This is a genomic window from Providencia sp. UF-224 (assembly GCF_058245955.1).
In genome coordinates this window covers 286,644-401,986 of sequence record NZ_JBSICC010000001.1, presented here as the reverse complement: position 1 = coordinate 401,986, position 115,343 = coordinate 286,644, and the positions used below count along the sequence as shown (strand labels likewise).

Here is a 115,343-nt window from a genome sequence, read left to right as displayed (position 1 = left end):
GCTTAGAAACTTTCCTTGACGAAAATTCTACGACAGAACTCGGTAGCGAACTTGAGCCAAAAGATATTCTCAAGTTCAAAGATTCAAAAAAATACAAAGACCGCATTACCGCAGCACAGAAAGAAACTGGCGAAAAAGATGCAATGATCGTGATGAAAGGAACCTTAAAAGGGATGCCTGTCGTCGCTGCTGCGTTTGAATTTGCTTTTATGGGCGGTTCAATGGCCTCCGTCGTGGGGGCGCGTTTTGTCCGTGCGGTAGAGCAAGCGCTGGAAGATAACTGTCCGCTGGTGTGTTTCTCGTCAAGCGGCGGTGCACGTATGCAAGAAGCGTTGTTATCATTGATGCAAATGGCGAAAACCAGTGCAGCTTTAGCAAAAATGCAAGAGCGCGGTTTACCATACATTTCTGTGTTAACTGACCCAACCATGGGCGGTGTTTCAGCAAGTTTAGCCATGTTAGGTGATATCAACGTGGCAGAACCGAAAGCGCTGATCGGCTTCGCAGGTCCGCGTGTTATCGAACAAACTGTACGTGAAAAGCTGCCACAAGGCTTCCAACGCAGTGAATTCTTACTGGAAAAAGGCGCCATCGACATGATCGTTCGTCGCCCTGAAATGCGTGATCGTCTGGCTGAAATTTTGGCGATGTTAACCAACAAACCAAGTTTCACTGAAACGCCAATCATTGTGGCAGAAACGGTAGAAATCGACCTAAATGCCATTGATGAGATCAATGCCGAAGAACCAGAAAAGGATTCTGCAAAGCATAAAAAAAATGATGAGTAATCTAATCATTCCTACAGCCAAGTCTCCTTTGGAGGCTTGGCTTTCTTATCTCACTGACCTGCATAGCCAAAATATCGACATGGGGTTGGAACGAGTCGGCCAAGTTGCTCGGCACATGAACCTGACGCAACCTGCTCCTAGAGTTATCACCGTCACAGGCACCAATGGAAAAGGCACCACCTGCCATACGCTGGAATCAATTTTGATGGCAGCGGGGTTAAAAGTGGGTGTTTACAGTTCTCCGCATTTAGTGCGCTACACTGAACGTGTGCGTATTCAAGGGAAAGAACTTTCCGAGTCTGATTTCTGTGAAGCGTTTGCCACCATTGAAGCGCAGCGTGAAAATATTTCGCTCACTTACTTTGAATATGGCACGTTGGCTGCACTACAATTATTTAAGCAAGCTAAACTGGATATCGTTATCTTAGAGGTGGGCTTAGGTGGGCGTTTAGATGCCACCAACGTGGTGGATGCAGATATTGCAGCCATTACCAGCATTGCGCTCGATCATACCGATTGGCTGGGTTCTGATCGTGAACATATCGGTCATGAAAAAGCGGGTATTTTCCGTCAAGGTCATTATGGCGTGGTGGGCGAGCCTGATATGCCAGAGTCGATTGGGCAATATGCCGATAAAATTGGCACGGTACTGTTCCGTCGTGGCGTAGATTGGCAATATAGCGAACAAGCAGCGAGTTGGTCTTGGCAAAGTTCGCAACGTGAGTGGCATAATCTGCCATTACCGAATGTGCCGCTGGCAAATGCAGCAACAGCATTAGGTGTGATTAGCTGCTTACTGCAAATTGATGCAGATATTGCAAAAAAAGTCACGGATACCGCTATTGTTCAAGGTTTAAAATCAGCTCAATTGCCGGGGCGTTTCCAAATTATTGGCGAGAAGCCATTAATGATTTTGGATGTGGCGCATAACCCCCATGCGGCAGGGTATTTAGTCAGTAAATTAGCTGGCTTACCTGCGGTTGAAGGTCGCCGTATTCGTGCAGTTGTTGGAATGCTTGGCGATAAAGACATTAAAGGCACTCTTGAGTGTTTATCGCAGGAAGTGACGGATTGGTATCTAGCCCCATTAACTGAATTTAGAGGGGCAGATGTGGCTCAATTGAGCCAGCATATCGCTAAAGCCAATGTGTTTGATAGTGTTGAAAAAGCGTGGCAGCAAGCCTGTGTTGATGCGCAAGAACAAGACGTGATTGTGGTTTGTGGGTCATTTCACACCGTCGCTCATGTCATGATGTTATTAGAAAACCAAAAAGGATAGTGCTGGTGGCTAGTAAATTTCAAAATCGTCTTGCTGGCGTCATTGTTCTGGTTGCGGCAGGGGTCATCGTACTTCCTGCGCTTCTTGATGGCGATAAGAAATATAATGAAAATGAATTTGCGGCCATTCCTATTATCCCGAAACCGGGTGACGAAGAAGATATCGAAGCGATTGCACCATTAGCACATAATAGTGCGAGTGCTTCTTCGGAAGGGGCTTCTGAGGCCATGCTATCAGAGGCGATTACCCAGCAGCAAAATGAACAAGTGGCGGCAAATGTCCCTGCGACAGTCGAGCCAATAAAACCTGAGCCGAAGCCAGAACCTAAACCAGAGCCTAAGCCGGAACCAAAACCACAGCCGAAACCAGAACCTAAGCCCGAACCGAAACCAGAGGTAAAACCTGAGCCGCAAGGCAAAGCGTTTGTGGTTCAAGTCATTGCATTGAACAATGCGAACAAGGTTGAGGAGATTGTGGCGAAGTTACGGTTATCGGGTTACCAAGTGTATACCGTTCCAGCTAAGCCCGTGAACAATAAACTTACGCGTATTTATGTCGGGCCTGAGGCATCTAGACAAAAGCTAGAAGCTGCTCTTCCTGAACTTAACGCGATTACAGGGACAAAAGGGATAATTCAAACATTTAAACCCTAATAAATAGACACAATAATCCCTAAAAGGTAAGGGGATTTAGTAACTTACTGCGGCGATTATGATTTTTTCTTTTCGCCGCTATTTTTTGTAAATTGATAGAAAAATGGTTACGCAAACGTTTTCGTTTTCTGTTAGAATGCACTTCGCTGATGTCGTGAGTGCAAATTTTGGATGAAATATGGTCTGGATAGATTACGCAATTATCGCCATTATTGGCTTCTCGGCACTGGTTAGCTTGATCCGTGGTTTTGTTCGTGAGGCACTATCACTGGTGACATGGGGCTGTGCTTTTTTTGTCGCAAGTACATTTTACCCTTATTTAGCGGACTACTTTACCCGCTTTGAGGATGTACTGGTGCGAAACGGCATCGCCATCGCCGCATTATTTATTGCCACATTAATTGTAGGCGCGGTGGTGAACTATGTGATTAGCTCTTTAGTGCAAAAAACGGGTTTATCAGGCACTGATCGTGTTCTGGGGATTTGCTTCGGTGCTCTGCGTGGTGTGTTGATTGTATCGGCTTTGTTGTTCTTTCTCGATACCTTTACACCGCTTCCTCAAAGTGAGGATTGGCAGCGTTCAGAGTTTATTCCACAGTTCAGTCATATTATCAGGTGGTTTTTTGACTACCTGCAAAATGCGTCAAGTTTCCTACCGGAGAACATCTCTCCGTCTGGCTGATGAGGAAAGACCAAATGTGCGGTATTGTCGGGATCGCTGGTGTTACACCAGTTAACCAATCAATTTATGATGCTTTAACAGTGCTCCAGCACCGTGGGCAAGATGCAGCAGGTATTGCCACTATTGATGGCAAAAATAATATTCGTTTACGTAAAGCGAATGGCCTTGTGAAAGATGTGTTTGAAACGCGCCATATGCTTCGGTTACAAGGTTGCATGGGGTTAGGGCATGTTCGTTACCCAACCGCAGGCAGTTCAAGTGCTTCAGAAGCACAGCCTTTTTACGTGAACTCACCGTTTGGTATCACGCTTGCTCATAATGGTAATCTGACAAACGCACACGAACTCACACGCAGTTTGTTTGAAACCGCGCGTCGCCATGTTAATACGACGTCGGATTCTGAGATTTTGCTTAACGTGCTGGCCTATGAACTGGATAGATTTGACCATTTCCCTCTTGAACCAGACAACGTTTTTAGCGCAGTCGCCGCGATGCACAAAAAGCTGCGTGGCGCCTACGCTTGTGTCGCCCTGATTATCGGTCACGGTATGTTAGCGTTTCGCGACCCTCACGGCATTCGCCCGTTAGTATTAGGCCGCCGTATCACCGAAAATGGCGAACATGAATATATGGTTGCCTCTGAAAGTGTCGCGCTCGATACACTCGGCTTTGAATTTTTACGTGATGTCGCTCCAGGCGAAGCGGTATATGTCACAGAGAAAGGCCAATTATTCACCCGCCAATGCTCTGACAACCCACAATTGACACCATGTATCTTTGAATACGTCTATTTTGCCCGCCAAGATTCCTTTATCGACAAAGTGTCGGTGTATAACGCAAGGTTACGTATGGGGCAAAAACTCGGCGCGAAAATTGCGCGTGAGTGGGAAGATCTTAACATCGATGTGGTGATCCCAATCCCAGAAACCTCTTGCGATATTGCCTTAGAAATCGCCCATATTCTGAATAAACCCTACCGCCAAGGTTTTGTTAAAAACCGTTATGTTGGCCGTACGTTTATCATGCCGGGTCAACAAGAACGTCGTAAATCGGTGCGTCGTAAACTGAATGCTAACCGTGCTGAGTTCCGCGATAAGAATGTATTATTAATCGATGACTCTATTGTGCGTGGTACAACCTCTGAGCAAATTGTTGAATTAGCACGTGAAGCGGGTGCGAAGAATGTCTATTTTGCATCAGCTGCACCCGAAGTTCGCTTCCCGAACGTGTATGGTATTGATATGCCAAATGCCAACGAGCTGATTGCTCATGGCCGTGAAGTGGATGAAATTCGCAAATTAATTGGCGCAGATGGGTTAATTTTCCAAGATTTATCTGACTTAGTTGATGCTGTTCGTGAGGAAAACCCAGAAATTACTGAGTTCGAATGTTCTGTATTTGATGGCATTTATGTCACCAAAGACATCGACCAAAGTTATTTAGATTATCTGGAAAACTTGCGTAAAGACGACGAGCTGAAGTTGAAAGATAAGAGTGAAGTTGAGGATTTGGAAATCTACAACGAAGGCTAAAATTTTCGTCATAGTTTGAGTTACAGCGTTGTTGGCTCTATTCAGTTACCTGAGTCACATACTTTAGTATGCTCCTTGGGTAGCCTATTTGCCGCCTAGCTGTAACTCTAACTATTAGGAAATAGCTAGCTAAATAAAGAGATAAATTGTCGTTATATTTTATTTTAACTCATTAAATTTCAAGTGGTTTTGTAGGGAAATAGTTGCTTATTTACCTTTTATAGATTGATATTAGTCGATTTGTTGCCTATTAAAATTAATAGGCTCCCCTAAAAATCTATCAATATTATCACTTGTTATGAAACTGTTAACCGGAGGATATTGGTCAATATGATAAATTTTATTGGATTTATTAATAAATAAGTTTGACTTTATTTCTCTAATACTTTGATGATTATTTTTTATAAACTGATGTAGTTGATCGGAGTCTAATTGGTTTGAATATATCATATGTTTATCTTTAGAATCTACTGAATTGGAGTGACTATTAATTAAAGTAATTATTTTATCTGCTTGATTAAACGAATTGTGATAGATCCCATTAGTTGTAACATTCTCATTGTTAATTTCATTTGTAATAACGTATTTTTCATTGGCTAAAATTCTATTTCTTAAAATAGACTCTTGCTTTATATTGTCTAATTCTGGTGTTGCTAAATCAACTTTAAAATAAGAAAACGCATAGTCATTTTTTTCTGTGTTTTTATTTATTATATATTTTTCTGTGTTTTCTTTCATAAATAAAGATAAATGTGCTGAGAAACTCTCACTACTGCTAAACGTTCTCAAACCCGTGTTTGGATCTAAAAATAGATAACTATCAGTATTAGAATCATCAGTTTCCTTTCCAGTAAATAAAGTATGATTACCTGTTGTCATTATATATGCGGACCGATTAGCCCTGTCATTTTCAATGATACTCACCATATCAGTTAAAGTGGTTTTATTATAACAACTATTAAACCGATTGTTCCTAGTCTGGATGCCCATGCTACTCATTTTTTCATTGCTATTTTTGAATACGTTAGCAACTAATCTATATATAATATGTTTGATGATATCTAATTGTTCAAAATAGGTTACATGGCGGTTCATGATGCTTTTAATTAGGTTTGGTGATAAATTAAAATAGGAGTTATCAATGGGTTCTTTATTTTTACTGTAATGACTGTAAATGGCACTAACCAGTAGTTTAATATTATTATATATTAAATCTTTAGAATGGTTCGTCATTAATTTCTGTTCAGTATATATTACGTTATATAAGTCATTGTATGCAAAAAAATCGGGGTTAACTCCTTTTTTGTCAAGATCGGTCACGTCAACATCTTTAAATTTAATCAATAATTCATTGCAAATTTTTGTGAAATTTAAACATATGTTTGATATGAAAAAGTCATTTAAATGTAATTTCTGTACTTCTAAAATATCAATCAGTGATTGGTCCTTTATTAAATCATCAAGAGTATCTTCAGAGATGCAATAAGATTTATAATCGGATTTAACAGGGACTGTTTGCTGTAAAGATTTTATATTTTCAATGAAATTAGAAATATTTCCTTTCAGTAGTTGTTGGGCTGATAATATAGATAATCCAGTGCAAAAACCTTGGTGATCTGGATCAATATTCTTTATATTGATTATTCTATTTTGAAATTTATCATTTCTTATGATGTTTTCATACATATTGTCTTGGTTTATTTGAAAGCTAAAATTGTCTTTTAATTGTGTTTTCATAATTTTCTGATTTTTTATAACGTGAATGTAGATACACAAACTATATGTTTTACTTTGTGTTTTCTTGCGTAAATCGATACTGTAAATGTCTGCTAATAATAATTATAAAATATAAGCCATGGTTAATTTTATAATTAACCATGGAATTCATTGATTTTTTTAAGAATTAGAATGAATAATGATTCTAGCCTAGGTTTGAACAATTGATATAAATTAGCGTTTCATCATCAACAATTTCAATGTACTTAGTGTATAATGCAAATAATTAAAATTATTGGAAGACAGTATGAAAAAGCTGATTATTGGGTTAACTGGAGCGAGTGGGGCGATTTATGGCGTCAGGTTGCTTGAGGTACTGAAACCTGTCGAACAGGTTGAAACCCATTTAGTGATGAGCGCCGCTGCCCGCCAAACATTAGCACTAGAAACCCAATACAGCGTGAAAGACGTACAGCAACTTGCAGACCACAACTACGATAGCCGCGATATTGCAGCGGCCATTTCATCAGGTTCGTTTCGTACCGCCGGCATGGTGATTATGCCTTGTACCATGAAAACCCTTTCTGGTATTGTTCATAGCTATACCGACACCTTAGTGACAAGAGCGGCGGATGTCGTACTTAAAGAAGGCAAGAAATTAGTCCTTGGAGTACGTGAAACGCCATTGCATGTTGGGCATTTGAAATTAATGGTGCAAGCGGCTGAAATGGGGGCGGTAATTATGCCACCCATGCCAGCGTTTTACCATCAACCGCAAACTATCCAAGACATTGTTAACCAGACAGTGAACCGCGTTTTAGACCAATTTGATATTGAACTTGAGCAGGATTTATTTAATCGCTGGCAAGGGGCTAAATAAATTAAGACAATATTTATACTTGGTTATTAAGTGTTTTTGAGCCAAATATAACACTAGGGTCAGTATTAAGATCAAAATTACCCATAGAAATATTGGGTGCGACAGGGTAAATATTGCCTTTTTTATCAATGAAAATGCGCCCATCCGTTTTTTTCAATAGTGTGAGGTTATTTTTTATAACCTGATGAAGATTATCAGCATCAATATTTGACGAGTAGATGGTCTTTTGCATATCATTCTTTGATTTAGTGTAATGAAACGCTAATGTGACGAGGTGATTTTTCTTGTCAAAATGACGGTGTACAATGCGATAGGTTTTATTTTTTGGTATCAAATTTTTGAATGATTTTCTTTTGAATACGGCCTCAAAGTTATCTAATACCAGTAATTTGTTTGTTTTTAAATTGCTATCAAAAATCTTTTTATTATTATGGTTATTTAAGCTGGGGTCTATCCTATTAAGTTTAACAAATGAAAATTGGTAATTAGAGTCGCTGTCTTTTACAATTTCATACTCTTTATGTTTATCCATGTAGTTTTTTAGAAAGATAGAGAATTCATCAAAATCATTAGATTTATATATGCCTTTATTTGGGTCAAAAAATTGATAGGTTTCACTTTGCTTGTTTCTCTTAATGTTAATAGCACAAACATGGTTTGGGTATAAAATTAGATGATTTTGATTTTCATCTTTGAGTGCTTTAATTATATTTATAAAATCATTTAGTTTCGTTATTTCTACATTTTCATCTTGCATTTTTACGGTGGAAATCAAATTTTGTTTTTTATTTATATCCGCCCAGTTTTTTTCTATTTTTTCGTGTGTGAAAATTTGCATTGAATCTAATAGACTATTAATTTTCGTTTGATTCGCTTTAATGCTAATGGTCGATTCAATAATACCAAACTTTTCCAGTAGTATGTCAGTTTCTAAGTCGGAAGTTTCACTTGAATTTAATGTGCATATTTCTTTTGCATGCTTTCTGTTTTCTGAAATTATGGGGGCAATGATTATTTTTAGCATTCTATGTTTCTCGTTTTTAACCTCTTTAAGATTTTCATTTAATGCTAGGTCTATTAATTTCAAAACATTTTTCTCTTCAAGTATGGGGGAAGATAATGGAATGGGTAGTGCTAAATTAAAGTTTATTACTGATTCATCGTTTAACTTTTGTATATCAAATATTTCCTTAAGAAGTTGATTTCCCTGTTTAATTAGATGTTTTTTTTCTGTGTGCTTTTTATAGTCTGAAACAGATGTCATCGCTAAATCACTGCGTTTTTTTTGCAACATAGCGTTGTTAGCGGCAATGTTATCTAGATATCCGTTGTAAGTATTGATAAAGTCTTGCTCTAAACCTTTATCACTATAATGTAAGAATTTGACAGATGTGCCATAACAAAAGCCAAAGAAAGGCTCTTTTGAATTTGCAATACCCAGTATGTTTTCCTTGAAAAATTTAGAGCCATCTGTTTCTAAAAAATTTAAAAATTTTGATTGGGTAAAGGGTGTTTTATTTAATGAAGTTATTTTGTCGGGCATTATGATATCCTTAATTTATCTAATGAATAGATACCATACTTATGTTTTCTATTTGTATCTTTCAAATCTCAATGATTTTTTATTTACTATATGTAATAGATATAAATGTACATGATTTGCATAAAGCATCTGTATAGGAATGTGTAGCCATCATCTCGTCATGTCTATCTCGAGATAGTAAAGATATGAGTATACTAGGAGCGTTAAAAGGGATTAGTTTTCTTTGGCAACCAATAAATCTTCTAATGCAATTTTCAATTCGATAAATTCGAATTCAAACCCGGCTTCTTCTAAACGTTTAGGTATAGCTTGCTGCCCACCTAATACTAAAGCCGCGGATTCACCTAAAATAGTTTTGATAACAAACGCAGGCGTGCGGACAAAAGAAGGGCGGTTGAGTACATCCCCTAAAATAGCCGTGAACTGGTCATTATGCACAGGGTAAGGCGCAGTCATATTGAAAGGGCCTGAAAGTGTTGGAGTCGTCAGTAAAAAGTAAATCGCGTTGACCATATCGTTGATATGTATCCATGGCATATATTGTTTACCATGACCAATTGGGCCACCAGCACCCATTTTAAAAATAGGCAGAATTTTACCTAATACACCGCCATTGGGGGATAAGACAAGGCCTGTGCGTAATAAACACACACGTGTTTTGTCGGACGCGGCATTTTCAGCAAGGGCTTCCCAGTGTTGAGCGAGTTGATGGGTAAATTCGTCATGGGGTTGTTCGTCTTCAGTGACAACAACTTGACCTTGGTCACCATAGTAGCCTACGGCAGAGCCCGATAAAAAAACGGAAGGCGGTGTTTCGCTAGCGGCAATAAGTTCAGCGAGTCGCTGGGTGATTTTCCAACGGCTATCACAAAGGCGTTTTTTTTGCTCGTCAGTCCAACGTTTTTCAGCAATGGGTTCGCCCGCTAAGTTAATAACGGCATCAAAGCCATTGAGATTATTGACATCATTTAACGTCGTCCAACATTCAACGGCCTTACAAAAGTGGCTATACACTTTTTGTGGCGAACGGCTTAATACAGTGACCTGATGATCAAGGGCGATTAATTTTTGAACCAGAGGGGTGCCGATGAGCCCTGTGCCGCCTGTTATGAGTATTTTCATTGCCATCCCCGTCATATTTCAAACCGCAGCGTTGTTGTCTGCACTCAATACCTTAAGTCACATACTTATGTATGCTCCTCATCCCCGTCATATTTCAAGCCGCAGCGTTGTTGTCTGCACTCAGTACCTTAAGTCACATACTTGCGTATGCTCCTCATCCCCGTCATATTTCAAACCGCAGCGTTGTTGTCTGCCCTAGTTGCCTAGCGACTATCTCATTAAGATCAAGTCATCACGCTAATACAATGTTTCCATAGGTTTTATGATTTAACTATAGCACCTGTGAGCACAAATTGTGTGATTTGCCTACGTTATCGCAAAAAAGACAAAAGCTCTATGAGCAATGTGATAAGAAGTGTTTATTTGTGATAGCAACCAAGTGAAAATTGGGCTAGGATCGACGACTAAGTGCGAGTTAAAGCCCGTTGTATTGTCTGACATGTCGTGGCAATCAATCTATGACATAAGCTATTTTAGCTTAATTATAAAAGGTTTACAGGATGGAACAACAAACCGAAGTCGTTGAATGGGTCGATATTGTCGATGAGGATAACAGCGTTATCGCTCAGGCAACCCGCAGCCAAATGCGCGCTGAAAATTTACGGCATCGTGCGACGTATATTGTTGTGCATGATGGAATGGGGAAAATCTTAGTTCAACGACGTACTGACATTAAAGATTTTCACCCCGGCTTTCTCGATGCCACCGCCGGTGGTGTTGTTACCCAAGGTGAAAATATTCTGGACTCCGCAAAACGTGAAGCGGAAGAAGAGTTGGGGATTGCTGGCGTACCATTTGCAGAACATGGCCATTTTTATTTCGAAGATGCGCATTGCCGCGTGTGGGGTGGGTTATTTAGCTGTGTTAGTCATGGCCCATTTGCACTGCAAGAGTCTGAAGTGGCAGAGGTGAGTTGGTTAACCCCAAAAGAAATCAGCGCTCGTTGTGATGAATTCACCCCTGATTCACTAAAAGCACTTTCGTTATGGCTGACGCGTAACAATGAGTCCGAAAAAGCCATCACTTGTGCTGAAAACTCATAATCACTCAGATTTAAATCGTAAAAGGACTATTTTTTGTAGTCCTTTTAATTTTTTCACCAAAATTCAAATCTCTAGCAAGGTTAATTTTTGATTAATATATAACTATTAGTTATATCCAACTTGCACCTTACACGATGTATCCATTTCAACTCTCGATATAATAAGCGAACTTATTATTTCGCTTGTCATATTGTGAAATTATTTAGCGATACAGAACGACGGATTGAGAAAATAACAATGACAATTCAAAAAGCAGAGTCACTTTTAAAACAACAACACCTTGAAAATGTTACAAATAAAGCGCGTGAAATTATGGCGCGTGAGGGGATTGAAGCGCTAATTGCAACGGTTGGGGATAATTTTTATCACTTAACAGGTTTTGCGAGTTTCTTTATGTACACCTTCAGGCAAACAGGTTCTGCCATTGCCGTGATCTTCCGTGATCCCACAGTAAAATCACTGGTGATCATGAATGAGTTTGAAGCGGCAAACTTAAGCTTGGAAATGCCAAACGCACAGATTAAAACCTTCCCAATTTGGGTGGATGTTGACGACCCTTATAACCCTGATAATGGTAAAGTGGTAAAAGCAAGGCCGATCAATAGCCCAATTGAAACCATTTTTAACTTATTAAAAGACGCTTTATCTGAGGCGGGTGTGTATGGCAAGCCTGTCGCGATTGAGCTTAACCAAATTACCTACACGGGTAAAAATTGGTTAGATAAAGTCATTCCAGAACTGAATTTGGTTGATTCTTCACCGCTTTTTAATGAATTACGCATGATCAAAAGTGAATGGGAAATCAATCATCTGCGAAAATCAGCCCAAATTACTGAGGCAGGCATTGAAGCCGCTAGCCAACTGATTCGTGTTGGTTGTACATCAGCAGAACTGACCGCCGCTTTTAAAGCCAAAGTCATGTCTTTTCCTGAAACCAATTACAGTCGTTTTCATTTAATTTCAGTGGGAAGTGATTTTTCCCCCAAAATGTTGCCAGACAATGTGCCAGCAAAAGAAGGGGACTTAATTAAGTTTGATTGCGGTGTGGATGTGGCGGGATACGGTGCTGATATCGCACGTACTTTTGTGGTGGGTAAACCGAATGACAAAGTTAACGGGATTTACCAAACTATATTAAAAGGCCATCAATATATGCTAAGCCGTATTGCACCTGGTGTGGCGTTAAGCGATGTATTCAATGAAACAATGGCATTAATTCGTTCATCAGGTTTACCACACTATAACCGTGGTCATTTGGGGCACGGTGACGGCGTATTTGTTGGTTTAGAAGAAGCGCCTTTTGTTAGTGCAGCAACCACTGAAGTGTTCCGTGCAGGCATGGTCATGAGCTTGGAAACGCCGTATTACGGTATTGGCGTGGGCGGTATTATGATTGAAGACATGTTACTGATTACAGAAGATGGCGTTGAAATGTTAAGCCATTTGCCTCGTGAATTGGTTTCTCGTGGATAATAAAAATAAGGACTTTTTATGAGATGGTATCACTACCTCGTTATTTTCCCGATTTTGGCGTTAACCGTCGGGATCTATTATGCCAATGAGGTTGAACCCTTTGTCATGGGGCTGCCTTTCCTGATGTTTTGGATAGTGGCATGGGTGATTGTGACAGCACTTGTTATGTTATTAATTAATGTGTTAGACAGTAAAAACCTTAAGGAAACGTCATGAGCTCCGCATTAATTATTATTGCCGTTTTTTTCCTTTTCAGTGTTTATTTGGCAATCAGAGCCAAAAAAGGAAAAACTATGGACCACGAAGGATGGTCTGTAGGTGGGCGAAGCTATGGAGCGCTACTCGTTTTCCTACTCAGTGCAGGGGAAATTTATACGACCTTTACATTCCTTGGGGGCAGCGGCTGGGCATACGGTAAAGGGCCAGCTATTCTCTATACCCTAGCGGTTAATGCCTTTATGGGGATCTTTTTGTATTGGGTGCATCCGCGTGTTTGGCGGTTTGCAAAAGATAATGACGTCAGAACTATTTCTGAATTATTTACTAAGAAATATAACAGCCAAGGGCTCGGGCTATTAATTAGCTTAATTTCCATTGCGGCGATGGTACCATTATTTGTTCTCCAACTGAAAGGCCTTGGTATTATTGTTTCACAAGCCTCCTATGGGGCTATTCCTGCGGATATGGCCATTTGGATTGGAATTATCGCAGTCACGTTGTTTGTGATGATTTCAGGTATTCATGGGTCAGCTTGGACATCCGCTCTGAAAGATTTAATGATCTTAATTGTCGTGGTGTTTATTGGGATTTATATTCCGCTGCATTATTACGGTAGCTTTGGTGATATGTTTAAAGCGATTGATACCGCCATGCCAAGCTTCTTAACCTTCCCAAAAACAGGGCTGAATATTCCGTGGTATATTTCCACAATATTCCTATCTGTTGTGGCGTATTTCTGTTGGCCTCATTATATGGCAGCGGTATTTACGGCAAAAGATGAAAAGTCCCTCAAGCGAAATAGTATTTTAATTCCGGCGTACAGCTTGATTATGCTATTTGCCTTTTTTGTTGGTTATGCGGCGATATTACAAATTCCACACCTTGAAGGCTCTGCGGTGGATTTATCTCTGTTTGAAATTTCGAAAGAAACCTTTTCACCTGTTGTGGTTGGCTTTATCGGTGCAGCAGGGATGTTAACGGCGTTAGTACCCGGTTCTATGTTGTTGTTAACCACCTCAAATATGTTAGCGGGCGTGGTACAAAAAGCGGTAGGTGTGAGTGAAGAAAAACGCCAGTCTGGTGTGTACGCGCGCTATATGGTGCCGTTAGTTGCCTTGGTGAGCTTGTATTTTATTTTCCACAGTAATGACACGTTAGTGGCAATTATGTTGCTTGGCGTGAACATAGTCGCGCAATTTTTCCCTGCGTTATTAATGAGTTTTAAACAGCACAACCCAATGACATCTGCGGGTGCAATTTGTGGTATTGCGGCAGGGGTATTATTCCTTGCGATTACCTATATTGAAAAAATATCGTTAGCACAACTCTTCCCATGGTTAGGGGAAGGCTTAAGCTTTATGAATATTGGTATTGCTGCATTTATTCTGAATATTATTGTTGCGGTGGTTGTTTCGTTATTGACCCGAAGAAAATAATATTGGGATATTTCATTAAATAAAATACCCGCGATTTTTGCGGGTATTTTTGTGTGCATTATTTACGTGCCATTTGAACACAGAACACGCCTGTCACCACTAAACCGATGCCCAGTATCTTTCCGAGTGGAATTGGGTTTTGTGGCATACCAAACCACCCAAAGTGCTCTATCAAAGCTGAAATCATTAATTGACCTGCAATCACCATCACAAAGAAGGTCGTGCTACCAATTTTTGGCACTAAAATAAGAGCAGAAGTGAGGTAAAGCATACCCGCTATTCCCCCAAACCAAATCCAAAGGGGCTGATGAAACAATTCCGCGCTAAAATTAGGTTTTGGAACCTTAAAAACAAAGAGTAATGGGATCAGGACAATAATGCTGATCACCAGTGAAACGGCACTGGCCCAAAGTGGATGGCCTAAGTGGCGGGCTAATACTGCATTGCTTGCTGCTTGGATAGGGACAACGACCCCAGCAAACAGCGCCACTAATGCTAAAAGTATTCCAGATAATGAAAGTGTAGACATATCAACCTCAGTGTTAACAGGGGATCATTATTGATTTAAGATAAGATTAACGAGCAGGGAATTAATTGGGAAATGAACAATTTTATAAGGTACTATTCGCCAAATGAATAACTTAAGAAGATTAGATTTAAATCAATTAGTTACCTTGCTAATTTTATTGCGGGAACGCCATGTCAGCCGTGCGGCACAAGCCCTTCATAAAAGTCAGCCTGCGGTTAGCCACTCACTGAATCAGCTGCGTGAGCTATTTCAAGACCCTCTGTTGGTACGGCAGAATGGGCAATACCAATTAACCAGTAAAGCGGAATCACTATATACACCGTTACTGAAAGCACTGGAGCAATTAGACTACTTGATTGCTCAACAAAATTTTCAACCTGCTTTGTGCCATCAACGGTTTAATCTTGCATTGTCTGATTATGGTGCAGCCATTATTGCTCAACCATTAACGCGTTTTCTGCGCGAGCAAGCACCTGATGTTGATTTAAACATTTGGCATTGCAGTCGAGAAGAAATGCAAAATAAGTTATTAGAAGGAAGTTTAGATCTGGCGTTTGGGGTCTTTAATTCACTTGATAACACGCTTCGTGCCCAATCGATTTTCCAAGATAAAATGGTGAGTCTGGCCGATAAGTCAATTTGCCCAGCGGGAACAATGACGTTGGACGAATGGTTGTCACACCCTCATATTGCTGTGAGTATGAAACCGTTTGACACCAACGAAGTTGATGCGCAGCTAAAACGGTTAAATCAGCAAAGACGTGTGGCAGTGACAGTACCTTATTGGCAAGTTGCACCACAACTTATTGCAGGTACTGACCTTATCTTAACAGCGGCACAAAGAGGTTTTCCGCCAGAGATGAATCAACATTGTGTGATATTTGAGCCACCCGTTGAGATTGCACCATTGGATTTTCAAATGATTTGGCATGAACGCAGTGATACGGATAACGCACTGAATTGGTTAAGAGAAACTATCATTAATTTATTCGCACAATAAAAAATGCCAGCCAATGATGCTGGCTGGCATTTATCGCAATAATAAATGAATTACGCGTTTTCGTTCTGTACCGCTTGGATTGCAGTTAACGCAACGGTATAAACGATATCGTCAACTAATGCCCCACGAGACAAGTCATTGACTGGTTTGCGCATACCTTGCAGCATTGGGCCGATTGACACGAGGTCAGCGGAACGTTGTACTGCTTTATAGGTGGTGTTACCCGTGTTCAGGTCTGGGAAGATAAACACGGTTGCTTTACCGGCAACTGGGGAGTTAGGCGCTTTCGATTTCGCCACATCAGCCATTACCGCCGCATCGTACTGCAATGGACCATCAATCATCAGGTCTGGGCGTTTTTCTTGCGCTAAACGGGTTGCTTCACGCACTTTTTCAACATCACTACCTGCGCCTGAATCACCAGTTGAGTATGAAATCATTGCAACACGTGGGTCGATACCAAAGGCTTTTGCAGAATCCGCAGATTGAATAGCGATTTCAGATAATTGCTCTGCTGTTGGGTCTGGATTGATTGCACAGTCGCCATAAACAAAGACTTGCTCAGGTAACAGCATAAAGAACACAGAAGAAACCAATGAGCTACCCGGCGCCGTTTTGATCAACTGGAGCGGTGGGCGGATGGTATTCGCGGTGGTATGCACTGCACCTGAAACTAAGCCATCAACTTCACCTTTTTCGAGCATTAATGTGCCCAGAACTACGTTGTCTTCCAGTTGTTCACGAGCAACAACTTCGGTCATACCTTTGCTCTTACGCAGTTCAACAAGGCGTGCAACGTATTCTTCGCGGACTTTAATTGGGTCAACGATTTCAATACCCGTGCCTAATTCAATGCCTTGTGCAGCGGCAACACGACGGATATCGTCAGGGTTACCTAACAGAACGCATGTTGCGATCCCACGCTCAGCACAGATAGAGGCGGCTTTAACGGTACGAGGTTCATCACCTTCAGGCAGAACGATACGTTTACCTGCTTTACGTGCTAATTCAGTTAATTGATAACGGAACGCTGGCGGAGATAAACGGTTTGGACGCTCAGAGTCAGCCACTAAGGATTCAATCCAGTCGCTGCTAATATGGCGAGCCACATAGTTTTGAATTTTTTCGATACGCTCATGGTCATCTGCTGGCACTTCTAAGCTGAAACTTTGCAGGTTCAGGGAAGTTTGCCATGTGTTGCTTTTCACCATGAAGACAGGCAAGCCTGTTTCGAATGCTTGTTCGCATAATTGGCGAATTGGCGCATCGATGTTGTAGCCACCCGTTAACAGAACCGCACCAATTTCAACGCCATTCATCGCAGCTAATGATGCAGAAACCAGTACGTCAGGGCGGTCTGCTGAAGTCACTAACAGTGAACCTGGGCGGAAGTGCTCAAGCATATGTGGGATGCTACGTGCACAGAAAGTGACAGATTTAACACGACGTGTTTTGATCTCACCTTCGTTAACAATCTCTGCACCCAAGTGTTTTGCCATGTCGATTGCACGCGTCGCGATTAAATCGAAGTTCCACGGAATGGATGCTAGCACTGGCAGGTTCAGTGCAGAAAGCTGTTTCGGGTCGAGGTTAGCCACTGTCGCTTTCGTTGAATCGTCAAAGATTTCAGACAGGTCAGGGCGAGTACGGCCTTGTTCATCAACAGGTGCATTCACCTTATTAATGATAACACCGATAATATTCTTATTACGTTGGCCACCAAACTCGTTACGAACTAGCTCTAAACGCTCTTGCATTTGTGTAATTGAGCTATTGCCTGTCGCAGTGACAAAAACAATTTCCGCGCCTAATGTTTTGGCAATTTCATAGTTTAATGACTGAGCAAAAGAGTGTTTACGCGTGGGTACCAAGCCTTCGATTAAAATCACTTCTGCATTTTTGGTGTGATCGTGGTAGCGAGCCACAATCTCTTCCATTAACACATCTTTTTTAGATGAGGTCAGCAGTGATTCAACATATTCCATCGTCAGTGGTTCAACAATGGTGGTGATACTTGAATGGGAACGCAGGACTTCAGTAGTTTGGTCTTTATTGCCAGAGATGCGGGGCTGTGCGATAGGTTTGAATACGCTTAATTGAACACCTTTTTGTTCCATTGAGCGAACGACACCTAGGCTAACGCTAGTTAAGCCAACGCTGGTGCCGGTAGGTATTAACATAATTGTACGGGACACGGGAACCTCTTTATTTCGGTTACTCTAATGACAAAACGATACCGCCAGCATTTGCTGGCGGTAGATGTTTCTTATGCGGTTAAACGCGCAGTATCTTGAGCGATAACCAACTCTTCATTGGTTGCGATAACCATTGCTGGGCGGCTATTATCGGTTGTGATTAAACCTTCTTTACCGAAGCGTGCCGCTAAGTTACGTTCGTGGTCATATTCGAAACCAAGAATAGCCAGTTTCTTCAGGGTAATTTCACGAACTTGTGCTGAGTTTTCACCAATACCGCCTGTGAAGATGATAGCATCAAGACGGCCTTCCATCAGTGCACTGTATGCGCCAACATATTTAGCTAAACGGTGGCAGAAAACATCCATTGCACGCGTTGCATCTTCTTTTGTGCCATAGTTGTCTTCAACATAGCGACAATCACTTGTTACGCCTGTTAAGCCTAATAGTCCAGATTCTTTGGTCAGCATTTTGTTGATTTGATCAACGCTCATGCCTAAAGAGTCATGTAAATGGAAAATAATTGCAGGGTCGATATCGCCACTGCGCGTTCCCATGACTAAACCTTCTAATGGCGTTAAGCCCATAGAGGTATCAACACATTTACCGTTGACAATCGCAGTGACAGAACCGCCGTTACCTAAATGGCAAGTGATAACGTTTAATTCTTCAACAGGTTTGTTGAGTTTTTTCGCCGCTTCACGAGAAACATAGTAATGGCTTGTGCCGTGTGCGCCGTAACGACGGATACTATGTTCTGAATAGAGTTCGTATGGCAGGGCATACAGATAGGCTTCTTGTGGCATTGTCTGATGGAACGCAGTGTCAAATACAGCCACGTTTTTATTGATCAGATGAGGGAACGATTTTCTTGCCTCTTCAATACCAATTAGGTGAGCAGGGTTATGCAGTGGAGCAAATGGGATTGCCGCTTCAATGCCTTCAATCACTTCGTCAGTGATTAAAACAGAAGAGGTGAATTTCTCGCCGCCGTGAACAATACGGTGACCGATCGATGTAATTTGCGCTGACAACTCAGGTTTTTCAGCAAGAATGGTGTTGACAATGAAATTCAATGCTTCGCTATGCGCCGCACCAGCACCTAAAGGAGCTTCCTTTTTAGCACCATCCATTTTCCATTTAATACGGGCTTCAGGGAGGTTGAAACACTCAGCTAAACCGGATAAAAATTCGTCACCGTTAGTTGGATCAATGATGGCGAACTTCAGCGAGGAGCTACCGCAGTTTAGAACCAGTACCAGCTTACTTGACATGGAAATACCTATCGTTAATTGTTGTTGTGAAGCCTTTTAAAAACATGAAAAGACTCAGATTAAAAATATGGTTCGCTAGAGCCTAGCGTATTTATGACCTGAAACATCATGATTGATATCATGTTAAAGGCGAAAAAGTTAAAGATCTTGGTAATCTTCAAGGGTTTTATAACGCTATCGTTATTCTTTTGTGCAAAGTGCTATATAAAAGAAAACTTCGCATCTGGTGTTGAAATAACGACCAAAACCCCAATATATAACTGTTGTCTATCTTTTTATTAAAAAGATGGATAAAGCGATAAAGTAACAAATTCAACAGCAATTCTAAATGTGGCAGATTCTACTAAAAATATTTTATATTTTATATGTTTTTTTTAAAAATAGGTCGTTTGATTGATTAAAATCATAAGTGTCATATAAAGTGTAGTTATAGCACGAAGTTAGATATTTATCAGAATAGCTGATTTTCATTAAGGTCGCTTAATTTAAGGTAAATTCAGTAAATAATTTGTTTAACTTAAGTGTGCGTTCTCACTCACAATGGCGTAAGCTTAATGATAGCTAGTCAGTTTTAGAAGTGCATAGGAAACGATTCATGAGTACATTACAAAACACACCCCCAGGTTTTTTTAAACGCTTCAGATTAGGCAATCGCTATCTGAAAACTTTTCCTATGGAAAAAAAACTGTCACCTATTTTCCCTGAAATTCGGATTAACAAAGCTGTTCGTTTTGGTATTCGCTTTATGCCGCCGATTGCTATCTTCACATTAGCATGGCAAATCGCTTTAGGTGGGCAGCTTGGCCCTGCAATTGCAACGGCATTATTTGCCTGTAGTTTACCAATGCAAGGGTTATGGTGGTTAGGGAAACGTGCGTCAACACCTCTGCCATCAAGCTTGCTGAGCTGGTTTTACGAGATCCGCGACAAATTTACAGAGGCGGGAATTGCGATGGCCCCCGTTGAGCAACAGCCTGATTACATGGCGTTGGCTGACCTTCTTAAGCGTGCATTTAACCAACTCGATCGCTCTTTTATGGAAGATGTTTAACAAAAAATCGCTGTACAATTTTTATTAAAAGCTAGAGTTAACAATAAGTAATGCAAAAAGTGTATCTAGATCAATAAAAGCGATGTTTTCACTGTCTTAGATGTAGGTTGAGTGCGAAGATAAGCCATACTTTTCTGTAGGAGAGCCATGATGGAAATGACTAACGCCCAACGCCTGATTTTATCGAATCAATATAAAATGATGACTATGTTAGACCCAGATAACGCAGAACGTTATCGCCGCTTGCAAACGATTATTGAACGTGGCTTTGGGTTACAAATGCGCGAACTGGACAGAGATTTCGGTCATTTAAGTGAGGAAACATGTCGCACTGTGATTGAAATTATGGAGATGTACCACGCACTGCAAGTCTCCTACAGTAATTTGCCTGAAAAACAAGATATTGATGGCCGCCGTGTGCAATTTTTAGGTTTTGATGCAGCAACGGAAGCGCGTTATTTAAGCTATGTGCGCTTTATGGTGAATACAGAAGGGCGTTATACCCATTTTGATAGCGGGACTCACGGGTTTAACTCGCAAACGCCAATGTGGGAGAAGTATGTTCGGATGTTGTCGATTTGGCATGCGTGTCCAAGGCAGTATCATTTGTCAGCAGTGGAGATTTCGCAAATTTTTAACGCTTAGTTTTTCTCGTCGTATTTTGCGCTGTAGCGGTGTTGGCTTCACACACTAACCCTAGTCACATACTCATGTATGCTCCTAGGGATTAGCGTGCTTGCCGCCTAGCTACAGCACAAACTCCTTAGAGCAAACTTGTTCTTCATACCTCTGCCTTAGCGACAAGGCGAATTATTTAGAGCAAATGGGATTAATTGGTATAAAAATTCAATTTCAAATTCAATTTCACATTTCTTTTCAGCTTTAACTCACCAGTGCATTCAAATCTAAGTCATTAACGCAAATCTTGATTATTTTTGTTATTGAGGTTGCGCATTGGCGTCTATTTAGCGTTAACTAAGAGATAGAATCGATTCAAGTACATGAAAGGGGTAGACGTGAAATTAAAGGCAAAGGGTTTTCTATTTGATTTGGATGGGACATTGGCGGATTCGCTGGCGGTAGTTGAGCGTTGCTGGTGTAAATTTGGTGAGCGTATAGGTAAAAATCCAGAAGAAATTATTAGCTTTATTCATGGAAAGCCTGCTCTGACCAGCCTGCGCCATTTTTTGCCTGAGGCAAGTGATGAAGAAATTATGGGTTATTTTCGCTGGCTCGAAAAGATGGAAAGTGAAGATGTTGAAGGCGTTGTCGCCTTACCGGGTGCGGTTGCTTTGCTAACACGTCTGAATGAGATTGGTGCACCTTGGGCGATCGTGACCTCAGGGACTGTACCCATCGCACATGGACGCCAGCAAGCTGCGGGATTACCAGAGCCGAAACACTGGGTGACATTTGAAAAAGTGTCTAAAGGTAAGCCTGATCCAGAACCTTTTATGCTAGGGGCAAAAGCGCTTTCTCTACCTGAAAAATCGTGCATTGCCTTTGAAGATGCTCAAGCTGGCATTCATTCTGCACTTAGCGCAGGTTGCCAAGTGGTTGCAGTCCATGCACCAGAGAGCTTACCCCGCCGTGATGAAATCGATGTAATTGTCAGTTCACTGGAGCAAATTTCTGTTATGGGACCTGACATTAATGGTGATTATGAACTTTTAGTGTCAAAATTGCTTTAATCGTGATCTAATCAAAGAAATTCTCCGTAAAACATGGTTAACTAAAGAAAATCTTTAGCAATGTTTTTTTTCGTCGAAAGGGGATATTTTGAACGGAGAATTGCTGTGGGTATTAACCCTCCTGTTGATAGCGATTGTTCTTTTTACCACGAATAAAGTCCGCATGGATGTGGTGGCGTTATTGGTAATTGTTGCGTTTGTACTCAGCGACACCTTAACGTTAGAGCAAGCGACTTCAGGTTTTGCCGATCCGAACGTGTTATTAATAGCCGCATTGTTCGTTATTGGTGATGGTCTTGTTCGCACAGGGATCGCATATCAAATGGGGGATTGGCTTGTTCGCGTTGCAGGAAGTAGCGAGAGCAAGATGTTGGTCTTTTTGATGCTAACGGTGGCTGGGCTCGGTGCTTTCATGAGCTCAACAGGCGTTGTGGCTATTTTTATTCCTGTGGTACTGAGCGTTGCTGCGCGCATGAAAACATCGCCAAGCCGGTTGATGATGCCGTTGGGCTTCGCGGGGCTTATCAGTGGCATGATGACCTTGGTTGCTACGCCGCCAAACATGGTGGTAAATAGCGAATTAGTCCGTGAAGGCATCAAAGGTTTCCAGTTTTTCTCCATTACCCCTATTGGTATTCTTATTCTACTGGCTGGCATTGCTTACATGTGGCTGACACGTCGCTGGTTAGGCAGTAATGAGCCCGATAAACTTCCTGAACGCTACCGCCGTACCTTCCGTGATTTAATCCGTGATTACAAGCTAACTGGCCGCGCGCGCCGTCTTGCTATTCGTAAAGGCTCTCCGTTAATTGGCCATACCCTTGATGAACTGCATTTACGTTCACGTTATGAAGCCAACGTAGTGGGGATAGAGCGTTGGAGAAAGTTTCGCCGCGTGATGGTCAGCGCGACAGGGGGAACGGAGCTGCGTGAACGCGATGTTTTACTGGTTGATATATCGGTAAGTGATGATGATTTACGTCTATTTTGTAGTGAACAATTGCTTGAGCCAATGATTTTACGTGGGGATTACTTCTCGGATCAGTCTCGCGATGTGGGGATGGCTGAAGTGTCCATGAACCCAGACTCTGAGTTACTGGGTAAAAGTATACGGGATATCAAGTTTCGTACACGATATGGCTTGAACGTTGTTGGTATTCGCCGTGACGGTAAGGCCTTGGATGGTAAGCTAGTGGATGAGCCGCTGCGCCTCGGTGATATTTTGCTGGTGATCGGTGATTGGAAGTTGATCCGTATTTTGTCCACTAAGCCGCGTAACTTTATTGTGTTGAACTTAGCGGCAGAAGTTGAAGCGGTCGCCCCTGCGGCTTCACAAGCTCCTCATGCTCTATTTTGCTTAGCATTGATGGTCGCCATGATGGTGACCAATGAAATTCCTAACTTTATCGCAGCATTAATCGCATGTTTGCTGATGGGGAAATTTCGCTGTATCGATATGGAAAGTGCCTATAAATCAATTCACTGGCCAAGTATTATCTTGATTGTTGGGATGATGCCTTTTGCGCTCGCGTTGCAAGAAACTGGCGGGATAGCCCTTGCGGTTGATGCATTAATGAAAATCGCGGGCGGTTTAGGTCCTCATGTGATGCTACTGTGTTTATTTATTCTGTGTGCCACGATTGGCTTGTTTATCTCAAATACAGCCACTGCGGTATTAATGGCACCAATTGCTATTGCTGCGGCGCGGCAAATGGAGGTTTCTCCTCTGCCTTTTGCGATGGTAGTGGGCATTGCGGCATCTGCGGCCTTTATGACGCCAGTCTCTTCACCTGTAAATACCTTAGTACTCGGTCCTGGTGGTTATAAATTCTCTGATTTCTTAAAGATTGGAGTGCCATTTACGATTATCGTGATGTTTATCAGTATTGCGGTTATTCCTCTCCTTTTCCCTTTTTAAATAACAGCCCTAATCAATAGCGCTGTTATTTATCACTCATAATATGGGTAATTGTAATGAGCTTATTTGCTTTAATTCAGCTTAAGTTAAATTAAGGATAAGTCTGATGTCACTTATCATGCATTCATTTTTATAATTAAAACTATTAATTAAATTAGCCTTATTTCCTGAGAACTTAGAATGCATATTATCATTGCTGCGATTTCAGCACTAGCTGCGCTTGTTTGGGCATTACACTCATTACAAAATTCAGGTGTTGATCTTAATTCGTTTAATCCATTTACCTGGGCTCGACGCAGAAAGTGGCAAAAACAATACGGCACAAAACCGATTTATAATTTATCGACAGCGACGGACGCCGCCGCTGCCATTATTGTGGGAACATTAAAGCAAGAGGGGGAAATTTCCCGAGAGCAAAAACAAACGGTTATTGACTTATTTGCTTCTAATTTTAACTTGGGAAATCAAGAGGCAATGGATTTGTTTGCTTCATCTGCTCACCTCGTGCATAACGAAATAAACTTCGAACACAGTATTCCACATATCCTTAAATTAAGTATCAAACAATTCACGCCATCAATGATAACGACATTTCTTTCGCTATTAGAACAGGTTGTTGAATTAGAAGGCACGCCTACAAAAATACAAGCTAATATTATTGAAAGAGTCGGTATTGAATTTAAAAAATCGAATAAAAATAAGATTGGTTGGAAAAATTAAAACTAATTTACACCGTATAAATAAAGACCCATGTTATGGGTCTTTATTATGTTTAATTCGAAGGGGTTAATTACTAATTTCATCTAATGAAAGCGTAAAACCCGGAACGAATTTTTCCATAAAATAATCCATTTCTGGGCTTTGTCTTTCGGCTAACATTTTTTCAAGGCGCTTTTTAGCTAATTTAAATTCACTATTTCCAGCCGATAACTCTTCTAAGCATTTTAAATAAGCGCATAAGGAATCGGCTTGTTTAACAATAAAATGTTCTTCTTCAGACTGTAAGTCCTCAATAATGAGTTCCCGAAAGTCACCTTGTAACTCTTCAGGTAACATATCCAGTAATTTTTGTTGGGCAAATTTTTCTATTTTTTTGTATTCATGTGCAATTTGCTGATTATGGTATTTGATTGGTGTCGGTAGATCCCCTGTGATGACTTCGCTAGCGTCGTGATACATAGCAAGCAAGGCAATGCGAGAGGCATCGACATTCCCGCCAAATTTTTTATTTTTGATGATAGCGAGTGCATGAGCGACCATTGCGACTTGCAGGCTATGTTCGGAGACATTTTCCGTTCGGACATTGCGCATGAGTGGCCAACGGTGGATAAGTTTCATTCTGGCAAGGTGTGCAAAAAAGTAGCTCATAAGACCTCATAAACAGCGGTAAACAATAGGTAAATTATAACGTGTCTAAGCGCAGAGGGGTATGCATTTATGACAAGTTATCGTTTAAAGAATGCCTGAGTATAGGTATTTAGCACTGTTAATAAATAATATTTAATTTAATGAATGGCTAAGTATTATCTAGCCTATCATGAATATATTATTAAACACTAAAGGGGGGGATATGGTTGATAACGATCATAGAAGAAAAGGGTTTGTTTCTATAGAAAATTATTGGGGAGAAGAAGTAAAATCAATCTCTGTAGAACATAAATCGGGAAATATAGAGAAAACAGAGGGATTTGTTGAAAATATCAAGCACGGTGAAAAGATAGATGGCGTATTTCATTTTTATTACCAAACGGGGTTGTTTTCACCTGAGAATACGTGGTCTGTATCTGTATTAACGAATAATGGTGATATTTATAAGACTGAAGGCTATTTCTCCTGTTCAATTACAGATTCGGATGAAGGTGTGACGGTTATTGGAATTAATGGTGATGCTAAAACAGTCTATGTTACTTTTCCTGAATCGGGAAGTTGTTCTAAAAAACTAATACATGCAAAACACAATTCTATATTCGATAATCAATTAGAGAAGTACATGAGATAACAATAAAGTTATACTTATTATTGTTTGATTTGGCTGTGTTAATAATTATAATGGAAAATCATTAAGTAAATTTCCAAGGAATTTTATGAAATACTTTCCTTTTATATTATTAGGTTTTTTTCTGGTTGCAGTATATATAATTTCCATTATTTGATAATCAAAAAAATACATTCTTTTAATGATGAGTCGATATTGAATATAAAAAGCCTCCGTAATAGGAGGCTTTATTGTGATTAATACTAATCTAAATTGGAGGTTATTGGCGATAACCTTCAAGGAAACGGCCAAATTTATTAATTGCCATTTCAAGGTCGTCAGCGTAAGGCAAAGTCACAATCCTAAAATGGTCAGGCTCAGGCCAGTTAAATGCGGTACCTTGCACTAATAACACTTTTTCTTGCAATAGCAAGTCTAGGATCATTTTTTGGTCATCGTGGATATTAAAACGTTTAATATCAATTTTCGGGAACATATACAGTGCGCCTTGCGGTTTCACACAAGATACACCAGGAATTTGATTAATAAGTTCCCATGCACGATTACGTTGTTCGTATAGACGCCCACCCGGTTGAATAAACTCGCTAATACTTTGGTAGCCACCGAGTGCAGTTTGAATCGCATGTTGCATTGGAACATTGGCACACAAACGCATAGACGCTAACATTTCTAACCCTTCAATGTAGCTTTTTGCGTGTTTTTTCGGGCCATTAAGTACCATCCAACCTTGACGGAAACCCGCTACACGGTAGGTTTTTGATAAACCATTGAATGTAATCGTTAATAAGTCAGGCGCTAATGCCGCAATAGAGTGATGAACGGCATCATCGTACAGAATTTTGTCGTAAATTTCGTCAGCATAGATAATCAGGTTGTGTTGGCGAGCCAGCTCAACAATTTCTAATAGCAAATCTTTGCTATATACCGCACCCGTAGGGTTATTTGGGTTAATGACGACAATACCGCGGGTTCTTGGGGTGATTTTGCTACGAATGTCTTCGATATCCGGCATCCAGCCTTGTTGCTCATCACACATATAGTGAACCGCTTTCCCACCTGAAAGGGAAACGGCCGCCGTCCAAAGTGGATAATCAGGTGCAGGCACTAACATCTCATCGCCATTATTAAGCAATGCTTGCATCGCTTGGACGATCAATTCAGATACACCATTACCGATATAAACATCTTCGACCGTCATTTCGTGAATACCACGTGCTTGGTAGTGTTGAACGATGGCTTTACGGGCAGAATAGAGACCTTTAGAGTCACAATAACCTTGAGAGCTAGGCAGGTTGCGCAACACATCGACAAGAATTTCGTCAGGGGCTTCAAAACCAAACGGTGCCGGGTTACCAATGTTCAGCTTGAGGACTTTGTTGCCTTCCTCTTCTAAGCGCTTAGCTTCTTTTAATACGGGCCCACGAATGTCATAGCAGACATTATCGAGCTTGCTGGATTTAGTTAAATTATTCATTGTTCTCTCATTACCCTAACGGGATTTCTTTGGTAGGGGGACCGGCTCTCTTACCTTACTGTACTCCTCCCTCAGAAGCTTTTGAAGATGCAAGGTTATTTTTGGTGTAAAAGGTTGGTTAAAGTATAAATGTGATGTTTGACATCTTATTATCTCACATAGGTTGATTCTATGTGCTATTTAGCGTACTTAGAATGAATTAATATTCCAATAATATTGCGTGTTTTGGTGTGTAAGTATGAAAAAAAGTAAAAAATGACAGTTGAACTAAAAAATTGTATCAAAATGTAATATTGAGGCTAGATTCGTAAATTTAGACATAATTTTCACCTCATATTGCGTGTTTTTTATATTTTTTTAGGCTTTTTTGTTAGTAATATTGATTGTTTCTCTCACTATTTTTTAACTTAATGTGCGAGCTTTTATTTTAACTAGTTGAAAAGAAAGTAAATTTATAAATGATGAAATGAATTTTATAATGTGCTTACATTAAAATAATTGTGATTACATTAAATATGTTACTATTTAGTCGAGCTTTATAATGGGTTTCTTGAATCAAGTTCTATAAAAGAATACGTTTTTTGTTAAACCTATTTTTGTTTTATTAGTAGTACTCTGGGTTGTCGGCATTGATGTTATTCGTTAATAACAGGCTGGCAGTATGCAGATAAAAGTAGTAGAAGTCATTGCAAATCTAAGGATTAGAGATGCACTAGCTTATAATAGTTATAAATTAAATCGCTGATTCTCATGGAGGAGAGCAGAACACCAGGTAACATAAATATTATATAAGAGAATGAACGATGATAAATTCCAATCGTCCCATCATGAACCTAGATCTGGACTTGCTGCGTACATTCGTTGCAGTCGCTGATCTAAACACATTTGCAGCCGCAGCGGCAGCAGTGTGTAGAACGCAGTCTGCGGTTAGTCAGCAGATGCAACGTTTAGAGCAACTTGTCGGTCGTGAGCTTTTCGCTCGTCATGGGCGTAATAAACTCCTCACTGCACATGGATTACAATTATTGGGTTATGCAAGGCAAATATTGCGTGCTAACGATGATGCCACGGCCTCATTAACGTATAATGATGCGGATGGTGAATTACGCATCGGTGCGTCTGATGATACCGTCGATATTCTGTTGCCATTCTTACTGAATCGAATCGCTTCTGTATATCCACGTATTGCCGTTGAAGTGCGTATCAAGCGTGCGCAATTTATTGAATCTATGCTGGATAACCATGAAATTGATCTAGCGCTAACAACGGCAAGAATTAGCCATCACCCAAAAACGGCATTAAGAACTGTCCCAGTGTTATGGCACAGTGCCCCTGATTTTCAATTGCGCCATAATGAGCCAATTCCATTAGTGGTGATGGATGAAACTAACCCATATCGTAAATTGTGTACTAATGCATTGGATGATGCAGGCCTCGCTTGGCATGTTGCTTATGAAGCTGCATCCTTGCCAGCAGTACGTGCCGCAGTGACGGCTGAAGTTGGTGTTACTGCTCGCCCAATGGAAATGCAAAATGCGGATTTACGTATTTTGAATGAAACGGATGGATTACCGCGTTTACCTGATATTCAATACTGGCTATATAAAAATGCGGATGAGCAGAAAGACTTTGTTTTGACTGTCTTTAGTGCCATTGAAAACAAAAAAATTCCTTATGTTGCAACATCAGCGAGTGAACTGGCTGAGGGCAATACAGAAACTAATTAGTCAGTTAAAGTTAATCGTTTCAAGTGAACGTTAGTCGCTCACTGCAAACAAACAACATAATGATTAAACGGCAATTCCAAATTTTTATGGGATTGCCGTTTTTTTTGTCTGAATGTCTGCTTTGAAAGTGGAGGGCGAAAGCGCTTCATAATCTAATTATTTTCCACAAAAGCAATGTGTGTCTTAATTCAAAGTAATATATCGCCTAAAGCAATATTCGCTGGGTTAAGATGTAACCACACTAAGGCTATGGAAATGGTATTCTTTTTTAGATGTACCTATCTATAGATAAAGATGCTTAGTAACTGAAACGATTATTTCATATTGTTGTGTTAAATTTTCAATAATGGAGAAGACGTATAAGAAATCATTTTAAAACTAGGTATAAATATTGAGCAACGGTTATTAGAAATCGTTATCAAGTTCAAATTTATCATTTTTTTATCGATTTCAGTACACAAAACCCGCAATTAACCACTTAATAAGTATGGTTAAATGTTGAAGACCATGAAATAATTGTGATGTAGCTGGCAGAACCAGAATTTCATTTTTTGGTTAACGATTTGTTACGCTATTAACAATCTTTTTTTGCTGGATTGATAAAATAGCGCTGCATTGTCAGCGAGTTAGTTCAACTATTGAGTAAAAAAGCGTTACAGTTTCTTAAAGTTAAATTGAACGCCATGTAAACAAATTGAGTACTTTTTCAATAAATCTGTGCGTTAGATCAAATAAAAAGCGCAATTTTTCATCTGTTAAGACAGGTTTTTCCTGCGATAATGGTGTAGTAAAAACGAATAATCAGTTAAACTAGTTTGAGTGTTTACTTGTGTTTCATTACACTGACACGTTTTAGCAGATCATGAGTACTTTTTGTTGTTTTAATGTTTTTTGAGTGTGAAGTTTTTGTAACAAATACGGGTTATTTTACCTAATTTGGGTAAAGTAAATTGTAATGAGAGAGGACAAACCAAACGCAGTCATCGGACTGATTTATGTTTGGTGATGATTTTTGGTCTTTCTTCTCGATTAACTGGGCAATTGTGGTGCAATACTGCCGTGTTGTTAAAAAGAGCAGTTTACGCACCATAAGTAATGAGTAAGCAACGAGTATGTCTACATCAATCCTAGCGTTAGCCCATAACTGGGCGTTTGCGATATTCCTTATCGGCACTATCGGTCTTTGTGCTTTCATGTTGGTCGCAGGTCACTTCTTGGGTAGCCGCGCCAAAGCCAGAACAAAACATGTCCCTTATGAGTCAGGTCTTGATTCGGTCGGTAGTGCACGTCTTCGTATGTCAGCTAAGTTCTACTTAGTCGCCATGTTCTTCGTTATCTTCGATGTTGAAGCCATGTTCTTATTTGCATGGTCAGTTGCCATCCGCGAAGCCGGTTGGGTAGGCTTCATCGAAGCCGCGATCTTTATTCTGGTATTGTTGGCGGGATTGTTTTATCTGGTTCGCGTAGGAGCATTGGATTGGACTCCAGTCCGTTCCCGCGGAAAAGTGAAGCATCCTAGTGAAGTTATTAAAATCAGCAATCGTCATCCGCAGTAAAAAGCGAGGCATTATACAATGGATTATACGCTCACCCGCATAGATCCGAACGGTGAGAACGACCGTTACCCACTGCAAACTCAGGAAATCGTTACCGATCCACTGGAGCAGCAAGTTGAAAACAGTGTGTACATGGGGAAACTTTCTCATGCACTTCACGATGTGGTTAACTGGGGGCGCAAAAACTCTCTATGGCCATATAACTTTGGTCTTTCATGTTGCTATGTAGAAATGGTAACTTCGTTCACGGCTGTTCATGACGTAGCCCGCTTTGGTGCGGAAGTACTTCGTGCTTCACCTCGTCAAGCCGACTTCATGGTTGTAGCAGGAACCTGTTTCACAAAAATGGCGCCTGTTATTCAACGTCTGTATGACCAAATGCTCGAACCGAAATGGGTTATCTCCATGGGTTCATGTGCCAACTCTGGTGGCATGTATGACATTTATTCTGTTGTACAAGGCGTCGATAAGTTTATCCCTGTGGATGTGTATATCCCTGGTTGCCCACCGCGCCCAGAAGCCTATATGCAGGCTCTGCTTCTGTTGCAAGAATCTATCGGTAAAGAGCGTCGTCCGCTCTCTTGGGTCGTTGGAGACCAAGGGGTTTACCGTGCCAATATGCAATCAGAAAGAGAAAGAAAGCACGGTGAACGTATCGCAGTGACTAACCTGCGTACACCAGACGAAATTTAAGGCTTAAAGCCATACAGCGTAACAGAGCAATGTTGTTGCGAAATAATAAACCTGATCAAGCGTTATGGTGAAGAATGATGACAGATCAGATAGCGCAAGCGAGTAGTAACCAGCCAGGATGGCAGACACAGGATCATTTAAATGACCCTGTGCTTCTGGAACTGCGCAATCAATTTGGGCCGGATGCCTTTTCTGTTCAAGCAACCCGCACTGGCATGCCAGTGATATGGGTTCGTCGTGAACAATTACTGGAAGTAGTCGATTTTCTTAAGAAATTACCGAAACCGTATGTCATGTTATTTGACTTACACGGGGTAGATGAGCGTCAACGAATTCACCGTCAAGGTCTGCCAGAAGCAGACTTTAGTGTTTTCTACCACATCATCTCCATCGACCGTAACCGCGATATCATGTTAAAAGTCGCTCTAAATGAGAAAGACTTGAACGTGCCTTCTGTGGTTTCACTGTTCCCAAATGCTAGCTGGCATGAGCGTGAAGTGTGGGATATGTTTGGGATCACCTTCCAAGGTCACCCAAATCTGCGCCGCTTGCTGATGTCGCCAAACTGGGAAGGTCACCCACTGCGTAAGGATTACCCTGCGCGTGCAACTGAGTTCGACCCCTTTGTTCTGACAAAACAGAAACAAGATCTGGAAATGGAAGCATTAACTTTCAAACCAGAAGAGTGGGGCATGGCGCGTGGAAATGAAAACGAAGATTTCATGTTCCTGAACTTAGGGCCAAACCACCCATCATCACACGGTGCGTTCCGTATCGTATTGCAACTTGATGGTGAGGAAATTATCGACTGTGTGCCTGATATCGGTTACCACCACCGTGGTGCTGAGAAAATGGGTGAACGTCAGTCATGGCACAGCTACATTCCATACACTGATCGTATCGAGTACCTCGGCGGTTGCGTGAATGAAATGCCATACGTGTTAGCCGTTGAAAAACTGGCTGGCATCGAAGTGCCTGACCGCGTGAAAACCATTCGTGTCATGCTGTCTGAGCTATTCCGTATTAACAGCCACTTGCTGTACATCAGTACTTACATCCAAGACGTCGGTGCAATGACACCGGTATTCTTTGCGTTTACTGACCGTCAAAAAGTGTACAACGTGATTGAAGCTATCACAGGCTTCCGCATGCACCCAGCTTGGTTCCGTATCGGTGGTGTTGCACACGATTTACCACGCGGTTGGGAAAAACTGCTGCGTGAGTTACTTGACTGGCTGCCAAAACGTTTAGAATCCTATGTTACGTCAGCACTGAAAAACTCCATCTTAAAAGGCCGTTCGATTGGTACAGCAATGTACAACAAAGAAGAGGCACTGGCATGGGGCGTAACGGGTGCAGGTTTACGTGCAACAGGCGTTGATTTTGACGTGCGTAAATGGCGTCCATATTCAGGCTACGAAAACTTTGAGTTCGATATTCCAATCGCGCACAACGGTGACTGTTATGACCGTGTGATGATCAAAGTGGAAGAGATGCGCCAGAGTATCCGTATTCTTGAGCAATGCTACAAGAATATGCCAGAAGGCCCATTCAAAGCCGACCATCCACTGACGACGCCGCCACCAAAAGAGCGTACGTTGCAGCACATTGAAACCCTGATTAACCACTTCTTGCAAGTGTCTTGGGGCCCTGTGATGCCTGCGAATGAATCATTCCAGATGGTTGAAGCCACGAAGGGTATTAACAGCTACTACCTGACCAGTGATGGCAGCACCATGAGCTACCGTACACGTATTCGTACCCCGAGTTATGAGCACTTACAGCAAATTCCTTCGGTGATCAGAGGTAGTTTAGTTTCAGACTTAATCGTCTATCTGGGTAGTATCGATTTTGTAATGTCGGATGTGGATCGCTAACCATGCATAATGAACATAACGAAAATGAGAAGCACAACGAGCTCAATGTCGTGAATGTGTTTGAACCGCAAGTCAATCATGGCTTTGTCTTAACTGAGAAAGAGCGTGAAGAGATTGAAGGTGAGAAACACCATTACGAAGATGCGCGTGCTGCCTCAATTGAAGCACTGAAAATTGTGCAAAAAAACCGCGGTTGGGTTGAAGACGGAGCTATCCATGCGATTGCTGACGTCTTAGGCATCCCAGCCAGTGACGTTGAAGGTGTGGCCACATTCTATAGCCAAATCTTCCGTCAACCAGTGGGTCGCCACATTATTCGCTATTGCGACAGTGTTGTTTGCCATATTACAGGTTATCAGGGCTTAGAAGCTGAAATCATTAAACAGCTGAATATTCGCCCGGGTCAAACAACAGCTGATGGCCGCTTTACCTTGCTGCCAACCTGTTGCTTAGGTAACTGTGACAAAGGTCCAACGATGATGATCGATGAGGACACGCACAGCTACGTACAGCCTGAAAATATTCAAAAATTACTGGAGCAGTATCCATGACAAATTCTGTTAATCCAGTGATCCGTACTGCCGAAACTCATCCTCTAACATGGCGTTTGCGTGATGACAATCAGCCTGTTTGGTTAGATGAGTATCGCAGTAAAAACGGATACAAAGGTCTTGAGCGTGCGCTCAAAGGCATGGCACCCGATGAAGTTGTGAATCTCGTAAAAGACGCTGGCCTGAAAGGGCGTGGTGGTGCGGGCTTCTCAACAGGTCTGAAATGGAGCCTGATGCCGAAAGACGAAAACATGAAACTGCGTTACTTCTTATGTAATGCGGATGAAATGGAACCGGGTACCTATAAAGACCGTCTATTGATGGAGCAACTGCCTCACCTGTTAGTTGAGGGGATGATCACAGGCGCTTATGCACTGAAAGCTTATCGTGGTTATATCTTCCTGCGCGGTGAATATGTTGAAGCAGCGCAAAACCTGCGCCGCGCCATTGAAGAAGCCAAAGCGGCGGGTCTGTTAGGTAAAAATATTCTCGGTTCTGGATTCGATTTCGAACTGTTTGTGCATACCGGAGCTGGGCGTTATATCTGCGGTGAAGAAACTGCGTTGATTAACTCCTTAGAAGGTCGTCGTGCAAACCCACGTTCTAAACCACCATTCCCTGCAACATCAGGTGCTTGGGGCAAACCAACTTGTGTAAATAACGTCGAAACTATCTGTAACGTGCCTGCAATTTTAGAGCACGGTGACCAGTGGTATATCGATTTAAGCGCAGGTAAGAGTAAAGATGCCGGCACGAAACTGATGGGCTTCTCAGGCCGAGTGAAAAACCCGGGTCTGTGGGAATTACCGTTTGGTACTACAGCGCGTGAAGTCCTTGAGGACTATGCGGGTGGGATGCGCGATGGCTTGAAATTAAAAGCATGGCAGCCGGGCGGGGCAGGGACAGACTTCCTGACCAACGACCACCTCGACTTACCGATGGATTTCGAAAATATTGCTAAAGCAGGCAGCCGTTTAGGTACTGCGCTGGCAATGGCGGTTGATCATGAAATCAACATGGTTTCGTTAGTGCGTAACTTAGAAACCTTCTTTGCACGTGAATCATGCGGTTGGTGTACGCCATGTCGTGATGGATTGCCGTGGAGCGTGAAAATTTTACAAGCACTGGAAAAAGGCGAAGGCCAACCGGGTGACATCGAAACATTAGAGCAACTTTGCCGTTTCTTAGGTCCGGGTAAAACCTTCTGTGCTCACGCACCGGGTGCAGTCGAACCGCTGCAAAGTGCCATCAAATATTTCCGTGATGAATTCGAAGCGGGTATCTCGCAAAAAGATCTGCGTAATTTAGTGCAGATTGCAGGTATCCAGCCAAACCTGCTGAAGCAGCGCTGGTAATCGTTTCGCGATTGAGCAACCGCGAACGAGATTTTTCACGAAGAACGTATTTTTGATTAACGCCTGCTTTATGCGGGCCTTTGGGAAGCATGCTGACTATGGCTACAATATATGTAGACGGCAAAGAATATGACGTTAACGGGTCTGAAAACCTGTTACAAGCCTGTCTTTCTCTCGGGCTAGATATTCCTTATTTTTGCTGGCATCCGGCGCTGGGAAGCGTTGGCGCTTGCCGCCAGTGTGCGGTTAAGCAGTATCAGAACGCGGATGACACCCGCGGTCGCCTAGTAATGTCTTGTATGACACCGGCAACGGAAGGCACGTTCATCTCTATCGATGATGAAGAAGCTAAGCAATTCCGTGAAAGTGTTGTGGAATGGCTGATGACCAACCACCCACACGACTGTCCAGTCTGTGAAGAGGGCGGTAACTGCCACCTGCAAGATATGACGGTGATGACCGGCCATAACATGCGTAAATATCGTTTTACGAAACGCACACACATTAACCAAGATCTGGGGCCTTTCATCAGTCATGAAATGAACCGTTGTATCGCGTGTTATCGCTGTGTTCGTTACTATAAAGATTACGCAGATGGTACGGACTTGGGTGTATATGGCGCACATAACTATGTGTACTTCGGTCGTACAGAAGACGGCACGCTGGAAAGTGAATTTTCCGGTAACTTAGTCGAAGTCTGCCCGACAGGGGTATTTACCGACAAGACCCACTCTGAGCGCTATAACCGTAAATGGGATATGCAATTTGCACCGGGTATCTGCCAACAGTGCAGTATCGGTTGTAATACCAGCCCGGGTGAACGTTATGGTGAAATTCGCCGTATCGAAAACCGTTATAACGGCTCGGTAAACCACTATTTCCTGTGTGACCGCGGTCGCTTTGGTTACGGCTACGTTAACCGTAAAGACCGTCCACGTCAGGCTGTCTTGAACAAAGACGGCGTTAAACAGGTTATCTCTGCGATTGAAGCAATGCAAAGCGGTGCGCAAATTATCAATCAAGCGAAAAAAGTGATTGGTATTGGCTCGCCACGTGCAAGCATTGAAAGCAACTACGCATTACGTGCATTAGTGGGCGCAGAAAACTTCTACTCAGGTATCTCTGCGGGTGAGCAAAGCCGTTTAGCGCTGATGCAAAATATCCTGCAAAATGGCGGTATCTATACGCCAACACTGCGTGAAGTTGAAGGCTACGATGCAGTACTGGTTCTGGGTGAAGATTTAACTCAGACAGGTGCGCGTATGGCGCTGTCTGTTCGTCAAGCAGTGAAAGGTAAAGCACGTGAAATGGCCGCAGCACAGAAAGTTGCTGACTGGCAAATCGCGGCAATCATGAACATTGGTCAACATGCGAAATACCCGCTGTTTATCACCAACGTTGATGATACCCGTTTAGACGATGTTGCCGCTTTCAATTACCGTGCACCGGTTGCTGACCAAGCGCGTTTCGGTTTTGCTATCGCCAATGTGATTAACGGTGAAGCGCCTGCGGTTAACGACTTACCTGCAGACCTGAAAGCGAAAGTGGAAACTATCGCACAAGCCCTTTCAAGTGCGAAAAAACCACTGATTATCAGCGGTAGCCATAGCGCGAGCGATGCAATGATCCAAGCCGCAGCGAACGTGGCATTTGCACTGAAAGCGAAAGGCGCGCAAGTGGGTTTATCTTACTTAGCCTCTCACGCGAACAGCTTCGGTTTAGCAATGATGAACGCACAGCCATTAGACAGCGCATTAGCTCGCATTGAAGCGAACGAAGCGGATGTGGCTATCGTTATCGAAAATGACCTTTACCGTCACAGCAGTGTGGATGCAGTCAATAGCGCATTAGCGAAATTGAGTCACCTGATTGTTGCTGATCACCAGCAAACTGACATCATGGATAAAGCAACACTTGTTCTGCCTGCGGCGAGTTTCGCTGAAGCAGACGGTACGTTGATTAACCAAGAAGGTCGTGCACAACGTTTCTTCCAAGTCTTCGACCCAACGTATTACGACAAGGCTATCGTGATGAACGAAAGCTGGCGCTGGATGCACTCGCTGCAAACAGAAGCGCAAGAACGTGATGCAGATTGGTCGCAACTTGACCATGTGATTGCTGACTGTGTGGCTGCATTACCGCAATTTGCCGGTATTGTGGATTCTGCACCGAAAGCGTCATTCCGTATCCGCGGACAAAAATTAGCGCGTGAACCACATCGTTACAGTGGTCGTACAGCAATGCTGGCGAACCAATCTGTGCATGAGCCACGTCAACCGCAAGATATTGACTCTCCATTTGCTTTCTCAATGGAAGGGAACAACAGCCCAACCGCACCACGCCAGCAAATTCCATTTGCTTGGGCACCGGGTTGGAACTCACCTCAAGCGTGGAATAAATTCCAAGCGGAAGTCGGTGGCCATTTATTATTTGGTGACCCGGGTGTGCGTTTGTTCAATTCAACGGAAAGTAAACTGGGTTACTTCACTGATATTCCAGCCGCTTACCAAGCAGCGGACGCTCAGTGGGTGGTGGCGCCGTATTACCATCTGTTCGGCAGTGATGAAATGTCACAGCGTTCAGAGGTCATTCAACAGCGCATGCCTGAGCCCTATATCATGCTGAACACGCAAGATGCTGCGGCACTTGGCTTGGCAGCAGGGACAAAAGCTGAATTTAGCCATGCAGGCCAAGGGTTCAACTTGACTGTACGTCTCAGCAATAACCTGTCGGCAGGTCAAATTGGCTTACCATTAGGGATGCCGGGTATCGCACCTTCAATGGCTGGCGTGTCAGTCAATAATCTGCGGAGGGGAGCATGATGGATTGGATTTCTCCTGAAGTGATGGAAGTATTAATTTCCATCCTCAAATCTGTCGTCATTTTATTGGTTGTTGTGACTTGTGGGGCATACATGAGTCTGGGAGAGCGCCGTATTCTCGGTCTATTCCAGAATCGTTATGGTCCAAACCGCGTTGGCCCATTTGGGATGGGCCAGTTAATCGCCGACATGTTCAAAATGCTGTTTAAAGAAGACTGGATCCCACAGTTTGCGGACAAGAAAATCTTTACGCTTGCGCCAGTTATCGCATTTTGCTCATTGTTCCTTGCGTTCGCCATCGTGCCTGTCAGCCCGACTTGGCACGTAGCAGACTTAAACATCGGGATTTTATTCTTCCTGATGATGGCAGGTCTGGCGGTGTATGCGGTGCTGTTCGCAGGTTGGTCAAGTAACAACAAATATTCATTATTAGGGGCGATGCGTGCTTCGGCACAAACCGTCAGTTACGAAGTGTTCTTAGGCTTGTCTTTAATGGGCGTAGTCGCACAAGCGGGTTCATTCAACCTGATTGATATTGTGAACTCCCAAGAAGGCATGTGGAACATTATTCCTCAATTCTTTGGTTTTGTGACCTTTGCGATTGCGGGCGTTGCGGTATGTCACCGTCACCCGTTTGACCAACCAGAAGCAGAACAAGAAATTGCGGATGGTTACCACGTTGAATACTCAGGGATGAAGTTCGGTCTGTTCTTCGTCGGTGAGTACATCGGTATCGTAACGGTTTCCGCCCTGATTGTGACGCTGTTCTTTGGTGGCTGGCATGGCCCGTTCCTGCCGTCATTCTTGTGGTTTGCTATCAAAACTGGCTTCTTCATGATGATGTTCATCTTGATCCGTGCCTCTTTACCGCGTCCACGTTATGACCAAGTGATGTCTTTCGGCTGGAAAATCTGCCTGCCATTGACACTGCTTAATCTGCTGGGTACTGCAGCAGTGATTTTATACAACGCTCAGTAAGGGGTGATTGAACCATGACATTGAAAGAGTTATTGGTCGGTTTCGCCACCCAAGTACGTAGTATTTGGATGGTCGGCCTACATGCGTTCGATAAACGCGAAACGCAAATGTATCCAGAAGAGCCGGTTTATCTGCCACCCCGTTACCGTGGTCGTATCGTGCTAACGCGCGATCCAGACGGTGAAGAGCGTTGTGTTGCGTGTAACTTATGTGCGGTTGCTTGCCCAGTGGGTTGTATCTCACTGCAAAAAGCCGAGCACGAAGATGGACGCTGGTATCCGGAATTTTTCCGCGTTAACTTCTCGCGCTGCATTTTCTGTGGTCTGTGTGAAGAGGCTTGTCCAACCACGGCAATCCAATTAACACCTGACTTTGAAATGGCCGACTGGCGACGTCAGGATCTGGTTTACGAGAAAAATGACCTGTTGATTTCAGGTCCGGGTAAATATCCTGATTATAACTTTTACCGTAAATCGGGTATGGCGATTGCAGGTAAAGACAAAGGTGAAGCGGATAATGAAGCGAAACCGATTAACGTCAAAGACCTGTTGCCATAAGGAGCGATATTCATGGAATTTACATTTTATATCGCCGGTCTGGTTGCAATACTTGCAACTTTGAGGGTGATAACTAATACCAACCCGGTGCATGCACTGTTGTATCTGGTTGTTTCTCTGCTGGCACTGTCAATGGTGTTCTTCTCACTCGGCGCGTATTTCGCGGGTGCGTTAGAAATCATCGTTTACGCAGGCGCCATTATGGTCTTGTTCGTGTTCGTCGTCATGATGCTGAACCTAGGCCGCTCTGTGCAAGAACAAGAGCGAGCTTGGTTAACACCGAAAAACTGGATTGGCCCTGCGGCATTATCTGCCGTGTTACTGGCTATCCTAGTTTACGGCATCACGTCTTTATCTTTTGAGAAAGGCATTGATGGCACAGTGATTGGGGCGAAAGAAGTCGGTATTAGCTTGTTCGGGCCATATGTTCTGGCTGTGGAACTTGCTTCACTGCTGTTATTGGCAGGTATCGTCGTCGCATTCCACGTTGGACGTGACCGTAAAGAAAACGGTGCTGACCTTGTTAGCATCGCGGAGGAGCAAAAATGATACCTCTAGAACATGGTCTGATTTTAGCGGCAATCTTATTTGTGATGGGGCTTAGCTGCCTTGTTATCCGCCGCAACTTGCTTTTCATGTTGATCGGACTGGAAATCATGATTAACTCAACTGCACTGGCATTTGTCGTCGCAGGGAGTTTTTGGGGGCAACCAGACGGCCAGATTATGTATATCTTGGCAATCGCGCTGGCTGCAGCGGAGGCGAGTATTGGATTGGCGTTGTTACTGCAACTCCATCGTCATCGTCAGAACCTGAATATTGATAAAGTCAGTGAGATGCGCGGATGAACCTACTCTATTTAACTATTCTGTTGCCTTTACTGGGGTCGGTGTTATTAGCCTTCTCCCGTGGACGCTGGTCAGAAAACGTTTCGGCCATTATTGGTGCGGGGTCGGTCGGCTTAGCTGCCCTCGTCGCATTCTATGCTGGTAACGAATTTTTAGCTCAATCTGTATTAGCAAACGGTGAATACCCACCTTATCCGCAAGCACTTTGGACTTGGATGTCTGTTGGTTCGTTCAACATCCCATTTACCCTAGTACTTGATGGTCTGTCATTGACTATGTTAGGTGTGGTAACGGGTGTGGGCTTCCTTATTCACGTATATGCTTCTTGGTATATGCGTGGCGAGGAAGGTTACTCACGTTTCTTCGCTTACACCAACCTGTTTATCGCGAGCATGGTAGTTTTAGTCCTCGCTGATAACATGATGCTGATGTATCTCGGTTGGGAAGGGGTGGGGCTGTGCAGTTACTTGCTGATTGGTTTCTATTACACCAATCCAGACAACGGCAAAGCTGCGATGAAAGCGTTCTTTGTAACGCGCATCGGTGACGTATTCCTTGCTATCGGTATGTTTATTCTTTGGAATGAACTGGGCACCCTGAATTTCAGCGAAATGGCGGTGTTAGCACCTCAGAAATTTGCTGAAGGTTCAAGCGCAATCAACTGGGCGACCTTGATGTTATTAGGTGGTGCAGTCGGTAAATCGGCTCAGCTACCATTACAAACATGGTTAGCCGACGCGATGGCGGGTCCAACACCAGTTTCTGCACTGATCCACGCCGCAACCATGGTAACTGCGGGCGTTTACTTAATCGCACGTACCCATGTTCTGTTCCTGTTAGCGCCAGAAGTTTTACACTTAGTTGGCGTTGTGGGTGCAGTAACATTAGTACTGGCAGGTTTTGCCGCGGTTGTACAAACGGATATCAAACGTGTCCTCGCTTACTCCACCATGAGCCAAATTGGTTATATGTTCTTGGCGCTGGGTGTTCAAGCTTGGGATGCGGCGATTTTCCACCTGATGACACACGCCTTCTTTAAAGCGTTGTTGTTCCTGTCAGCAGGTTCGGTGATCCTCGCTTGCCACCACGAACAAAACATCTTCAAAATGGGCGGGCTGCGTAAGCAAATCCCATTCATTTACGCTGTGATGTTAATCGGCGGAAGCGCACTGGCAGCATTGCCACTGTTTACCGCAGGTTTCTACAGTAAAGATGCAATTTTGTGGGGCGCGCAGCTTGATGGACAAACTGTGCTGTTGTGGGCAGGTATCCTCGGTGCATTAATGACCGCAATTTATACCTTCCGTATGATTTTCATCGTGTTCCACGGTGAAGCGAAAATCAAAGCGCATAAGGTTAAAGGCATCACTCACACATTGCCACTTGGCATTCTGGCTATCCTTGCAACGTTTGTTGGTGCATTAATTCACCAGCCGTTAGAAGGGGTGTTCCCAGCGGAAGCCGCAGGAAGTGAAGACGGTAAAGTCTTACTTGAAGCGATTTCAGGCGGGTTTGCAATCGCAGGTCTGTTGATTGCCGCATTCCTCTATCTATTTAGACGTTCCATTGTTGATGCTATCGCGAAAACGGCGGTTGGCCGCTTCTTCAGTGCATGGTGGTACCAAGCATGGGGATTCGACTGGCTGTATGACGTCGTCTTTGTGAAACCGTTTAAAGGGATTGCATGGCTACTGGAAAGCGATCCGATTAACTCACTAATGAATATTCCTGCACGCTTATCAAGCTTAGCGAACAAAGGACTTTCTGTGAGTCAAAACGGCCAGATCCGTTGGTATGTTGCCTCATTGGGGCTGGGTGCAGTGCTGATTCTTGCTCTGCTGCTTTTGGTTTAATTAAGGGACACATTGCGCCATGCTACTACCCTGGCTAATACTTATTCCCTTCATCGGTGGCCTGCTGAGCTGGCAGGCTGACCGGTTCAGTCACCGCGCTCCACGCTGGATTGCGCTGGCGACGATGGGATTAACACTTATTCTTTCCGTGCAACTGTGGTTACAAGGGAGTTACTCTCTGGCTAATCCGCAAGGCATTCCACTGTGGCAATCTGAGTTTTTAATGCCGTGGATCCCTGCACTGGGAATCAACATTCACTTAGCGATTGACGGTTTATCACTGTTGATGGTCGTTCTGACCTCTATCATGGGTGCGTTCTCGATTCTGAGCTCATGGAGTGAAAACCAAAAGAACCAAGGTGCCTATCACTTTAACCTTCTGTGGATTATCACAGGGGTGATGGGGATTTTCACCGCGGTTGACCTGTTCTTGTTCTTCTTCTTCTGGGAGATGATGCTGATCCCAATGTACTTCCTGATTGCAAATTGGGGACACAAAGGCTCAGAAAACAGACAACACGTTAACGCGGCGACCAAGTTCTTTATCTATACGCAGGCAAGTGGTTTGATTATGTTAGTGTCCATCATTGGATTGGCACTGGCACACTTCAACTCAACGGGTACCTTAACATTTGATTACGACCAGTTATTAGGCACGCAAATGTCTAGCGGTGTCGCATTCATGTTGATGTTAGGTTTCTTTATTGCCTTCGCTGTTAAAATGCCATTAGTACCATTCCATGGTTGGATGGCAGATACCCAAGAGCAATCCCCAACCGCAGGTTCGGTGGACATCTCCGGTATCATGCTAAAAACCGCGGCTTATGGTCTGTTACGTTTTACGTTACCGCTGTTCCCAGAAGCGTCTATCCAGTTCACGCCAGTGGCGATGACACTGGGTGTGATCAGTATCTTCTACGGTGCATGGTTAGCGTTCAAACAAACGGATATTAAACGTCTGGCGGCTTACAGTAGCTTATCCCATATGGGGTTTGTGACCGTGGCGATTTATGCAAGTTCAGTGTTAGCGTACCAAGGTGCTGTGATCCAAATGATCACTAACGGCTTGTCTGGTGCAGCGTTGATTATCATCAGTGGTCAACTGTACGAGCGTACGCAAACGCGTGATATGCGCATGATGGGTGGATTGTGGAAACGCATTAAATGGTTACCAGGAATGTCCCTGTTCTTTGCTGCGGCAACGTTAGGTATGCCAGGTACAGGTAACTTCATTGGCGAATTTATGATCCTATTCGGTAGCTTCAGCCAATTCACATTAGTGACCTGCATTATGGTATTTGGTGTGGTGTTTGCTTCTATCTACTCACTGTGGATGATGCAACAGACTTACTACGGCACACCAAAATCAGAAAAAGAAATGAAAGGGTTAACGGCGCGTGAATTCGGTGTGCTACTGGCTCTGGCTGCTTTACTGGTTATTATCGGTTTCTATCCACAACCAATTTTAGATACATCAGTTGGTTCAATGGAAACATTGCATAACCTGTATTCTGCTTCACTAACAACATTAGGGCTGTAATTCGCCATGACAATAACTCCTCAAGAACTGATCGCAATACTACCACTGATGATCGTCGGATTGACGGCGGTGGTTGTGATGCTGTCCATTGCGTGGCGACGCGATCACCTGACTAGTGCCGCGCTGACAGTATCGGGTTTTATCATTGCGTTGCTTTCACTCATTTGGGTAGCCGATGGCTACCTGATGGATGTGACTTCGCTTATCCGTGTTGATGGCTTTGCTCTGTTCTACAGTGCGCTTGTCCTGATCGCAGGTATTGGTACCAGCATCTTTGCTTACCATTGGCTGGAAGGCTTTGGTGACAACAGAGACGAATTTCATCAGTTAGTGGCGATTGCCGTGGCAGGTGGTGTGCTGTTATCCATGTCGAACCACATGGCGTCAATGTTTATCGGTATCGAACTGATTTCATTACCTCTGTTTGGTTTAGTGGCGTATACCTTCGAACGTAGCCGTACCTTAGAAGCCGGGATCAAATACATGCTGTTATCCGCAGCAGCGTCTTCGTTCCTGTTATTTGGTATTGCATTGTTGTATGCAGAATCAGGTAGCTTAAGCTTCGCTTCAGTGGGTCAAAGCCTGTCTGACAATCAAATCCATGCACCACTCGTGATGATTGGCTTTGGTATGTTAATTGTTGGCTTTGGTTTCAAACTGTCTCTGTTCCCATTCCAACTGTGGACACCAGACGTATACCAAGGCGCGCCAGCACCCGTTTCTGCGTTCTTAGCAACGGGAAGTAAAATTGCTATCTTTGCTGTATTAGTGCGCATCTTTATGGAAGCGCCGATTACCAGCAGCAATACACTCGCCATTGTTATTTCAGTGATTGCCATTGCCTCTATTCTGTTTGGTAACTTACTGGCTATCACGCAGAAAAGCGCAAAACGCTTACTGGGTTACTCCTCTATCTCCCATATGGGTTACCTGTTAGTGGCACTTGTTGCCCTGCGTACCCATGCAGACTATGCACAAGTGACGATTGCCATTTATTTAGTCGGTTACTTGTTCGCAAGTTTGGGCGCATTTGGTGTGATCAGTATCGTTTCGAGCCCTTACCGTGGTGATGACCAAGACGACTTCAGCGCATTTCGTGGGTTGTTCTGGCATAAACCAGTTCTCGCGACAGTGATGACGGTTGCGCTGTTATCCTTAGCGGGCATTCCAATTACATTAGGGTTTATTGGTAAGTTCTATGTGATTGTTTCCGCAGTGAAAGCTGAACTGTGGTGGTTAACGGGTGCTGTCGTGGTAGGTAGTGCGATTGGTTTGTACTATTACCTGCGCTTTATGGCAAGCCTATACAGCCGTGATGCAGAACATGCTGAGCGTTATACTGGCCCTGAAAAAGCAACGTTGGGTACAGTTTTTGCGGCTATCTGTGCAATTGCAGCCATAGTCTTCGGTGTTTGGCCACAACCGCTTATTGATATTTCGGCATTAGCTGTAGCAATCGTTGGTTAATGAATACAGTCTAAGTAATATGAAGCCGGTTACTGCAAAGTAACCGGTTTTTTTTTAATAAGGCAATTGGCGTTGGTACTGATATTCCACATCATTCAAATAGGTCATTAGCATCTGGCTTGCGGTATTTATTTGGGCTAGGTTAAGGGTCTGCTCCGACATTTTTTCACTCATATATTGGCACCATGAATCCCAATAATTCTTCAGTAATTCAACTTGCTGAATAATAGTTTGCTTATGCATATCAATATTTGTAATTTCATTCGATAAAGACATTAACTGTGAGAGCCTGAATATATTGGTGTCAATGGTATTAAGTTCTTCTTTATGCTCAATAATTTGGTCACTTAGATAAAGTCGCACATCGACTAGCTTAGAGAACTCAAGGCCATCATCAACCATAGAAAGCAGGTTTTTAATATAGTTAATAGCGGCTTTTAATATTTCTTTTTTGTTGGGGGAAATATTTAAAGAGTCAATTAATTCCTTACCTTTAAAATATTTATCAAAAAAATCAGTGAGCTTGGAACGCAGCACAATGTCTTCTGCTGCTGTAATGATAGAGTAATTATTGTGTAGTTCATTTATTTTTGCTTGCATGCTATGTTTTGATGCAAATAAAACTTCTTTTTGGTTTGTATATTGGGAAAACTTTAATTTGTTAGGTTCGTTAAGATGAAATACGAGCAGTGATTCAGTGGTGTAACGTATTTTAGAAATTAACTTTTCTAACTCTAATTTCGTGTCCATTAGGTCATCAATAAAACCTGCAGTGAATACTCGCCTCTTTAAATCTGCATAGTTATCACTAGGTGTTGCTGAAGAATTGGGTTCATATAATTCACTGTTTAGGATGTAGTTTAGTTTGATTCTTAATATGGGTATTGAATTTCGAATAAGTTCATTCAGTCTTTCTGTTTTTATTGCAATTTTTTGTATTCGACCATAAATAATATAATCATAATTTATAATGTTTTTATTAAAAGAAACAATATTATTTGAAATACATCTTAACTGGTAGATATCTGTTGAGGGTAGCATTGGTAAATCAAAGTTGTCATGCATATTAATGCCTTTTATTGGGATGATGTGTCATATGTTTGTAGTTCATCAAATAATTTAATTAAATGAACTGAGTAGTCTTGAATTGAACCCCAAGAAATAATAATTCGTTTGAATTGAGCAACAAATCGAATGAGCTTGTCTGCATTGTTTATTCGTTGGAAAATTTCTATGGATTGCTTTATTTCAGTCAAAATAACTAGCCACATATAATCAAGATGATCAATGGCGAGGCGAGCATCTTTAAACAAACTTTCAATTTTATGCAAGTTAAGTTGGATATCAAAAATGGTTTTTTGAATTAGCTTTTCATTGTTAATCTTGATGTTTAGTTCGGCAATTTCTTTTAATAACTCATTCTTTTTGGCTCTTATTGCATCTGCTTTCGGCCCAAAGATGCTGCTGGTGATGACTAAACCAATAATTCCCCCTGTTAATCCTGTAAAACATAATTTGACAAAGTGGGAGTACTCTTGCTCTAGTTGTACAATATCTTGTTTTTTAAATTCTATCATTTCTTTTAAAAATGATTCTGAGCTATCGCGATTGACGGGTTCGAGTTGTTGATAAAGGCCTTTTATATTAAATAGTAAAGATTCAACATGTTCAAAGTTTGAAAGGTATCCACCTGTAATATAAGCTCTAAAGTCCGATACTGTGTTTTTGATTTTTATTGTTTTTATAGATTGCTGTTTTATATCACTCTTAATTAAATTTAAAATGCTAACAAGTTCAGTGGCAATTTGTTGGTCATCATTTTGATAGGTGATTTTATCTAAATCATTTTCGGTTAAATCATCTAGACTATCGGATATTTTTTGCAAAATTGGCATGTGGTTAATGTACTCAATAATTTGATTGCCCGTTTGCATGATATTTCGACTAGTAAGGGATAAATTAACTGATTGCTCTTTTACCTGTTGTTCTACATTATCCCAACTGTTTGCATGTGTACGTATATTGAGGATTGCGTTTGTCAGTTCTCCAGATTCTATGGGAAGTTCTGTAGATTCATTAATGCCAAACCATTTTAAAATATCAGTCTCACGTAAAGGTAATGCAAGTGCAAAACGAACATGTTTGTGAATATTAATTAAATCTTCTAAAGTAAATATACCTGCTGAGCGAGCAGAAAGTGTATCCTGATTAGTTAACAATGCTAATGTTGCATTTCCTATATTTTCTTTTTCAATAATTCGGTCGTAACATTCTTGAGTTTGCATTATTTATTCCAACTTATTAGGTTAATGAGTTATGAACAGCTAATTTGTTCATTATTTGAATGCATATATATAGTAGGTATAGTGACTAATTTAAGAAAATTGCAGCAATAAATTATAAAGTAGAGGCTTTATATTGATAACCTACTAGAAACGTCAGGCTAGGGTTGATACTAAAAAATGAAAATCAGCGCTAAAAAATAACTCAATGTGTGTATCCCTATAGTAAAAAGTAACATTTATAAAATTGATCTAATTAATAGGAACGCTAATTTTTATAAAGCTAAGCGGGTATGAAATGAAGATAAAGGCCTAAAAGCCTCTTTGCCATAAGGCAGAGCATAGAGCTACCTGTTTAACCTTTGAAATCGTTGATACAAAACTGTTGATTGGTCAATAAATTGGCAACGAAAAACCCAGAACAGTGATAAAGCCACAAAATATCAATTAATTAAATGAATATGTCATTATATAATTGATAGAATAAACTATACTAGACGCAAGAAGAACATCACATTCCAGCCTTAGTCGGTTGTTATGAATCAGCAAAAACAGTACTTGCGGGAGAATAGCTATAGAGACAATGATTCATCAATGTATTAATGCATTTCATTGCGCTATGTAGTCTTTGATGTCAATCGATGTGCTGTGGCAGTAGGGATCTAAAGTGATAAATAAAAAAATTGATAAAGTTATAGCTGAAATTCTGGATCATTTGTCTACATTGGCACTGGGAAACAAAGAATACACACGACTTGTTTGGCAATTTGATGAACAAACGGCTTTTCCTGGCTTAGCATGGCTGTCTTCACAGACTTGTTACCCACAATTTTATTGGTATCAACGTACCGGTGCAGAAGAGTGCAGTGCGCTGGGGCGCGTTAAATCCTTTTATTCTATCGAAGATGCTGAATATTTCTTATCCCAATATCCTCAAACACCTGATGTGCGTTTATGGGGGTTGAACGGTTGGAATGCAGTTGGGGATGGGCTGACAAATGAAGAAAAACAACAAGCGACATATTGTTTTCTCCCACGTTTAGAAATTCACCGATTGCGCTCAACCATCAATGTGAGCCTAAATATTGATGGGAAAGCGGACATTCAAGCTGCAATTGAATTTCTCTCGGAACTAACCACTGTATCAGATGTACCGCTAACGCTTTCTGCTTCGATTACTGAGCAAAAACATATTCCTTGCCATGATGAATGGTGCCGTTTATTAAATGGCGCTATTCGTGATATGAAGATGGGCAAAATGGAGAAAGTGGTGATGGCGCGGGAAACGCAATTATCCCTTTCACAAGCGATATCAGTTGCTGAGTTTTTATCTGCAAGCCAACAAGTCAATCATCATTGCTATCACTTTATGATGGCATTTGATAAACACACTGGGTTCATTTCATCAACACCTGAGCGCTTGTACTTGCGACAAGGCGAGCAACTTAATTCCGAAGCACTTGCAGGTACTGTAGCCAATGATCCTGATGATGTTATTGCTGCGGAACACTCCAAATGGCTGATGGAAGATAAAAAAAATCAGCATGAAAATTTAGTGGTGGTGGATGATATTTGCCAGCAATTGCAGGGCGCTGTTACGGGGATTGATGTTTCCTCAGCAAAAGTGATTCGCTTAAGAAAGATACAACATTTATATCGCTCAATTGTAGCAACCCTGATTACCCCTTCTGATAGCGATTGCTTGCAGCGTCTTCAGCCAACTGCGGCAGTTTGTGGTTTACCAAGAAAAATAGCACGGCAGTTTCTTGCAAAAAATGAGCCTTTTTCTCGAGGATGGTATGCGGGTACTGGCGGGTTTATTAGTTTGAATAAAAGTGAGTTTGCCGTTTCATTGCGCTGTGCTCAAATTAATGGTTCTCAAGTTTCACTATACTCAGGCGCTGGCATAGTGAGAGATTCGGATCCGCAACAAGAGTGGGAAGAAATTGAAAATAAAGCAGCGGGTTTAAAATCGTTGTTTGGTAATGGCTAAAGACCTTAGAATAAAAATGGTTATTTTCTTTTTATTTTCAATTAGTTCACCAAAAATTGTTCTGAGATCAAGAAAATTTTTTCGATCAGTCTAAACTAATTGATAATTAATAATTTGCTGAGCATATTATGTCGAATTCTGCATTTAATATCCGTTGGGCTGAAGTGATCATTGAAGCACTGAGTCGTCACGGAATGAAACACATCTGCATAGCGCCAGGCTCTCGTTCTACGCCATTAACGCTGGCTGCAATTAGCAACGCAAAATTACACTGCCATACGCATTTTGATGAACGTGGCCTTGGGCACCTTGCGCTAGGACTCGCTAAGGCAAGTGACGAACCTGTTGGTGTCATTGTTACCTCAGGCACTGCTGTGGCTAATTTGTATCCATCATTAATTGAAGCAGGATTAACGGGGGAAAAAGTTGTTTTCCTTACTGCTGACAGACCCCCTGAATTGATTGATTGTGGTGCGAATCAAGCAATTCGCCAAACACATATTTTTGCATCACATCCTGCCCAGACATTAATGTTACCACGCCCAACGCGAGATATTTCAGCCAAATGGCTGGTGACAGCGGTGGATAACGGCATGAATCAACTTCATCATGGCGCGTTTCATATCAATTGTCCGTTTGCAGAGCCACTTTACGGTGCGAGTGAAGGGGATTATGAATGGCAGCAAACATTAGGTGATTGGTGGAACTCAAATCACCCATGGTTAAGTGAGCCGCTAACCCAAACTGTTGCTCTCGTGGCAGATTGGTATTTTTGGCGCCAGAAAAAGGGTGTTGTTATCGCTGGGCGCATGGGGGCAGCTGAGGGGGAGCTTGTTGCTGCATGGGCTCAAGAGCTAGGGTGGCCAATATTAGGTGATGTACTATCGCAAACAGGGCAACCGTATCCATGTAGTGATTTATGGCTACAAAATCCAAGTGCTCAAGCCATATTGCAGGACGCTGAATTAGTGGTGCAATTTGGCTCAAGTATTACGGGTAAACGGTTACTGCAATGGCAAGCTAATTGCCAACCGAAAGAATACTGGATTGTTGACCCCATACCACAACGCTTAGACCCTGCAAATCATATGGGACGTAAGCTGACATGCTCAATTAAAGGCTGGCTTGAAAATCACCCTGCACAGCCACGTAGTCTGTGGTGTGAACCATTATTAGAACTTGCTGAAAAAACCCAAAAATATGTTGAAAAACAACTATCAGGTCAATTTTCTGAAGCCGCAGTTGCATATCAGCTCCCTGAGTTACTTCCCCCGCGTGGACAATTATTTGTGGGTAATAGCTTAATCGTACGTTTGATTGATTCATTCGCACAGTTACCGGTGAGTTACCCTGTTTATAGTAATCGAGGAGCCAGTGGTATTGATGGGCTCATTTCTACATTGGCTGGCGTACAACGTGCAACAGCGAGACCCACGTTGGGGATCGTGGGGGACATTTCTGCGTTGTACGATTTAAACAGCCTTGCTCTATTACGCGAACCTTCTGCACCGACTATTTTGATTATTGTAAACAATAATGGTGGGCAAATATTCTCCATGCTGCCAACGCCTGATGATGCGAGACAAAACTATTATTGTATGCCGCAGAATGTCAGCTTTGAACCCGCTGCGAAAATGTTTGGATTGCAATACTGTGCCCCGACAGACTGGGATGGCTTAAAAAATACAGTCCAGCAATTTTGGCATAATCAACATGGCACACTTGTTGTTGAGCTAGTTGTTGAGGGGGATGAAGGTGCACGTACGTTAAAACAGTTACTTAGCGTTGCAGTGGAGCTTTAATGCTAGCTGCCACATTACATAACCCGGAAAAATCAGGCCCTTGCCTCGTTTGGCTTCATGGGTTGCTGGGCAGTGCGGATGATTGGCTTTCGGTGATTGAGCAGTTTAATGATTATCGATCATTAGCCGTTAATTTACCTGGGCACGGTGGCTCACAGAATGAGACGTGCCAAAGTTTCGAACACTTTAATGAACAATTAAATGCACTTTTGCAACACTATCAAATAGATGAATATTACTTAATAGGTTATTCATTAGGGGCTCGTCTTGCCATGCACTTTGCCTGCTTTTACCAGCCAAAAGGGTTGCTAGGGTTGGTCATTGAAGGTGGAAATGTTGGGTTGGATGACTTACAGGCAAGGCGCGAACGTGAAAAGAATGACAAAACATGGGCGCAACGTTTTCGTACTGAGCCCATGAAAAAGGTGCTGAATGATTGGTACCAACAAGCTGTTTTTGCAGATTTATCGGCATTTCAGCGAAATAAGCTGATTGAATTGCGCCAAGAAAATAATCCGCAAGGTATTGCGGACATGCTTGAGAGCACATCATTATCTCAGCAACCATTTTTAGTCCCAAATTTGCACCAACTGACTTGCCCATACCACTATTTTTGTGGCGAGCGAGATCAAAAGTTTCGAAGCGTTTCGCAACAATACACATTGCCATTAACGCTGATTGAAAATGCGGGGCATAATGCTCATCGGGAAAACCCTACGGGCTATGCAACTGCACTTCACCATTTTTTATCACACTGTGGTTAAAGGAATTTGAGAATGATTTATCCAAGCGAAGAAAAACTGTACGCACCTATTGAATGGCAAGACTGCTCCGAAGGGTTTGATGATATTTTGTATCATAAATCCCCTGAAGGGATTGCGAAAATTACCATTAACCGCCCACAAGTGCGTAATGCGTTTCGTCCTCAAACGGTTAAAGAGATGATCCAAGCCTTATCAGACGCACGTTATGATGACCACATTGGTACCATCATTTTAACAGGTGAAGGTGAGAAAGCTTTCTGTGCAGGCGGTGACCAAAAAATTCGTGGCGATTACGGCGGGTACCGTGATGAAAGTGGGACTCACCACTTAAACGTTTTAGATTTTCAACGTCAAATTCGTACCTGTCCAAAGCCTGTTGTTGCAATGGTCGCGGGTTTTGCCATTGGTGGAGGCCATGTTTTACATATGATGTGTGACCTAACGATTGCGGCGGATAATGCGATTTTTGGTCAAACAGGGCCAAAAGTAGGTTCTTTTGACGGCGGCTGGGGCGCATCTTACATGGCACGTATTGTAGGTCAGAAAAAAGCCCGTGAAATCTGGTTCTTATGCCGTCAATATGACGCAAAAGAAGCGTTAGATATGGGGCTGGTCAATACCGTCGTTCCTTACGCTGAATTGGAAAAAGAAACCGTTCGTTGGTGCCGTGAAATGTTAGAAAACAGCCCGATGGCACTGCGTTGCCTGAAAGCCGCATTAAATGCGGACTGTGATGGTCAAGCGGGCCTGCAAGAGTTGGCAGGTAATGCCACCATGCTGTTCTATATGACTGATGAAGGTCAAGAAGGCCGTAATGCTTTCAACGAAAAACGTGCGCCTGATTTCTCTAAATATAAGCGTAATCCGTAATGCGTAAAGCCAAGATTTATTCGTTCAGCCTGCCTATGGAGGCAGGCGTTATCCTTCGTTATCAACGCCTCAAAACACGTGATGGGCTTTTGGTGTGCTTGCAAGATGGGGATAGCGAAGGTTGGGGGGAAATTTCGCCTCTACCTGAATTCAGCCATGAGACTTTGGAAGAAGCAACCGCTGAAACCATTACTTGTCTGAATGAATGGGTGAAAGAAGGCAAAATTTCTGATAGTCAACTTCCTTCAGTAGCATTTGGTGTTAGTTGTGCCGTCGCTGAGTTAACTGGCGAATTACCCAAAGAAGCGGATTATCGCAAGGCACCACTGTGCAGTGGTGACCCTGATGACTTAATTTTGAGCCTTGATGCAATGGAAGGCGAGAAAGTGGCAAAAGTCAAAGTGGGGCTGTATGAAGCCGTACGTGATGGCATGGTGGCAAATCTATTGTTAGAAGCGGTTCCAGAGCTTAAGCTTCGCCTTGATGCGAATCGCAGTTGGACACGTGCAAAAGCGGACGGTTTTGCTAAATATGTTAACCCTGACTACCGTGATCGTATCGCATTCTTAGAAGAACCGTGTAAAACGCGTGAAGAGTCTCTACAATTTGCTGCTGACACGGGCATCAACATTGCATGGGATGAAAGTGTGCGCGAAGAAGGGTTCAAGGTCGAGGCTCTAGAGGGGGTTGCGGCGATTGTGATTAAACCAACACTCACGGGTAGCTTAGCCTATTGCCGTTCTTTAATTGAAGATGCTCATCGTCTTGGCTTACAAGCGGTGATTAGTTCTTCTATTGAAAGCAGTTTTGGCTTAACTCAGCTCGCTCGCGTTGCGCATTGGTTAACACCGAATACAATCCCTGGTCTTGATACGGTTTCTTTAATTCAATCACAGTTAATCCGCCCTTGGCCACAGTGCGAGATTCCATTACAACAGTTAGAGGATTTAACCGTTGTATGGCAGAGTTAACGCCGTTTAATGATTGGCCTTGGCAGCACTGGGCCAATCTTCAACCCGATTCAATTGCTGTATATTCAGATGGTGAAAGCCTAACGTGGGACTCGCTTAACCAACAGGTTAAGGATCTTGTCACTTATTTTTCAATGCAAGGTGTGACAAGGGGGCAATGTGTCGTACTTCGCGGGAAAAACTCGGTTGAGTTATTACTTAGTCAATTGGCACTGATTGCCTGCGGCGTCCGTGTTCTACCGCTTAATCCACGTATTCCTAAACGCGTGTTAAACGAATTATTACCTCATCTAGATGTCAGCTCAGTGATTGATTTTACGGATGATACCGAGCTGCTTTCTCATTATCGAAACCTCGATTACCAACTGTATTATCACTTTATTGGTGAAGATAATTTTCAACCTATCAATTTTCAGATACAAATGGCTCAGCCAGCCACGTTGATATTAACATCTGGGTCAACGGGCTTACCGAAAGCCGCAGTTCACAGTGTTGAGGCCCATCTCAATAGTGCTGATGGTGTCTTGAGTGCGATGAATTACCAACAAGGTGATTGCTGGTTACTTTCCTTACCACTCTTTCATGTTTCTGGACAAGGCATCATTTGGCGTTGGTTACTTAAAGGCGGAGCGCTCGCACTTAAAAATCAACCACTCACAGAAGCCTTGCAAGGCGTTACGCATGCCTCATTGGTACCAACACAGTTATGGCGTTTGCTTAATGATGAAACAGACGTTCAGCTCTTGCTTAAAGAAGTGCTATTAGGTGGTGCCTCAATCCCGTCTTCATTAACGGATTTAGCGCAGAGCAGGGGTATAGCATGCTGGAGTGGCTATGGTATGACCGAAATGGCTTCGACAGTTTGTGCTAAGCGCGCAGATGGTAAACGTGGTGTAGGTTTGCCGTTAAAAGGGAAACAAATTCGTATTGTTGCTGATGAAGTTCAAGTTAAGTCAACGAGTCAGGCTTTAGGTTATTGGTTCGATGGGAAAATTAGTCCTTTAAATTGTATTGATGGATGGTTTAAAACGAATGATAAAGGCGCATTTATTGATGGTGAGTATCAAATACTCGGTCGCCTCGATAATCTCTTTATTAGTGGTGGGGAGTGCGTTCAACCCGAAGATATTGAAGCAGTCATTAATTCTCACCCTAATGTATCGCAAAGTTTTATTATTCCCATTGATGATACAGAATTTGGTCAACGCCCTGTGGCCGTAGTGGAGTGCGACTCAGATTTGCCTCTCAGTGAATTATCCGTTTGGTTAAAAGACAAACTTGCTCCCTATCAGTATCCGAAAAGCTTTTATCAGTTAGAGCCTAGTTTAAAGAGTGGGGGGATAAAAGTGTCTCGTCAGCAAGTAAAAAACTGGGTTTTAGCCCAAGGCCGGTGAATTAGATAACAATGCGGGTGGATAGACAATATTATTTTTGCGGAGATTATCAAGCCGGGGCAGCGGCTTGATAAGTGAAAAGAAGAATTAGGCCTTCGGATCTGGGCCAAATCGATTATTACCCTGAGTCCCATCAAGAATGCTAAAAACAAATAAGATGATCCCACCGAAAGGAACAAATGAGATCAGATACCACCAACCTGATTTGTCTATATCGTGTAAGCGTCTAATAGTGACGGCGATACTCGGCACAATAATCCCTAAGCTATAGATTAGCAATATAACAGACGCAATATAGCCGATACTGCCAATTTCACCTGTATAGCTATCCATTGAAATACTGATTAATATAATCAATGCGCAAAAGACAATCGCGTTGAATAATGTAAACATCCAATATTCTTTACGTCTAGCACGCCCTTCAAAATTCGCATAATTATTTTTTAATACATCCAAATACCAATTCATTTTGATTTTCCTTAACCTAAATTTAAAGTGGGGGAGTATATCGATTGAATTAGTGAATGTAAATACAGAATGGTTTAGGGAACGAGTACGACGGGCAGATTACCCGTCGTGGTATATTTTTATTTCTTTAATTCATTCAACGCTTTCTCAACACCTGCACCGTATTCTGGGTGAACTTGTTTGAATAGGGCAATTTGGCGTAGTTGCGTGGCTTCCGTTGCATCAATTAGTTCACCAGCAATACGTTTAAACATACGTTGGTGTTCGGCATCATCTAATAATTCATATAATGCACGTGGTTGGCTGAAATAGTCTTGGTCTTCACGGTGATCCCAATGATCAGCAGCGCCCTCAATAGATAATGGGGGTTCACTAAAATCAGGTTGCTCTTGGAATAAACCGGTTTCGTTTGGTTCATAAGTCACATGATTACCACTATTACCATCAACACGCATTGCACCATCACGATGATAATTGTGGAATGGGCAGCGAGGTGCGTTTACTGGAATTTGGTGATGGTTAACACCAAGGCGATAGCGGTGTGCATCCCCATAGGAGAACAGGCGCCCTTGCAGCATTCTGTCTGGTGAAAAACCAATACCTGGGACAACATTAGCAGGGCTAAATGCTGCTTGCTCAACATCAGCAAAATAATTATCTGGGTTACGGTTTAGTTCGAAATACCCCACATCGATTAACGGATAATCTTTATGAGGCCAAACTTTAGTCAGGTCGAATGGGTTATAAGGTACACTTGACGCTTCTTTTTCAGGCATGATCTGGACTTGTAAATTCCAGCGAGGGAAATCACCTTTCTCAATTGATTCAAATAAATCGCGTTGAGAACTTTCTCTGTCCTTACCGACTAATTGCTCTGCTTGCTCATCAGAGAGGTTTTCAATACCTTGCTGGCAACGGAAGTGGAATTTTACCCAGAAACGTTCATTATTGGCATTAATAAAGCTATAAGTGTGGCTGCCAAAACCGTGCATGTGACGATAGCTTTGCGGAATACCACGGTCACTGGCATCGATGGTTAATTGGTGCAAAGACTCAGGTAATTGGGAGAAAAATGCCCATTTGTGTTCCATCGTACGTAAGTTAGAGCGTGGGTCACGTTTGACGACGTGGTTTAAGTCAGGGAATTTTAAGGGATCACGGAAGTAGAATACGGGGGTATTGTTACCCACCATGTCCCAGTTACCTTCTTCTGTGTAAAACTTGAGGGCGAAACCACGAATATCACGTTCAGCATCCGCAGCGCCACGCTCACCTGCAACAGTCGAAAAACGGGCAAACATTTCTGTTTTTTTACCTACTTCGGAGAAAATTTTTGCGCGGGTATAAGGGGTAATATCATGAGTGACGGTAAAGGTACCAAATGCACCAGATCCTTTTGCGTGCATACGTCTTTCAGGGATCACTTCACGGTCAAAATGAGCTAATTTTTCTAAGAACCAGACATCTTGTAACAACATTGGGCCGCGTTTACCAGCGGTCATGACATTATTATTGTTGGCGACGGGCGCGCCAGAGGCAGTCGTAAGGCCTTTTTTCTTCATCACAATGCTCCTGATTTTGAATTTAATGACTACATAAACCTAACTAAAAAGTTATAATTTTGTAATAAAATGAAAATACCACTACAATAAACTTGTGATTCAGTATAGTAATTATGGATATGATTATCTAATTAATATAACCAATCACTGTGATTGAATGTGAGATAAGTGGGATTTTTTAATATTTCAGTGGGATGAAATTATCTTTTGGCTGAATAGGTTGCGTAAATCTGAGTAATTTAGGCTGAGAAACGGGTGTAAATCGCGTAATATCCGTAGGTAATAATTTCAAGAGGATAAAATAATGCGCAAAGTTGTGTTATTAGTGGCGGCCATGTCCCCATTTTTTATGAATTCTGCTCAAGCAGTATCTGTGAGCGCACAAGCAGGTAAACACTATACTGAATTATCAGCAGGCTTAGGTAATCAAAATGCAGGCCTTGCATTTAATGGTTCTTGGGCACGTAGTGATCATGATGGTCAGATGGGAAGTTTAGGGGCTACATTCGGCCTCCCTGTTGGGCCTTTTGCTGCGTATGTTGGGGGTAAAGGTTTGTATTTATCGCCAGATAATAATAGCAGTGGCGCAGCATTAGCAGTGGGGGGGGGGTTAAATTGGCAGGCATTGCCTTCACTGAATATTTATGGTGAAGCTTATGGCGCGCCAGAGTCACTGACTTCGGGTAGCAAGTCTTACGTTGAAGCGAAAGCGGGGGCTCGTTATACCGTATTTAAACCGTTATCTATTGATGCGGGTTACCGTGTAATTGAAATGAAAGGCTCTCACAATAAGTCGAATGAGAAAATTGCCGATGGCCTTTATTTAGGCGCTGGTCTTTCATTCTAGTATTGTCATCTAATGTTTATTGCCCTTAGTTCCTTATGCAAAACTTGCTGCTAGGGGCATATTTTTTATTTGGCTGTAATTAAATACTTTTAAAGCAAATGATTATCTTTTTGGTTATTTATCTCAGATGTTCATATGACCCTAGGGTATTACTGTAATGAAGTTAAAATATCACGGCTTAACCCTGTGCTTTTCATGATGATTTCGGGGCTAACACCATTTTTAAGTAGCTGGGCAGTCATAGTGATCATGGCCTCAGTTCTACCTTCTTCTCTACCTTCTTCTCTGCCTTCTTCTCTACCTTCTTCTCTGCCTTGTTGAATACCTTCTTGGCGGCCTTTATTTTGTAGGCGCTGTGCAATACTCATAATAGTCTCCCTATGTTGGTCTGTTTGCTCTTCTAAGATTTGAACGACTTCTTCAAAGCTTGTGGCATCTAACGCAATAAATAGGTAATTAAGGTTAGTAATTACATGACAGTCATATAAAATTATAATTTAACTTATTGTTTTTTCTTCTGTTTAATCAAGTTTTTAAATTGAGTGTCGATAGCATTATCATAGTGTGGATAGAATATCGTGACTTAACCCCGTGCTTTTCATGATGATTTCGGGACTAACGCCATTTTTAAGCAGCTGTGCAGCCATAGTGAGCTTGGCCTCTTCTCTGCCTTCTTCTCTGCCTTGTTGAATACCTTCTTGGCGGCCTTTATTTTGTAGGCGCTGTGCAATACTCATAATAGTCTCCCTATGTTGGTCTGTTTGCTCTTCTAAGGTTTGAACGACTTCTTCAAAGTTTGTGGCATCCAACGCAATAAATAGGTAATTAAGGATGGTAACCACATCGCTATCGCTATTATAGTGCTTATTGAGCGCTTGTGCTAAAAGTGGAAGAACCCGCTGGAACTCATCACGTAAATATTTATGTTTCATGGCCAGCTCCATCACTGCGACTTTACGGTGATTCACTAACTCGTTATCGTCTATAACCGTGACATCGACTAAAGGAAAAGGCTCCGTATATAGCTTATTTGCTATCTTAGAGAGGGGAAAGCAATCAGTCCATAATAAAGAATGTGGATAGGGGGAGCGACCCCCGTGGTAAAAAAGAACGGGTACTACAAGCGGTAACGCGGTATTTCCTTGTTGCATATGCTGGTTCATCGCTAAAAAAGCGTAATGTATTAAGCGCCATGCCATTAATTTATCCGGGGTAGATTGGTGTTCAACGAGTAAATAAAGATACCCTTGCCCGTGTGTAGTTTGAACAGAATATAAAACATCAGATAAGCGGGAGCGTAATTGTTTATCAATAAAAGATGAGTTTGTGAGTGCTAATGTATTGAAATCACATAGTGATTTTATATGTTCAGGTAAGTGAATTTCAAAGAAGTCTCGTGCACTATCAATGTTTGTCATGAATCCCTTAAATGCTGCGTCATGCGCAGCAGAAACACTTTTTCTTTGCATCCAACTCGCTCCCTCATTTATCTATTAACTACAATAAAGTAAGAGGGCCTGATTGTCTCTTCGGTATTATTAACTGTGATATAGCGTAATAAAAGAAAAAAATTTTGCTTTATTTGCTAATAATGAATGTTAAAAGATTAAAAAATAGGGGAGGATGCATTTGATTTATGGGGATTACAAATAAAAGAAAGGCCCCAAATTGATGTTATTCAGCTCGGGGCCTAATCGGGCAGTTCATTAACCGACGTTTGGTAGGAAGCCCGCGACAATGGAAAATTGGATAGCGATAACAGCGACACCACAGAGTAAGATTATTGCTAAAACGGGTGTGCCACCTTTAACGCGATACCCACCTTTAGCTTCCACCTTGCGAACACGCATAGTGAGAAGAGCAGGGATAATCAAAGCAAGAACAGATAATGCAACTGCCGCATATGTTAAGGCTTGCACGAAACTGCTATAAAACAGAGCGCACAACAAGGGTGGAACAAAGGTCAACAAACTGGTTTGAATACGACCAACAAAATGATTACTGCGTTTGAACAAGTCGGCAAGGTAATCAAACAAGCCTAATGCCACACCTAAGAAAGAGGTTGCTAGGGCTAAATCCATAAATAAGCTGACGGCTAAGTTAACACGCGGATTAGCGACCACATCACGTACTGCGGTTAACAAACCATTGAGGCCTGATTCTTGAGCCAAAATACCTAAGAATGTATGAGATGGTATTGAACCTAATGTAGCGATTTGCCACAGAATATAGGCAACAAGAGGAATTGCACTACCTGTGATGAAAATCATACGTAATTTACGCACATCACCATTCATATAGTTCACTAAGCTAGGAACACTACCATGGAAGCCAAATGAGGTGAATATAACGGGAATAGCGGCAAGAACTAGGCCTTTTTCGATGGGCATCGTACTTAAATTGACCGCTTCTGCATGGGGGAGCATGACAAAAATCATGATCACCATAAAAATGGTTTTAGCCGTAAATAAAATACGGTTAATAAAATCAACAGAGTGGGTCCCGATTGTGACGACTGCACCACCCACCACAGTAAATAGAATGATAGCAGTGCTTGGCGTAATTTTAACACCCCACCAAGAGGATAAGCTGTCAGAAATCAATACACCGGCCCCACCAATATAAGCGGTTGTGAGCGCGTACATTAACAGCAACATACTTAAGCCAGTGACGATTTGCCCTGCTGGACCAAGATATTTTTTTGCGACAGTCCCTAAGCCCATATTTGCAGGGTTATGTTGGTAGACCTCAACTAACAATAATGAGGTATAGCTCATTAACATCCATAATCCGACAAGCAAACAGACTATGCCTGTAAAACCGACGCCTGCAGCGGCCAGTGGCATTGCCAGCATCCCTGCACCTATTGTTGTTCCTGCAACGATTAACACACTGCCAAGGGTACGATTCTTCACAAGTTCCTCTAATTGAATCTGAATAATTAATAAGTGATGCAGATTATGCGATTGTGCGTATTGTGTCAAATGTAAATTACAGATGGTGTAAATATATATTTACATTAATTTGAGTGCGAAAAGGAAGGAAATCGTCTAATAAAAAAAGGTTAATTACTCAAGAAAAAATGATGAATAAAGATAACTAATGGTAAATTTAATTTGAGAGGTTTGTTAAAAAAAGGCAAGTAATTCATTGATTTTTTAGGGGTGTAGACTGAACTGATTAGTATGTCAGTTACTTAAGAAAAATAGTGTGATATGAACAGAATAAATACAACAAAAATAAAACTATATTGGTTTTTAAATTATCATAAATCAAATTAATGCTTGAAAATCATCTCGATAATAGGAGGCAAATACATATAAAAGGATGGAACTATGGACTTTATGATTCAACTCGCCATTATTCTTGTTTGCTTGTTCTATGGGGCAAAAAAAGGGGGGATGGCATTAGGGCTGCTTGGTGGTGTCGGTCTTGTCATCTTGGTTTTTGGATTTGGCTTGCCACCAGGAAAACCACCTGTTGATGTTATGCTTGTGATTATTGCTGTTGTTGCCGCATCAGCAACGTTACAAGCATCAGGTGGTTTGGATGTCATGCTGCAAATTGCAGAACGATTATTACGAAAAAACCCAAAATACATTTCTATTGTGGCACCTTTCGTTACCTGTATCTTAACCATTTTGTGTGGTACAGGGCACGTGGTGTACACCATTTTACCTATCATCTATGATGCGGCGATTAAAAATAATATTCGACCTGAAAGACCGATGGCGGCAAGTAGCATAGGTGCACAAATGGGGATCATTGCCAGCCCTGTGTCTGTTGCGGTTGTGTCCTTAGTTGCCATGCTTAATGGTGTGACAATCAATGGCAAGTCTCTTGAATTCCTCGATTTATTGGCGATTACAATCCCTTCAACCTTAATCGGTATTTTAGCGATTGGTATTTTTAGCTGGTTTAGAGGGAAAGATCTCGATAAAGACCCTGTATTCCAAGAGTTTATCTCTGTTCCTGAAAACCACGACTACGTGTATGGCGGCAGTGTGACACTGCTTGACAAAAAACTGCCAAAAATTAACTGGGTCGCGATGTGGATTTTCTTAGCATCCATTGTCGTTGTCGCATTACTAGGCGCATTCTCTGAGTTAAGGCCGTTAGTGAATGGCAAGCCGCTATCAATGGTTTTAGTGATTCAGATGTTTATGTTGCTGGCAGGTGCGCTCATCATCATTATCTGTAAAACTAACCCAGGGCAAATTTCAAAAAATGAAGTATTCCGTTCAGGGATGATTGCGATTGTGGCGGTATATGGTATCGCGTGGATGGCAGAAACCATGTTCGGCGCTCATATGGATGAAATTAAAAGCACCTTGGGGTCGTTAGTGAAAGACTTCCCGTGGGCATATGCGGTTATCTTATTACTGGTTTCTAAGTTTGTTAACTCGCAAGCGGCGGCTTTGGCAGCGGTTGTGCCTATCGCGTTAGGAATTGGTGTTGACCCTGCTTATATTATTGCGTCAGCACCGGCGTGTTATGGTTACTATATTTTACCGACTTATCCAAGTGACCTCGCAGCGATTCAATTTGACCGCTCTGGAACAACGCGTATTGGTAAGTTTGTTATTAACCATAGTTTTATCTTACCGGGATTAATTGGGGTCGGTGTATCCTGCGTATTTGGTTGGGTATTTGCCGCGCTTTATGGCTATCTATAATAGGTAGAGCGCATCAATTAGGATAAATAAATAGAAAAGCGATTGCATTAGAAAATGGTGCAATCGCTTATTATATTAGCCGATTTCGATATCAGTCAGAGGGTGACAGCAACAGGGTAATATTTCCCCATCCTGCACAAATGCCAGAGGTTTGCGTTTGTAACCCACTTTCCCGCGCAATAATGTTACTCGGCAAGAACCGCAATAACCTTCACGGCATTGATACTCCACAGGTATACGACTATCTTCAAGCGCTTCAAGTAAACACGAATGAACGTCAGCATGGTAGGGGACATGCACACCCTGCGTCGTACGCAGGGTGATTTTATGACTGGCCATACTTACAGTTCAAAGTCGCTCAAATCATCGGTATTGACTTCAGAGTCAATCTGACCAACTAAATAAGAACTGACTTCAACTTCTTGTGGCGCCACTTGAACGTTATCTGATACCAACCATGCATTGATCCATGGGATAGGGTTAGAACGACCTTCAAATGGCAGTTTTAGGCCAACAGCTTGCATACGAATGTTGGTGATGTATTCGACATATTGGCACAGAATATCTTTATTCAGGCCAATCATTGAACCTTCACTGAACAGGTAATCTGCCCACTCTTTTTCTTGCTCTGCTGCCTGCACAAACAAGTCATAGCATTCTTGCTCGCACTCTGCGGCAATTTCTGCCATTTCAGGGTCATCTTGGCCTGAGCGTAACAGGTTCAACATATGTTGAGTGCCTGTTAAGTGTAAAGCTTCATCACGTGCAATCAGCTTGATAATTTTAGCATTACCTTCCATTAGCTCACGTTCTGCGAATGCGAATGAACAGGCAAAGCTGACATAAAATCGGATTGCTTCCAGTGCGTTAACACTCATTAAGCACAGGTATAATTGTTTTTTCAGCGCACGCAATGAAACGGTGATTTGTTTTCCGTTACAGTTGTGTGTGCCTTCACCGAACATGTGATAATAGTTGGTCATTTCGATGAGGTCATCATAATAACCAGAGATATCTTTCGCACGTTTTAAAATTTCTTCATTTTCAACGATATCGTCAAAAATAATCGCCGGGTCATTCACGATATTACGGATAATATGTGTGTATGAACGTGAGTGGATGGTTTCAGAGAATGCCCATGTTTCCACCCAGGTTTCCAGCTCAGGAATCGAAATCAGTGGCAGTAATGCCACGTTAGGGCTGCGACCCTGAATAGAGTCAAGCAGCGTTTGGTATTTCAGATTACTGATGAAAATGTGTTTTTCGTGATCTGGCAGCGCATTGTAATCAATACGGTCGCGAGAGACGTCAACTTCTTCAGGACGCCAGAAAAACGACAATTGCTTTTCGATCAGCTTTTCGAAAATAGGGTACTTTTGCTGATCATAGCGTGCCACGTTAACAGGTTGGCCGAAAAACATCGGCTCCTGCATCTGGTCATTTTTTTTCTGTGAAAATGTTGTATATGTATGTGACATAACAATTCCTATTAAATTTTACACGCGCCGCCTTCACAATCGGAATCTGCTGACTCAACAACTTCTTCCAGATCGCCCTGAACATCTTCCGCACCATCACGGGTGTTATGGTAGTAAAGTGTTTTCACACCAAACTTATAGGCGAGCAATAAATCTTTTAGCAATTGGTTCATTGGTACTTTGCCGCTCTCGAAACGAGTTGGGTCATAGTTTGTGTTTGCAGAAATCGACTGGTCGATAAATTTCTGCATAATACCAACGAGTTGCAGGTAGCCGCTGATAGATGGCATTTGCCATAACAGTTCATAAGCCCCTTTCAGGTTTTCGTAATCTGGCACTACTTGGCGTAAGATGCCGTCTTTTGACGCTTTAATACTGATGTAGCCGCGCGGTGGCTCAATACCATTGGTTGCGTTAGAAATCTGTGATGATGTCTCAGAAGGCATCAATGCAGACAGTGTTGAGTTACGCAGACCATAAGTCTGAATATCTTTACGCAGCGCTTCCCAATCGTAATGCAGTGGTTCATTGGTTAACTTATCGAGTTCTTTTTTATAGGTATCGATAGGTAATACGCCTTGAGAATAGGTCGTTTCATTGAACCACGAGCAGGCACCTTGCTCTTTCGCTAAATCGTTTGATGCTTTTAACAGGTAATACTGAATAGCTTCAAAGGTTTTGTGAGTTAAGTTATTTGCGCTACCGTCTGAATAACGAACACCGTGTTTCGCTAAGTAATAGGCATAGTTAATCACACCAATACCTAATGTACGGCGACCCATAGAGCCTTGTTTAGCTGCAATAATTGGGTAGTCTTGGTAGTCGAGTAGAGCATCCAATGCGCGAACCGCTAGGATGGCTAACTCTTCTAATTCATCAAGGCTATCAATCGCACCTAAGTTAAATGCAGATAGTGTACATAATGCAATTTCACCTTCTTCATCATTGATATTATTCAATGGTTTAGTTGGCAGCGCGATTTCTAAACACAGGTTAGATTGACGGACAGGGGCAACCTGTGGGTCAAATGGGCTGTGCGTATTACAGTGGTCAACGTTTTGAATGTAAATTCGGCCTGTTGACGCACGCTCTTGCATCATTAATGAGAACAACTCAACCGCTTTAACGCTGGATTTACGAATAGTCTCGTCTTGTTCATATTGCACATATAAACGTTCAAATTCATCTTGGTTTGCAAAGAATGCATCATACAGACCTGGGACATCTGAAGGGCTGAATAGGGTGATGTCTTGGTTCTTAATCAAACGTTCGTACATCAATTTATTCAATTGCACACCGTAGTCCATATGGCGAACTCGGTTACCTTCAACCCCGCGGTTGTTTTTCAGGACTAACAGGCTTTCAACTTCAAGGTGCCAAATTGGGTAAAATAAGGTAGCAGCACCACCACGGACACCACCTTGAGAGCAAGATTTAACCGCAGTTTGGAAGTGCTTGTAGAACGGAATACAGCCTGTGTGGAAAGCTTCACCGCCACGAATTGGGCTACCTAATGCACGGATACGGCCAGCATTCACGCCAATTCCAGCGCGCTGAGAAACGTATTTAACAATCGCACTTGATGTCGCATTGATGGAATCAAGGCTGTCACCACATTCAATCAGAACACAAGAACTGAACTGACGAGTTGGTGTACGTACCCCCGCCATAATTGGCGTAGGTAAAGAAATTTTAAATGTTGAAACCGCATCATAGAAACGACGAATGTAGTCCAAGCGGGTTTCTTTTGGATAATGGGAGAACAGACAAGCCGCGACTAAAATGTAGAGGAATTGCGCGCTTTCGTAGATTTCGCCCGTTACACGGTTTTGAACTAAATATTTCCCTTCGAGCTGTTTAACAGCCGCGTAGGAGAAATTCATATCACGCCAATGGTCAATAAAACCGTCCATTTGCTCGAACTCTGCTTGAGTGTAGTCTTCCAGCAAATGCTTATCATACTTGCCCATTTCAACAAGGCGTTTTACATGCGTATAGAGTGCTGGTGGCTCAAATTGGCCATAGGCTTTTTTACGCAAGTTAAAGATAGCCAGACGCGCAGCAAGGTATTGATAGTCTGGCGTTTCACCAGTAATCAAGTCGGCAGCCGCTTTGATCATCGTCTCGTGAATATCAGACGTTCTGATCCCATCATAAAACTGAATCTGAGAACGTAACTCCACCTGTGAAACAGATACGTTACTTAGGCCTTCCGCGGCCCAGGTGATTACCTTGTGGATTTTATCGAGATCAATGCGTTCTTTATGTCCGTCACGTTTTGTGACTAACAGACTCTGGTTCATGAGTAAGTACACCTTGGTTGAACTACAAAATAGTGTGCTGCAAACATAAAAAAGCTCATGGTTAAATACCATGAGACTAGTATTGTTTAGTTTAGCTTCACTACTATATGTAGTAGTTTGTTGAGTAGACAATAACAAGATAATGTTAATATGCGATTTTATCAAGTGAACAAATTGACGGGATCTTGTGGATAACTGGTTGGATAAGAAAAGTGATCATGTCGGTAAGCTGCATGGTAAAAGGGACTAATAAAAAAAAGGCTTCCGACATGATGACTAAAATAAATTTTGTAAACTTAGACCGTTTGCTGATTTCTTAAACGTACTGCTTGCGATTTATTCTTTTCGTGATTACTTAACTACTCACTAATTGTATGGAGCATATAATTCACATCGACATTTGGCCCTAGCCAGAACTTATCAGTGATAGGATTATAATGTAAGCCCGTGATATGCTTATCTTTTAGCTGTGTTCCATCAATCCAACCGATTAATTCGGAAGGGCGAATAAACTTATTCACATCATGAGTGCCTTTCGGAACCATCTTCATGACATACTCAGCGGCAACGACCGCCATCAGCCACGCTTTTTTATTGCGATTGATGGTAGAGAAAATCACATGACCACCCGGTTTAACTAATTTTGCACAGGCTCTTACAACGGATTGCGGATCAGGAACGTGCTCTAACATTTCCATACAAGTGACGATGTCGTAAGCTTGAGGGTGTTTATCAGCGTGTTGTTCAACAGTTTCTTGAACATATTCAACAGGAATACCCGATTCGAGAGAGTGTAAGCGAGCGACCATCAGCGGGTCTGCACCCATATCAAGACCCGTGACTTCTGCACCTTCACGCGCCATGCTTTCAGATAAAATACCGCCGCCACAACCGACATCAAGAATTTTTTTACCAAAAATACCCTCAACACGTTGCATGATGTAGCCAAGACGTAATGGGTTAATGCGGTGCAAGGGGGCAAATTCCCCTTCTAAGTCCCACCAACGTGATGCAATGGATTCAAATTTCTCGATTTCTTGCTTATCGACATTCAAGTATGTTGGTGTTTGGGTATCACTCATTGATAAAACTCCTATTTTAACCCTATGACCGTTATTGCCTATTAAGATGATACGAATTAGGCGCGGTAATAGGTGTCCGTCAGACATTGATGGTCATAATCTAGACAATAATGCACTTAAGGCAGTTATTAATGAATAATCCCACAAGTTTCGGACACATAAACTTAATTTTCCGCTATTATACATAGCTTGAAAGACAAATACCCGTCTCTTATTTTTATTAAATTGGCGAATTGTGGTATAGTTCTACTCTTTGAATCCGAAGTTATGAGGGACAGTGGTTCCATGAGCGAGATTGCCAGAGAAATCACCCCAGTCAATATCGAAGAAGAGCTGAAAAGCTCGTATTTGGATTACGCAATGTCCGTTATTGTCGGCCGTGCGCTTCCAGATGTTCGTGATGGACTGAAGCCAGTACACCGTAGAGTACTCTTTGCGATGAATGTACTGGGAAATGATTGGAATAAACCCTATAAAAAATCTGCCCGTATAGTCGGGGACGTTATCGGTAAATACCATCCACATGGTGATAGCGCTGTTTACGAGACAATTGTTCGTCTTGCTCAGCCTTTCTCTATGCGTTACATGCTGGTAGATGGTCAGGGGAACTTTGGTTCGGTTGACGGGGACTCCGCAGCCGCAATGCGTTATACGGAAATCCGTATGGCGAAAATTGCCCATGAGTTACTGGCGGATCTTGAAAAAGAAACCGTAGATTTCGTTCCAAACTATGATGGTACAGAGCAAATTCCTGAAGTCATGCCAACGAGGATCCCTAACCTACTGGTTAATGGGTCATCAGGTATCGCTGTCGGGATGGCAACCAACATTCCGCCTCACAACTTAGGCGAAGTAATCAATGGTTGTCTTGCCTATATAGAAGACGAAGATATTAGTATTGAAGGCTTAATGGAGCACATTCCAGGGCCTGACTTCCCAACAGCGGCTATTATCAATGGTCGTCGTGGTATTATCGACGCGTATAAAACGGGTCGTGGTAAGGTCTATATCCGTGCCAGTGCCGAAGTGGAAGTCGATGAAAAAAATGGTCGCGAAACCATTATTGTCAGCGAAATTCCTTATCAGGTGAATAAAGCGCGCCTGATTGAAAAAATTGCTGAATTAGTTAAAGAAAAACGTGTTGAAGGTATCAGTGCATTACGTGACGAGTCTGACAAAGACGGTATGCGTATTGTGATTGAAATCAAACGCGATGCGGTGGGTGAAGTTGTTCTAAATAACTTATATTCATTGACTCAACTGCAAGTGTCTTTCGGTATTAATATGGTTGCTTTACACCAAGGCCAACCAAAAATCTTAAACCTGAAAGATATTATCGCTGCCTTCGTTCGCCACCGCCGTGAAGTGGTGACACGCCGTACGATTTTCGAACTGCGTAAAGCACGTGACCGTGCGCACATCCTTGAAGCATTAGCCATTGCACTAGCTAACATTGACCCGATTATTGAATTAATCCGTAAAGCACCAACGCCTGCTGAAGCAAAAGCAGGGCTGATTGCGCGCTCTTGGGATTTGGGTAATGTGGCTGCAATGCTTGAACGTGCAGGTGATGATGCGGCGCGTCCAGAGTGGCTTGAAGAGCAATTTGGTGTTCATAACGGTCAATACTTCCTGACTGAACAACAAGCACAAGCTATCCTTGATTTACGTCTGCAAAAATTAACTGGCCTTGAGCACGAGAAATTACTGGAAGAGTATCGTGAACTGTTAGTGCAAATTGAAGCACTGCTGTTTATCTTAAGAAGCCCAGAGCGCTTAATGGAAGTGATCCGCGAAGAGTTAGAAATTATTCGTGACACTTACAATGATCCACGCCGCACTGAAATCACTGAAAACACTGCTGACATCAACATTGAAGATCTTATCAATCAAGAAGATGTAGTTGTGACTTTATCTCACCAAGGTTATGTGAAATATCAACCTCTGACAGATTACGAAGCACAACGCCGTGGTGGTAAAGGTAAATCAGCGGCACGGACGAAAGATGAAGACTTTATTGAGCGCTTACTAGTTGCCAATACCCACGATACCATTTTGTGCTTCTCAAGCCGTGGACGTCTGTATTGGATGAAAGTGTATCAATTACCTGAAGCGAGTCGTGGTGCACGTGGTCGTCCTATCGTTAACCTATTGCCACTGGAGCCAAATGAGCGTATTACCGCGATTTTACCAGTGCGTGAGTACGAAGAGGGCTACACCGTCTTTATGGCTACTGCGAGCGGTACGGTGAAGAAAACGCCTCTACAGGATTTCAGCCGTCCAAGAAGTGCCGGTATTATTGCTGTGAACCTCAATGAAGGGGATGAACTGATTGGTGTTGATTTAACCAACGGTTCTAACGAAGTCATGCTGTTCTCTGCTCAAGGTAAAGTGGTTCGCTTTGCTGAAGATGCTGTGCGTGCAATGGGTCGTACTGCAACGGGCGTTCGGGGTATTAAATTAATGGACGACGATAAAGTTGTTTCATTAATTATCCCACGCGGTGAAGGGCACATCTTAACCGTGACCGAAAATGGTTATGGTAAGCGTACTGAAGAAGCTGAATACCCAACAAAATCTCGTGCAACTCAAGGGGTTATCTCCATTAAAGTGAGTGAGCGTAACGGGAGCGTTGTGGGGGCAATTCAAGTGGATGACACTGACCAAATCATGATGATCACCGATGCGGGAACGTTAGTTCGTACACGTGTTTCTGAAGTGAGCGTTGTAGGCCGTAATACACAAGGCGTGACCTTGATTAGAACGGCTGAAGATGAAAAAGTGGTTGGATTGCAACGTGTTGCTGAAACTGAAGATGATGAAAATGCAGATGAAAGTACCGACGAAAATGGTGCTGATGATGCAAATATCACTGATCAAGAATAAACAGCGCGTTTAACTGACACAACGGGCAGCTCAGAGATGGCTGCCCGTTTTATTTCTCTCTTTTGGGCTATTCATTTTTATCCCTTTTCATGTTTATCGTTTTTTAATATTGTAATCGAGTATAATTAATCACTGTGATATAGAATAACTAGGAAATCGCTTGAGATATCTACCCTCATTTAAAACATCATTAAGATTGTCACGGGATCTTTTTCGTATCCTCGGCTTGATGTTATGGGGCATGGGCGCTTTTATTACGTTATTTTTCCTCTATTCGCAATTTAATGAATACAAATCTGATATTCGTCAGCAATTCAATTCAGGGTTTGAAAGCTTACAATCCTATATTCAACAAACCGGTGAAACGCTACAAGCTATTCAATCGATGACTGAGCAGCATCGGGGCAAACTGGATGAGTATAAAAAGACGAATGAGAGTGAGCCTGAGTTCATGTCGTTACCCGGCTCTGCAAATTATTCCTTTTATAAGTTGACGCTAAACTCTGATTGTGACTATTTTCAATACCGTTCCCAACGGTATTTGCTGGCTTTTGAACAGCTAAACTATTTTTGGAAAGATAGTATTGCCGCGCCTCAAGGGTTAAACCATGTTTTTTTAATTGGTTCCCAAAGCTATTGCCTAGTGGACTACCCAATTCGCTCAACTGTTTCTGATATAGAAATGCTCAAAAAAGTCGGTTACGAAAGCGCGCGTTCTTATCAAAGCCTAAAATTACAAGGCAAGGAGCGCAATCTTTATACTATTGTCCATGGTGCTCAATCCGATAATGGCCAAATTTATTTGATCCAACCAATACAGAATTCGGGGGTTGTGACAGGGTTTATTGGTATTGAACGTGCGATAAATTTAAATCAGTTTAATATTAGTAAAAGCAAATCCATCGAAATTATGGTGGTGAATTCTCATAATCAACCTGTTTTATATTCTTCAACTGAACCAAATCCCAAAAATTCAGCATTATTGGCTATCTCTGAACCTACTTTTTTTGGTTTTAATTCAGATTACTCAAAGTTGATCTTTAAAAAACGGCTTTTGCCTGCGCAAATAACCGTTTTTTTCTCAATTTCCACCTCTGATATTATATCTAACCTTGAAAGCACCATATTTTATGGCGCAATGCTGAATATTTTTACTGGGGTTTTATTGTTTTTCTTGATCTGGTTGCTCGAAAGAAAAATGTTGGAGCCTGCTGCCAATACAGCGATCCGCTTGGAAGAACATGAACAGTTTAACCATAAGATTGTTGCTTCCGCACCTGTTGGTATCATTATCTTAAGGCTAACAGATGGCGGTAATATACTGAGTAATGAATTAGCACATGACTATTTTAGGTTACTCAATGACGATGATAAGTTGCGCATTCTTACTATCATTCGCCAAAAAACCAGTAATTACATAGATGTGGTGACAACCAACGGGACGCACTTACAAATTAGTTTCGTCAATTCTCGCTATCAAAATGAAGATGTGGCGATTTGTGTTCTGATAGATATTAGTATCCGTGTACAAATGGAAAAATCGCTGCAAGATGTCGCGGATGCTGCAGAACAGGCTAACCATGCTAAATCTATGTTTTTGGCAACGGTTAGTCATGAGTTAAGAACGCCGCTATATGGCATTATTGGGAATATTGAATTACTACAACGCTATGAATTATCAGAGAAAGCGACTCGTTTGGTCTCTACAATGGATAATTCGTCAGCATTATTGCTGCAAATCATTAGTGATATTTTAGACTTTTCTAAAATAGAGTCTAAGCAGCTAAAAATAGAAAATAAACTGTTTAATTGCCGTGAGATTTTTGCCTTTGTATTAGCTAATTATCTTCCATTAGTAACTAAAAAAAGAATTTCGCTGTATTCATACATTGAACCTGATATTCCAGATTTAATTTTGAATGATGCAGTGCGTTTGCAGCAAGTTATCTCTAACATTGTCAATAATAGTATAAAATTCACGCAGTCGGGGTTTGTATTACTCTATGTCTGGAAAGACAATAATTATTTAAAAATTGAAATCCGTGATTCAGGGATAGGGATGACACAAGCAGTTGTCATGCAATTATTTGACCCATTTTTTCAAGTTTACGATCAAAATAATACGGGACATAAAGGGACAGGGTTAGGTCTGGCCATTTGTGAAAAATTGATAAACTTGATGGATGGAGATATAGAAGTCAGCTCTCAGCATGGTCTAGGAAGCTCTTTCACAATACGAATCCCATTGTATGGACAGGAATATATTAAAAAAGTCATACCTGATTATCGTGCCAGTTACCGTATTGCTATCTTATGTAAAAATACATTTTTGATGAACTTTTTATCGCGTTTATTAGGTGATGCAAAATTCGTTATTGTGATGGGGAATGAAGTAGATACAAAGGCTGTCTATGATTTACTTATCACAGATTACCCACATATTGATGAAGTACAAAGTAGGCAACAAATCAACCTTTCCAGCTTTTATGCGGGGGAGTTTTATGAGTCTAGTCCAAACAGGTGGATTTATAATACTTTCCAACTTGATAAGTTACCGGTACTTATCGACAAATGGCTTGTTAAAGTTGCTGAAGAAAATGTAAAAAATCAAAGCACAAATGAATTAATTGAGGCTGACTGCCGATTAAGTGAATACCATATTCTGATTGTAGACGACCATCCAATTAATCGTATGTTGCTGAGTGAGCAACTTGCGAGTATTGGCTTTAGTACAGGAACGGCAATAGATGGGCTAGATGCATTGAAATATTTGAAAAGTAATCATGCTGATCTTGTTTTATCAGATGTCAATATGCCAAATATGGATGGCTATCAGCTTGCGCGGGAACTGCGCCGTTTGGGGAATACTTTGCCTATTATCGCATTGACAGCAAACGCAATGGCAGAAGAGAAGCAGCGCTGTATTGATGCAGGGATGAATGATTGTTTATCTAAGCCAACAACGATATCAATTTTACGTGAGACACTAACACGTTTTTGCTAAGAAAAAATAAAAACCCGCAATCGGGTTTTTATCGTTTAGAAGTGCTGGTATTTATTACTCTGAAGGTGAGTTATCAATGCTCACAGATGAGAGATAATTGAGTAAAGCAATATCATTCTCAACACCCAGCTTCAACATCGCAGATTTTTTCTGGCTACTGATTGTTTTAATGCTACGATTCAGTTTTTTAGCAATTTCAGTGACCAAAAATCCTTCTGCAAATAAACGTAACACCTCGCTTTCTTTTGGTGATAAGCGTTTATCTCCGTATCCACTTGCATTAACTTTCTCTAATAACTTGCTGACGCTCTCTGGCGTAAATTTCTTACCTTTTTGTAACGCTGCGAGTGCTTTAGGTAAATCAGCTGGTGCACCTTGTTTTAACACAATACCTTCAATATCCAGCTCAAGAATAGCGCTTAAGATAGCTGGGTTATTATTCATCGTCAGAACAATGATTGAAAGGTCGGGATAATGGCGTTTAATATATTTAATTAGTGTAATACCATCGCCATATTTATCACCTGGCATAGATAAATCAGTAACGAGTACGTCAGCATTCAGACGTGCTAAGTTATTAATCAAAGAGGTCGAATCCTCAAACTCACCTACGATATTCACCCATTCGATCTGCTCAAGTGATTTTCGGATACCGAAAAGAACAATAGGATGATCATCGGCAACAATGACATTTAGGTTATTCATATTATTGGTTACCTTCTGGCATTAGTTTTTTGACTGAATTATCCAGATCTCTAATGCAATTTCTTATTTCAAGTCCGTTTTCATCTGCTATGTAGCGCTCTAAGTCCTCACAAAGCTGATGAAGAACTGTAAACTCGAGCATAGCAAAAACTCCTTTTAAACGATGTGCAGTGTTTTTCAATTCGGTCAAATCCTCAACACTTTCACTATTATACAGTTTATTAATATCTATCGGTACTGTTGTGATAAACAAATCTTTATAACCACTATTCGCTAAAGCGATTTGATAGGTGGAAATAGTTTTATCAATTGAATCTTGTGAGGGAGTAGCTAAAACCACTGGTGTAACATCTAACTCATGAGTATTGGCATTTTCAATTAGTAATGAAATGGCATCAATAAGTTCATCAGCGAAGTTATAGTTTACTTCAATATAGTTGTTACTCAGCCTATTTGGTGCTGAAGTACATCCATCAACTTTTACAATATATTCAAAGGGTTCTTCATTGTTATCTGTGATTAACAGATCCCAATCGGGCTGTGTTGTGCTTTCACTTAAATCAAGAAATTCTGCACCATAATTGGATAGGGTGTTTCTGACTATTCGAGAAATATCTGCATTGTGAATATTTAGGCGTATATAGGTATCTTCTAATAATGCAGGGTATTCCCGTACTATTGTTTCATTAATCGCAGGCAATGAAATCTCATAGTGTGTGCCAATCGCATCACTAGAATGGATAGAAAGCGTCCCATTCATTTTTTTGACTAATAACTTACATAAATACAGCGTCATTCCAGAACGTGTGAATTGAGAAGTGTTAACCACTTGAGAGGTAAACGGGTTCTGCATATTACTAAGCTCTTGGTTTTTCAAGCCTGTTCCACTATCTCTGACATTTAGACTGACAAGATGTTTCTCTTCATCATAAGATAGCGTGAAAGTCATTTTTCCAAAAGAGGTGGTGGCAAGAGAATAATCCCAAATTAGTTGTAATAAGTGTTGTAAGTAAGTTGGGTTGACTTGAATAAGCGAGTCTGGGTTCACATTATTATGAAAATAGAGGGATAGTCCCTTACTATTAACTTGATACAGGTTTTGCTTAAGAAATTGGCTGATGAATTGGCTAATAGCCAACATTTCAGGTTTCAGTAATGTTTTTTGGGATTCAAGTTGATTAAGCAAAGATATATTTTTAAACCATGATTGGATGGCAAATAGCTGGTTTTCAATTTGTTTGAGTTGAGAATGCTCAGTAAGCGTTGTAGATAAAGCAAGCTGAGAAAATTGCTTATCAATAGTGGTGAGTGCAGGCAGTATTTCCTGGCACATATTCTCAAATATGGCCCTACGCATTTGAATATTCTTTTTGTGTTCTCGTGTAGCGAGTTCTTGGCGCTTTTGGGTAAGCACTTCTTTATCTTTATCCATAATGATAAACAGCGCGGCATTAGGCAAAGTTTCGCTTTCTACAAGTACCACTTCATAAATGTTATTTTCAATAGAGACTTGGATAAAGTCATGGTTATCCATAGCCATATCTTTAATATGAACCAAATCCATTGATGGTAGTAATTGGTTAGCAAGGTGATTACTGAGTATTTTTGTATTGGTATTAAAGTCGTAAACCAAAATGCCATACGAGATTCGATTGATAATGTCGTTATTTAGCGATTCTTTAAATCGTAGTTCTTGTAACATCGACGTATTTGGTGAAATCAGACGTTTACGAAGAAAGATTAAGGTGATGATGGCTAAAAATATCATCGCAATCATGCAAGTGATTAGCCAAAAATTGTAGCTGATAATATTAAAAATAATGGTTTTCAAAGAAATATGGTAATAAAGCTGATAGCCACTTCCCTCTATCGGTTGCGAGAATATGAGTTTAGTACCTGATAAAGTTGAATGAGAGCCAGTACTGCCAGTACTTGCAGGTCGAGAGTTAATGGTAAAAAAATCCCCATTCAAAGAGGAAGGGATCAATGAATTCATTGAAATATCAAATGAAATGACACTCGTTAATTGACCCGGCGAGTTAAACATAAGACGGTAAGTATAGTAATAAACATTTTCAGGCGAATACTTTTGCACATTTGAGATGATTTCTCGCCGATCGAGTAATGTTGATTGAGCCAACATATCCGCGCGCTTTTCTTCAGCTGTGAGGGTTAAATAGCTTTCTTTAAAGCGTAATTCAGGCTTAAGAACGGAATGAGTGGTGACAAGAACGAGGGTGTTATCTAACCCGTTAAGGTAATACATAGAGTTATATTCATTTCGAGCTCCCCAAACAATCTCCATATAGTTAGCTAACTTAGCTGCAAGCTCTTTACTGGACGTTTTATTTGGACCAAACACAATGGCATCGATTGTTTGATTTGCGCTGCTTAGCCAATAAATGTCGTGGCGCATTTCCATCGTTGATAGGGAGTCGATTGTTGGGACTATCGATTTATCATTTGCGAGTTTATAAATATGATTTGCTTGATAACGGTAGTCTTCAATTTGAAAAGCTAACCTTGATGCCATACTGGCTAGGGCAGTTTGACGGCTTTTCACCCATTCTTGGTAGTAGTTAAAAAGTGATAATGAAAGCATCACGATTAATAACAGAATAAATACAGCAAAAATGCGAGAAAGGGCATTAGGTTTTAATAATGTTTGTTTGTACATACTTGAGTACGCGGTCCCATCGGCAAAATTTATTATTAGATTAAAAATCATACGCCTAGAATAATCATTGGCAGCGATTTTGCACAGATATTACCATTTTTATTGGCAAATAGAGAACAATTGAGTGAAGATTAGCCAAACGAATTAAAAAAAGCAATTTTTTTACTTTCAGGGGTAGACAAGGGGGCGGGATTCCTCCATAATCGCGCCCCATGGAGAGATGGCCGAGCGGTCGAAGGCAGCGGTCTTGAAAACCGCCGATGGGTAACCATCCTAGAGTTCGAATCTCTATCTCTCCGCCAAATTAGCCGGCTTAGCTCAGTTGGTAGAGCAACTGACTTGTAATCAGTAGGTCACCAGTTCGACTCCGGTAGCCGGCACCAAATAAGAACCCGTTAACTCGAAAGAGTTAACGGGTTTTTTCTTGCTTATGATTCATCTCGTTGAATCATATCTAGTTATCGATGGGTTGTTTGGTTCTATCATCGCTAAAAAGAGTATTAACTTAAATTTTGTACTTCTTCTAACGGGAAGGGAGAACGCATATGTCTCTTGATTTATATTCTCAAGCCCCTCGAGCTTTGGGTCACCTTTTGCTAAGTATTTCACTTCACGTGCTTTATTTATTATAAAACCTCATAAAGCAATCTGTGAGTGAGGTTGTTTGATTTATAAGCTATTTTCATGTAATCAGAGGTGTTTAATTTGAACAACACATTGTAAGTGAGTAATTTATTGCTACAGATAATGAGTGTGTTACACGCTCAAGTAAAAGAAGGCCTTATATAACAGAAGTGACTTAATTTTTTATTGTTAGCCTTAAATCACCGATTGAGGCAGGATAGATTTCTTAAGGGGAGTCTATGAAAATTTGTATTATTGGTACATCAGGCGTTGGAAAAACAACGTTAGCAAAAAGGCTTTACCAAGAATTTAATATTTCCATGTATGAGTATGATGATATTTATTGGGACAAAACAGGGGATGAATACAGAAAGAATTCCCCTGATATCATTCAGTCTCGGGTTTCAGATATATTATTACAGGAAGAGTGGATCGTTGAGGGAGCCTATGATAAACGGCTGTTACCATTTTTTAACGACTGTATGCTAATTATTCATTTAACAGAATCTCATCACATTTGTGTAGGTCGTATTATAAAACGTTTTGTCTTTGCTCGCCTTACAGGGAAGAGCCCAAAAGAAACGTGGAAAAACACCTGTGAGTTATTATCTTTTACTAAAGAATTTGAGTCTAGATTAGAGGCGTTTTTTGTATTACACCCTGAGCTTGGTTTGAAAAAAGTTACGGTAAACGCGAATAAAATAAATATTATTGAGGTTGTTAAGAATTTTAAGTACACCCAATCAATCCCAAAAACACTATGACCTAACAATTTTTTTTAAAAAAAGTTTTTAGTCAAGGGATAGGTGACTTTTAAAAAAATAGCCCCTGGTGTTGGGGCTTAAAGGGATGGTACTACTAGGATTAACTCATAGGATTAGTTATACGCTATAGAACGTCATTTTTTGCAAGTCGTAGTTAAAATTAGATTGATTTTTGTAAAATAATGAAAAGCAAAAGAGAATAATGTTAGATTCAGGCGCGTTCTTACTGTAGATCTCACACACTATTGTAGGAATAAGATATATGGCATTGTAATGCAGGTATGATAAAAATATAAATTTTACTGAGTGAGATAAATAAGCATTATTAACAGGAAAATCGCTCTTAAGTAAATACACTTATATTAAATGAAAGAAAAGCCTCGTTAGATGACGAGGCTTTTTTTGTTAGAACCAGCTGTGTAGCATAAAATAGGATAATGAAAATACAAAAATAACCATTAGGTGTTGAAGCACCTTTAAAAATAAAAGAAATCTTCTTATTTGATTCATTGTTTCCTGCTCAGACTAACAAGGCATATAAAGAAATTAATACAACATATAGCGTAGTAACAATATCAAAAAAATTCCAATGACTAAAAGTAAATTTTTTAAAAAAAAGAAAAATAAAATAAAAAATAGGTGTTTTTAACTAGATTGCCGTGAGGGAAATATATAAAAGAAATATTGTAATAATAACGATGTGAAGTTAAGTATACTAAGGCTATATTATTTTAATAGTAATAAAAAACCCTCTTTAATTATGAAAGAGGGTTTTTTATCGTAACAACCTTTTTAACTTTAATTAAAAAGTATTTTCATATTCACGTGCTTTTTTGATGTCGTAATTATGTTCCCATTTAGCAATAACGAGCGCGGCTAATGCATTACCAACAACGTTGAGGGCCGTACGTGCCATATCTAAAATACGGTCGACACCTGCGATGAATGCAAGGCCTTCAAGTGGGATCCCTACACTGCCTAAAGTGGCAAGCAGTACAACGAATGATACCCCAGGAACGCCTGCAATACCTTTTGAGGTGATCATCAGGGTAAATACGAGTATCAGTTCTTGCCCTATGGATAATTCAATACCATAGAGCTGGGCGATAAATATTGCTGCAATACTTTGGTATAAGGTAGAACCATCGAGGTTAAATGAATAACCGATAGGAATAACAAAACTGGTTACGGATTTTGGTGCGCCGTATTTTTCCATTTTGTCCATGATGCGTGGAAGTACAGTTTCAGAACTTGCGGTGGAATAGGCTAACAGAAGTTCGTCTTTTAATATTTTCATTAACGTGAAAATATTAATTTTGCAATAGCGTGCAACAATTCCTAAAACCACCACCGCAAAGAAAATAATTGCGCAGTGAACAAGAATAACCAGTTTAAGTAACGGCACCAATGATGAGAAACCAAAGTTTGCAACAGTAACTGAGATCAGTGCGAATACCCCGATTGGTGCATACATCATGATCATATTAGTGACGCGGAACATGGTTTCAGAGAAGGTCTGTAATACATCAAGCAGTGGTTGTTTTTTCTCAGCAGGTAAAGATGATAGTCCTAAACCGAAAATAACCGCAAAGAAGATGACCGGAAGCATATCGCCACTCGCCATCGCTGCAAAAATATTGCTAGGAACCAAAGTGAGAATGGTATTGATAATCCCGGATGGGTGGCTTTCGACTTCTTGCGTTGTTTTTTCGTATTGAGAAATATCGACTTGGGTGAGCTGAGACATATCAATGCCAACACCCGGTTGAAATATATTTGCGAAAGAAATACCGACAATAATAGCAATTGTGGTAATCACTTCAAAATAGAGAATGGTTTTGAAACCGAGAGAACCTAACTGTTTTGTATTGCCGACACCAGCGATACCTACGATGAGCGTTGAGATAACAATAGGGACAACGATCATTTTAATCAACTGGATAAATATTTTACCCGCGGGAGAAAGGATATTTAAAATAAGCCAATCTTTGTACTCTGTATTGTCATGCAAAAGCGCACCAGCAATAACACCTAAAATAAGAGCGACCAGTATTTGCCATCCTAGGCCAAATTTAAAGGGCTTCTTATTAGTCACTTGGTTTAATGTCATAATGGAATCTCATTTATATTAATAATTTTTATGTATGCTTTTTTATTATCGTAAATTTTATAGCGAATATTCGAGAAAACTACAACTGTTAACTCGATTTATTTGAGTAATTTCAGCAAGTAATTTATATCAAATCGTTACCGTTGTTAAATAAATGCGACAAATGTTAATGAATTGTAGTATTTTATCGTTTGGTGTGAATTCCTATGGCATGAGAAAGTTAATTTTTGAAGTATATTAAAAAAATGAAAGTGTTTTATTCTGGTGTCTTTTTTGTTAAAAATTGGTTGGCTGGGTAAAAATAAAACTAGATTAGATAAAAAAAGCAAACAAAAGCACTTTTTTTATTACATGACGATATAAATAGAATATTAAAATTAAAGATAAGAATGTGATTAATTAACAATGCAGAGTTTTCTACTTTATAAATTTAAACTTACCTTACTGTAATACCAGTAAAAAATTTTATTGTAAGAATAAAATGATTCACTCAAATTTTTGTAATGTGAAAATGAGTGAAAAATTTAATCTACAGTAATTGGGAGAAGGAAAGAGAGAAGTAAATTGGAAGAAAAGACGAAATTAAAACGAGGTTTGGCTGCGTTTATAAGCTGCCAATAGCGTTCGCTCAGATAAATCAAGGTAGCTACGTAAGGTATTTGCGGCTTCAAGATTATGGCCTTCATCAAGTAGCTCAAGGATAAATTGGTTTTTATCAATATAAGGGGCATATAAAATTTTAGGGTCATTAAGATGGCCAAAAGCGAGACGCAGTTCAGCGGAGACATTTCGATAAAGCTTAATAAGCCGTTCACTATCGGTTAATTCGACAATCGCAGTATGAAATTTCATATTGGCAGTACCCACACTTATCCAATCCTCAACTTTTTCATGTTGACGCGCATCACAAACTGCATCCTTCATTTTTTGAACAGCAGGATGTAACGGATAGGCGTGTTCTAGTGCATTACATTCAATCAGTCGCCTAACATGATAAATATCAATAATCGCCGCCATATCGGGAATTGACACAAAAACGCCCTTATTTGGTGCATAGGTCAATAACCCTTCTTGAGTTAACACGCGAAAAACCTCACGAAGGGTATTACGTGAGATCTCAAGCTCCTCACTGAGTGTTGCTTCAGATAAGCGCTGTCCTGGTGTCATTTCCCCAACGGTGATTTTAGCGCGGATAACTTCTGCAATCGTGACTGACAAGGTTTGGGCAACAGGCGTTTTTTTCATAAAAAAGCACACTTGAATTTGATGGATAATGAAGCGGCTATATTCACATATTCACGTTTAGGCGGCAAGTTTCCTTTCAAAAACATCAAGGTGCATCCCAAGATTTGCACCCATATAGTGAAAGTGGCCCAAATTGCACTGAATTAGTGCATGCCAAGTAGGGGCATCACGTGTTCTTCGCTTTAATTGTTAAAAAAGTGATCTCGCCTTGATTTTTAAATCACAGATAACGATTTTTATTGATTGTTTATTCGGCATCTCATACTAATTGTTCAACAATCTATTAAAAATGAATTAACAATTATTCTAACAAGTAGAACAATGGCACGATAATTGCCTGAGTGATAATCGCAATAACAACATCTATAACGACACAAATAATTAAAACAATAAGCATAGAGGAGTACGTATATGGCAGCTCAAGAAAGCGCACCAAGCACTGCTGAGTATGTGAAAAGTCGCCGTTCTTCGTTGATTAGTGCCATCTTTTTGATGGCGACGTCTGCAATCGGGCCTGGTTTTATTACCCAAACCGCAACATTCACAGTCGCATTAGGCGCAGCTTTTGCTTTTGGGATCTTAGCGTCAATCGTGATTGATTTTATTGTGCAGCAAAATATCTGGCGAGTGGTGACATTAACAAAAACGCACTCTTCTGAAATCGCCAACGCAACAATTCCCGGAAGTGGTTATGTTTTGGCTGTGCTGGTGATTTTTGGTGGTTTGGTATTTAACATCGGAAATATTGCAGGGGCGGGGTTGGGGCTCAATGCGTTAGTGGGGCTTGATCCAAAATGGGGCGGGCTCATTAGCGGGTTATTGGGGATTTACATTTTCTCATCTCGTAAAGCGAGTACCTTTATCGATCGCTTAATGATTGGTCTAGGTTTGGCGATGATAGCATTAACGCTGTATGTGATGTTTGTTTCTAACCCACCTGTCGGTGAGGCATTAAAACAAAGCGTGATGCCAGATACTATTGATTTCGCCATGATCACAACGATTGTTGGCGGAACTGTCGGGGGCTATATTTGTTATGCTGGTGCACACCGTTTATTAGATAAGGGAACGGTCGGCATTGAAAACATCCATGTTGTATCGAGTGCGGCAACAAAAGGCATTTTAGTTGTTGGTTTGATGCGTTATGTCTTATTTTTAGCGATTTTGGGCGTCGTCGCAAGCGGCGTAACAATCGATCTTTCAGGGCAAGCTGCGAACCCTGCATCCCAAGCGTTCCAAGCGGCAGCAGGTAATTTTGGTCTGCGTATTTTCGGTTTGATTTTATGGGCCGCTGCGTTGACCAGTATTATTGGTGCGGCATATACCTCAATGAGCTTCTTGAAAGTATTCAAAACATCTATAACTGAAAGACAGCGCAACGTTGCTACCATTGTCTTTATCACGATTTCGTTGGCCATCTATTTATCAATGGGTACCGCTCCGGCTGCATTGTTAGTATTTGCGGGTGGGTTTAACGGTTTAGTGCTACCCCTTGGTTTAACCATTTTTGTGTACATCGCATGGCGACGTGCAGATTTGATGCCGGGTTATCATTATCCGCGTTGGTTAATTTGGTCGGGGATCGTGACCTGTGCGCTAACGTGGTATATGGCGGCCATGTCCGTTACTGCTATTTTTAATTACCTGAAATAACCCTTGGAGTGATGATGAAAAAACAAATCGATTTAAACAGCGACTTAGGGGAAAGTTTTGGTCAATGGCGGATGGGAAATGATGAGGCTATCTTACCCGTGGTCAGTAGTGCCAATGTGGCTTGTGGTTTCCATGCAGGATCGCCAGAAGGAATTTTAAAAACCTTAACGGCGGCCAAAGAAAATGGTGTGGCAGTAGGGGCTCACGTGGGCTATCCCGATTTAGTCGGTTTTGGGCGTCGTAATATGGATATCGCTTCTAGCGAGTTGACTGCGGATGTCATTTACCAAATCGGTGCATTGAAAGGGCTAGCTGCCGCAGCGGGCACTGACGTGTTATATGTGAAGCCCCATGGAGCCCTTTATAACACTATTGCTCATGATAAACGCCAAGCCACAGCAGTGATTGAGGCAATCAAAGCTATTGATAATAAATTAATTCTTGTTGCATTAGCGGGTTCACCATTAATTGGTTGGGCGCAAGAAAGTGGTTTGAATGTGGTGGCAGAAGCATTCGCAGATAGGGCTTATAACAGTGATGGCACATTAGTTTCGCGTAAGCTGGCTGGCTCCGTGTTGCATGACCCGAAAATCGTTGCTGAGCGCATGCTGCAATTAGTGCAAGAAGGTGGCGTCATTTCGATTGATGGTCAATTTACCCCGATTGAGGCTGGGTCAATTTGTGTCCATGGGGATAGCCCAGGAGCACTGGAAATGGCACAACAAGTCCGCGCTATCCTTGAAAAACAAGGGATTGAGATTTATGGTTTTGCCCATAAAGGAGAGCATGAATGACACAATTAATGAAAGCCTCCAAGCAAGCAATTGAAGCTGCACGGGCTGCCCGTGAAGCAATACGAACTGGCTATGATAAACCTACCGCAGGACTCGCGCCGGGAATGACGCAAGCCAATATGATTGCACTTCCTCGTGATTGGGCGTTTGATTTTTTATTGTACGCACAGCGTAATCCCAAAAGTTGCCCCGTTTTAGATGTATGTGAAGCAGGGAGCTGGCAAACTATTTTAGCCGATGGTGCGGATTTACGAACGGATATCCCTCGTTATCGTGTATGGGAACACGGGCAATTAGCCGATGAAATCACGGATGCGACAGCGATTTACCAACAACATCCTGACTTAGTCACATTCCTGATTGGTTGTAGTTTTACATTCGAGACACCTATGATTGAGGCGGGAATTGATGTACGACATATCACCGATAAATCGAATGTTCCGATGTATAAAACTAATCGTTTGTGTCGTCCCGCAGGGCGCTTACAAGGGGAGTTAGTGGTTTCGATGCGGCCAATCCCCGCCAATCGAGTTGCGGATGCCGTGAGTATCACAGGACGATTTCCTGCCGTTCATGGTACGCCTGTTCACGTTGGGGCCCCTGAAAAACTCGGTATTACCGACATTATGAAGCCTGATTTTGGTGATGCGGTGCGTATCGAAGAAGGGGAGATCCCCGTGTTTTGGGCCTGTGGTGTAACACCACAAGCGGCAGTGATGAAATCGGGCGTTCCATTTGCGCTAAGTCATGCTCCGGGATACATGTTTATCACCGATGTGCCTGACGCGGCTTATCATATATAGAGGTGCCCATTGAGATTTTTACCGGTCAATCTAAGTGCGCTGATGGTAGAGCTGCAAAGCCTTGAACAGACGATGGCACTCACAGATTCATTAAATGAAATGCCTATCAAGGGGGTGGAAGAAATCACCCCTGCGGCAAGAACGATTTTAGTGAGATACAACCCGATTATTATTGATGCCGATGATTTGGTTAGCCAAATTTCAGTCAGAGATATTTCGAAAGTGGCGTCTAAGTCGAGCAAACTTGTGGTCATTCCTGTGCATTATACGGGGGAAGACTTAACAGAAGTCGCTGAAATATTGGATATTTCGACGGATGAGGTAATCCGCCGTCATACAGAAAATGAATACCAAGTGGCATTCAGTGGTTTTGCGCCCGGTTTTGGTTATATGGTATCGAAAGGGGCACAGCTGCATGTACCTAGACGCCAATCACCGCGCGTTCGAATTCCTGCTGGTTCGGTGGCACTGGCAGGGGAGTTTAGCAGTGTATATCCACAAGCAAGCCCCGGTGGATGGCAGCTCATTGGTGTGACAGACCTGGCGATGTGGGATATCAATCGCGCTGAGCCTGCCCTGGTGCAAGCGGGATCACGAGTAAGTTTTGTTGATGCCGCAAAAAGTACAGTGAGTTATAGCCTACCTGAAAAGGCTAAAGAGACCGTTACGTTGCAGAATTCAGCGAACGATTTCACTGTGTTAGCCACAGGGTTACAAACGTTATTTCAAGATTTAGGGCGTATTGGCCAGTCTGCTCTCGGTATTTCTGAATCTGGGGCAATGGATAAAAATGCTCTGAGAAGTGCAAACCGCTTAGTGGGTAATGTTTCCGATGAAACTGTATTAGAAATTACGCAAGGTGGCTTCAAAGCGCGGGCGAACAAAGACTTAGTCATTGCTATTACAGGTGCGCCTTGTGTAATCGAAATCACGACAGAAAATGAAGAACATTACGAAGCTGATGTGTACCAAACTATCCACCTTGCTAAAGGGGATGTGATCAAATTGGGTCGACCGAGTAAAGGTGTTCGCAGCTATTTAGCGATACGGGGCGGTTTTAATATCGAACCCGTTTTATCGAGTTGTTCATTTGATACCTTAGCGCAAGTTGGGCCATTGCCAGTAACACTAGGGCAAGCGTTGGCAATTAATGATAAAGCAACTACACAAGCTATCTCTGTTAATGAAACGCCTATTTTTGATTACCCATCAGCGGATGATGTTGTGGTATTAGATGTCATTTTAGGGCCGAGAACAGATTGGTTTACGCAACAAGCCATCGAACGGCTCACCAACCAATTATGGCAAGTTACCGCTGCATCGAATCGTATAGGTTTGCGTTTATTGGGTGAACACCCGTTTGAGCGCGAAATCCAACAAGAATTACCGAGTGAAGGAACGTGCATTGGTGCTATCCAAGTGCCTGCTAATGGACAGCCTGTTTTATTTTTGAATGACCACCCATTGACAGGCGGTTACCCCGTTATAGGTACAGTGTGTGAGTATCATTTGAGTCTTGCAGGGCAAATCCCTGTGAATGCCCAAATCCGTTTTAATCCATTAGGTGAGTTTAAAGAATTACAAGGGAGTGATTGTGCTTATGAACACGAACAACAATAACAAAACCCATAAAGTACTGATTGCCAACCGTGGCGAAATTGCTGTGCGCATCATCCGTGCCTGTCGTGATTATGGTTTTCAATCTGTTGCTGTGTATGCAGATAGCGACATTGCCGCGTTACACGTCAAAATGGCGGATGAAGCTTATGGGTTAGGGGGTAATACCCCAGCTGAAAGTTACTTGAACATTGAAAAGTTAATAGAAATTGCAAAAAAATCAAGGGCGACGATGGTTCACCCTGGTTATGGTTTTTTATCTGAGCGTGCAGAGTTTGCTCGTGCAGTTAACGACGCAGGGCTAATCTGGATTGGGCCAAGCGCGGAAAGTATTGATATTTTAGGTGATAAAGTCCAAGCCCGTCATATTGCACTGCAAGTTGGAGCCCCGTTAGTTGTCGGCACCAAAGACCCCGTTAAAGATGCACGAGAAGTGGTGGAGTTTGCTCATCAACATGGCCTGCCTATTGCGATTAAAGCTGCCTTTGGTGGTGGTGGTCGTGGCCTAAAAGTCGCGTGGCAAATGCATGAAGTCGAAGAGCTTTACCATTCAGCTGTGCGTGAAGCAACGGCAGCATTTGGGCGTGGTGAATGCTTTTTGGAGCAATTTTTACATAACCCGCGGCATATCGAAGCGCAGGTTATTGCAGATACCCATGGTAATGTGCTGGTGGTGGGGACTCGCGACTGCTCATTGCAACGCCGTAACCAAAAATTGGTAGAAGAGTCCCCTGCGCCCTATTTATCAGAAGCGCAATTACAGCAAATTATCACCTCTTCGACCGATATTTGCCGTAAAGCGGGCTATGTTGGGGCGGGAACGGTTGAGTTTTTATTAAGCCAGGACGGTACGTTATCTTTCCTTGAAGTGAATACACGACTACAAGTTGAGCACCCCGTTACAGAAGAAACGGCGGGCATTGATCTCGTTATTGAACAGCTGCGTATTGCGGAAGGTTTACCATTAAGTCTCAATGAGATGCCTAAACCGCGGGGTCATGCTTTTGAGTTTCGCATCAATGCCGAAGATGCAGGAAATGGTTTCTTACCTACGCCTGGAACAATCACTGTTTTTGATGCTCCATCAGGTCCTGGGGTGCGTGTAGACAGTGGGGTAGAGGCAGGAACAACAATTCCACGGACTTTTGACTCATTAATGGCAAAACTTATTGTCGTTGGAAATACCCGTGAACAAGCGATTTCCCGTGCTCGTCGTGCTCTGTCAGAGTTCAATATTGAAGGGGTAGCCTCTGTTTTACCTTTCCACCGTGCCGTGATGGAACAATCTGATTTTTATGAAGATTTTAAAGTGCACACTCGCTGGATCGAAACAGAGTTTAATGTGGATATTCCACCAGCGCCGCGCCAAATTCCACAAGAGGGCAATGAGTTGACTCGTACGTTTATTGAAATTGATGGTAAACGTTGTGAATTGGGTTTGCCTGCACAGCTCTTTTCGGGGTTATCTGTTAACCCTGCGCAAGAGTCAAAAAATGTGTCACAAAAGGTGAGTAACCCAGATGCCGTCAATGCCCCGATTTCAGGTGTGCTCTTTAATTGGTTGATCCCACAAGGGGAAAAGGTGCTTGAAGGGGATATCATTGGGGTTATGGAAGCGATGAAAATGGAGGTTCAAGTGCTAGCTCATCGAACAGGAACATTAAAATACAGTGCCAACAAAGGTGACTTTATTGAAGCTGATTGCCAAATTGCAGAAATAAATTAGGTAAGCCTTGAGCTAACTTGGGTTCAAACATGGACTCAAGTTAGCGTGAGTGGCGCTCTGGCAGTGAACGCAAAGGTGGATGCGGCGCTGGTACGGCATGTTTTTCTTCCGCCGTCATTTCTTCGCTATCACGGTAGACTTCTCCGCACAAAAAATACAAATTCGGGCGCTTAGATTCAAGGTAGCTTTTTCGACTAACACATTGTTCTTGGGTGAAAATGGAGTCAGTTACAGGAAGTGCATCACATGAATCTGTACCGCAAGGGCTAACCCACAGGGCCCAACCAATAAGTACCATATGTCCTGCCATTTACATTGCCATCCTTAATGAGAGCTAATATGAAACGCTGAAGAAGTATTAATGTGACGTAGCATGCTCGAACGTGTTACTCATTCAATTATATTATCAGTGAAATTCTAACATTAGCTTAACCAAATGTATCTATTTCTCCTTGGCAAACAGATGACTTCACATTAAATAACAAAATATGAAAATGGAAAAAGTTTAAATCTATTATAGTGATAGATACAATAATTTACCTTAGATATAAACAAGATAATTTGTTAAATTGTGATAAAGATTGTTGTGCAATTTTTTAGCGCCAGCTCGCAAAAAAACAAAATAATTTGCTGTAAATTCCCGTTTTTAGAGCTTAACCCTGTCAATTAATGCGATTATTAACTAGGATTACGATAACACCTAATAAGAAAATCGATAGGAATTTATGATGAATGCCATGGAAGAAGTGCTTTCATTTTGGTTTGAAGAATCTACACCAAAACAGTGGTTTGAAAAAAGTACAAAGTTTGATTCGACGATAGCTAGCCGCTTTTCCTCAACTTGCGAGCGTGCAGCAAAAGGTGAATTGGCCTATTGGCGTGCGTCCATTCGCGGTCGTTTAGCGGAAATTATTGTGCTTGACCAGTTTTCTCGAAACTTATGGCGCGATACACCTCGAGCATTCGCTCAAGACTCGATGGCACTGGCATTAGCGCAAGAAGCTATCAAGCAACATGATTATAATTTGCTGACTTTGTCGCAACGTAAATTTGTCCTGATGCCTTATATGCATTCAGAATCCAGCTTTATTCATTTACAAGCAGTGGAATTATTTCGCATGCTAGGGGATGACAATACGCTAGATTATGAAATGCGTCATAAGGCGATTATCGATAAATTTGGGCGTTATCCTCATCGTAATGAGATTTTAGGCCGCGCATCAACGAAAGAAGAACAGGCTTTCTTACAAGAGCCAAATTCTTCATTTTAGTGCACAGAATAACCAAAGAGCAGTTTGCTCTTTGGTATCACAAAAACTAGCGAAACAACTCAACTGGAATGGGTGTAAGTTCAAGTTGTTGCTGCAAGTCAGTTAGGTAAATCTCAGTGACTTTTGCGAGGTTTGGGTAGAATGGGTTTTCGGTTTGGGTTTGTTGAACCAACGCTAAATAACGGTAAGCCCAAGGTAATAAATGCTGTTCCAGCAATTCAACGATAGCCTGATCTTCGCCTTGTTCAGCAAGCGCTGAAATGGCCATCAACATCAAGCCAAATTGGTCTTCAGGCTCACGGATACCAGTATCGGTAACTAACCCTTTTGATTCCAGTAAGTTGCGATAAGCCGCCGTTGACTCGCCCATCACAGTATTATCATGCTCAAGGTACACTGACCCCCAAGGCGGGGCAGGCATTGTGCCTTGTCCTTCAAATAATATCGAATAATCATAAGCAATATCATCAGGTTCTGTTTGTGCCAACGAAGCAGAAATAGCCTGAATTTGGTCTGGATCTTCCCATAAGTGTAATTGAGGTATTTCACTTAAAACTGGGTAGACATTTTGTAACGTATCAGATTGCGGAGAGTAGTAAAAAAACGCACCAAGGATGCGAAATATTGTCGTATCAATCATATTTTTATCCGTCTTATTTCGTGCTACAGCATGACATTGTCATCTGCTTTCCCGCGATTACATCAATGATAGGTTTCGTTGTTTCTTAAACAAAGAACCCCAAAAGGAGTTCTTTGATAAGGCATCTTAACACAGTAACAACAAAGGGTTACATGGTGATCTGCCACAAGTTATAGAAAGCAATTCGACCGGCAAGTTCAGCTAGCAAAACGGCGGCTGCGCAGGTCGCTAATGTTGCTTTTGGTGCGCGTTGTTTCAGTGCCATTCCGACAAATGCGGCTAAGGCAATGGCTAAGACAACCACTTGGAAGCCCCAAAAACCGGTTTGTTCACCGCTAAGGACAGGGCCTGTTTCCGTTAGGAACGCTTGGTATCCTGCACGGCTGGCAAAAATAGCGAACGTACCGATAAGGAAAGAGGCAATGCCTAATCCGCGAGCACCAACGGCAATAGCAAGTGCACCACCACCAACGAGCATCGTCATCCACATTTGTAGTGTGGTGTAGCCAGTATTCCAATTGGCAATTGTTGCAATGTTATATACCTGTGGGATTGACCAAACAAAGGCTAACCCAGAGATCACCGCCGCAATATTGGCTAATTCACGTAAGATGGTATGTTTGAAGAACAGCGTAAAAAATAAAGTCGCTGCTGCACATCCAACAAATACACCACTTAAGAAGGCTTCGTTACTCATTGGAGAACGACCAACCCCCAGCAACATGTTAAAGAAGCGCAGTGGTTGACCTACGTGCAATCCACCAATCACTAAGCCAATCAGCATAACAATAAATGCAATAATATTGGCGGTTTTTAACTGTTTGTCATCAATGGAACCCATTTTGCGGCTCAAGTAGGCCAGTAAAAATAGCCCTGCGGCAGATTGCCCTAAGACGGTGAAAAAAACTAATGGTAATTCATGCATTTTACACCTCCGCTGGGTTTTTCAGTTCGCCGCTTTTATCGCCAAATGGCTTCGCGTCTTTATGGGGTTTAATGACAATGTTCGGGTTGGTGAAGCTTGGGTCTGGCATCGGTGCAATCCCGCATTCTGTGCCGTGTAATTCACGCAGAACATTAATGTCATCAAAATCTAAAGCGCGTTGTGGGCAAGACTCAACACACACTGGCTTCATGCCTTTTGCGACACGTTCATAACAACCGTCGCATTTGCTCATCAGCTTTTTCTTTTCATCAAATTGCGGTGCGCCATATGGGCAACGCAATTCGCAATAACGGCAACCGACACAAATAGACTGGTCAACAACCACTAAACCGTCTTCTTCACGTTTATGCATTGCCCCTGTCGGACAACCCGCGACACACGTTGGGTTTGAGCAATGGTTACAGGAAATTGACAGGTAATAGTTAAAGACATTTTGCTGCCAAATTCCGTCTTGTTTTTGCCAACTTCCGCCGCCAAATTCATATACACGGCGGAACTTAGGGCCTAAATCTAAATCTTTTTCGTCCTTACAACTGACCTGACAGGTTTTACAGCCAGTGCATTTTGTGGAGTCAAAATAAAAGCCATATTGTTTCATCATTTAACTCCTTAAGCGCGTTTAACTTCAACAAGGTTGGTATGCTGTGGTGTACCTTTCGCCAGCGGGGAAGGCACGTGTGAAGTTAAGGTGTTGATACAACCGCCAACATCTAAACCTTCACTATTGAGGGTACGCCATGCACCCTGCGGAACAGCGATAACACCAGGTAAGACACGCTCAGTGACTTTAACTTTAATTTGAATGCGGCCACGATCATTGAAAATTTCAGCCAAATCGCCATTACTTAAACCCCGTTGCTGTGCATCAATTGGGTTAAGCCAGAATTGATGGGGGATAGCTTCACGTAGCATCGCCACGTTGTAATAGGATGAATGGACATGGCCTTTATCATGGAAACCTGTCATCAATAAAGTGTGTTTTTGGTCTTTATCTTGCGCCTCAACCCCTTCTTTATTCACACAATATTCTGGCAGAGCAGGGATGCGTTGGCCTTCTGGTAACTCCCAGTTTTTGACTCTTTTAGCCAGTTTTTCCGAATAAATTTCAATTTTTCCTGATGGCGTTTTTAACGGGTTGTTAATTGGGTCATCGCGGAATTTCTTCAGTGCAATATTTTCGCTGCTATTTAGGAATTTACGGTCAATGATACCTGCACCATCTGTTTCGCTAAATTCAGGCAAGTGTGGCATTTTTTCACGCGTCTTGTTGTAACAGAATTCAATCCACTCAGCGTAAGTACGGCCTTCGGTGAATTGCTCTTTAACACCCATTTTTTCCGCTATTTCGGCTAACACATCATAGTTAGGGCGGTTTTCCCATAATGGCTCAATCGCGTTCTGTAGGCGTACAAGGTAATGATACGCACCACTTGCATAGGAGTTATTAATCAGGTCGTTAGTTTCAACGGTGGTGACGTCAGGCAGCAGCAAATCTGCATATTTAGCAGAAGGAGTGTCATGGTTATCCCACACTAAAATAAACTCACACTTAGACTCATCAGAGAGAATTTCATGGGTTTTATTTAAATCACCGTGCTGGTTACCAATGACGTTACTGGAGTAACACCACATAAATTTGATGTCGTTTTCCAGTTTATCAACACCCTTGATACCGCCATTTTCTGCCGTCAGTTCTTTACCGCGTACAATGGCTTCAGACCACATGTAAGTTGGAATTAGCGCTTTCACAGGGTTAGGTAATGCAAAACCTGCAACTGGGTAAGCGTAGCTATTACCCCATAAACCGGTATTAGTACCTGCTCGGCCAATATTGCCTGACATTAATGGCAGCATCATAATGGAACGACAAGCCTGCTCACCGTTTTCCGTACGTTGTAAACCCCAGCCTTGTGAAATCCAAGCACGATTTGCATTACCAATTTCGCGAGCTAATTGGGTGATACGTGCAACAGATATTCCCGTTAGTTTACTTGCCCATTCAGGGGTTTTAACGATGCCGTCAGGGCCATTACCTAGGATATAATCTTTGTATGAACCATTGCGTGGTGCAGAAGCGGGCAGTGTGGATTCATCCCAACCCACACAGTAATTTTTCAGGAATTCTTCGTCAGTTAACCCTTCTTGGATCATCACATAACCCAGCGCTGCGACTAATGCCGCATCAGTCCCTGGATAGATAGGGATCCATTCAGCGCCTAGAGTTGTAACACTGTCTGTACGGCGCGGATCAATAATAATGACTTTCGCTTTACTTTTGTCTAATGCATTGAGTGTTTCATAAAATTGGCCTCCACCGGACATCCGTGTTTCGGCGAGGTTATGACCAAACATGACGACTAAATCAGAGTTTTGGATTTCGGATAAATAAGACTCTTCAACGCTACCATATACGTATGGCGTAATTTCCATTAATTGAGCGTATGAATAGGTACCGTAGTCGCCTAAAAAACCGCCTGTGAGGCTGAGCAGGCGTTTACATGCGGCACGACCATGCAAATTTGCACCTGTTGAGCCAGAACCATATTGGTAGTAAATGGCATCACTACCATATTTATCAATGGTATATTTTAGTTTTTCAGCGATGATAGTAGTGGCTTCATCCCAAGTGATTTTCTTGAATTTCCCTTCACCACGTTTACCTACACGAACCATTGGGTATTTTAAACGGTCAGGATTGTAGGTTTTCCAACGTACAGATCGTCCACGTAAACACGGGCGAATTTGATGTTCACCTAAAGTGGAGTCATCGTACATTGTTTCGTTAGAGATACGGCTGATAACACCGTCTTTAACGTGAACCTTCAGAGGACAGCGACTTCCACAGTTAACTAAGCATGCGCTGTAACTGATTTTTTCGCTGACTTCGTCAGGCATGATTGCTGGTGCTTTTGCTTGAGCAGAAAAGGGGAGAGTGATTGAGCCTGCCACTGCGGCGACGCCCGCAACGGTTGCAGAGGTTTGTATAAACTCCCTCCTGCTCAGTTCTCCAAATTGAGTATTATTTTTAATTTTATGCATTGACATTGCCTATATGTAAATAACAACACGACTAACTTGTTTTATATGTTAAAAAATGTCTGTGTTAAGTGACATGATTTACATCAATGTTGATACGGATAAATTTTATGTATTTATATAATTTATAAGGAGTTTTTTTGAGCTGAAGAGGGTTTTAGTTCTATTTTTATTAACTATCGTTATATTTATTTTTATATAATGATTGGGTGGGAAATGAGGAAAAAGAGGGGCTAAACCCTCTTTTAAAATACTACTTTAGATGTAGATAAATAAGAAACTTTTACTAATCACTTGGTGTTAACGGTTTTACTGCCGACGAGTTAATTAATCTAACATCATTTCCGGTAGGTGATTGATGTGGCATTAAATTAAATTGCGGCAAGATTGAAAAGATGTGGTCAAAGATATCCGATTGGATTCTTTCATACTCAACCCAAACCGTTGTATTGGTAAATGCGTAAATCTCGATAGGGATACCATTCGAGTCCGATTCCAATTGCCTTACCATGATGGTCATTTTTTTATGAATGTTAGGGTGTGCTTTTAAATAGGCATCAATATAAGCACGAAATGTCCCGATGTTTGTCAAACGGCGCTGATTTAATGGGATCGCTTTGTCATCAGGGAGCGCAGAATTAAACACTTGGATTTCAGATACTTTTTGGCCGATATATGGCTCAAGTAAGTTGGCTTTTTCGCAGTGCGTAATTTCTTCAGGCGTTAAAAAATGTACGCTGGTGGCATCAATACGAAAACTGCGTTTTATCCGTCGCCCACCAGATTCAGTCATGCCTTTCCAGTTCTTAAATGAATCTGAAATTAATGCATAAGTCGGAATGGTCGTAACGGTATTATCCCAGTTACGGACTTTCACTGTAGTTAAACCAATATCAACAACGGCACCATCAGCACCGTATTTTGGCATTTCTAACCAATCACCAATATTCACCATATTATTGGCTGATAGCTGTATCCCAGCAACTAAGCCCATTATTGGATCTTTAAATACCAACATCATTACTGCTGTCATGGCTCCGAGTCCACTTAAAATAATCAGTGGAGACTTACCAATCAAGAGTGCAATGATCATGATGGCAATCAGTATTGATGCAATTAGTTTAATACTTTGGAATATTCCTCGTAGAGGAAGGTGGGCGGTTTTGGCAGCACGTTGCAAGATACCTAATACGATATCAAGTATGGAGTAAATCGTTAATAAGCCAAATAATAAACACCAGGCTTGTGAGCCAACCTTAAGAACGGTTTGTGCGGTTGAGCCAGCAGATAACCAAAGCGTTGCTTGGATGTTAACTACCACCCCTTGGATCACAAAAGCAATTCGGTTGAAAAGATAATGTTGGGTGAGCAAATGCGGCCAGCTACCCGCAGATTTTTGCCCCCGTTTTTCTAACGTAGGCAGTAATATTTTGTGTAAAAAAAGGTGCAAGACAAGAGCGACAATCAGTATGAGCCCAAGCACCATGAGCAAAGAGGCGAGGTTGGCATAGTCTTGATTAAACTGGTGGACCCAGTCGAGCAGTTGCTGCTGCATGTGTTCTCCTTCTATGACGATGTTTTAATTGCAGTTTATCTCTATAAAAAGTTTTGGTTACTAAGAAAGACTATCATGAGCAGATTTAAATTTCATTATAAGAGAAATAAAACTCTGTCTTAATAATGTATGGAAGCGATAAGTATTGGGATGATAATAAAATCACGTTGATAATAATAACGTAGATGAATGGATGGCTTTTAGCGTAACGTGCCAGGCATGCCAACATAAATTTAACACACTGCAAAATAGCAATAAAAAAGCGGCTTTGAATTCAAAGCCGCTGTGCAAAATATTTGCAAATTAACGCTAATGATAAGGTAAATGAAAGGTTTGATTGACTAGAAAACAACTAACTTACATAAAACGTTTTGACAGTAATTCAACGACTTCTTGAACACTACTGATAAATTCTTTAATGCTGCTCATGGTTAACTCCGATTGTTAAAGTGTGATCTCGATCACGTGAGGGCATTTTAATCTTTGGGTTGTTAATGTCAAGTTAATCCTAAAATATATTTTAAAAATTAAACATAATTTTAATGTGGGTATTTGTCGTGATTATTGTTTCTTCTAAAGGCCTTATAAGAAAAATGATGAATTGAAATGCAGAGAGGTAAATATGGTGTATGGTTAATTATACGAAAGAGAATAAATTGGCTAATTAAAGGGATGTATATAAATGATAACTTACGTGAATGGTCAGTATCTACCTGAAGAACTGGCTACCGTGTCTGTTTTCGACCGAGGTTTTTTATTTGCCGATGCCGTATATGAAGTGACCGCCATTATCAATGGAAAACTCGTTGATTTTGAAAACCACATTGTGCGATTACAGCGTTCATGCCATGAACTGCAACTAAATTTACCGTATGGCGTGGAAGAGATTAAACAAATTCATACGCAATTAATTGAGCGTAATAATATCAATGAAGGACTTATTTACCTTCAATTTACTCGAGGAAATGCAAAACAGCGTAATTTTTTATTTCCTGATAAAGAGACTAAGCCAACATTAGTATTATTTGCACAAAAGACGAACATTGTTGATAACTTAAAAGTAAAAAATGGTATTACGGCTGTCACAGTAGAGGATATTCGATGGGGGAGATGTGATATTAAGACAGTGGCTTTATTAGCTGCATCTTTAGCAAAAGAGCATGCTAAACAACAAGGTGCTGATGATGCAATTTTCGTTAAAGATGGGATTGTAACTGAAGGAAGCTCCAGTAATTGTTTTATCATTAATCAGTACAATCAATTACAGACTCGAGGGCTGACCTATGAAATCTTACCAGGTATTACGCGAAAAGCGGTTCTTTTGCTGGCCCAAGAGCAGGGTATAGAGATTATTGAAAAACCGTTCAGTCTTGAAGAAATGCTAACAGCGAAAGAAGTCTTTATGACATCAGCTACAACATTAGTTTGCCCTGTTATCAAAATTAATCATCATGCGATTGGAGACGGTAAGCCGGGGAATATTACCATCCGGCTACGCGAGATTTACCTAGAAAATACTAAATAAAATAAACTTTGTTATTTTAATTGCAGAAATTCCTTAACGGAAGAAACCGTGACCATGCCCTCTAATGCTTGAATACTTTGCTCATGAAGTTCAAGTGTTGGAGCGGCACATAAATCATCTAAAATAGTGACAAAGTAGCCCAAATCATGCGCTTCACGTGCTGTACTCTGAATAGCCTTTACGGTGCTAACTCCACCAATAAACAACTGTGTAATGCCATTATTCGTGAGCCACTTGTTAAAATGGTTTCCTGCAAATGCGGAGACACCTTTTTTAATCATTACAGGGTCGCGAAACCCCACATCAAGGTCGTGCACCCAATTGCAGCCATTGTCACTTAGTTTTAATGCGCCGATTTCTTTGGCATGTTGAAACATGGGGGAACCCGCGGGAACATCGTGGTAATTATCCGAAAAACCAACTTTTACCCAAATGACAGGCATTCGAAGGTTTCTTGCATGGGAAGCTGCTTGGTTCGCTTTTTCAATAATTCTGCGTTCACAAGTTTGTTGGTAGCTAGAATTTGATAAGCCACTTTTACCAATTATCTCTTCAATGAGATCAATAATTACTAATGCCTTGGACATTATTGCCTCTTTTAAATTAAGTAAATTAACGTACAAAAGAGGCATTTTATCTGTAAAGTAGTGGCTATGCTGTTAACTCAATTACAGAATTCAATTTAAGGTAAATCAATAATAAAACCAATTCCCTGATTATCTAATCCATCAGTAACTCTAATTACAGCTCCAATTTTTAACGCTAAATTATGGGCAATGGATAAACCCAAGCCACTCCCAGTTTCCACCGTACCAGGGACACGGTAAAAGCGAGAAAAAATAAGTTGGCGGCTTTGTTCTGGGATACCTCTTCCATTATCTTGCAATGAAATTGTGGCGCCAAAGGGGGATAAATCTTTAATTGAAACTTTAACTTTGCCTTTTTCTGGGCAATATTTGATCGCATTTTCAATCAAATTGGTAAAAATATTGGTGAGCGCTAGTTTGTCTGTGAGTACATAGAAAGAATCCGGGCTTTGCAGCTCTACATCAATATTTTTATTGATGGCATAAGGAACATGGGATGAAATAATAGTACTGATTAAAGCAGGTAAGTCGATTTGTTCTTTATTTAAAGCAAAATCTTCTGCCTCTAAGCGTGCTAAGTCAATAAGCTGATGGGATAAAGAAGCGGCACGGTTTAACGTCTCCTGCATATCATTAATAATTTCTTCTTTTTCTTTTGGGTTATCGATTTGTATTAATAAATGCAATTGGGCGATAACGGCAGCTATCGGTGTACGTAGTTCATGTGCAGCATCAGCCATAAAGCGCTTTTCCCGTTGATTTGCTGCATCTACACGGGTCATCAGGTTATTGATTGCAGCAATAATAGGGCGAATTTCTTTATATTGTTCTTTAACTTCGATAGGCGATAAATTACCTGGTTGGCGACTAGATATAATTTTTGCAGCTTGTCTTAAAGGCCTTAAGCTGAAATAGGCTGTAATGACAATAGCAAGAAACATGATTGCTAATATAAAAGCTAAGGGTATTGCTGTTCCTTCCGCTGGCGTACCTAGCAATGAGGTACGGTCTGCGTAGGATTCTGCAATAATCACTTCAAATTGCTTAGAGTGGTTCCATGCGGATGTAAAATGCCAATCTGGGTATTGCCTTGTTAACTCGTCAATTGTTTTTAGCGACGGCACCGCTAATTTCTCACTATTGCGGTAAAGAACATTACCTAAGTTGTCCCTAACAACCATAAATGGTCGATAATTAATTCCTTCACCATTCTCAATAGCCTCTGTATAGAGATTTTGTAATATGTTGGCGATGTCATTAAAATATTCAGGATTATCAGAAACGACGCCTAGTGTTTTGGCAAACCCAGTCGTAATGATCACTTGTTGCTTGTTCAATTCTTCATGAATTGATGGCCAATAGAAAAATTGTAACCAACCGACTAATACTAGCCATAGAAAAATCACAGAGCTAATTTGTAAGCCGAAGGTATAAATAAAAAAGGATTTAACTTTCACTTGGCTGAGCTTCTTTTTTTAATAAATAGCCAATACCACGGATAGTAATAATTCGGTCTTTACCTATCTTGCGGCGTAAATTATGAATATGAACTTCTAAAGAGTTACTTTCCACATCATCGATACCGAAGAGTCGCTGTTCTAAATCTGTTTTTCGAACAACATTATCTGCATTTTTAATTAGCTCATACAACAATAAATATTCTTTTCCTGAGAGCAAAAGGAGTTGTTCATTAAGTGTTACTTGATGGTTTAATGGGTTTAATTGCAGATTATCTAATTGCCAAATTTCAGAAGAAAAGCCAGCCATTCTACGGCTTACTGCCTTTACACGAGATATAAGTTCTGGCATGGCAAATGGCTTTGTTAAAAAATCATCAGCGCCTGAATCTAAGCTAGAAACCAAATTATCCATTTGATTTCGTGCGGTTAATATAATGATTGGAATTGACTCCCCAGATTGACGCCATGCAATTAATTCTGCATGACCATCACCATCAGGTAGCCCTAAATCTAATAGCATTAAATCAAAATTACGAGAAGTGAGCTGTGATTTTGCATCTGCCAGCAATCGTACCCAACAAGGATTAAATCCCGCTAATTCTAAGCCACGGCAAAGTGCTTTCCCCAGTTGGAGATCATCTTCTACTAATAGGATATTCATATTATCACCTCTGAGCGTCAGTATAAGCAGCCAATGGAAACCAGACAATATCTAGTCGTCCCAAGTTCAGCTTAGATTTAAGTTTATCTTAAGCTTGGTTTAACCCAGTTTTAAGGTACAAAAATATAGACAGATTATTATTCTTCCATCCTCCTAAGAATAAGAGCATTGATGATGAAGCAAGCTTTCTATGAAGTACCAATATTTATCATAGTTATTCTCATTGCTTTGATAATTATGGGAAAAGATTTTAATAAAACATCAGGCATTCATTTTTCAAACATAACAATTAATGAAGTCGCTACGTGCACGGATGTTAATAAATGCATTTCTCAGGCACGCATTTCTGATGAAAGAAAAAACAAATTAAGCCCATTAAAAGAAATTAAAGCATTTTTAAGGCAAAAAATTTATTAATCACGATGAGTGTCATTTGAAAATGAAAAAAATTGCAGCATTAATGGTTGGTATCTTGCCGTGTAGTTATGTTGTTGCGGGGGAAAGTACATTTATTTCAGGGGCAGGAGTCAATATTGCACCCGTTTATGAAGGTTCAAAAAAATACCAGTTTGGGCCAAATTTAGAGGCAACGTATGCTTACCTTTCGGATAATTATGGCGTATTTAGTTTAGGTATCGAAGGCGCGGCATGGGGAATAGGCTTAACAGAGAATCTCACATTTGTTAGTTCGTTGGGCTACGATTATGGCCGTGATGAAAAGATTGGTTTTCTTGGTAATAAAAATAAAGATCTTAAAGGAATGGGGGATTTAGATGGTTCCCTGCTAGTCGGTGCTGATCTTTATTACACGCTAAACAGCTATGAATTCTACATTATGGGTGATATTGCAACAAAAGATAGGCGTTATGGTGGGCGCCATATAGGCCGTACTGCTACTGTAGAATTAGGTGTCAATACAAACTATGAAATTAATAACTCATGGGAAATGGAATATAACTTAGCAACAGTATGGGGAAATAAAGCGTACAATCAAGCCTACTTTGGTGTCTCAAAACAACAAGCTAGCAAATCTAAATTTGCAGAATACGATGCTGGAAGTGGATTTAAAGATGTACATGGCTCAGCCACATTAAATTATAATATGGATGAAAGCTTCACCTTATATTCAGGCATTGCTGCGTATTATTTAATTGGTGATGCAGGTAAGAGTACATTAACTGAGCAAAAATTAGGTTTGATTGGGTTCACTGGTTTTCGCTACGCATTTTAAGTATGATAAAATAAAGGAATGTTTAGATTACCTTTAACATTCCTTTAGTTAAAATTGTTATTCAGCTGTATTTTCTTCGGGGATCCACCCATCATCCAGCCAAATTTCTTCTAATATTTCTTCGATGCGTACCTTATCTTCTGACATTTTAGTTCCAGAAATATTGACACGCTGCTGCGAACTAAAACCGACGCGAGTTACCATGTCAGGGTACTGATTCTGCAGTTTGCGTAAAATCTCAGATTCAAGGGCGAGTAAAACGTTTGTGCTTGGTTTTTGTAGTGCGTTTTTATCAAATAAAACTTCAATCCGTAACATAATAGCCTCGACTAAAGACTGTATTAATATACAGTATTTTTAGATGTATAAGGAGAAAAAGTCAATAAGATTATAAAATATTTTTCAAATTAGATGAGTTAAATGACAATGAATTTCGGAAGGAAAATAATAAACAATTAAAACAAATAGTTAAAAATAACTAAAAATAAGGTTGTTGAGGATAAATTGATTGTCAGCATTAAAAAAATACGTATTCTAAAAGTGTATTGTGTCCCCGTAATGATGAGTATAGGAATAAATGTTACATTCAATCAGATTATCTAGCAATGATATAAACGAGAAAGAGGCTGTTAATCAGTTATACGATAAATCCTTTCCACTTTATGAGCAAAGAAGCTACCAAGGTCGAGAGTCAATTTTAGGGCTTAATGATTATCATCTTTATTACTTTACAGATAATAGTGAATTTGTGGGTTTTATAGGCTGCTGGAAAATTAAAGATTATTTCTATATTGAACACCTCGCTATTTCAGACTTGCTAAGAGGGCAAGGCTATGGGCAGAAAGTACTAAAACAGTTTTGCCTCGATGTTGGGCAAGTCATTCTTGAAATTGACCCTGTTATTGATGAAGTTAGTAGGAAGCGTCTTTCGTTTTACCAGCACTGTGGCTTTCAACAAAATGAATATGCACATGCGCACCCAAGCTATTACCCTGAAAATAAGCCTCATGAGCTAGAAGTATTAAGCTATCCACAAGCTATAGATAAAGAAACTTATCAACATTTTAACCAGATGCTACAAACAGTTGTGATGGAAAAAACGTTATTGTAAATCTGTTGATAAGACAGTTTTAGCTTGGGACGTAGCAATAGATAAGTTCTGGGTCGTTATCATCCAAGTTTTCAATACTGCCACTCGGAATAAAGCCAGCTTTCATGAAAAGCTGTTGGGTGGCTGTATTTGATTGATTTGTTGAGGTGAAAACTTTTGTTGTTGGACTTCTTTTGATCAATTGTTTTATTAATAGTAATCCTAAACCCTGTCGGCGATATAGGTCATTAACCATCAATAGTTCAATAAACCCGTGTGCAAAAAATTGCGGAGTTATGACACCGTACGCGAATATTTCTTCTTTTTCTTCCAACACGAAGCAATGGCCCTGTTTGACCCAATCTCTGATTTCGTTTAATCGAATATCTGTCGCTACGGTGTCTATCTTGTAGACAGTGTTTATGTCATTTATGGTTGCTAAACGAAAATTCATCTAATTCCCTCATCAATTTATTGTAGTTATGCAGTATAGAGCAAAATTATTTTATTTATCAATACTATCGGGAAATCAGTAAAACATGCTATCGCGCTTTTTGTGCTAGGTGTCAAGTTCCTATAAAAATTACATGGTATTATATACAGTATTGGTAGTTTCTAGGTATAAGCAATTACGAGGTAATAATGGAAATAGAAAGTCAAAGCGAATATTTAGATCAAAAATTTTGTGATTTAGAATTTGAAGATGAAAAATTTGAACATTCCCTGTTTGAGCGGTGTGAATTTATCAATTGTAACTTTACGGGAAGTCGTTTTGTCGATTGCCGGTTTGTAGAATGTACTTTTTTAAAATGTAATCTCAGTTTAATTAGTATTCCTAATTCACGCTTTTCTATTTGTGAATTTAATGGCAGCAAGCTTGTGGGGATAGACTGGACAAAAGGATATTGGCCACGTTTTGATTTTTATTCTCAACTGAGTTTCAAAAGTTGTATTCTGAGTGGCAGTAATTTTTTTGCACTTAAACTCCATGAAACACAATTTGATGATTGCCGTTTACATGATATTGATTTTAGAAATGCGGAACTTAATAAATCAGTGATAACAGATTGCGATTTATCAAATAGCTTATTTATGCAGACCAATTTAACGTCGGTAGATTTTACGGGAACGCATTCCTTTACGATTGATATTCGCCAAAATACGCTAAAACAGGCTAAATTTTCACGTTTCGAAGCATTAGAGTTACTGTATGGTTTAGATATTCAATTGGTTGATTAGGTTATTTGAATAAATAAAAATGCCCTTTGCAGGCGCAACCTGAAAGGGCAGTTATTTAATATTACATAGCATACATAAGTCCTATTTGCTTATCTTCAATCTCAATACTAATTTTGTCACTATCGGGTGTTTCAATAGTCGCCAATGAGATAAAAAAAGCAATGACAATGATGGTATATACGAGAAACATACAAACCTCCCGTAATGCTTGGCGTTAACGATACTGCTCATAAGCGTGTTCGCTCAATTTAAGAATAAATGAGTTTTTTTAATTTGGAAATAGAGAGGACGTGTTTTTTGAACTATTTTTTCACATCGGTGTGTTATATCTATCTGCGAGACTTGCTAAGCTAGAAGCTGAGCGATTAGCACAAGGAGAAGCTAAACGTATTGCTGAAGAGGCGGAAAGGGCAGAGCAGGAAGCTGCGGAACGTAAACAATATGGCCTTGGTGATAATGACGCATTGCTGTAATCGGGGATAAAAGGCTGTTTAATCGTGGCTGGGTTTTACGCTGGAATTTTACCGTGATTTTACCGCCATTTTACCCCGCTTAAAATTTCAGGCACAAAAAAACCAACTCTAACAGGTTGGTTTTTCTATAAAAAGTTGGTCGGCATGATAGGATTTGAACCTACGACCCCCGACACCCCATGACCCCGATAGCAAGCTATAAATACCATTGATTTAAAAGGAAAATAAGCCCATCGGCTGTTCGTGCAAACAGTGCTTAATATGCAAAACTTGCATTATATACATCAATTAGTTAAGTCGACTTTTACCCGGCTATTTAAGCTATTTCACAGTGTGGCACTTCAATCCAATCAACATGATTTTCGGTATAAATTTTTGTTGATTCAGCATCACTGTGGGCCATACGCGCCTGAGGGTCAAACCCGCGTTGCTTAAACATAAATGCAGCCAAAGCCCTAATTTCATGAAAGGTCGGTCTTTCATCCTGCGGTAAATTAGCAGCAACACCAACACGATCCCTTAGGGCTGAAAAAGCGCGACTGAGATAATCGGGGGCGACTTGAGTAGGATGATTAACTTCTTTGCTAATCTTGTTCGGCAAGCGAACAGGTAATCTATGTACAATATATGGGCTTGCTACGTTGTCACGACTGTTATCAATGATTTCCTTTAGTTTTTTACCAATAGGGATCGCGACATGAGATGCTTCTTTATGTTGCACTTTCTGTCTGTGGATATAGATCATGCCATAAATACCATCCTTTTCTTCATCAAACCAAACACAACCACAGGTATTATTTTTTGGGGCTTTGATGTTGTATTTGATACGAGAAACCTCAAGCCGGGCTTGTGTTGTTTGTAGCGCTAAATCCATAGCCGTACGTAACCAGGGTTCCGCTGACGCACGGATCTTAAGGAAATCATCATAGGATAATCGGCGACGTTTTTTGCCATCAACCCGTTTCATTTTCTTGCGTTCTGCTGGATTATCTAACATAAGCGACTCATCCATTGCATAGCTGAAAATTTTCTTTAGAAAGCCGACTTTTCTATTTTGAACGTTAGCTGACGCATCCGCATGAAATTCATTAATGAACCCGTTAACATGCTCAAGCGTAACCTCAATAGGTGTAATGTCATTGAAATAAGTCTTAACTCTTTCTAGATCATTAGTCCAATCATTAAGAGTACTTCCTGATGGTCGTTCATCATTAATTATGCGGGCAAACAATTTATCCAAATGCTCGGAAAATGGTAGTGATTCGCCATTTGTGCCGCCAGAATCAACAATTAATGATTTGACAGAAACAGCGCTCTCAGGACGCATTATATTGTTATATTCTCTGGCTATCGCAATCGCCCTAGCTTTATCAGCGCCCATTCTTCTTCTGACGCCATTAACGAGTGTAAAGCGATATTGTTTCTCTGCTTTATCATAGTAAAGAAAGTCAGGCAAATGCCTGAACTCTCTTTTACGCGGTCTGCCTTTCATTTTATGAAGCCCTTATTAAATCACTTACGCATAATGCAATATCAGACTCAACACCCCACTTTTCTGAAGAATAAACCCAAGCCGCGCCATCAACGATCTTTCCTCGCACTTCGCCAATCGTTACCCAGCGTTTTATGGTTCTATTGTCGGGTATTGAACCATCCTCGAATTCTCTTTTGGCCCATGCGCTAGCCTTCATAAGTTTTCCACTAGACATAATTATCTCCACATCTGCCGCATACAGATTTAAAAATTAAATATCGTCGTTAACTGGTTTAATTAAATACTGGTGGATAATAGACACATATTTAGCCTGATGAATTGCATCAGCTAACGCATTGTGTTGTTCACCTTCGAACTGAAGTGTTTTCTTTGGATCGATGCCAGCATTACGGCCTAGCTCTACAATCGTTCTAACACAACGATTATTCCAATGTTTCCAGAACGGCTCTAAATCAACGGCAATATAAGAATTACGAAGAATGACGTTATCGTAATCAACACCATTTCCCCACACTTGAACATCTTCAGTTAAAGCGTCCTCTGCAAAGCAGTTAAGATCATGTAATGCTCTACGTAAATTAACTCCGTCAGCAACGATGGCAGATCTAGCCTCACTACTTTGTTTCATCCACCAAAGTACTGTACCAGCATCGATATGAAGACCTGCACGTTCACAGCTTCTTAAATCAACAACTTGGTAAAATGTAGACCCAATCTCACCAGTTGAAGGTTCAAAAGCTACTGCACCAATAGAAACAATGGCTGCATTGTTATGCGTGCTCATTCCCTCTAGATCTACCATTAAGTGTTTATATTTCATTAAATTTCACCTTAAAAATTTAGCCACAGGCATTCGGTGCGCTTTACTGAGCCTGCATGACCGTTTGCTGCTGTTGTCTTTATTTCTTTTCGCCAGCTCGAGAGTTGGCCGTTATATAGATCGTTGTCATAACCACAAATGATAACTTTTCCTGAAAGCTGGCCAGCGACAGTAATTAATTGCTGGTGACCCCATTCATCCATTTCGTGCCGATATGTTTCGCTTCTCATGCTCCTTGTTTCATGCAGATAAGGCGGATCAATAAAATGTAAGGTGCTGGTGGTATCATGGTCTTTCATGCACTGAACAGCGTCACGATTCTCAATTAATACCCCTTGCAATCTGTCCACTACAGCGAGTAGGTTTTCTGGTGCTCGCGTCCATATCTTTTGTGCTGTCGCTGACTTACGTTTAGTGTCCAACCTAAAACCTGTTTTACCTTTTGTTGCACCTGCACTACCAAAACCCATAGTTGCACGCACAATTGTTTTACGCGCTCGTTCAATAGGGCAAACTGAAACATCATAAGCACAATTAAACTCAGTGCGTGAATAGGGCGTTAATAAGCAAGCATCGATGAGTTTCTCAGCCTGGTCTTTATCACGTAGAACGCGAAACAGATTTACTATTTCATCATCTAAATCGTTATAAACTTCAGCTTCCGAGCGAGGTTTACGCAAAAGAACCGATGCAGCACCCCCGAAAGGCTCAACATAACAACGATGATCAGGAAAGTGACTAATCACCCAAGGGGCAAGTCGAAACTTGCCGCCGTGGTAGCGTATAACTGGGTGTTTAATGTTGCTCATCTACTTCGTCCCATTCACACCAAGCACACTCTCCATCAGCTTCAACTACACCAGTATGTTTGCAATTTTCACAGGTGACTTTATCCCCAGAATAAAGCCAATCATCTTTCCCATTCTCAGTTTGTACTTGTGCTGATTCATGAGCGCATTTAGGGCATTCTCCAAGCCATGGGATGTTATTAAAGGTTTTCATGGCAAATCCCTCAATGACTCGTAAGTTAATTTCATTTCTTGATAAAGCTTTTCACCTTCACCAGCATCGTAGAGGCCTTTCCATTTATCCCAATTATCGATAACAGTAGACCATTGGGGTGAGCATGCTTTCATTTCATGTAACTGGCTTGCGAATTCAGGTACAGCCATCAGCAATCGAATGCAGCGGCCTAAATCAGCAGGATCCCGAGGGTAATTATTTGAAGCATAAAACTGCCCTGAAAGAACGGAAGCTATATATTTGGAGCTCAAACCTACATCATCACTAGCAAGCCATGCAGTAAGCCCCATACTTTCAGAAGCTTTAACAAGCGGCTTTTTGAATTCGTCACAAACCAAATTTGCGGCCTTAATAATGGCATTCATATAACGAGGTTCAGCAGGTATGCCGGGTATTTGTTTTTCTATTTCAGTAGAAATAGCGGAAATTAAATTAATTTGGCTAAGTTGCATAATTAAAACCCTCTTTATTAATTATCATTGCAGTAGCAAATATCTTCTGGTGATTCATCCCAAACTAATAAGCTGCCGCCGTAATAGAGGTTCAAAATTAATTTATCGAAAGTGGAGTATGGTTTTATTATGTTTTTCCCTAAAACTTTACCTTTCACTTTGCCACTAAACAGCTCATACACTTTATGACCTTCATGCAAAAGTAATTCACTTCCATAACCATCAACTCGGACATCACCTAGATGGAATCTATAATCACATTCGCTTTCTCTTATTGAGCTATATGAAGATGTGGCCTCATCTGGGTGCAAGCTAACAAAAATAGATCCGTCACGTTCATCATCAAAAAATACCTGTGGAGAATCCCAGCCACTTTCCATGGCATCGCTAGTGTTGTCTTTGATAAACGCCTCCCATAGATCAGAAGCTTTAATGTATTTAGGGCACTCTTCGTCACTTGTGAAATCTTTTACTAAAGCGGCAACCTTTTCCTGTAAGTCGGTTTCGATTCCTGAGTTTTCCCAAGAGTTACGCATTTTTTCAGTAACCAGCGTGTTGTATTTTTTCAAATCAACAATATCTTCTATGCTGGTTGGTAGGGCGTTTTCCATTGCTTCTTTAAATGCTTTACCGAAATCACCATAGGAACGAAAGGCATCATCAACAACACTGGTAAATAATTTAGTGATACCTTTATCAATAATTTCTACGGCCTGTTCGCTATTTGCAAATTCAACGCACCGCTGAGTTAATAACTCACTTAACGTTAGTTCTTTCGACATAATTAATACTCCACGCAATATTTAGATAATAAGAGTCCGTCTCTTAATAAAGAGAATTAATTCCTTGGTGTTGGTTAAATAGTTACTCTGTTTTTTCTTTGTATTTTAATAATTCGATTAATAACTCGATGGTATTAACCATGTAAAACATAAATACAGCATTTGTGTGTCGATATCGAAAAACTTTATCTCCGTCACAGTCTATTTCTATTAACGGTTTGATATTTTTAAAATCAAAATCATCTGTAAGTTTAAAGCTAATATCAAAGGTGCTTAATTCAATTAAACAAACTTTAAAATGATTATCAATTGAATCTTTAACTTGCTCACGGATTAAATTAAGTTCAGCATCATATTTTAAGGTTTCTAGCTTTTTATCAAGCTTACGTTGTAGCAAAAGGAAGTTACCAGGATAAAGGTCATGACCGAAGCATTCTGCTGGTGGTTGATTATCAATGTGGTTAGATAACCGTGTTGTAATTCCATTTTTTGCATCATCAATGTGAAAAGTTTCAGTTTTTACAGTACCGCAAGCTTTCACCAAACTGCCTAATAGCGCTTGATGGTCTGGCTTTCGCGTTGTAGACACAAACAGGAAACCCTTTTTAACGTGGTAAAGAGCAGTGATTATTTTTGTTTTAGTCAAAGCAACCTTTAGCATTTCTTCTATTGCAACATGTTTTAGCTCTGCTTCAAGAAAGTCATTGATACCTTGTTCTTTCAATTTTTCAATGCGTCTATTAACCTCAAAGGCGATAGCCGCTTTAGGAAGTATCTTTTCATCAATACGAAAAGTAATAATATAGCCACCTTCAATTGGTGTAACTAATTCACCTGTGATTTTATTAGGAATAAAACCATAGCTAATAGAATGTGACTCTAAAATATCAACAAAGGGTAATTCTTTTAAATGATTTTCTAAAGCTTCGGCGCTGGGTAATTCAGCTTTAAAAATAACACAGCTAGTAATTGGAAAACGTTTCATTTGTTTTTTCCTCGAATATAATTAACTCCACACAATAAATAAGACCACTGACAAATAATGAATATATTTACCTAGTATGAACACTGAATATCAGTGGCCTTATGTATTACGAAAAAGGGCGGTGCGATACCGCCAAAAACTACAAAGGTCAATCACTAGCAGTGGCAATACTATTTTCAGCTAAGATACGCTGATAAATTTCTTCACGATGTACAGCAACATCTTTTGGGGCTTCAATACCAATCCGCACTTGGTTACCATTCAGACCCAAAACAGTGACTTTAATATCATCACCAATCATTAAAGTTTCACCGACTCGACGAGTTAAAATAAGCATTCCCATACTAAGCACTCCACACAGTTTATAAGGTTGCCTGAACTAACTTATCCACATCAGGCGGCTGTGGTTCCCGCTATTCCACAACAGAAGGAACTTTGATATATTTCCCTTACCACAACAGAAAAAGGAAATATAAATGTCAACTTACGAAGAAAAACAGCTACCTAGAAAACCTGCGCCAGCTCATAAACCAGATGGTCAGGTGCCCAGGAAGCCAGCACCAGCACCAAAGCCACCCCAAAAATAAAGAGGTATTACCATGAGCCACCAAGATCCAATCTTCACAATTACTAGTTCTTACTACCTAAATGAAATGCAAAGTGTTCTTTTAGGTCGGATTGATAAATTTATATCAATCACGCTTTTTGTCCTTGGTGGCTCAGTAATGCTTTCTTTCTCAAGCCTATTTATTATTGGTGCCTTAATTTCTATTCTTTCCGCGCTCCAGTTCTTTTTGCAGTTTAGTAAGCAATCAGACCTTGCAAATGAGCGCTCAAAAAAATACCTATCTTTACTTCATAATTCAGAGACTATCTCTGAAGAAGAACTCCACCTACGATTAGAGGAATTATTAAAGACTGACATTCCTGTTTTCGGTGTTCTATACAACCCTGCGTATAAAAGGGCTGCTATAAAGCTAGATAGAGTCGATGAAACCGTACTGACTAAATCTGAGTCTATAGCGGCTTGGCTTGCTGGTGATCTCCCTCGGTAATACCCCACACAATTGAATTTAGTTAAGCACTAACAGTAACTGCACACATATCCAAGCACTCTGCAATTTCTTCGTCGAGTTTTTCGAGTTTAGATTGCAGCTCATCACGTTCATTGCGCAGTTTTTGCAGGTTGTTAATTTGTTTGGCTTTTTCTAGTATCCACTCGCGCACATCATCCTGCGACATTGGCACACTGAAAGTAACGATTGGTTCATTTGAATTGGTTTGCATGAGTTTCTCCTATTTCTTGCGTGAAATAAGAATGCAACTAAAAGTAGATAATGTCAACAACTAAAAGTAGAAAATTTTAACGAAAAAAAACTGGCAATGGCCAGTTCTTAGTTTTAAGCGAAAACTTTTAAGCTCATGGGGAGGCTTCTTAATAATTTTCCATGAAAATACACCTCAAACATTTCATGCTCATCGAGATAGAATGGAGGGTAAAAGTCATTATCTGAGATAACCGCTAGCTTTCTTCCTTTAACTCTTTGTAAGCGCTTAATAAATGTTGAATCTTCAAAGTTAAAAACGTATATACCATCGCCAGTAAAGTGGCTTATATTTGTGTCGACGAATAGGAGATCTTTAGGGTTTAGAGTGGGAATCATACTATCCCCATCAACATTTATAATAACTACTCCATCTAAAGTAGTTCTTCCAAATAGCTCGTATATTTTATCTGTTGGGATTTCAATTGAGCGTATCACCTCAGGAAAGGGGTTGTTAATATAACCGTGCCCAGCTGAGGCAAATACTTCAACCTGCCTTACTGTAACAGTGTCAGATGTCTTATCTTCTACTCTTGGTAAGCCGCCATCTATCTCAACACCATAATCTAAGTAGACAGCCGTTGATTTCACAGCCCGAGCCAATAATTCCATCTTATCATCTCTAGGTTTGGCAGAACCAAGGGTATATCTTCGCGCCATTTCATACGACACGCCTAGTTGTTCTGATAATTGCTTAACATCGACATTAGCGTCAGACATTCGCTCAGTAAGCCTTTCGGCAAATTTAGAGTATTTTGCTTTTTCTACCATAAGTAGAAGTCTATCGCTCAATTTAGTGACTGTCATTTCTATTTTAAGTTGTTTTTATTCTCTACTTTAAGTAGTATGTTTTTACTACTTATCGGAGAAAGAAGTTATGCATCAAGAAAATATTACTGAAAAAGCTATTCGGGCTGTTGGTGCGCCTTCAGTTGTTTCCAGAATGTTTGGGTTTGGCTCCCCGCAATCAGTATTTAACTGGATAAAGAAAAATAAGGTTCCGGCAGAACGAGTGATTCAGCTTTGCAAGTTAGCTGGCTGGGTAGTATCCCCTCACGAACTAAGGCCGGATCTTTATCCTAATAAATCAGATGGTTTACCGAACGATACCAAAACCAACTAACTGAGTTAACTACCAACAAAACAACGGAATTGTAGATATGTGCAAACAAACATTAAAAGAAGTCGTGAAAGAGATGTGTAAAGCATACCCCGGTGGACGTTCAGCGATGGCTGGTGCATTGGGCATGACAGAAACCACGTTCAATAACAACTTGTACGAGAAAAACGGCTGTCGTTTTTTTGAGCGTGAAGAGCTTGAGGCGATGGAGGATTTATCTAACACCTCATTTCTTGCTGGGTATTACGCAAACAGAAGAAATTTGCTGCTGGTGGAAAAGATAAGCCCAGAGGATTTAGACGAACCCGAATTATTCAAATTACAAACTCATGCATCAACAACTCGCGGTGAGTTAGTTGTATTTATTGGTAAAGCATTGGAAGACGGTGTTGTTGATAAGCATGAAGAAAAACAAATTCTGACCATGTTGGATAGGGCAATCGCAAGCACTAGAGGGGCTATCAATGCGCTCATTAAATTACATAAGAAAGGTTGACGCCCCAGATATGCGGTCCGAGGCGTCGGGTGCTAATAACAACTTGTGTGGAGTAACTAGCATGAGCAGTGTAACGAATTTACGGGGTAGAACGCAAGTACGCGCTTCAATCCGCGATAACCGTTTCGTCTATGAGATTAAATTACCAAATGGTTACCAAGAAACCAACTACCCATTTATGCAGTGGTTGGTAGATGAATTTAATGCCAATTGCGGGAGAGGGGGTCATGTCCAATGAAGATGCCAATAATCTCAATCGCATTTATCTGGATAAGCGCGGTATTCGTGTTCGTGTCATACGTTATGACCGAGTCAAGCAGTGGGTCATTTTCATGCGTGACGGTTATGAACATGAATGCTTCGCCCCTTTGTACAGATTTAAAGCTGAATATACACGAGTCGAATAGGTAACAGCATGAGCGTAAAACTATCAAGTTATGTATGGGATGGCTGCGCAAGTGCAGGTTTGAAAATAACCTCTGTTGCGATTATGGCCCGCCTTGCCGATTTTTCAAATGATGATGGAGTATGTTGGCCATCGGTACCGACTATTGCTCGCCAAATAGGCGCGGGTGAAAGCACTGTGCGTACGGCAATTAAAAACTTAGAGAAAGCGGGTTGGTTATCAAGCGAGAAGCGTCGCAAAGGTAACCGCAATGCGAGCAATATCTATCAATTAAATGTTGATAAATTAGCCTCAGCCGCAATGGCTGCACTTTCTCAACCGTCAGTTTCTGATACGTCAAATCCTGACGCATCAAAATCTGTTGCATCGAAATCTGTCCCGTCAGAATCAAGCAAAAATAATCATTTTGACCCGCCAGAATCTGGGGGCGATCCGTCAGTAACTTCAATACATGATCCATCAGTAACTAACTCTTCGTCGCAGAATTCTAACGAATCCAGCGACCAGTCAAAAACTGATTTTTTAAATCGTTACCCAGAGGCGGTGATTTACAGCGCTAACTTCCAGAAATGGGGCTCAGCTAATGACCTCAAATGTGCGGAGTGGTTGTTTGAGCGCAAGTGCGAGGTGTTCAAAGACTTAGGGCTCAAAGCTCCTAAGGAGCCTAACTACATCGATTGGGCAAACGAAGTTCGCTTAATGGTCAACGTTGATGGGCATAGCCACAAAGAAATTTGTCAATTCTACAAACGCGTTATCCAAGATGATTTTTGGAAGAAAAACGTTCAGTGCCCAAGAACACTGCGCAACCAATGGGACGACCTCACATTACGCCTCGCTGGTGAGCAAAAAGTTAAGGTCGATGCTGTTGAGCGTGATGAAGCATTTACAAGAATTATTGGTTCCCGTTCAAAACCTCAAAACCGTACTGAGGAAATCGCAAGTGAACTGGCTGGGAAATCGGGTGTTCGTCGTATGACTGATTTTGTAGGGCGCAAGGCATGGGCAGGTATTTGGCAGCAGGCAGCAGAGCAAGCAGCGAGAGAGGTGACAGCATGATGCGTAGTGAAACTAAAACAATCTATGGCGTTGACGTGCTAGGCATGATTGCCATGTTCAAACAGCTACGTAAATGGCGCACTATCCGCAAGCTTCGTAACAGATGGAATCAATCTCGTCGTGATTTAGTGACTTGTAGGAAGTTTCGCCACTTAAATCATCATGCTGACCATTTTCAAGTTCAGCAGCGTTATAAGCATATGCGCGAGTATGTTAAATCCCACCAGCAGCGGGGTGCTATCTAATGAAATTAACATACGGATCGGTGTGCTCTGGCATTGAAGCGGCAAGCGTGGCTTGGGAACCATTAAACATGAAAGCCGAGTGGTTTAGTGAAATAGAGCCATTCCCTTGCGCTGTATTAAATCACCACTGGCCAGAAGTTAAAAACCTTGGCGACATGACCACTATTGCTGGAAAATTGAAAGGTAGTGAAGTAACTGCACCTGATGTGTTGGTTGGTGGTACTCCATGCCAAGCGTTTAGCGTAGCGGGTTTGCGTGGTGGTTTAAGTGATGAGCGCGGGCAATTAACTTTATCATTTGTTGAATTAGCGGACTGTATTGATGAAATCAGAGAAAAAGACGGCAAAGAGCCAGCAATCATCGTCTGGGAAAATGACCCCGGCGTCCTCAGCAGTAAAGACAATGCCTTTGGATGCTTTCTTGCTGGACTTGCCGGGGAAAGTGAAGAACTTAAGCCAACAGGGGAAAAATGGTCAAACGTTGGTTATGTGTCTGGACCACAAAGAGCTGTTAGCTGGCGGATCCTCGACGCTCAATATTTCGGAGTGCCCCAACGCCGTCGTCGTGTCTTCGTTGTCGCAACTGCTAGAAAAGACATCAGTGTCCCAGAAATATTATTTGAGCAAGCAGGCGTGCGAGGGGATATTGAGACGAGCGGAACGCAGGCAGAAGCAATTACCAGTGATGCTGGAGAATGCCTTGCAAGCGGCAATCAAGCAACAGGAACCATCTTAGCAAATTGTGGTGCTAAACACTGGCTAGGCAACCAAGAGGCATTCACGGGTGATTTCCATATCATTAATACATTCCGATTACAGTCATTTGGTCAATATACACCTGATGATTCAGCATCAACACTAAGAAGCCGTGACGATAAGAGCGCGACTGATTTAATTGTCTTTAACCCACAAGCTGGTGGAAAAACATCATCAACACTGGGTGCTAGTTCTGAAACGGTAGGTTGTTTGCAAGCGTCTCAGATCCCCGCAATTTCTTTTGCTGAA

Annotated in this window: 107 protein-coding genes and 2 tRNA genes (2 of these 109 cut by a window edge); 64 read left to right on the top strand and 45 right to left on the bottom strand. The window is 41.2% G+C overall.

Annotation, left to right across the window (positions count from 1 at the left end):
* The 5 genes from accD to purF form a co-directional block, all read left to right on the top strand.
* Positions 1-788 carry the 3' portion of an acetyl-CoA carboxylase, carboxyltransferase subunit beta gene (gene accD / locus AC4IFO_RS01990; protein WP_490731389.1) on the top strand. 184 nt of this gene lie to the left of the window's left edge, so 788 of the gene's 972 nt are visible here — the last part of the coding sequence; the start codon falls outside the window, past its left edge; its stop codon occupies positions 786-788.
* Positions 778-2,067 (top strand): bifunctional tetrahydrofolate synthase/dihydrofolate synthase, encoded by a 1,290-nt coding sequence (gene folC, locus AC4IFO_RS01985; protein WP_490731388.1) that lies wholly within the window; start codon positions 778-780, stop codon positions 2,065-2,067. The genes accD and folC overlap by 11 nt, the downstream gene beginning before the upstream one ends.
* A gap of 5 nt (positions 2,068-2,072) precedes the next feature.
* Positions 2,073-2,720, top strand: a complete 648-nt coding sequence (gene dedD, locus AC4IFO_RS01980) for a cell division protein DedD (RefSeq protein WP_490731387.1) — start codon at positions 2,073-2,075, stop codon at positions 2,718-2,720.
* A 178-nt stretch (positions 2,721-2,898) separates the two neighbouring features.
* Entirely contained in the window at positions 2,899-3,402 is a 504-nt protein-coding gene (cvpA, locus tag AC4IFO_RS01975) for a colicin V production protein (protein WP_206082374.1), read from the top strand.
* 14 nt (positions 3,403-3,416) lie between these two features.
* Positions 3,417-4,934, top strand: coding sequence for an amidophosphoribosyltransferase (gene purF / locus AC4IFO_RS01970; protein WP_490731386.1), 1,518 nt, complete (start codon positions 3,417-3,419; stop codon positions 4,932-4,934).
* Between the two features lie 231 nt (positions 4,935-5,165).
* On the opposite strand, the gene AC4IFO_RS01965 is transcribed toward purF, so the two are convergent.
* On the bottom strand, positions 5,166-6,671 hold the full coding sequence (locus tag AC4IFO_RS01965; protein WP_490731384.1) for a hypothetical protein: 1,506 nt from the start codon (positions 6,669-6,671) through the stop codon (positions 5,166-5,168).
* A gap of 286 nt (positions 6,672-6,957) precedes the next feature.
* On the opposite strand from AC4IFO_RS01965, the gene AC4IFO_RS01960 reads away from it, so the two are divergent.
* Positions 6,958-7,530, top strand: a complete 573-nt coding sequence (locus AC4IFO_RS01960) for a UbiX family flavin prenyltransferase (RefSeq protein WP_353243179.1) — start codon at positions 6,958-6,960, stop codon at positions 7,528-7,530.
* Positions 7,531-7,543: 13 nt separating this feature from the next.
* On the opposite strand, the gene AC4IFO_RS01955 is transcribed toward AC4IFO_RS01960, so the two are convergent.
* Both AC4IFO_RS01955 and AC4IFO_RS01950 read right to left on the bottom strand, forming a co-directional pair.
* Entirely contained in the window at positions 7,544-9,073 is a 1,530-nt protein-coding gene (locus AC4IFO_RS01955) for a hypothetical protein (RefSeq protein ID WP_490731382.1), read from the bottom strand.
* 213 nt (positions 9,074-9,286) lie between these two features.
* Positions 9,287-10,195, bottom strand: coding sequence for a TIGR01777 family oxidoreductase (locus AC4IFO_RS01950; RefSeq protein ID WP_490731380.1), 909 nt, complete (start codon positions 10,193-10,195; stop codon positions 9,287-9,289).
* Positions 10,196-10,695: 500 nt separating this feature from the next.
* Between AC4IFO_RS01950 and yfcD the strand changes: the two genes are divergently transcribed.
* The 4 genes from yfcD (at position 10,696) to AC4IFO_RS01930 (ending at position 14,366) form a co-directional block, all read left to right on the top strand.
* Positions 10,696-11,238 (top strand): NUDIX hydrolase YfcD, encoded by a 543-nt coding sequence (gene yfcD / locus AC4IFO_RS01945; protein WP_490731378.1) that lies wholly within the window; start codon positions 10,696-10,698, stop codon positions 11,236-11,238.
* A gap of 237 nt (positions 11,239-11,475) precedes the next feature.
* A complete protein-coding gene (locus AC4IFO_RS01940; protein WP_490731376.1) occupies positions 11,476-12,711 on the top strand; it encodes a M24 family metallopeptidase in 1,236 nt (411 codons plus the stop codon).
* Between the two features lie 18 nt (positions 12,712-12,729).
* Positions 12,730-12,927: a DUF3311 domain-containing protein gene (locus AC4IFO_RS01935; protein ID WP_219247190.1), complete on the top strand. Its 198-nt coding sequence runs from the start codon at positions 12,730-12,732 to the stop codon at positions 12,925-12,927.
* Positions 12,924-14,366: a sodium:solute symporter family protein gene (locus tag AC4IFO_RS01930; RefSeq protein ID WP_490731373.1), complete on the top strand. Its 1,443-nt coding sequence runs from the start codon at positions 12,924-12,926 to the stop codon at positions 14,364-14,366. The genes AC4IFO_RS01935 and AC4IFO_RS01930 overlap by 4 nt, the downstream gene beginning before the upstream one ends.
* 58 nt (positions 14,367-14,424) lie before the next feature.
* On the opposite strand, the gene AC4IFO_RS01925 is transcribed toward AC4IFO_RS01930, so the two are convergent.
* A complete protein-coding gene (locus AC4IFO_RS01925) occupies positions 14,425-14,895 on the bottom strand; it encodes a DMT family transporter (RefSeq protein ID WP_273839196.1) in 471 nt (156 codons plus the stop codon).
* Positions 14,896-14,998: 103 nt separating this feature from the next.
* Here AC4IFO_RS01925 and AC4IFO_RS01920 point away from each other — a divergent pair, with 103 nt between their 5' ends.
* The gene (locus tag AC4IFO_RS01920) at positions 14,999-15,895 is read left to right on the top strand and encodes a LysR family transcriptional regulator (RefSeq protein ID WP_490731370.1); all 897 of its coding nucleotides are present in this window, start codon (positions 14,999-15,001) and stop codon (positions 15,893-15,895) included.
* Between the two features lie 50 nt (positions 15,896-15,945).
* Here the strand turns inward: AC4IFO_RS01920 and pta are convergent, their stop codons facing one another.
* Positions 15,946-18,090 (bottom strand): phosphate acetyltransferase, encoded by a 2,145-nt coding sequence (pta, locus tag AC4IFO_RS01915; protein WP_490731368.1) that lies wholly within the window; start codon positions 18,088-18,090, stop codon positions 15,946-15,948.
* Positions 18,091-18,161: 71 nt separating this feature from the next.
* Positions 18,162-19,364, bottom strand: a complete 1,203-nt coding sequence (gene ackA, locus AC4IFO_RS01910; protein WP_219247197.1) for an acetate kinase — start codon at positions 19,362-19,364, stop codon at positions 18,162-18,164.
* Between the two features lie 595 nt (positions 19,365-19,959).
* Here ackA and yfbV point away from each other — a divergent pair.
* From yfbV to AC4IFO_RS01885, 5 genes are all read left to right on the top strand, one after another.
* Positions 19,960-20,415: a terminus macrodomain insulation protein YfbV gene (gene yfbV, locus AC4IFO_RS01905; RefSeq protein ID WP_219247199.1), complete on the top strand. Its 456-nt coding sequence runs from the start codon at positions 19,960-19,962 to the stop codon at positions 20,413-20,415.
* Between the two features lie 150 nt (positions 20,416-20,565).
* The gene (locus AC4IFO_RS01900; RefSeq protein ID WP_219249371.1) at positions 20,566-21,060 is read left to right on the top strand and encodes a YfbU family protein; all 495 of its coding nucleotides are present in this window, start codon (positions 20,566-20,568) and stop codon (positions 21,058-21,060) included.
* A gap of 356 nt (positions 21,061-21,416) precedes the next feature.
* The gene (locus tag AC4IFO_RS01895) at positions 21,417-22,106 is read left to right on the top strand and encodes a sugar phosphatase (RefSeq protein WP_490731365.1); all 690 of its coding nucleotides are present in this window, start codon (positions 21,417-21,419) and stop codon (positions 22,104-22,106) included.
* Between the two features lie 88 nt (positions 22,107-22,194).
* Positions 22,195-24,024, top strand: coding sequence for an SLC13 family permease (locus AC4IFO_RS01890; RefSeq protein WP_490731363.1), 1,830 nt, complete (start codon positions 22,195-22,197; stop codon positions 24,022-24,024).
* Between the two features lie 180 nt (positions 24,025-24,204).
* Entirely contained in the window at positions 24,205-24,744 is a 540-nt protein-coding gene (locus tag AC4IFO_RS01885; RefSeq protein ID WP_490731361.1) for a phenylacetic acid degradation protein, read from the top strand.
* Positions 24,745-24,810: 66 nt separating this feature from the next.
* Here the strand turns inward: AC4IFO_RS01885 and yfbR are convergent, their stop codons facing one another.
* Complete coding sequence (gene yfbR / locus AC4IFO_RS01880) at positions 24,811-25,392, bottom strand: 5'-deoxynucleotidase (RefSeq protein WP_353243165.1); 582 nt, start codon at positions 25,390-25,392, stop codon at positions 24,811-24,813.
* Between the two features lie 202 nt (positions 25,393-25,594).
* Between yfbR and AC4IFO_RS01875 the strand changes: the two genes are divergently transcribed.
* Positions 25,595-26,023: a hypothetical protein gene (locus AC4IFO_RS01875; protein WP_490731358.1), complete on the top strand. Its 429-nt coding sequence runs from the start codon at positions 25,595-25,597 to the stop codon at positions 26,021-26,023.
* 256 nt (positions 26,024-26,279) lie between these two features.
* Here the strand turns inward: AC4IFO_RS01875 and AC4IFO_RS01870 are convergent, their stop codons facing one another.
* Positions 26,280-27,494 (bottom strand): pyridoxal phosphate-dependent aminotransferase, encoded by a 1,215-nt coding sequence (locus AC4IFO_RS01870; protein ID WP_206082353.1) that lies wholly within the window; start codon positions 27,492-27,494, stop codon positions 26,280-26,282.
* An 803-nt stretch (positions 27,495-28,297) separates the two neighbouring features.
* Here AC4IFO_RS01870 and AC4IFO_RS01865 point away from each other — a divergent pair.
* The 14 genes from AC4IFO_RS01865 to nuoN all read left to right on the top strand — a co-directional run bounded on the left by AC4IFO_RS01865 (position 28,298) and on the right by nuoN (position 45,317).
* Entirely contained in the window at positions 28,298-29,221 is a 924-nt protein-coding gene (locus AC4IFO_RS01865; RefSeq protein ID WP_490731356.1) for a LysR family transcriptional regulator, read from the top strand.
* Between the two features lie 1,112 nt (positions 29,222-30,333).
* Positions 30,334-30,777, top strand: a complete 444-nt coding sequence (locus AC4IFO_RS01860) for an NADH-quinone oxidoreductase subunit A (RefSeq protein ID WP_206082351.1) — start codon at positions 30,334-30,336, stop codon at positions 30,775-30,777.
* Positions 30,778-30,795: 18 nt separating this feature from the next.
* Complete coding sequence (locus tag AC4IFO_RS01855; RefSeq protein ID WP_004912254.1) at positions 30,796-31,470, top strand: NuoB/complex I 20 kDa subunit family protein; 675 nt, start codon at positions 30,796-30,798, stop codon at positions 31,468-31,470.
* Positions 31,471-31,544: 74 nt separating this feature from the next.
* Positions 31,545-33,347, top strand: a complete 1,803-nt coding sequence (nuoC, locus tag AC4IFO_RS01850; protein ID WP_374447138.1) for an NADH-quinone oxidoreductase subunit C/D — start codon at positions 31,545-31,547, stop codon at positions 33,345-33,347.
* A 2-nt stretch (positions 33,348-33,349) separates the two neighbouring features.
* Entirely contained in the window at positions 33,350-33,898 is a 549-nt protein-coding gene (nuoE, locus tag AC4IFO_RS01845) for an NADH-quinone oxidoreductase subunit NuoE (protein ID WP_004912250.1), read from the top strand.
* Positions 33,895-35,253: an NADH-quinone oxidoreductase subunit NuoF gene (gene nuoF / locus AC4IFO_RS01840; protein ID WP_206082348.1), complete on the top strand. Its 1,359-nt coding sequence runs from the start codon at positions 33,895-33,897 to the stop codon at positions 35,251-35,253. Before nuoE ends, nuoF begins: the two co-directional genes overlap by 4 nt.
* Positions 35,254-35,342: 89 nt before the next feature.
* Complete coding sequence (nuoG, locus tag AC4IFO_RS01835) at positions 35,343-38,075, top strand: NADH-quinone oxidoreductase subunit NuoG (protein WP_490731353.1); 2,733 nt, start codon at positions 35,343-35,345, stop codon at positions 38,073-38,075.
* Entirely contained in the window at positions 38,075-39,052 is a 978-nt protein-coding gene (gene nuoH / locus AC4IFO_RS01830; RefSeq protein WP_004912244.1) for an NADH-quinone oxidoreductase subunit NuoH, read from the top strand. Before nuoG ends, nuoH begins: the two co-directional genes overlap by 1 nt.
* Positions 39,053-39,066: 14 nt before the next feature.
* The gene (gene nuoI / locus AC4IFO_RS01825) at positions 39,067-39,609 is read left to right on the top strand and encodes an NADH-quinone oxidoreductase subunit NuoI (protein ID WP_004259834.1); all 543 of its coding nucleotides are present in this window, start codon (positions 39,067-39,069) and stop codon (positions 39,607-39,609) included.
* A 12-nt stretch (positions 39,610-39,621) separates the two neighbouring features.
* Complete coding sequence (gene nuoJ / locus AC4IFO_RS01820) at positions 39,622-40,158, top strand: NADH-quinone oxidoreductase subunit J (RefSeq protein ID WP_219247213.1); 537 nt, start codon at positions 39,622-39,624, stop codon at positions 40,156-40,158.
* Entirely contained in the window at positions 40,155-40,457 is a 303-nt protein-coding gene (gene nuoK, locus AC4IFO_RS01815) for an NADH-quinone oxidoreductase subunit NuoK (protein WP_004912233.1), read from the top strand. Before nuoJ ends, nuoK begins: the two co-directional genes overlap by 4 nt.
* Positions 40,454-42,310 carry an NADH-quinone oxidoreductase subunit L gene (nuoL, locus tag AC4IFO_RS01810; protein ID WP_490731351.1) on the top strand — a complete coding sequence of 619 codons (1,857 nt, stop codon included), beginning with the start codon at positions 40,454-40,456 and terminating at the stop codon, positions 42,308-42,310. The genes nuoK and nuoL overlap by 4 nt, the downstream gene beginning before the upstream one ends.
* A gap of 19 nt (positions 42,311-42,329) precedes the next feature.
* On the top strand, positions 42,330-43,850 hold the full coding sequence (nuoM, locus tag AC4IFO_RS01805; protein ID WP_353243159.1) for an NADH-quinone oxidoreductase subunit M: 1,521 nt from the start codon (positions 42,330-42,332) through the stop codon (positions 43,848-43,850).
* 6 nt (positions 43,851-43,856) lie between these two features.
* On the top strand, positions 43,857-45,317 hold the full coding sequence (gene nuoN / locus AC4IFO_RS01800; protein ID WP_490731348.1) for an NADH-quinone oxidoreductase subunit NuoN: 1,461 nt from the start codon (positions 43,857-43,859) through the stop codon (positions 45,315-45,317).
* 54 nt (positions 45,318-45,371) lie between these two features.
* Here the strand turns inward: nuoN and AC4IFO_RS01795 are convergent, their stop codons facing one another.
* Positions 45,372-46,382, bottom strand: a complete 1,011-nt coding sequence (locus tag AC4IFO_RS01795; protein WP_490731347.1) for an alpha-xenorhabdolysin family binary toxin subunit B — start codon at positions 46,380-46,382, stop codon at positions 45,372-45,374.
* Positions 46,383-46,393: 11 nt separating this feature from the next.
* Positions 46,394-47,602 (bottom strand): alpha-xenorhabdolysin family binary toxin subunit A, encoded by a 1,209-nt coding sequence (locus tag AC4IFO_RS01790; protein WP_490731346.1) that lies wholly within the window; start codon positions 47,600-47,602, stop codon positions 46,394-46,396.
* Positions 47,603-48,266: 664 nt separating this feature from the next.
* Here AC4IFO_RS01790 and AC4IFO_RS01785 point away from each other — a divergent pair.
* The 6 genes from AC4IFO_RS01785 (at position 48,267) to menE (ending at position 55,393) form a co-directional block, all read left to right on the top strand.
* Positions 48,267-49,592 carry an isochorismate synthase gene (locus AC4IFO_RS01785; protein WP_490731345.1) on the top strand — a complete coding sequence of 442 codons (1,326 nt, stop codon included), beginning with the start codon at positions 48,267-48,269 and terminating at the stop codon, positions 49,590-49,592.
* A gap of 128 nt (positions 49,593-49,720) precedes the next feature.
* Positions 49,721-51,394: a 2-succinyl-5-enolpyruvyl-6-hydroxy-3-cyclohexene-1-carboxylic-acid synthase gene (menD, locus tag AC4IFO_RS01780; protein WP_490731344.1), complete on the top strand. Its 1,674-nt coding sequence runs from the start codon at positions 49,721-49,723 to the stop codon at positions 51,392-51,394.
* Entirely contained in the window at positions 51,394-52,158 is a 765-nt protein-coding gene (gene menH, locus AC4IFO_RS01775; protein ID WP_490731343.1) for a 2-succinyl-6-hydroxy-2,4-cyclohexadiene-1-carboxylate synthase, read from the top strand. The genes menD and menH overlap by 1 nt, the downstream gene beginning before the upstream one ends.
* A gap of 12 nt (positions 52,159-52,170) precedes the next feature.
* Complete coding sequence (gene menB, locus AC4IFO_RS01770) at positions 52,171-53,028, top strand: 1,4-dihydroxy-2-naphthoyl-CoA synthase (RefSeq protein ID WP_206082336.1); 858 nt, start codon at positions 52,171-52,173, stop codon at positions 53,026-53,028.
* Entirely contained in the window at positions 53,028-53,999 is a 972-nt protein-coding gene (gene menC / locus AC4IFO_RS01765) for an o-succinylbenzoate synthase (RefSeq protein WP_490731342.1), read from the top strand. The genes menB and menC overlap by 1 nt, the downstream gene beginning before the upstream one ends.
* The gene (menE, locus tag AC4IFO_RS01760; RefSeq protein ID WP_490731340.1) at positions 53,987-55,393 is read left to right on the top strand and encodes an o-succinylbenzoate--CoA ligase; all 1,407 of its coding nucleotides are present in this window, start codon (positions 53,987-53,989) and stop codon (positions 55,391-55,393) included. The genes menC and menE overlap by 13 nt, the downstream gene beginning before the upstream one ends.
* Positions 55,394-55,480: 87 nt before the next feature.
* Here menE and AC4IFO_RS01755 read toward each other — a convergent pair whose 3' ends face one another.
* Together AC4IFO_RS01755 and AC4IFO_RS01750 are read right to left on the bottom strand one after the other, a co-directional pair.
* Positions 55,481-55,861, bottom strand: coding sequence for a DUF805 domain-containing protein (locus tag AC4IFO_RS01755; protein WP_490731338.1), 381 nt, complete (start codon positions 55,859-55,861; stop codon positions 55,481-55,483).
* A 119-nt stretch (positions 55,862-55,980) separates the two neighbouring features.
* A complete protein-coding gene (locus AC4IFO_RS01750) occupies positions 55,981-57,423 on the bottom strand; it encodes a catalase (protein WP_490731501.1) in 1,443 nt (480 codons plus the stop codon).
* 304 nt (positions 57,424-57,727) lie between these two features.
* Between AC4IFO_RS01750 and AC4IFO_RS01745 the strand changes: the two genes are divergently transcribed.
* Complete coding sequence (locus tag AC4IFO_RS01745) at positions 57,728-58,270, top strand: YfaZ family outer membrane protein (RefSeq protein ID WP_353243150.1); 543 nt, start codon at positions 57,728-57,730, stop codon at positions 58,268-58,270.
* A 149-nt stretch (positions 58,271-58,419) separates the two neighbouring features.
* Here the strand turns inward: AC4IFO_RS01745 and AC4IFO_RS01740 are convergent, their stop codons facing one another.
* From AC4IFO_RS01740 to tyrP, 3 genes are all read right to left on the bottom strand, one after another.
* Positions 58,420-58,638, bottom strand: a complete 219-nt coding sequence (locus AC4IFO_RS01740; protein WP_490731335.1) for an Rpn/YhgA-type helix-turn-helix domain-containing protein — start codon at positions 58,636-58,638, stop codon at positions 58,420-58,422.
* Positions 58,639-58,827: 189 nt separating this feature from the next.
* Positions 58,828-59,739 carry an Rpn family recombination-promoting nuclease/putative transposase gene (locus tag AC4IFO_RS01735; protein WP_490731333.1) on the bottom strand — a complete coding sequence of 304 codons (912 nt, stop codon included), beginning with the start codon at positions 59,737-59,739 and terminating at the stop codon, positions 58,828-58,830.
* 237 nt (positions 59,740-59,976) lie between these two features.
* Positions 59,977-61,125 carry a tyrosine transporter TyrP gene (gene tyrP, locus AC4IFO_RS01730; RefSeq protein WP_490731331.1) on the bottom strand — a complete coding sequence of 383 codons (1,149 nt, stop codon included), beginning with the start codon at positions 61,123-61,125 and terminating at the stop codon, positions 59,977-59,979.
* Between the two features lie 480 nt (positions 61,126-61,605).
* On the opposite strand from tyrP, the gene AC4IFO_RS01725 reads away from it, so the two are divergent.
* A complete protein-coding gene (locus tag AC4IFO_RS01725) occupies positions 61,606-62,946 on the top strand; it encodes an anaerobic C4-dicarboxylate transporter (protein ID WP_206082329.1) in 1,341 nt (446 codons plus the stop codon).
* Positions 62,947-63,021: 75 nt separating this feature from the next.
* Here AC4IFO_RS01725 and yfaE read toward each other — a convergent pair whose 3' ends face one another.
* The 4 genes from yfaE to ubiG form a co-directional block, all read right to left on the bottom strand.
* Positions 63,022-63,285 carry a class I ribonucleotide reductase maintenance protein YfaE gene (yfaE, locus tag AC4IFO_RS01720; RefSeq protein ID WP_490731329.1) on the bottom strand — a complete coding sequence of 88 codons (264 nt, stop codon included), beginning with the start codon at positions 63,283-63,285 and terminating at the stop codon, positions 63,022-63,024.
* Positions 63,286-63,287: 2 nt separating this feature from the next.
* Complete coding sequence (gene nrdB / locus AC4IFO_RS01715; RefSeq protein ID WP_219247242.1) at positions 63,288-64,424, bottom strand: class Ia ribonucleoside-diphosphate reductase subunit beta; 1,137 nt, start codon at positions 64,422-64,424, stop codon at positions 63,288-63,290.
* A gap of 11 nt (positions 64,425-64,435) precedes the next feature.
* A complete protein-coding gene (gene nrdA, locus AC4IFO_RS01710) occupies positions 64,436-66,727 on the bottom strand; it encodes a class 1a ribonucleoside-diphosphate reductase subunit alpha (RefSeq protein WP_490731327.1) in 2,292 nt (763 codons plus the stop codon).
* A gap of 359 nt (positions 66,728-67,086) precedes the next feature.
* Positions 67,087-67,809, bottom strand: a complete 723-nt coding sequence (ubiG, locus tag AC4IFO_RS01705; protein ID WP_490731325.1) for a bifunctional 2-polyprenyl-6-hydroxyphenol methylase/3-demethylubiquinol 3-O-methyltransferase UbiG — start codon at positions 67,807-67,809, stop codon at positions 67,087-67,089.
* A 285-nt stretch (positions 67,810-68,094) separates the two neighbouring features.
* On the opposite strand from ubiG, the gene gyrA reads away from it, so the two are divergent.
* Together gyrA and rcsC are read left to right on the top strand one after the other, a co-directional pair.
* Entirely contained in the window at positions 68,095-70,695 is a 2,601-nt protein-coding gene (gene gyrA, locus AC4IFO_RS01700; RefSeq protein ID WP_490731323.1) for a DNA topoisomerase (ATP-hydrolyzing) subunit A, read from the top strand.
* 160 nt (positions 70,696-70,855) lie between these two features.
* Positions 70,856-73,699, top strand: a complete 2,844-nt coding sequence (gene rcsC, locus AC4IFO_RS01695) for a two-component system sensor histidine kinase RcsC (protein ID WP_490731321.1) — start codon at positions 70,856-70,858, stop codon at positions 73,697-73,699.
* 54 nt (positions 73,700-73,753) lie between these two features.
* Here the strand turns inward: rcsC and rcsB are convergent, their stop codons facing one another.
* Together rcsB and rcsD are read right to left on the bottom strand one after the other, a co-directional pair.
* The gene (gene rcsB, locus AC4IFO_RS01690) at positions 73,754-74,404 is read right to left on the bottom strand and encodes a response regulator transcription factor RcsB (protein ID WP_004259923.1); all 651 of its coding nucleotides are present in this window, start codon (positions 74,402-74,404) and stop codon (positions 73,754-73,756) included.
* Between the two features lies 1 nt (position 74,405).
* Positions 74,406-77,081 carry a phosphotransferase RcsD gene (gene rcsD, locus AC4IFO_RS01685; protein WP_490731318.1) on the bottom strand — a complete coding sequence of 892 codons (2,676 nt, stop codon included), beginning with the start codon at positions 77,079-77,081 and terminating at the stop codon, positions 74,406-74,408.
* Positions 77,082-77,295: 214 nt separating this feature from the next.
* Between rcsD and AC4IFO_RS01680 the strand changes: the two genes are divergently transcribed.
* The 3 genes from AC4IFO_RS01680 to AC4IFO_RS01670 all read left to right on the top strand — a co-directional run bounded on the left by AC4IFO_RS01680 (position 77,296) and on the right by AC4IFO_RS01670 (position 78,469).
* Positions 77,296-77,383, top strand: a tRNA-Ser gene (locus tag AC4IFO_RS01680).
* 5 nt (positions 77,384-77,388) lie between these two features.
* Positions 77,389-77,464 (top strand) — tRNA-Thr (locus AC4IFO_RS01675).
* A gap of 480 nt (positions 77,465-77,944) precedes the next feature.
* Positions 77,945-78,469 carry an AAA family ATPase gene (locus AC4IFO_RS01670; RefSeq protein WP_490731317.1) on the top strand — a complete coding sequence of 175 codons (525 nt, stop codon included), beginning with the start codon at positions 77,945-77,947 and terminating at the stop codon, positions 78,467-78,469.
* A gap of 802 nt (positions 78,470-79,271) precedes the next feature.
* On the opposite strand, the gene gltP is transcribed toward AC4IFO_RS01670, so the two are convergent.
* Together gltP and AC4IFO_RS01660 are read right to left on the bottom strand one after the other, a co-directional pair.
* A complete protein-coding gene (gene gltP, locus AC4IFO_RS01665) occupies positions 79,272-80,579 on the bottom strand; it encodes a glutamate/aspartate:proton symporter GltP (protein WP_490731315.1) in 1,308 nt (435 codons plus the stop codon).
* Positions 80,580-81,161: 582 nt separating this feature from the next.
* Positions 81,162-81,824, bottom strand: coding sequence for a GntR family transcriptional regulator (locus AC4IFO_RS01660; RefSeq protein ID WP_490731313.1), 663 nt, complete (start codon positions 81,822-81,824; stop codon positions 81,162-81,164).
* Between the two features lie 411 nt (positions 81,825-82,235).
* Between AC4IFO_RS01660 and AC4IFO_RS01655 the strand changes: the two genes are divergently transcribed.
* The 5 genes from AC4IFO_RS01655 to AC4IFO_RS01635 are packed head-to-tail and all read left to right on the top strand — an operon-like array spanning position 82,236 to position 88,417.
* Positions 82,236-83,477, top strand: a complete 1,242-nt coding sequence (locus AC4IFO_RS01655) for an NRAMP family divalent metal transporter (protein WP_490731311.1) — start codon at positions 82,236-82,238, stop codon at positions 83,475-83,477.
* Positions 83,478-83,491: 14 nt separating this feature from the next.
* Positions 83,492-84,271 carry a LamB/YcsF family protein gene (locus AC4IFO_RS01650; RefSeq protein WP_490731309.1) on the top strand — a complete coding sequence of 260 codons (780 nt, stop codon included), beginning with the start codon at positions 83,492-83,494 and terminating at the stop codon, positions 84,269-84,271.
* Complete coding sequence (locus AC4IFO_RS01645; protein WP_490731307.1) at positions 84,268-85,074, top strand: putative hydro-lyase; 807 nt, start codon at positions 84,268-84,270, stop codon at positions 85,072-85,074. Before AC4IFO_RS01650 ends, AC4IFO_RS01645 begins: the two co-directional genes overlap by 4 nt.
* Before the next feature lie 9 nt (positions 85,075-85,083).
* Positions 85,084-86,694 (top strand): 5-oxoprolinase subunit PxpB, encoded by a 1,611-nt coding sequence (pxpB, locus tag AC4IFO_RS01640; protein WP_490731305.1) that lies wholly within the window; start codon positions 85,084-85,086, stop codon positions 86,692-86,694.
* Complete coding sequence (locus AC4IFO_RS01635) at positions 86,675-88,417, top strand: acetyl/propionyl/methylcrotonyl-CoA carboxylase subunit alpha (RefSeq protein ID WP_490731303.1); 1,743 nt, start codon at positions 86,675-86,677, stop codon at positions 88,415-88,417. Before pxpB ends, AC4IFO_RS01635 begins: the two co-directional genes overlap by 20 nt.
* Positions 88,418-88,457: 40 nt before the next feature.
* On the opposite strand, the gene AC4IFO_RS01630 is transcribed toward AC4IFO_RS01635, so the two are convergent.
* Positions 88,458-88,727 carry a hypothetical protein gene (locus AC4IFO_RS01630; protein WP_490731301.1) on the bottom strand — a complete coding sequence of 90 codons (270 nt, stop codon included), beginning with the start codon at positions 88,725-88,727 and terminating at the stop codon, positions 88,458-88,460.
* Positions 88,728-89,145: 418 nt separating this feature from the next.
* On the opposite strand from AC4IFO_RS01630, the gene AC4IFO_RS01625 reads away from it, so the two are divergent.
* Positions 89,146-89,688 carry a DUF924 family protein gene (locus tag AC4IFO_RS01625; protein ID WP_490731499.1) on the top strand — a complete coding sequence of 181 codons (543 nt, stop codon included), beginning with the start codon at positions 89,146-89,148 and terminating at the stop codon, positions 89,686-89,688.
* A 46-nt stretch (positions 89,689-89,734) separates the two neighbouring features.
* On the opposite strand, the gene AC4IFO_RS01620 is transcribed toward AC4IFO_RS01625, so the two are convergent.
* The 5 genes from AC4IFO_RS01620 to AC4IFO_RS01600 form a co-directional block, all read right to left on the bottom strand.
* The gene (locus AC4IFO_RS01620; RefSeq protein WP_490731299.1) at positions 89,735-90,328 is read right to left on the bottom strand and encodes a molecular chaperone TorD family protein; all 594 of its coding nucleotides are present in this window, start codon (positions 90,326-90,328) and stop codon (positions 89,735-89,737) included.
* Between the two features lie 148 nt (positions 90,329-90,476).
* Positions 90,477-91,253, bottom strand: coding sequence for a dimethyl sulfoxide reductase anchor subunit family protein (locus AC4IFO_RS01615; protein ID WP_490731297.1), 777 nt, complete (start codon positions 91,251-91,253; stop codon positions 90,477-90,479).
* Between the two features lies 1 nt (position 91,254).
* Positions 91,255-91,872 carry a DMSO/selenate family reductase complex B subunit gene (locus AC4IFO_RS01610; protein WP_206082307.1) on the bottom strand — a complete coding sequence of 206 codons (618 nt, stop codon included), beginning with the start codon at positions 91,870-91,872 and terminating at the stop codon, positions 91,255-91,257.
* A gap of 11 nt (positions 91,873-91,883) precedes the next feature.
* Complete coding sequence (locus AC4IFO_RS01605) at positions 91,884-94,313, bottom strand: DMSO/selenate family reductase complex A subunit (protein WP_490731288.1); 2,430 nt, start codon at positions 94,311-94,313, stop codon at positions 91,884-91,886.
* Positions 94,314-94,596: 283 nt separating this feature from the next.
* Positions 94,597-95,865 carry a mechanosensitive ion channel family protein gene (locus tag AC4IFO_RS01600; RefSeq protein ID WP_490731283.1) on the bottom strand — a complete coding sequence of 423 codons (1,269 nt, stop codon included), beginning with the start codon at positions 95,863-95,865 and terminating at the stop codon, positions 94,597-94,599.
* A gap of 682 nt (positions 95,866-96,547) precedes the next feature.
* Between AC4IFO_RS01600 and AC4IFO_RS01595 the strand changes: the two genes are divergently transcribed.
* A complete protein-coding gene (locus tag AC4IFO_RS01595; protein WP_490731281.1) occupies positions 96,548-97,390 on the top strand; it encodes a D-amino-acid transaminase in 843 nt (280 codons plus the stop codon).
* 11 nt (positions 97,391-97,401) lie between these two features.
* Here the strand turns inward: AC4IFO_RS01595 and AC4IFO_RS01590 are convergent, their stop codons facing one another.
* From AC4IFO_RS01590 to AC4IFO_RS01580, 3 genes are all read right to left on the bottom strand, one after another.
* Positions 97,402-97,977 carry a cysteine hydrolase family protein gene (locus tag AC4IFO_RS01590; protein WP_490731279.1) on the bottom strand — a complete coding sequence of 192 codons (576 nt, stop codon included), beginning with the start codon at positions 97,975-97,977 and terminating at the stop codon, positions 97,402-97,404.
* A gap of 95 nt (positions 97,978-98,072) precedes the next feature.
* Positions 98,073-99,434, bottom strand: coding sequence for a sensor histidine kinase (locus AC4IFO_RS01585; protein WP_490731277.1), 1,362 nt, complete (start codon positions 99,432-99,434; stop codon positions 98,073-98,075).
* Positions 99,424-100,098, bottom strand: a complete 675-nt coding sequence (locus AC4IFO_RS01580; RefSeq protein WP_490731275.1) for a response regulator — start codon at positions 100,096-100,098, stop codon at positions 99,424-99,426. Before AC4IFO_RS01580 ends, AC4IFO_RS01585 begins: the two co-directional genes overlap by 11 nt.
* Before the next feature lie 171 nt (positions 100,099-100,269).
* Between AC4IFO_RS01580 and AC4IFO_RS01575 the strand changes: the two genes are divergently transcribed.
* Both AC4IFO_RS01575 and AC4IFO_RS01570 read left to right on the top strand, forming a co-directional pair.
* Positions 100,270-100,515, top strand: a complete 246-nt coding sequence (locus tag AC4IFO_RS01575; protein ID WP_490731273.1) for a hypothetical protein — start codon at positions 100,270-100,272, stop codon at positions 100,513-100,515.
* Between the two features lie 22 nt (positions 100,516-100,537).
* On the top strand, positions 100,538-101,329 hold the full coding sequence (locus AC4IFO_RS01570; RefSeq protein ID WP_490731271.1) for a MipA/OmpV family protein: 792 nt from the start codon (positions 100,538-100,540) through the stop codon (positions 101,327-101,329).
* Between the two features lie 57 nt (positions 101,330-101,386).
* Here the strand turns inward: AC4IFO_RS01570 and AC4IFO_RS01565 are convergent, their stop codons facing one another.
* The gene (locus AC4IFO_RS01565) at positions 101,387-101,647 is read right to left on the bottom strand and encodes a DinI-like family protein (RefSeq protein WP_490731269.1); all 261 of its coding nucleotides are present in this window, start codon (positions 101,645-101,647) and stop codon (positions 101,387-101,389) included.
* Positions 101,648-101,906: 259 nt separating this feature from the next.
* Between AC4IFO_RS01565 and AC4IFO_RS01560 the strand changes: the two genes are divergently transcribed.
* Positions 101,907-102,440 carry a GNAT family N-acetyltransferase gene (locus AC4IFO_RS01560; protein ID WP_490731267.1) on the top strand — a complete coding sequence of 178 codons (534 nt, stop codon included), beginning with the start codon at positions 101,907-101,909 and terminating at the stop codon, positions 102,438-102,440.
* Between the two features lie 19 nt (positions 102,441-102,459).
* Here AC4IFO_RS01560 and AC4IFO_RS01555 read toward each other — a convergent pair whose 3' ends face one another.
* Positions 102,460-102,873 carry a GNAT family N-acetyltransferase gene (locus tag AC4IFO_RS01555; protein ID WP_490731265.1) on the bottom strand — a complete coding sequence of 138 codons (414 nt, stop codon included), beginning with the start codon at positions 102,871-102,873 and terminating at the stop codon, positions 102,460-102,462.
* A gap of 167 nt (positions 102,874-103,040) precedes the next feature.
* Between AC4IFO_RS01555 and AC4IFO_RS01550 the strand changes: the two genes are divergently transcribed.
* Both AC4IFO_RS01550 and AC4IFO_RS01545 read left to right on the top strand, forming a co-directional pair.
* Positions 103,041-103,658 carry a pentapeptide repeat-containing protein gene (locus tag AC4IFO_RS01550; protein ID WP_490731497.1) on the top strand — a complete coding sequence of 206 codons (618 nt, stop codon included), beginning with the start codon at positions 103,041-103,043 and terminating at the stop codon, positions 103,656-103,658.
* Between the two features lie 290 nt (positions 103,659-103,948).
* The gene (locus AC4IFO_RS01545; protein WP_490731263.1) at positions 103,949-104,131 is read left to right on the top strand and encodes a hypothetical protein; all 183 of its coding nucleotides are present in this window, start codon (positions 103,949-103,951) and stop codon (positions 104,129-104,131) included.
* Positions 104,132-104,447: 316 nt separating this feature from the next.
* On the opposite strand, the gene AC4IFO_RS01540 is transcribed toward AC4IFO_RS01545, so the two are convergent.
* The 9 genes from AC4IFO_RS01540 to csrA all read right to left on the bottom strand — a co-directional run bounded on the left by AC4IFO_RS01540 (position 104,448) and on the right by csrA (position 110,025).
* Positions 104,448-105,623 (bottom strand): tyrosine-type recombinase/integrase, encoded by a 1,176-nt coding sequence (locus AC4IFO_RS01540; RefSeq protein ID WP_490731261.1) that lies wholly within the window; start codon positions 105,621-105,623, stop codon positions 104,448-104,450.
* A 1-nt stretch (position 105,624) separates the two neighbouring features.
* Positions 105,625-105,840 (bottom strand): hypothetical protein, encoded by a 216-nt coding sequence (locus AC4IFO_RS01535; RefSeq protein ID WP_490731259.1) that lies wholly within the window; start codon positions 105,838-105,840, stop codon positions 105,625-105,627.
* A gap of 36 nt (positions 105,841-105,876) precedes the next feature.
* On the bottom strand, positions 105,877-106,428 hold the full coding sequence (locus AC4IFO_RS01530) for a 3'-5' exonuclease (RefSeq protein ID WP_490731495.1): 552 nt from the start codon (positions 106,426-106,428) through the stop codon (positions 105,877-105,879).
* Positions 106,429-106,457: 29 nt separating this feature from the next.
* Positions 106,458-107,255 (bottom strand): DNA adenine methylase, encoded by a 798-nt coding sequence (locus AC4IFO_RS01525; protein WP_490731257.1) that lies wholly within the window; start codon positions 107,253-107,255, stop codon positions 106,458-106,460.
* Positions 107,242-107,448, bottom strand: coding sequence for a hypothetical protein (locus tag AC4IFO_RS01520; protein ID WP_490731255.1), 207 nt, complete (start codon positions 107,446-107,448; stop codon positions 107,242-107,244). The genes AC4IFO_RS01525 and AC4IFO_RS01520 overlap by 14 nt, the downstream gene beginning before the upstream one ends.
* Complete coding sequence (locus AC4IFO_RS01515; RefSeq protein ID WP_490731254.1) at positions 107,445-107,921, bottom strand: hypothetical protein; 477 nt, start codon at positions 107,919-107,921, stop codon at positions 107,445-107,447. The genes AC4IFO_RS01520 and AC4IFO_RS01515 overlap by 4 nt, the downstream gene beginning before the upstream one ends.
* A gap of 17 nt (positions 107,922-107,938) precedes the next feature.
* On the bottom strand, positions 107,939-108,703 hold the full coding sequence (locus AC4IFO_RS01510; protein WP_490731252.1) for a hypothetical protein: 765 nt from the start codon (positions 108,701-108,703) through the stop codon (positions 107,939-107,941).
* An 82-nt stretch (positions 108,704-108,785) separates the two neighbouring features.
* Entirely contained in the window at positions 108,786-109,688 is a 903-nt protein-coding gene (rdgC, locus tag AC4IFO_RS01505; RefSeq protein WP_490731250.1) for a recombination-associated protein RdgC, read from the bottom strand.
* A gap of 148 nt (positions 109,689-109,836) precedes the next feature.
* Positions 109,837-110,025: a carbon storage regulator CsrA gene (gene csrA, locus AC4IFO_RS01500; RefSeq protein WP_071548870.1), complete on the bottom strand. Its 189-nt coding sequence runs from the start codon at positions 110,023-110,025 to the stop codon at positions 109,837-109,839.
* Positions 110,026-110,287: 262 nt separating this feature from the next.
* Here csrA and AC4IFO_RS01495 point away from each other — a divergent pair, with 262 nt between their 5' ends.
* A complete protein-coding gene (locus AC4IFO_RS01495) occupies positions 110,288-110,743 on the top strand; it encodes a hypothetical protein (RefSeq protein ID WP_490731248.1) in 456 nt (151 codons plus the stop codon).
* Between the two features lie 22 nt (positions 110,744-110,765).
* On the opposite strand, the gene AC4IFO_RS01490 is transcribed toward AC4IFO_RS01495, so the two are convergent.
* Positions 110,766-110,975: a hypothetical protein gene (locus tag AC4IFO_RS01490; RefSeq protein WP_206277905.1), complete on the bottom strand. Its 210-nt coding sequence runs from the start codon at positions 110,973-110,975 to the stop codon at positions 110,766-110,768.
* Positions 110,976-111,088: 113 nt separating this feature from the next.
* Positions 111,089-111,784 (bottom strand): LexA family transcriptional regulator, encoded by a 696-nt coding sequence (locus AC4IFO_RS01485; protein WP_490731246.1) that lies wholly within the window; start codon positions 111,782-111,784, stop codon positions 111,089-111,091.
* 106 nt (positions 111,785-111,890) lie between these two features.
* Here AC4IFO_RS01485 and AC4IFO_RS01480 point away from each other — a divergent pair, with 106 nt between their 5' ends.
* From AC4IFO_RS01480 to AC4IFO_RS01450, 7 genes are all read left to right on the top strand, one after another.
* Positions 111,891-112,136 carry a transcriptional regulator gene (locus tag AC4IFO_RS01480; protein WP_283027175.1) on the top strand — a complete coding sequence of 82 codons (246 nt, stop codon included), beginning with the start codon at positions 111,891-111,893 and terminating at the stop codon, positions 112,134-112,136.
* A 37-nt stretch (positions 112,137-112,173) separates the two neighbouring features.
* Positions 112,174-112,629 (top strand): YmfL family putative regulatory protein, encoded by a 456-nt coding sequence (locus AC4IFO_RS01475; RefSeq protein WP_490731244.1) that lies wholly within the window; start codon positions 112,174-112,176, stop codon positions 112,627-112,629.
* Between the two features lie 61 nt (positions 112,630-112,690).
* A complete protein-coding gene (locus tag AC4IFO_RS01470; RefSeq protein ID WP_490731242.1) occupies positions 112,691-112,867 on the top strand; it encodes a hypothetical protein in 177 nt (58 codons plus the stop codon).
* Positions 112,833-113,036: a DUF4222 domain-containing protein gene (locus AC4IFO_RS01465; protein ID WP_490731240.1), complete on the top strand. Its 204-nt coding sequence runs from the start codon at positions 112,833-112,835 to the stop codon at positions 113,034-113,036. The genes AC4IFO_RS01470 and AC4IFO_RS01465 overlap by 35 nt, the downstream gene beginning before the upstream one ends.
* 8 nt (positions 113,037-113,044) lie before the next feature.
* Entirely contained in the window at positions 113,045-114,094 is a 1,050-nt protein-coding gene (locus AC4IFO_RS01460; protein WP_490731238.1) for a helix-turn-helix domain-containing protein, read from the top strand.
* A complete protein-coding gene (locus AC4IFO_RS01455) occupies positions 114,091-114,339 on the top strand; it encodes a hypothetical protein (protein WP_226616963.1) in 249 nt (82 codons plus the stop codon). Before AC4IFO_RS01460 ends, AC4IFO_RS01455 begins: the two co-directional genes overlap by 4 nt.
* On the top strand, positions 114,339-115,343 hold the 5' end (the start) of the coding sequence (locus AC4IFO_RS01450) for a phage N-6-adenine-methyltransferase (RefSeq protein ID WP_490731236.1). 1,071 nt of this gene lie beyond the right edge of the window; the window shows 1,005 of its 2,076 coding nt (coding positions 1-1,005); its start codon is at positions 114,339-114,341; its stop codon lies off the right edge, out of view. Before AC4IFO_RS01455 ends, AC4IFO_RS01450 begins: the two co-directional genes overlap by 1 nt.

Coding starts and splice junctions, on each gene's coding strand:
- AC4IFO_RS01750 (WP_490731501.1), bottom strand. CDS start 57,423: ATGAAGAAAAAAGGCCTTACGACTGCCTCTGGCGCGCCCGTCGCCAAC.
- AC4IFO_RS01790 (WP_490731346.1), bottom strand. CDS start 47,602: ATGCAAACTCAAGAATGTTACGACCGAATTATTGAAAAAGAAAATATA.
- AC4IFO_RS01570 (WP_490731271.1), top strand. CDS start 100,538: ATGAAAAAAATTGCAGCATTAATGGTTGGTATCTTGCCGTGTAGTTAT.
- AC4IFO_RS01580 (WP_490731275.1), bottom strand. CDS start 100,098: ATGAATATCCTATTAGTAGAAGATGATCTCCAACTGGGGAAAGCACTT.
- folC (WP_490731388.1), top strand. CDS start 778: ATGATGAGTAATCTAATCATTCCTACAGCCAAGTCTCCTTTGGAGGCT.
- AC4IFO_RS01940 (WP_490731376.1), top strand. CDS start 11,476: ATGACAATTCAAAAAGCAGAGTCACTTTTAAAACAACAACACCTTGAA.
- AC4IFO_RS01540 (WP_490731261.1), bottom strand. CDS start 105,623: ATGAAAGGCAGACCGCGTAAAAGAGAGTTCAGGCATTTGCCTGACTTT.
- nuoM (WP_353243159.1), top strand. CDS start 42,330: ATGCTACTACCCTGGCTAATACTTATTCCCTTCATCGGTGGCCTGCTG.
- nuoF (WP_206082348.1), top strand. CDS start 33,895: ATGACAAATTCTGTTAATCCAGTGATCCGTACTGCCGAAACTCATCCT.
- AC4IFO_RS01930 (WP_490731373.1), top strand. CDS start 12,924: ATGAGCTCCGCATTAATTATTATTGCCGTTTTTTTCCTTTTCAGTGTT.
- nuoE (WP_004912250.1), top strand. CDS start 33,350: ATGCATAATGAACATAACGAAAATGAGAAGCACAACGAGCTCAATGTC.
- AC4IFO_RS01655 (WP_490731311.1), top strand. CDS start 82,236: ATGGCAGCTCAAGAAAGCGCACCAAGCACTGCTGAGTATGTGAAAAGT.
- nrdB (WP_219247242.1), bottom strand. CDS start 64,424: ATGTCACATACATATACAACATTTTCACAGAAAAAAAATGACCAGATG.
- AC4IFO_RS01860 (WP_206082351.1), top strand. CDS start 30,334: ATGTCTACATCAATCCTAGCGTTAGCCCATAACTGGGCGTTTGCGATA.
- AC4IFO_RS01465 (WP_490731240.1), top strand. CDS start 112,833: ATGCCAATTGCGGGAGAGGGGGTCATGTCCAATGAAGATGCCAATAAT.
- AC4IFO_RS01950 (WP_490731380.1), bottom strand. CDS start 10,195: ATGAAAATACTCATAACAGGCGGCACAGGGCTCATCGGCACCCCTCTG.
- AC4IFO_RS01745 (WP_353243150.1), top strand. CDS start 57,728: ATGCGCAAAGTTGTGTTATTAGTGGCGGCCATGTCCCCATTTTTTATG.
- AC4IFO_RS01855 (WP_004912254.1), top strand. CDS start 30,796: ATGGATTATACGCTCACCCGCATAGATCCGAACGGTGAGAACGACCGT.
- AC4IFO_RS01590 (WP_490731279.1), bottom strand. CDS start 97,977: ATGTCCAAGGCATTAGTAATTATTGATCTCATTGAAGAGATAATTGGT.
- AC4IFO_RS01875 (WP_490731358.1), top strand. CDS start 25,595: ATGGTTGATAACGATCATAGAAGAAAAGGGTTTGTTTCTATAGAAAAT.
- AC4IFO_RS01965 (WP_490731384.1), bottom strand. CDS start 6,671: ATGAAAACACAATTAAAAGACAATTTTAGCTTTCAAATAAACCAAGAC.
- AC4IFO_RS01885 (WP_490731361.1), top strand. CDS start 24,205: ATGCATATTATCATTGCTGCGATTTCAGCACTAGCTGCGCTTGTTTGG.
- AC4IFO_RS01560 (WP_490731267.1), top strand. CDS start 101,907: ATGTTACATTCAATCAGATTATCTAGCAATGATATAAACGAGAAAGAG.
- AC4IFO_RS01625 (WP_490731499.1), top strand. CDS start 89,146: ATGAATGCCATGGAAGAAGTGCTTTCATTTTGGTTTGAAGAATCTACA.
- AC4IFO_RS01530 (WP_490731495.1), bottom strand. CDS start 106,428: ATGGTAGATCTAGAGGGAATGAGCACGCATAACAATGCAGCCATTGTT.
- AC4IFO_RS01740 (WP_490731335.1), bottom strand. CDS start 58,638: ATGAGTATTGCACAGCGCCTACAAAATAAAGGCCGCCAAGAAGGTATT.
- AC4IFO_RS01615 (WP_490731297.1), bottom strand. CDS start 91,253: ATGCATGAATTACCATTAGTTTTTTTCACCGTCTTAGGGCAATCTGCC.
- yfcD (WP_490731378.1), top strand. CDS start 10,696: ATGGAACAACAAACCGAAGTCGTTGAATGGGTCGATATTGTCGATGAG.
- nuoJ (WP_219247213.1), top strand. CDS start 39,622: ATGGAATTTACATTTTATATCGCCGGTCTGGTTGCAATACTTGCAACT.
- nuoI (WP_004259834.1), top strand. CDS start 39,067: ATGACATTGAAAGAGTTATTGGTCGGTTTCGCCACCCAAGTACGTAGT.
- ubiG (WP_490731325.1), bottom strand. CDS start 67,809: ATGAGTGATACCCAAACACCAACATACTTGAATGTCGATAAGCAAGAA.
- menD (WP_490731344.1), top strand. CDS start 49,721: ATGTCGAATTCTGCATTTAATATCCGTTGGGCTGAAGTGATCATTGAA.
- AC4IFO_RS01955 (WP_490731382.1), bottom strand. CDS start 9,073: ATGCCCGACAAAATAACTTCATTAAATAAAACACCCTTTACCCAATCA.
- csrA (WP_071548870.1), bottom strand. CDS start 110,025: ATGCTTATTTTAACTCGTCGAGTCGGTGAAACTTTAATGATTGGTGAT.
- AC4IFO_RS01565 (WP_490731269.1), bottom strand. CDS start 101,647: ATGTTACGGATTGAAGTTTTATTTGATAAAAACGCACTACAAAAACCA.
- AC4IFO_RS01660 (WP_490731313.1), bottom strand. CDS start 81,824: ATGAAAAAAACGCCTGTTGCCCAAACCTTGTCAGTCACGATTGCAGAA.
- menC (WP_490731342.1), top strand. CDS start 53,028: ATGCGTAAAGCCAAGATTTATTCGTTCAGCCTGCCTATGGAGGCAGGC.
- AC4IFO_RS01920 (WP_490731370.1), top strand. CDS start 14,999: ATGAATAACTTAAGAAGATTAGATTTAAATCAATTAGTTACCTTGCTA.
- AC4IFO_RS01520 (WP_490731255.1), bottom strand. CDS start 107,448: ATGAAAACCTTTAATAACATCCCATGGCTTGGAGAATGCCCTAAATGC.
- AC4IFO_RS01600 (WP_490731283.1), bottom strand. CDS start 95,865: ATGCAGCAGCAACTGCTCGACTGGGTCCACCAGTTTAATCAAGACTAT.
- AC4IFO_RS01645 (WP_490731307.1), top strand. CDS start 84,268: ATGACACAATTAATGAAAGCCTCCAAGCAAGCAATTGAAGCTGCACGG.
- yfaE (WP_490731329.1), bottom strand. CDS start 63,285: ATGGCCAGTCATAAAATCACCCTGCGTACGACGCAGGGTGTGCATGTC.
- AC4IFO_RS01455 (WP_226616963.1), top strand. CDS start 114,091: ATGATGCGTAGTGAAACTAAAACAATCTATGGCGTTGACGTGCTAGGC.
- purF (WP_490731386.1), top strand. CDS start 3,417: ATGTGCGGTATTGTCGGGATCGCTGGTGTTACACCAGTTAACCAATCA.
- rdgC (WP_490731250.1), bottom strand. CDS start 109,688: ATGAAACGTTTTCCAATTACTAGCTGTGTTATTTTTAAAGCTGAATTA.
- AC4IFO_RS01510 (WP_490731252.1), bottom strand. CDS start 108,703: ATGTCGAAAGAACTAACGTTAAGTGAGTTATTAACTCAGCGGTGCGTT.
- AC4IFO_RS01480 (WP_283027175.1), top strand. CDS start 111,891: ATGCATCAAGAAAATATTACTGAAAAAGCTATTCGGGCTGTTGGTGCG.
- AC4IFO_RS01490 (WP_206277905.1), bottom strand. CDS start 110,975: ATGCAAACCAATTCAAATGAACCAATCGTTACTTTCAGTGTGCCAATG.
- rcsB (WP_004259923.1), bottom strand. CDS start 74,404: ATGAATAACCTAAATGTCATTGTTGCCGATGATCATCCTATTGTTCTT.
- AC4IFO_RS01575 (WP_490731273.1), top strand. CDS start 100,270: ATGATGAAGCAAGCTTTCTATGAAGTACCAATATTTATCATAGTTATT.
- AC4IFO_RS01525 (WP_490731257.1), bottom strand. CDS start 107,255: ATGAGCAACATTAAACACCCAGTTATACGCTACCACGGCGGCAAGTTT.
- AC4IFO_RS01865 (WP_490731356.1), top strand. CDS start 28,298: ATGATAAATTCCAATCGTCCCATCATGAACCTAGATCTGGACTTGCTG.
- rcsD (WP_490731318.1), bottom strand. CDS start 77,081: ATGTACAAACAAACATTATTAAAACCTAATGCCCTTTCTCGCATTTTT.
- AC4IFO_RS01670 (WP_490731317.1), top strand. CDS start 77,945: ATGAAAATTTGTATTATTGGTACATCAGGCGTTGGAAAAACAACGTTA.
- AC4IFO_RS01635 (WP_490731303.1), top strand. CDS start 86,675: ATGAACACGAACAACAATAACAAAACCCATAAAGTACTGATTGCCAAC.
- AC4IFO_RS01620 (WP_490731299.1), bottom strand. CDS start 90,328: ATGATTGATACGACAATATTTCGCATCCTTGGTGCGTTTTTTTACTAC.
- nuoC (WP_374447138.1), top strand. CDS start 31,545: ATGATGACAGATCAGATAGCGCAAGCGAGTAGTAACCAGCCAGGATGG.
- nuoL (WP_490731351.1), top strand. CDS start 40,454: ATGAACCTACTCTATTTAACTATTCTGTTGCCTTTACTGGGGTCGGTG.
- AC4IFO_RS01755 (WP_490731338.1), bottom strand. CDS start 55,861: ATGAATTGGTATTTGGATGTATTAAAAAATAATTATGCGAATTTTGAA.
- AC4IFO_RS01900 (WP_219249371.1), top strand. CDS start 20,566: ATGGAAATGACTAACGCCCAACGCCTGATTTTATCGAATCAATATAAA.
- ackA (WP_219247197.1), bottom strand. CDS start 19,364: ATGTCAAGTAAGCTGGTACTGGTTCTAAACTGCGGTAGCTCCTCGCTG.
- AC4IFO_RS01535 (WP_490731259.1), bottom strand. CDS start 105,840: ATGTCTAGTGGAAAACTTATGAAGGCTAGCGCATGGGCCAAAAGAGAA.
- gyrA (WP_490731323.1), top strand. CDS start 68,095: ATGAGCGAGATTGCCAGAGAAATCACCCCAGTCAATATCGAAGAAGAG.
- AC4IFO_RS01895 (WP_490731365.1), top strand. CDS start 21,417: ATGAAAGGGGTAGACGTGAAATTAAAGGCAAAGGGTTTTCTATTTGAT.
- AC4IFO_RS01925 (WP_273839196.1), bottom strand. CDS start 14,895: ATGTCTACACTTTCATTATCTGGAATACTTTTAGCATTAGTGGCGCTG.
- AC4IFO_RS01495 (WP_490731248.1), top strand. CDS start 110,288: ATGAGCCACCAAGATCCAATCTTCACAATTACTAGTTCTTACTACCTA.
- AC4IFO_RS01595 (WP_490731281.1), top strand. CDS start 96,548: ATGATAACTTACGTGAATGGTCAGTATCTACCTGAAGAACTGGCTACC.
- AC4IFO_RS01935 (WP_219247190.1), top strand. CDS start 12,730: ATGAGATGGTATCACTACCTCGTTATTTTCCCGATTTTGGCGTTAACC.
- gltP (WP_490731315.1), bottom strand. CDS start 80,579: ATGACATTAAACCAAGTGACTAATAAGAAGCCCTTTAAATTTGGCCTA.
- menE (WP_490731340.1), top strand. CDS start 53,987: ATGGCAGAGTTAACGCCGTTTAATGATTGGCCTTGGCAGCACTGGGCC.
- AC4IFO_RS01475 (WP_490731244.1), top strand. CDS start 112,174: ATGTGCAAACAAACATTAAAAGAAGTCGTGAAAGAGATGTGTAAAGCA.
- nrdA (WP_490731327.1), bottom strand. CDS start 66,727: ATGAACCAGAGTCTGTTAGTCACAAAACGTGACGGACATAAAGAACGC.
- AC4IFO_RS01795 (WP_490731347.1), bottom strand. CDS start 46,382: ATGCATGACAACTTTGATTTACCAATGCTACCCTCAACAGATATCTAC.
- AC4IFO_RS01735 (WP_490731333.1), bottom strand. CDS start 59,739: ATGCAAAGAAAAAGTGTTTCTGCTGCGCATGACGCAGCATTTAAGGGA.
- AC4IFO_RS01485 (WP_490731246.1), bottom strand. CDS start 111,784: ATGGTAGAAAAAGCAAAATACTCTAAATTTGCCGAAAGGCTTACTGAG.
- cvpA (WP_206082374.1), top strand. CDS start 2,899: ATGGTCTGGATAGATTACGCAATTATCGCCATTATTGGCTTCTCGGCA.
- nuoH (WP_004912244.1), top strand. CDS start 38,075: ATGGATTGGATTTCTCCTGAAGTGATGGAAGTATTAATTTCCATCCTC.
- AC4IFO_RS01460 (WP_490731238.1), top strand. CDS start 113,045: ATGAGCGTAAAACTATCAAGTTATGTATGGGATGGCTGCGCAAGTGCA.
- tyrP (WP_490731331.1), bottom strand. CDS start 61,125: ATGCTGGCAATGCCACTGGCCGCTGCAGGCGTCGGTTTTACAGGCATA.
- nuoK (WP_004912233.1), top strand. CDS start 40,155: ATGATACCTCTAGAACATGGTCTGATTTTAGCGGCAATCTTATTTGTG.
- menH (WP_490731343.1), top strand. CDS start 51,394: ATGCTAGCTGCCACATTACATAACCCGGAAAAATCAGGCCCTTGCCTC.
- menB (WP_206082336.1), top strand. CDS start 52,171: ATGATTTATCCAAGCGAAGAAAAACTGTACGCACCTATTGAATGGCAA.
- yfbR (WP_353243165.1), bottom strand. CDS start 25,392: ATGAGCTACTTTTTTGCACACCTTGCCAGAATGAAACTTATCCACCGT.
- AC4IFO_RS01960 (WP_353243179.1), top strand. CDS start 6,958: ATGAAAAAGCTGATTATTGGGTTAACTGGAGCGAGTGGGGCGATTTAT.
- AC4IFO_RS01725 (WP_206082329.1), top strand. CDS start 61,606: ATGGACTTTATGATTCAACTCGCCATTATTCTTGTTTGCTTGTTCTAT.
- AC4IFO_RS01515 (WP_490731254.1), bottom strand. CDS start 107,921: ATGCAACTTAGCCAAATTAATTTAATTTCCGCTATTTCTACTGAAATA.
- AC4IFO_RS01610 (WP_206082307.1), bottom strand. CDS start 91,872: ATGAAACAATATGGCTTTTATTTTGACTCCACAAAATGCACTGGCTGT.
- AC4IFO_RS01555 (WP_490731265.1), bottom strand. CDS start 102,873: ATGAATTTTCGTTTAGCAACCATAAATGACATAAACACTGTCTACAAG.
- AC4IFO_RS01870 (WP_206082353.1), bottom strand. CDS start 27,494: ATGAATAATTTAACTAAATCCAGCAAGCTCGATAATGTCTGCTATGAC.
- AC4IFO_RS01630 (WP_490731301.1), bottom strand. CDS start 88,727: ATGGCAGGACATATGGTACTTATTGGTTGGGCCCTGTGGGTTAGCCCT.
- AC4IFO_RS01605 (WP_490731288.1), bottom strand. CDS start 94,313: ATGCATAAAATTAAAAATAATACTCAATTTGGAGAACTGAGCAGGAGG.
- AC4IFO_RS01650 (WP_490731309.1), top strand. CDS start 83,492: ATGAAAAAACAAATCGATTTAAACAGCGACTTAGGGGAAAGTTTTGGT.
- nuoG (WP_490731353.1), top strand. CDS start 35,343: ATGCTGACTATGGCTACAATATATGTAGACGGCAAAGAATATGACGTT.
- AC4IFO_RS01470 (WP_490731242.1), top strand. CDS start 112,691: ATGAGCAGTGTAACGAATTTACGGGGTAGAACGCAAGTACGCGCTTCA.
- yfbV (WP_219247199.1), top strand. CDS start 19,960: ATGAGTACATTACAAAACACACCCCCAGGTTTTTTTAAACGCTTCAGA.
- nuoN (WP_490731348.1), top strand. CDS start 43,857: ATGACAATAACTCCTCAAGAACTGATCGCAATACTACCACTGATGATC.